Raw genomic sequence first — 111,943 nt, 5'->3', positions numbered from 1 at the left:
CCAGCTGGGCACCAACTACCGTTCGACGGCGCCCCTGGTGGCTGCCGTCAACCAGCTGTTTTTGCATGCCGAGCGCGCCGAAGTGCCGCTCGGTGCCTTCCGTTACCGGAAGAACGGCGAGAACCCGCTGCCGTTCGAGGCCGTCGAGGCCAAGGGCCGCGCCGAGCACCTGCTGAACGCCAGCGGCCCGCTGCCTGCGCTACTGGCCGCCTGCGCCAGCGATGAAGGGCTGCGCGGCGACAGCTACCGCGAGTATTTTGCGCAGCATTGCGCCGAGCACATCGTCGCCATGCTCGGCGATGCGCAAGCCGGCTTCGATGGCCCGGACGGTTTCGTGCGGCTGCAGCCGGCCGATATCGCCGTGCTCGTGCGCGACCGCAAGGAAGCGGCGGCGGTGCGCCGCGCGCTGGCGCGCCGCCGGGTTGCCAGCGTCTACTTGTCGGACAAGGATTCCGTCGTCGACAGCGAGGAAGCGCAAGATGTGTTGCGCTGGCTGGCGGCGCTGGCCAATCCCCTCGACGGCGGCCTTGCGCGCGCCGCATTTGCCACGCGCACCATCGGCTTGTCGCTGGGCCAGCTGGCGTGCCTGTCGAGCGACGAACTGGAATGGGAACGCCGCGTCGAGCAACTCAAGGCCTTGCACCTGATCTGGCAGCGCCAGGGCGTGCTGGCCATGCTGCGCCGCTTCATCCACGAACTGCAATTGCCGGCCATGCTGCTGCAGCAGACCGGTGGCGAGCGGCGCTTGACGAATCTGCTGCACCTGGCCGAACTGCTGCAATCGGCCAGTCGCCAGCTCGATGGCGAGCAAGCGCTGATACGCTGGCTGGCCGAGCAGATTGCCGGCGAAGGCGAGGGTGGCGACGAGCGCGTGCTGCGCCTGGAAAGCGATGCAGAGCTGGTCAAAGTCATCACGGTGCACAAATCCAAGGGCCTCGAATACCCGCTGGTCTATTTGCCATTCGCCGTCACGGCGCGCAAGGTTGATAAGCGCAACCGCAGCTTCTTCGAGTATGCCGGGGACAATGGCGAGCGCCGCCTCGACCTGTCGCTGTCCGATGCGGCGATGGCTGCGGTCGAAGAGGCGCGCATCGAGGAAGACTTGCGCCTGCTGTATGTGGCGCTGACGCGCGCGCGCCACTTCTTGTGGCTGGGGGTGGCCGCCCAGGCGGCGCGCAAGGCGGGCGAGAATACCTTGCACGAATCGGCGCTCGGCTATCTGCTGACGGGCGGCGACAAGCTGCCCTGCGGGCAGTTGCTGCTGCGCTGGCAGCAGGTAGCCGGCGATTGCGATGCCATTGCTGCCATGACGCTGGCGCAGCCCGATGCCTGCACGGTGCTTGACCGTATTGAGCGGCGCCCCGAGTTGCGCCCCGCGCCCGTGTTCGTGGGCGAGTTTGAGCGCGACTGGTCGGTGGGCAGCTTTACGTCGCTGACGCGCCAGATCGGCGCCGTGTCAGCGGCGCACGTGCCGCAGCGGGCGCTGGAAGAGACCTTGCTGGAAGATGGGGCAGGGCCCAGCGTGGCAGCTGTGTCACCGCTGCAGACGGGCGACGCGCCATGGCACCGATTCCCGCGTGGTTCCGTGCCTGGTAATTTTCTGCACGAGCAGTTGGAGTGGATGGGCGGCGAGGGCTTTGATTGTGTCAATGACGCACACTTCAACACGCGCCTGGCTGCGCGTTGCGAGCGGGCGGGCTGGGGCCACCGCCAGGAAGACGCCATCGCCTGGCTCAGGCAAGTGGCCATCACGCCGTTGCCGCTGCTCGACGCCTCGCTGTCGCAGTTGGGCAGCACCCTGTCCGAGATGGAGTTCTGGTTCCCCAGCGAGCATTTGTCCACCGGTGCGCTCGATCAGCTGTGTACGCGTTTGTTGCTCGATGATGCGCCGCGCCCCGTGCTGCCGCGCCGCCAGTTGCACGGCATGCTGAAAGGCTTTGCTGACCTGGTCATTGAGCACGAAGGGCGCTACTGGGTGCTCGACTACAAGTCCAATGCGCTCGGTGTCAACGACGCCGCTTACCACAGCGCCGCGCTGGCGGCCGGCATGGCGCAGCATCGCTACGATATCCAGGGTGCGATCTACATGCTGGCCCTGCACCGGCTGCTGAAAAGCCGGCTCGGCGACGCCTACGACCCGGCCGAGCACTTGGGCGGCGCCATTTTCCTGTTCCTGCGCGGCATCGCGAATGCGGATACGCATGGCTGCTATTGGCTGGCACCGCAGTTGGAACTGCTCGATGGACTCGATCAATTATTGTCACAGGAAGTGGAAATAGCATGATGCATGAGGAACACGATGAATCTTGACCCGGCCCTCGAAGCCCTGCTTACCCACGTCGACGGCGTGGCCGAGGCGGGCCATCTGCGCCGCCTGAGCGCCGCCTTCGCGCGCTTCATCGCCAGCCTGGACGAAAATGCGCCCGATGCGCGCGCCGTGGCCGTGGCGTGCGTGGTGCTGTCCGAGCTGGAAGGGCGCGGGCATAGCTGTCTGATGCTGTTCGAGCTGGCCAGCGAGCCGTCGCAACTGCTGGGCTGGAGCGAGCAATTGTGGCATGGCGTGCTGGCCGTTTGCGGCCCGCTGCCTACCTCGCTTGACGGCTGGCGCGCGCTGCTGGCCGGCGCGCCGCAGGTGTGGCAGGTGGGCGCGGCCGATCTGCGCCAGCCGCTGGTGCTCGATGGCGAACGCCTGTACCTGCGCCGCTACTGGCGCGACGAGACCCTGGTGGGCGGGAAAATAGCCGCCCGCGCGCACGATTTGCTCACTGCGCCATTGGCGCAGGTGCGCCTATGGCTCGACATCGTGTTCGACCAGCCGACGCACGATGCTGGCCCGGACTGGCAAAAGGTGGCGTGCGCCATCGCCCTGCGCGGCAAGGTGGCCATCATCACGGGCGGCCCGGGCACGGGGAAAACCTATACGGTAGCGAGCTTGCTGACGCTGTTGTTTGCCGTCTCGGCGCAGCCCGAGCAGCTGCGCATCGCGCTCGCTGCGCCGACGGGGAAGGCAGCGGCGCGCTTGAAACAGTCGATCGACAAGGCGCTCGAAGGGCTGGCGGCGAAGGTGGGCGCTGCGCTGCCCCTGCTGGAACTGGCGCGCCGCATGGGCGCGGCGCGCACTTTGCACAGTTTGCTCGGTGCGCGGCCCGATACACGCGCTTTTGCCCATCACGCGGGCAATCCGCTCGACGTCGATGTGCTGATCGTCGATGAAGCGTCGATGGTGCATCTGGAGATGATGGCCTCGGTGCTCGACGCCTTGCCGCCGACGGCCATCTTGATACTGCTGGGCGACAAGGACCAACTGGCGTCGGTGGAAGCGGGCGCCGTGTTGGGCGACTTGTGCCACGATGCGCAGGCGGGCGGCTACCTGCCTGCCACCATCGCGTATGCGCAGGCGGCCAGCGGCGTGGCCATTCCGCTTGACTTTGCCGGTGCGGCGGGCGCGCTGGCGCAGCAGACGGTGATGCTGCGCCACAGCCACCGTTTCAGTGGCCCGATCGGCGAACTGGCGCAGGCTGTGAACGGCGGCAGACCCGATCTTGCCAAGGCTTGCTTCGCCAGCGACAGCGGCGGCCAACTGGCGTGGAGCGTGCCGGCGCAGCAGGAAGACGTGCTGCGCCTGGCCTTGCGTGGGCGGGTGGACGCGCCGGGCGGCTACCAGCCCTACCTGGAACTGCTCAATGGCGGTGAGGCAGCGTATGCGCAGCACGATGACTGGGTGCGCGCCGTACTGCACGCTTTTGAAGCGTTCCGCATCCTGTGCGCCGTGCGCGAGGGCGAGTGGGGCGTGGCGGGGCTGAACACGGCCATCGAACTGCGGCTGGAAAAGGAAGGCTTGATACGCCGCAGCGAATGGTATGTGGGCCGTCCTGTGATGGTCACCCGCAACGACTACGGCACGGGCGTGTTCAATGGCGACATCGGCTTGACGCTGCGCGATCCGGCGCGCTCTGGATCATTGCGCGTGTATTTCCTCGAGGGTGAGAACGTGCGCAGCGTGCTGGCCACGCGCTTGCGCCATGTGGAGACGGCGTTCGCCATGACGGTGCATAAGTCGCAGGGCTCGGAATTTCGCCACACGGTACTGGTGCTACCACAGGAAGGCGGCGCCATGCTGGCGCGCGAACTGGTGTACACCGGCATCACGCGCGCGCGCGACTTCTTTACCCTCGTGTCGCCCACGCAGGCGGTGCTGTTCGACGCCATCTTGCGCCGCACGCAGCGCGCGAGCGGGCTGCGCGGCTTGATTGGCTGATGGACTGATGGTCTGATTGACTGCGCCAGCCTGGCCTTGCTCACTAGCGCCTGCAGCACGGCGCGCAGCGTGGCTACTTTCCAAGTCGCGTTCAGGCGCGCCGGGGCGCCAGGGTCGGGGCCATCTGCCTGGCCAGCTCAAAAAAAGCGTTGGTGGCCGGCGTGTTCTGGCGCCGGTCGCGCACGGCCAGGCCCACCTTGCGGCTGACTGGCGGATGCAAGGGCAGGGCCAGCAAGTCCGGATACTGTTCGCGCAGGCGCTGCGGCAAGGCCAGTTCGGCGACGATGGACAGGCCGTCGCCGCGGCTGACCATGTCGAGGATGGTGATCACTTGGCTGATGCGGTAGGGCACGTGTGGCTGCAGGCCCGCGTTGGCGAACAGGGGCTCGATCAGGCAGGCGCAGCCTGCCTCGGACATGATGAACGGTCCTTCGCACAGTTGCGCCAAGGTGATGGACGGGTACTGCGCCAGCGCATGGCTGCGCGGCACCAGTGCCATCATCTGGTCTTCCACCAGCGGCGCCGTATCGAAGCGTTCGTCTGGCAGCACGACGAAACCGACATCGACGCGGCGCTCGCGTATCCACTGCACCACTTCATGGTCGGCGCCTTCGTCGATGCGCAGGGTGATGCCGGGATAGCGCAGGCGGAACTGCGCCGTGATCGCCGGCAGCAGATTCAATGATGAAGTAGGGCCGAAGGAGCCGATGCGCAAACTACCCTGGCGTTGGCCCAGCACGTCGGCCGCTTCCTGGCGCATGGCTTCCGACAAGCCGAGGATTTCGCGCGCACGCACCAGCAATTGGCGGCCCACCTCCGTCAACTCGGCCGAGGCCTGGTGGCGCACGATGAGGTCCACGCCCATCTCCTTTTCCAGCGCCTTCAAGGCATGCGAGACGGCCGACTGGCTGATGCCCAGTTGTGCGGCGGCGGCGGAAAAGCCGTGCAGTTCGGCCACCAGGGTGAAAATTTCCAGTTGCGTGAAGGTCATGCTGTGGTTTTCCTAGCGTATGAGTATTTACTCATTATTTCATGAGTTCATATTAGTATTAATATATAAGTATACCGCACGCGCAGCGTCCGCTGCAGCAGCGACATCCTAGGACTTTCCATGCGCACTTCCGCCCTGCCTCCAGCCGCCTTGCCTGCCGTGCAATCGCCGCTGGTGTATATCAAACTGATTTTCGTCGCCCTGTTCTGGGGCGGCACCTTCATCGCGGGGCGCGTGCTGGCGCAGCAAATGCCGCCCATGACGGCCGCCAGCGGGCGCTTCGGCGTGGCCGTGCTGCTGCTGGTCATACTGGCGTGGAAGCTGGAAGGGGGCTTGCCGCGCCTGGACCGCAAGCAATTGGCGACGACGGCGGCGCTGGGCCTGACGGGCATTTTTCTTTACAACCTGTGCTTCCTGGCGGCCTTGTCGCGCATGCCGGCCGGGCGCACGGCCCTGTTCGTGGCCTTGAACCCTATCGTCACGGCGCTCGCCTCGGCCATGCTGTTTCGCGAGCGGCTCGGCTCCTTCAAGTGGCTCGGCATCATGCTGGCGTTTTGCGGCACGGCCATCGTCATTACGCGTGGCGATATCAGCGCCGTGCTGCACGGCACGGGTAGCGCTATCGGCATGGGCGAAGTGTTCATGTTCTGCGGCATTTCCAGCTGGGCTGCCTACACCCTGATTGGGCGGGTGGCGCTGAAGGGACTCAGTCCGATTGCCGCCACCACCTATGCGTCGATGTGGGGCCTGGCTTTCCTGCTGGTGGGGGCGGTGCTGGAGTTCCCGAGCGTGCCGTGGCACAGCTTCGGCTGGCAAGTGTGGGCCGCCATCGGCTACCTGGGCGTGTTTGGCACGGTGATCGGCTTTGTCTGGTATTACGAGGGCGTGAAAGCGCTGGGGCCGTCGCGCACGGCCGTCTTCAACAACCTGGTACCCGTGTTCGGCATCGTGCTGGCCGCAGGACTCCTGGGCGAGCCGGTGCTGGCGTCGATGCTGGTGGGCGGTGCGGTGACGATAGCCGGCGTGGTGATGACCAACCGGCAAGCAAAATAGTTACTTTGCGCGGCGGCGTTTCGATGCTTTTGCCGGCGCTTTTTTATGCCGGCTGGCCGAAGCGCGCAGCACTTTTGGCTCGTCGATGCCGTTCTCGGCCGCCAGCATGCGGCGGATGTTGACGGCGTCCATGGCGCGCACGGAATTGGCGCGCGCATTGAGCAAGATCATGGTGGCGAACTTGCCGGCCGACTTGATGCGCATGATCAGGCAACGCCCCGCTTCATTCGTGTAGCCCGTCTTCGACAGGCCGATGTCCCAACCCTTGGCACCCACCAGGCGGTTCGTGTTGTGGTATTCCACGTCGCGGCCCTTGATCTGGATCACGTCCTTCGAATCGGTGGTGATGCGGCTGATTTCCGGGTAGCGCGAGGCGGCCACGGCCATTTTGACCAGGTCTGCTGCCGTCGACTGGTTGTTCGGCGACAAGCCCGTCGGCTCTTCGATGACGGTCTGGCGCATGCCCAGAGCCTTGATCTTGGCGTTGACGGCGACGGCAAATGCCGTCGGGCCGCCGGGGAAGGTGCGCGCCAGCGAGGCGGCGGCGCGGTTGTCGGATGACATCAGTGCCAGTTGCAGCACGTCGTGGCGGCTCAGGGTGGCGCCCACGGGCAGGCGCGAAGTGCTATGTTTCAAGGTATCGACATCTTCGCGGTCGATGCTGATCTCATCTTGCATATTGGCCTTGGAGTCGAGCACGACCATGGCCGTCATGAGCTTGGTGAGCGAGGCGATGGGCACCACCACGTTGGAATTTTTTTCAAGCAAGACTTTGCCTGTGCCATCTTCGACTACCAGTATCGACTGGGAACCGAAGGGCACGGCGATGGCCGCTGTGGAAAGCGTCATCAGCACTGCGGCGAACATTTTTTTGAGCATGGGATTGTCATGGGAAAGCAGTTTCGGGGCGCCATCAAGGGCGCTGCGCACAAAGCCGGGACCGCTTAGCACGGGCATGCGGCTTGTGTCTCGGAAGCAATATTTGCCAAGCTTAAACAATACCATTAAAGATCAAGCGATGTCTACGTTACAGGCCCGCGACAGGCGGCGTTACGGTCAATTCGGCAAATAAAGGTGTTCATTCTTGCCGTAGTGAAAATTGTCGCGCATTGATTGATTTCGGAATGGAAACTTAGTGCTATTTAAGCAAGATTGGCAGTCTTGCTCTGACAGGTGGCGCGCGCTTCGTCGTTGATGCCTGTCGCTGCGTGCTTCGTCGCCCCGCGCTAGGCCCTGCTACCGGGGCGCCGTAGACTGCGTTCATGCCTGATTAACACGACTGGGAGAACGCACTATGTGGAGAAAAATTGCGCGATGGTATGGCGGTTTCGATGAGGAAGCCCTGCGACTGCTGCAGCACCCCGTAACGGCGGCACTCTTCCTCGACATCCGCATGCCGGGACTGTCGGGCCTGGAAGTGGCCGAGCGCATCGGCAAGCGCGCCCATGTCGTGTTTGTCACGGCCTACGACCAGTACGCCGTCGATGCGTTTGACGCTGGCGCCGTTGATTATCTGTTGAAACCGGTACAAGCTGAGCGCCTGCAGCGGGCGCTGGCGCGTTTGCGCGACCAGTTCGGCGCCCAACCGGCCGACATAGTCCACTTGCTGCAATCGTTACGCGCCGCGCTGCCGGCGCCGCGGCGCGAAAAATTGAAATGCATCAGGGCTAGCGTGGAAAAGTTGCCCGTCAGCCGCACGTTGACGCATTTGTTTCGCGATTAGCCTGCAATGCAAACGCCCCGCACTTGGCGGGGCGGGGCGGGCATGGGCGGCGCCGGGCTTACTGGATCTTGGCGATCGACACTTCCGTCGATTTCACGAGAGCGATGACTTCGCTGCCCACTTTCAGGTCCAGGTCCTTGATCGAGCGCGAGGTGATCACCGAGGTGACGATGCCGTGCGGCGTTTCCACGTCCACTTCCGACACCACGGGGCCAAAGATGATTTCCTTGATCTTGCCGCGGAATTGGTTGCGTACATTCACTTCCGTGATAGCCATCATATTTCCTTTGTAAGCGTAATGCGCCATACGGCGCGACATAGCCAGATTACGGCGCATACGCGCTGTTGACCACGAATCGATACGCATATCAATATACGAAAATAAGATACGCAAATAAGATACGCAAATAGGGCGCGCAGCATGCCGCAAGCCTGTTATTGGCCTATCTCTGTTTGCCGCCACCAGCAGGTTTTGCCATGCATCGCTTCTTGCTTTCATGCGTGCTCGCGCCGGTCTGTGGCTGCGCGGTCCAGCCATGCGTGGCGCTGATAGAACTTGCGCCGTGCTGCACTGTCTGACGTTCTGCGCTGTCTTGAGCATGTGGACTTCTTGGCTTGCGCGACGGATCGGTCTGCCGATTCTTTTCAGGCAGGGATGGAGATGGATAAGCAGGATGTCGATGCCGTCATTGCCGCCTTTTACCGGGCGGCACTCGAGCCGGTGCAGTGGGACGCGGCACTGCGTGCGTTCGCGCGCCTTGCCGGTGGCGACGTTGCCTGCTGTTTCTTGAAGGCGCAGGTGGCAACGCCGCCATCGCACGCCCGTATCATCGGCTTGGATGAGCAAACCTGGGAGCATGGATATCGCAGCTACTATCACGCGCTCGATCCCGGCTATGCGGTACTGACGCGTAGCCCGCCTGGGCGCATGCACCTGATGCAAGATTATTTCAATGAGCAGAGCGTGGCGTGCAGCGAGTATTTCCAGGATTTCTACCTGCGCGCTGGCGTGCGCTATTCGTGCAGCGGCGTCGTCTCCGACAACGGTGCGCTGACCGTCCTGTCCGCGCACCGCGCAGCCGGCCAGGGCCGCTTTGACCGGCGCACGCATGGTCAGTTGCAGCGCGTGCTTGCGCATTTGTCCAATGTGCTGCGTCTGCGCGATACGGCGCAGCAAGCCCAGGCCCATGGCGCGCTGGCCTGGGCTGGGCTAGACGCCTTGCCGCGCGCCGTTTTGCTGGTCGACGCTTGCCTGCGGCTGGTTTTCATGAACCTGGCAGCGCAGCGGCTGCTCGCTGCCAGCCCCCAGGCTCGGCCCCTGATTGCCGTGCGCGGCGGCTGCGTCGATGTGCGTATCAGTTCAGTGCAGCAGCAGTTGGCGCAACGCGTGCGGCAAGCATGCACAGGATTGGCCTGCTTGCGTCCCGCGCCCTTGTATGTCGCCGATGACAATGGACGGCCGGCGCTGGAAATCGGTATCTTGCCGCTGCCCTTGCGCATCGGGCAGCACGGTGTCGGTGACGGGGCGGTGATGGTCATGTTGTCGCTGCGGCCACTATTCGGGGCACAGTGGCGGCCCTGGCCCGCGGTGCTTGAGCGGCCATGCGGTTTGACGGGCGCCGAGTGGTCGCTGGCGTTGGCGCTGGCGGATGGCATGGAACCAGCCGAGTATGCGCAACGGCAGGGCGTGCGCATCAGCACCGTGCGCAGCCAGATTCGAGCGATCCTGGCCAAGACGGGCACGCACCGCAGCAGCGAAATCGCCAGCCTGTTCAGTGCACTGGAGTGTGACGCTGGTGCGCCACCATAAAAAACCGGAACATGTCCCGGTTTTTTGCTGATGCAGCGCAGATTACTTCTGGTAAATCTTGTCGAATTCACCGCCATCGTCAAAGTGTTTCTTTTGCGCCTGTTTCCAGCCGCCAAAGACGTCATCGATCGTAAACAGCGTAATGGGCTTGAAGCTGGCCGCGTATTTCTTGGCGATCGTGGCCGAACGGGGACGCAGGTAGTGTTTGGCGACCAGTTCCTGGCCCGCTTCCGAGTACAGGTATTGCAGGTAGGCCGTGGCTTCCTTGCGGATGCCGCGACGCTCGACGACCTTGTCGACGACGGCCACGGGCGACTCGGCCAGGATGGAAATGCTTGGATACACGACTTCGAAGTTGTCGCCGAATTCGGCGCGCACCAGTTGCACCTCATTTTCAAACGTTACCAGTACGTCGCCAATTTCACGCTGCGTGAAGGTGGTGGTGGCGCCGCGGCCGCCGCCGTCGAGTACCGGCACGTTCTTGAACAGCTTGCTCACCAGTTCGCGCGCCTGTGCCTCGCTACCGCCTTTTTTTACGGCGTAGCCCCAGGCTGCCAGATACGTGTAGCGGCCATTGCCCGACGTTTTCGGGTTCGGTACGATGACTTTGATGCCGGGCTTGGCCAGGTCGTCCCAATCCTTGATGTGTTTCGGGTTGCCTTTGCGCACCAGATACACCATGGTGGAGTAGAACGGCGCGGCATTGTTCGGGAATTTCTTGGCCCAGTCGGGCGCTACCAGGCCGCGCTCAACAAGGATATCGATGTCATTCGCCTGATTCATGGTCACGACGGACGCTTCCATGCCGTCGGCAACGGAGCGCGCCTGCTTGCTGGAACCGCCGTGCGATTGCTTGATGGTGATGCTTTCGCCAGTTTTGGCTTTCCAATCAGCAATAAAAGCGGGATTCACATCCTTGAACAATTCGCGCATCACGTCATACGAGGCGTTCAGCAACACCACGGGTTCGGCGGCGCTAGCTGCCATCGGCACGCTCATGGCGGCAGCCGAAGCGGCCAGGGCGCTGGCCAGGAACCAGCGGCGCGAGCGTCGGGTGAGCGTTGCTGCGGCAGTCGATACGGCGTGAAAATAGGGCATTTTGAACTCTTATTGTGAGAATAGACCGACATAGTCTAAAATTCTGGCCGGAAAAGAAACGAATTTTTCGTAATATGCTTAGATCCGATTCCCGGTTATGCTAAAAAACAGATATCGTTTTTTGGAAACATTCGTGGCGCAAGGTGCGCATCAGCACTTAGTCTGCAAGCACTGCGTCATAGGCAAAGGCGGCGGACGGCGCGCGGCAAAAAACCCGATTTCGCCGCTTGGTGTATAGTCGAATCGCATCATGCAGGGCTAAAACCATCTGCACCGGCAACTGGAATATTTTGTGAGCGTACATGAGTCTTGAAATTCGTATTGCAACATCGACCGACGCTTTCGAGGCGTGCAACGTATTACGACGCTCCATCGTCGAATGCTGCAGCCTCGATCATCGGGACGATCCGGCCATTCTCGATGCCTGGCTGGGCAATAAAACACCGCAGATGGTGGCGTGCTGGTTTGCCTCGCCCACCAATTTTTCGCTCGTTGCAGTCGAACATGGCGCCGTCGTCGGCGTCGGCTTGCTGACGCGCGCGGGCAAGCTGGCGTTGTGTTACCTGCTGCCCGAGGCGCAAGGCCGGGGCGCCGGCAAGGCACTGGTGGCGCAGCTCGAAGCGCAGGCGCGCGAGTGGGGCATCAAGGCTCTGCAATTGCACAGCACGGCCAGCAGCCAAGCCTTCTTCGTCAAGCAGGGGTATGTCGAGGCAGGCAATGTGCGTTCACCGTACGGCGTGGAAACGATTTTTTGCTGGAAACAGATTGATCCTGCAGCTATCTTAGGCGGCGACCCCAAGCGCAAGCGCTTTTGCAACTGCAATTCGGCCTGACGCCAGCTCCGCTTCTCAGCGCGGCCATCCGGCGGCGGGCCTTTACGTCACTTTACATATTTCCCCTTAGTAACTGATCTGGATGAACACGCCTTGCTGCGTGTTCTCGCTCGCTGGTAGCAAGGTGCCGCCGGCGAACAGTTTCAGTTCGCCGGGCGCGAACGCCTGCCAATCTTCGTTTTGCGTCAGCGGATGCGTGGCGATAACGGCGATGCGATCATCGAGATGGTTGTGCTGGCGAAAGTCGATGCTGCGTTCGCAGTCGATCAGTTGCGCCACGGAAAACGGGTATTCGCGTAGCACATAGTGCAAATGCGTGGAGCAGTGAGCAAACAGCAGTTCACCGTCAGAGAGGATGAAATTGAAGCTGCCGTGCGCAGCGATGTCCTTGGCGAGCTCGGTGATGGCGCTGCGCAGCGCGGCGCGCGTGGGTACGCCCAGGGGAAAGCGCGTGCGCAAGTGGCCCAGCACGTGGCAGAAAGCTTGTTCGCTGTCCGTGTCGCCGCTGGCCTGGTAGTACGCATTAGCGGGCGGGCGCCAGGTTTTCAAGTCGCCATTGTGGGCAAAGGACCAGGTCTTGCCCCACAGTTCGCGGGCGAACGGGTGGGTGTTTTCCGCTGCGATGCGGCCCTGCGTGGCTTTGCGGATGTGTGCGACGATGTTTGTCGCCTTCACGGGATGCTGCTGCACGCTGGCGGCCAGCGGCGAATCGATGGCCGCCAGGTGATCCTTGAGCAAGGTGCAGCCGCCACTGGAATGATAAGCGATGCCCCAGCCGTCGCGGTGCTCGTCCGTGCGTCCGCCCCGTTCGGCAAAACCGGCAAAGGAAAATCCCAGCGCGGCCGGCTTGCTGCTGTTCATTGCGAGTAACTGGCACATGGCGCTGCTTCCTGATGGTATCGGTGTACCCCCACAGTAAAGGCTGGCGCAGGTCGCTGGAACGAATGTTTCCAACTATCGTTATGCGCAGTCCATGGCGCTGCGCTTATTTGCTTGCTGCATATCAAACGGCGAAACCATTCGTTCTCCTTTGCTTGGCGCTGCCTTACTGTGCCTACTTTGGCGCCGTGGCCCCCATCTGGGCAGCCGGCGCAGCCTGATGAAGGAGCACGCATGTCATTTCCTGTCCTGAAAAACTACCTGGCCCGTTTGTCACATCAAACCCAGGCCGGTACCAGTGTCTGGCTTGACGCAGAGGGCAGGGCGCTGGGGCGCTTTTTCAATTGCACCATGACCAGCGCTTTCCAGCCCTTGCGCGAGATCGATAGCGGCAAGCTGGTGGCGTTCGAGGGCCTGGCGCGCAGCGTGTCGAAGGCGGACCAGGGCTTGTCGCTGTGGCGCTTGCTCGATCATGCGGCCAGCGACGATGAATCGGTGGAACTGGACCGTTTGTGCCGCATGTTGCACGCCATTAATTTTTTCCGGCAGGCCGAAGCGCAGCAGACCGACCTGTACCTGAACGTGCATGACCGCCTGTTGAGCGCTGTCAGCAGCAATCATGGCCACGCCTTTCAGCGCATCCTTGATGCGCTGGGCTTGCCCATCGAGCGCATCGTACTGCAATTGCCGACGGTGACGCCGAACCAGGGCTGGCTGCTCAATTATGTGGTCGATAATTATCGGCGCAACGGTTTCCGCCTGGCCATCAACGTGAGCAGCGTGCATGAGGCCAGCGACATGCTGCAGCGCTTGCACCCGCAGGCGTTCAAGCTCGACGCGGGCAATCTCGGCGACGAGCAGGCCATCGCCAGCTTCGTGACCCTGTGCCATGCGGAGAAAATTCGCCTCATCTTCAAGCGTCTCGACACGCCGGCGGCGCTGGCCGCACTGCAGCGTGTTACCGCCATGACGGGATTGCCGATCGTGGCGCAGGGCTATTTGCTGGACCAACCGTTGACGGCGCTGGTGCAGGCAAAGCAGGACGTTACCGTTCGCGCGAGCACCGCCTAGGGCGCCAGAGGCTGAAATAAGGGCGACACGATAGGCATTGAGGGTTTTTCTTCGCGGCACAATACGCTATAGTATTCGCATCGTTACATTGGACTGACTATGGCATCGCGCAGAAACTTTCTACACCACGGTATGGGCCTGGCCGCGCTGGGCTTGGTAAGCACTCCGCTCATCGGCTGCGCCTCGCGCACGGCCGCTCCCGCCTCCGCTTCGGCCAGTGCCAAGCCGCACACCGCGCGCACCGGCGTACCACCGCAGCCGACGCAACTGGCCAGCGTCGACCGCGCTATCACTTCGCAGTCGCGCCAGGCCATCACCGAGATGGAGCCGCCGCCCGACATCTTCGATGCGCAGGCGCTGGATCTGGAATTCTGGCTCAAGCCCCGCACCTTGGAAGTGGTGCGCCCGGCCAGCAATGAAAAGGCCAGGTTGCTGTACTGGAAAGACGGCGAAGTCATCGATTCGGCTTACCAGGAACTGTGCCATTTGCTGCGCGATGTGAACGGCAAGAAGACCGCTCCCATCGACCCGAAACTGCTCGAAACCCTGTGGGGCACGCAAGCGTTCGTGGCCCGCTACGGCATCGAGCAGCCGCTGGAGATTTTGTCGGGCTATCGCACGGCCGAGTCAAACAGCCGCCTGCGCGAAGCGGGCGTGCCGGCCGCGCGCCAGTCGCTGCACATTTCGGGCCGCGCCGCCGACATCCGCGTGGCCAACCTGAACGCGGAAGTGCTCGGCTCGCTGGTGCGCAGCTTCAAGCAAGGCGGCGTGGGTTTTTATTACCGTTCCGGCCCGCGTGGCGGCTGGATCCATGCCGATACCGGTCTCCAGCGCACCTGGAAAGGCTAAACGCCGGAGCCCGGCTGCCGCGCGGCGCTCTGCCATGCGTTGAAGTATACGCGGCCTTGCCAGCTTCCCAGTCTCCGCTTTCGATTTCCCGCCTGCCATGAAACTGTCGAGCCATAACATCGAACTGTTCCTGGCCGTCGTTGATGGCGGCTCGTTTTCGGCCGCCGCGCGCGCCTTGCGGCGCGCGCCGTCGGCCGTCAGCATGGCCATCGCCAACATCGAGGCGGAACTGGGGATCGCCCTGTTCGACCGTGGCGCGCGCGAAGCCGTACCCACGCCGGCGGCGATGGCGCTGATGCCCCATGCGCGCCTGATCGCCGAGCAGCTGAAACAGTTGCACCTGCACGTGCAGGAATTGTCGCAGGGATTGGAAAGCCGCATTTCGCTGGGCATTGCGGCCGAGCTCGACCATGCTCCCTTCCTGGCCGCCGTGCGCGCGCTGTCGCAGCGCCATCCGCTGCTCGACATCGAGGTGCTGACGGCGCCGCAGGACGATGTGCTCGACATGCTGCACCGGGGCCGCATCAGCGCCTGTATGGCCTTCGCTGGCGGGCGCATCAATCACAAGGAGCAGTTTCAGTTGGTGGGCAGTGATGCCTTGCTGGCAATTATTTCTACTCAGCATACGCCCAGCGCGGCGGGTCGGCCTTTGTATATCGAGGAATTGGTGAATTTGCGCCAGATCATCGTCGCCAGCCGTGAACTCGACCTGGCCGATGCACGCCCCGTAGTGGGGCTATCCTATTGGCGCACCGACAGTTTGCCGATGGCGCTGGCGATGGTCGAGGCAGGATTGGGGTGGGGCAACTTTGCCGCCTCGGCTATCGAGCATTCACTGGCGGCCGGGCGGGTGCGCCGCGTGGCGTTCAAGAATACCGGCAATGGCCTGGTCGTGCCCATCCACCTGGTGTGGATGAAGGACCGGCCGCTGGGCATGGCGGCGCGGTCCTTTCTTCAGTTGCTGAGCGAGGTGCCGGCAGCGGCTTCCTGACATGCGCCCGGTTCTTGCTTCGGCTGTTGCGCCGACAGTGGCACGCCGAACAGGCCATCGAAGAAATAGTTGAAGATGAAGCTGTAGCACGGGATGATCAGCATCAACGCGAAGTCCAGCACGAAGGCTTGCCACAGGCTGATGTCGAGCCACCAGGCGATCAGCGGGATCAGGTAGATGACGAGCGTGATCTGGAAGCCGATCGCGTGCAGGATGCGGCGCCAGACGGTGCGCGTGCGCGACACTTGGCGCATTTCCCAGTATTCGAAGGCCGTGTTGTAGAGCAGGTTCCAGATCACGGCGATGCTGGTGATCATGATGGCCAGCGGACCCGTGCTGGTGGGCGATGCGCCCGAAAGCAGCGTCAGCCAAGCCGTGGAAATGGCCATGCCGATGATTTCAAAGGCGGTGACGTAGACGATTTTGCGTTTGATACCTTGCATGTAAAGCCTGTAAAGAAGAGATGGCAGCCATCTTAAGTCAGGTATGCTGATGCTAAAAGTTGATAGCTATCAGTTATTCTGATATGTGTGCGCCAACGATACCGGGCTGGCCGTGAACCGTGGATAATGGCGGCTGGCGGGCAACCGGTCCCGCCGCATCACCGCAGAAAAGGTTAACGAGCATGCAAGGCGCAGCAGACAGCAACATCCGCGATACTTCCGATACTCCCGACAGCCCTGACACTCTGGCCAGCACGGCGCAGCGTCCTCGTTTTCGCCCTTGCCCTTGGGAGCACCTGGAAACGCCGTATGACGTGGAGGTGTGGATCGACGAGCATAACCGCAGCATGCAGGACAATATCGGCGCCACGGAAACGGGCGTGGGCATCTGTTTTACCCTCGCCGAAGGGGGCGACATTTATATGCAGACCAGCGCCGATGGCGCCGTCGTGCTCGACGTGAGGCCCGATGCAGCCTGGATCTCGCCCCTCATCAGTGCCGCGACGGGCTGCGCGGCGCCCGATTCGTCGTTGTGGATCTTGCCAGATGATAAGCTGATCCAGCTGATCGTGGGTCTGTCCAGCCTGGTAGCGAGCACCTTGCTGGTGGTAGGCCATGACTTCGGCTTGCGCCGGCGCAGCATGGGCCGCTGACGCGTTTGCATGGCGCGGGTGCACGGCGGCCATGCTGCTTGTCCGGCGCCGCTGTGTGCTACGGGCTCGGTGAAATATGCCATGCCCGCGCCTGCCATTGCCTTTGTCGTACTCTCCGACGAAAAGCCTGCGATGGGCCATGACAAGCGGGACCCGCGCAATATCAGCCTGGTATTGATTTCCCGCCTGCATCTCTGCCCGCGTTTATACGCCAGGTGCTGATCGTGCCCTGCGCTAGCGTATGGCGGCGCACGAACCCTCAGCCGCGGTTGTGGTGAAAGTGGCATACCCGCATGCATTGCTCGACACTGTGCACCGCGCATGCTAGTCTCGTACTGCACCCACCTTGTTGCCAGGGCGGTAGTGCCAAGGACCGCCATGGATACACCACTGCAAGCGCTATCTGCTGCGAATTGTTGTTCGCGTTGCCATGACGGCGCGCTACAGCATGGTGCGCCCCTGCTTGACGATGGCGTCTTCAGCCCGGAGCGGGTGAAAGCTGAACGCGAGCAAGCTTATTTCAACGATTTATACCTGCTGGCGCCCGTCGCCTATGTCGTCTCGGGCCTCGATGGCGTGATCCTGCAAGTCAACCTGGTGGCGGCAGAACTGCTCGGCCTGTCACGCGAACGGCCTGGCCACGTGCTGTTCCGTTCGTATATCCATGAAGCCTTTCGTCACGATTACGCCCAGTTCGTGCAGCGCGTGCTCAATAGCAGCGAGCCCGAGCGCATCCAGCTTCAGCTCCTGTTGCCGTCCCGTCCCGGCGCCGGCGATGCCGGCTTGCCCGTCACCTTGCTCGGTAGTGCCGACCCGAATGGCCAGGCGCTGCGCCTGGTGCTGGAGCAGGCAGAGGGCAAGCTGGCCGCGCTCGAACGCAGCGAGGAGCGCTTCCGGCGCATCGTCCACAGTGCCGTGGAGGGCATTTGGGAAATCGATGCGCAGGCGCTGACCAGCTTTGTCAATCCGAAGATGGCGCAAATGCTGGGCTACCAGATCGAGGATATGCTGGGCCAACCGTTAGCATCGTTCATGGATGACGAGGGACGCGCCATTTTGGAGCGCAACATTGCGTTGCGCCAGGATGGCATTGCCGAACGCCATGAATTCAAGTTCCTGCGGCGTGACGGCAGCACCTTGTGGGCCACGCTGGCCACCAACCCCATCTTCGACGCGTGCGGCACTTACTTCGGTGCGCTGGCGCTGGTGAGCGACATCACGGCGCAACGCGTAGCGTCCGAGCGCATCTGGCGGCAAGCCAATTTTGACCAGCTGACGGGCTTGCCGAACCGCCACATGTTCCTCGACCGGCTGCAGCACGAGGCCTACCATGCCAGGCGCGAAGGTGCTTACCTGGCCCTGCTGTTCATCGACCTGGACCATTTTAAGCAGGTGAATGACCGGCTGGGCCACGAGAAGGGCGACATGCTGCTGCGTCAGGCGGCGCGGCGCATCAGCGAACGCGTGCGCGCCACTGACACGGTAGCGCGCCTGGGTGGCGACGAGTTCACCGTCATCCTGGCCGGTGAGGGGCAGCTCGGTGGCATCGAGTGCGTGCTGCAGGAACTGACGGCGGCGCTGGCCCGGCCTTTCGTGCTCGATGGCGATACGGTGCAAGTGTCGGCCAGCGTGGGCGTGGCGCTGTATCCGTCCGACGGTGAGGATCCGGACAGCTTGCTGCGCCATGCCGACCAGGCCATGTATGCGGCCAAGAGTGCGGGGCGCAATGGTTACAGCTATTTCACGCCGGCCCTGCAGCAGGCGACCGAATTGCGCCGCAGCACGCTGCGCGAGATGCGCCTGGCGCTGGCGCAAGACCAGTTCGAAGTGCATTATCAGCCCATCATCCGCCTCTGCGATGGCGCCATCGAGCGGGCCGAGGCGCTGCTGCGCTGGCGCCATCCGCTGCGCGGGCTGCTGCTACCGGCCGACTTCATCGCGTTTGCCGAGACGAACGGCTTGATCATCGATATCGGCGAGTGGGTTTTTCGCCAGGTTGTGCGCCAGGCGCGGCAGTGGCAAGACGCGCATGGGACCGTGTTGCAGATCAGTATCAACAAGTCAGCCATGGAATTTCGTTGCGACGCCGCGCTGTACCAGGATTGGGGCGGGTACCTGGCGGGCCAGGGCTTGGCGCCGGGTGCCATCATCATCGAAATGGCGGAGGCGGTGCTGCTTGACGGGGCGCGCCAGGTGGTCGAGCGCCTGCGCCAGTTCCGCGCCATGGGGCTGGCGTTGGCGCTCGACGATTTCGGCAGCGGCCAGGTATCGCTCGCCTGTCTGAAAACGGCCGATATCGATCTGCTCAAGATCGGCCGTTCCCTGGTCAGCGAATTGGGACGCGATGATGCCGGGCTGGGGCTGGGACTGTGCACGGCGCTCATTGCGCTGGCCCAGCGGCTGGGGCTGAAAGTCGTGGCCGAAGGGGTGGAAACGGCGGCGCAGCGCGATCTGCTGCGCGCTGCCGGCTGCGATTATGCGCAGGGATATTTCTTTTCCCGCGTCCTGCCGGCAGGGCAGATGGCGCGCCTGCTGGCCGCTCAGCCGGCTGCCTGAACGCGCTGCTGCGCCTTGCTGGCCTGGACATGGAGGCAGAACTGGCGTTCATGGCTGCGCAGCCGGGTGTAGCTGAGTAGCGAGGCGGCGGTTTTTATCTCGGGAACTTTGGCGCTCGATGAAGGGGGGGCGCTGGCGTATGGGCAATCGGCGACGGGCAATGGCCAACGGGCAATGGTCAGCATCTGCTGCAGTTGCACCGCCCTACGCCAGCGTGCGTGCCCCACCATCGCTGCGCGCGCCAAGGCAGCGCACGCCCGGGGCGCTTATTCTAGTCCCAATAGTGCGACGACGCGCTCACGGCTGATGCCGACGAGCGCCGAGCTGATCGCCAACAGCGATTCATAGCCGGGCTGGCTAGCCTTTTCGGTAAAGTTTTCCGCCAGCGTATCCATGCCGACGCTCACTTGTACAGGTTGGGCGCGGGCTACGCGTCCCGTTGCCTGCGCCAGAGCCAGGCTGACGGAGCTGCGCGCCGCCTGCAACTGTGCCAGCGCCTGCACCACGTGCTGCAAGGTGGCGCGCAAGGCTTCGACGTCACCGGTATGCCATTCTTCCGGGGCGATGGCGGCCGGTTCCGCATCCGTGCGCACACGGCTCATCTGGCCGGTCGGATAGCGGATGCCGTTGCCGCGCACGGACAGGCTGTCGCGCACGTTGGCCCAGCCAGCTTCCGAGGTGCTAAATACCAGCTCGCCATTCTCGCCCAGCTTGACGCCGATACCTGACGGCATGAGTGCGCGGTCGAAGCGCGCGACGATTTCGCTCTCGCTCAGGCCAGGTTCGATATTCACCGAGCGCAGGGCCTGGTTGGCGCCGCCGAGCGAAAACGCCAGCACTTCCTGCGGGCCATCTTGCAGGCTGGCCATGGTCAGGCCGCGGATGCTGAAGTTTTGCTGTGCCGCTTGCGGGCTGGTATAGCTGAGCTGTGCGTCTAGCGTGCCACCCGATGCGCTAGCGCGCTGGCGCCAGGTATTGCTGAACTGGCGCACGCGTGCTTCGACCTGTCCTTCGCGGCCCTGACGCGCGGCCAGCTTGGCCGCCAGCTCGCTTTTCAGCGCCTGCAACTGGCTGCTGCTACGTTCCAGGTAATCGAGTGTTTGCTGCGCGTTGGAAATCTCCCCCTGTAACTGGTGATCCCAGTTGCTCAGGCCGCGCTTCAGGCTTGCCGTCGAACTCCTCGCCGCCGGCGCCTCGCCACGCGTGTTGGCGCTGGCGCTGCCGCTTGTGGCAGCGGACGCGTCATCGATGACGCGGGCTGTGCCGGCGCCTTTGGCGTTGACGCCGGAAGAGGAAGAGGTCTGAACGATTTGCATGATGGTCAGAGAAGATCAAACAGGGAAATGGTACCGACCTTGGCATAGGCCTTGTACGTGGCCTGCAGTGCCGTCTGGTAGCCGTTCAGGTCAATGGCGGCCGCGCCCATGTCGGTCTTTTTCAAATCTGATAATGCCATGTCGTTTGACAGCGAGACGTTGGCCAGGTTGCCCGAGAGTGTGGTGAGAATGTTTTGCGCGCCGCCAAAAATGGCAATCTTGCCTGAGAGTAAATCCATGCCGTCATCGGTGCCATCCAGGGCGTCGCTGACGAGGGTGCGCACAGCAGGGTCGTTAGGGTTGACGCCTGACGTGCTGAGCTTGGCGGCGACCTGGTCAATCTTGTTGAGCCACACTTCCAGGTTCTTCACGTCGACGTTGGCCGCCTGCGTCACACCATTGCCCACCACCACGTTTTGCGTGTCGGTATTGCCGACGTAGCTGTAACGCGCGCCGACGGCTGCCGCCGGGTCGTATTTGATGGGCGACTGGTCGGTGGCGGTGCCGGAAAACATGTAGCGGCCCTCCTGGTCCTTCAGGTTGGCCGTATAAAGCACACTGTCGCGCATGGCAGCGAGCGATTGCGTCATCGCATTCAGGTCGTCGGGCGTATTGCTGCCGTCGGCGGCCCACACCAGCAGGTCGCGCGCCTGGCCCATGTCGGTAACCATACTCGACAGGTAGTTTTCGTTTTTCAGCAGGCGCACTTTTACCGTAGCGATATTGTCCTGGTACTGGGTCACCATGGCTTGCTCGCGCGTCAGGCGCGAAACGCGCACATTGCCGATCGGATCATCCGATGGCAACTGAATGCGCAAGCCAGAGGACATCTGCTGGGTCAGGTAATTGATGCGTTCCTGATTTTGCTGAAGAGAAATATTAATCAGCGATTGGTACTGGCTACTGGCGACACGCATGATTTTCTCCTTAACCCATCATTTGCAAAGTGGCATCAAACAAGCTATTCGCCACGGAAATGACTTTCATGTTTGCCTGGTACATATTCTGGAATTCCACCAGGCTCATCGCTTCCTCGTCCTTGTTTACGCCGCTGGTGGACTTCCAGTCATCGATGGCTTGCGCGCGCACCGTGTTGGCCGTCTTCAGCAGGGCCTGGTTCTGCTGGCTGTAAATGGCCAGCTTGCCGACGAGCTGCGTGTCGGCATCGCTCATCAGGACAGAGCCGACCCAGCTGACGCCGATAGGCTGATTCTTAATATCGATCAATTTCTGCAAGTTGCCGCTGTCGCCAGCGGCACCCGTCAGTGACAGGGCCAGGTCCCTGGCGTTGAAGCCGGGAGTAATGCCCAGCTTGCCATTCGCGTACGTCAGCAGAGGGCCGCCGGCGCTGCCGCTCATGGTTTGGCCCAGCGCCAATTGCGTGTTGACCTTGCTGGTCAACTGCGTGGCCAAATCTTGCAGCGACTGTTGCAGTGGTTTCAGGGTATTTTGCTCGAACTCGCCCAGGCCACCTATCTGGCCGCCGATGGCTACCGAATCGAGGACGTACGAGGACTTGGCGAAATCGAGGGTGAACGTTTGTTGACCCGTCAGCGTCATGCTGCTGCTGAGGGTGCCTGCAATGTTGCCCAGGACCAGTGGCTGGCCTGACTTCAGTGAGACATTGCGCGAGCCATCGGGTTGGTCGAGCACTTCGATGCCCATTTGCGAGGCCAGGCCGTCGATCAGCTGGTCACGCGCGTCCATGAGCGACGACACATTCGTGCCCGACGCGGCCGAGGTGCTGATGCGCTGGTTCAGCGCGGCGATATTGGCCAGCGTGGTATTGGCTTGCGGCATGATCGCTGCGCGTTGCTGCTGCACCGACAGCAGCTGGTTGCTCATGACGTTGCTGATGCTGTTGAAGCGCTGTGCCATGGCGTCGGCGGAGGTGACGATTTGCTGTCGCAGCGGCGTCGATGTCGGGTCGACTGCCGAGGCGTTAAGGGCGGCGAAAAAGCCGTCGATGCCATTGCTGATGCTGGAGATGTCGTCACCCATCACGCGCTCGAGCTGCGTCACGTAAGGCTGCGTTTGCGAGCGGGAACCCTGGTCAGACGCGGCGCGCCACATTTGCTGGCTTTTATACGCATCGGCAAAGCGCAGCAGGGCCGATACTTCCACGCCATTGCCGGCCGAGCGCACGCCTGCGCCCGCGCCCAGCGAGGACAGCAGAACGCCCTGGCGGGTATAGCCGGGCGTTTGCAGGTTGGCGATGTTCTGGCTGGCAGCATTGAGTGCGGCCTGGGAGGCGAGGCTGCCTGACAATGCATTGCTAATGATGCTCATTGGGCAATTTTCTTTCGTGAGAGTGGCGCGTGCATGATGGCAGGCAATGAATCGTTGTTACCTTGTACAGGCGACGCTTCAGACAGATTTATTAAGCGGCGCTGCAATATTGTCGCTCTTGACAGGGATGTTGGCTGCCACTGGCGCACTGGCCTTTGGCAGCAACTGACGCAGGATCGCGTCGGCGATGCCAAAGGCGCGCTGGCCGGCCATCTTGTCAGCCACCAGGTTGTCGGCCATTTCCAGCATGTCGCTGTTGATGGGGTCCTTGAAGACGCTGTCCTCGCCTGCCATCTCGCGCGTGCCCGAGCGCATCTGGCGCAGCATGTGCGAGATGAAGAAGGCTTCGAACTTGATCGCCGCCTCGGTAGCTTTGGCCGCGTAGCGCGGATCGGCCGGCGTGGCGGCCGAAATGCTCTTGTCGTCCAGCGCCGAAGGCAGGGCGCTGCTGCTGTCGTATATATTCATGTCGATTCAGCTTTCAGTGTCAGCTTAGATAACCACCAGCTCACCCTCGATCGCCCCGGCCTGGTCCAGGGCTTGCAAGATTGCCATGACGTCATCGGGCGAAGCACCCAGGCTGTTGACGACGTCGATGATAGATTGCAGCTTGGCGCCGGCCGGCCATTTGAACATATTGCCGTTGCCCTGGTCGACCGAGACCTTCGACTGCGGCGTGACGGTGGTCTGGCCACCACTGAACGGCGCTGGCTGGCTGACGTTGGAACTTTCAGAAATGACGACCTTGAGCGAGCCGTGCGTGACGGCCGCCGCCTTCACGCGCAAGCCTTCGGCGATGACAACGGTGCCAGTGCGCGAATTGAAGACCACTTTCGGCGTGTCGACGCCGACTTCGACGCTCAGCGCTTCCAGTTTTGCCATGAAAGCCACGCGCTGGGTCGGGTTTTCCGGTGCCAGCACGTCCACGCTGGTAGCGTCGCGCGTGGTGGCGACGGCACCGAAGCGGCGGTTTACCGCTTCGACGATATTGATGGCCGTCTCGAAATGCGGGTGGCGCAGATTCAGGGTGACGGAAGGCTTGGTGGCAAAGTCGCTGACAATCTCGCGCTCGATGTTGGCGCCATTGGGAATGCGGCCCGAGGTGGGCGTATTGACGGTGACGGACGAGCCGCTCTTGCCGGTGGCATTCAAACCGCCAACGACGACGTTGCCTTGCGCCAGCGCATACGTTTCATTGTCGGCTGCACGTAATTGCGTCAGCAGCAAGGTGCCACCGCGCAAGCTTTTCGCGTCGCCCAGGGACGAGACAGTGACATCGATGGCCTGGCCACGGCGGTATCCTGGTGGAAACACGGCACTGACCATGACGGTGGCGACGTTCTTGCTTTTCGCTTCGGCGCCGTCCGGCATCTTCACGCCGAATTGTTTGAGCATGTTGACCACGGACTGGCTGGAAAACTTCACCTGGGTGGTGTCGCCACTGCCGTTCAGGCCCACCACGAGGCCATAGCCGACCAGCGGGTTGTCGCGCACGCCCTCGATGCTGACCAGGTTGCGCAGCACTTGCGCAGCGCTGGCGGGCAGGGCAAAGCCGGAGAACACGGCCAGCGTGGCTGCCAGGGGCAGGACGGAGCGAAATTTCATGAGGTCACCTTAAAACGGCATCCATGGGCCGACGAAAAAGCGCGTCAGCCAGCCTGGTGTATTGGCATCGGCCAGAGTACCCTGGCCGGAATAGACGATCTGAGCATTAGCGATGCGCAAGGACGAAACCTGGTTGTTGGAATCGATGTCAGCGGCGCGCAGGTAGCCGCGCAGGCGCACGAATTCCTCGCCCTGGTTCAGGGTCAGCGTTTTTTCGCCCTGCACGCGCAGCAAACCGTTCGGCAGTACTTCCTGCACGATCACGGTGATGGCGCCGGACAGCGCATTTTGTTGCGTGCTGGTCGAGTCGCCGGCGAAGTTGCGGTCTGCCGACAGGTCGACACCCGTCTTGGGCAGAGTCTTGCCGAGGATGTTGGCCGCCTTCACGCCGACGGACGAACCCTTGTTGAACGAAGTGCCCGCTTTTTTACTCGCCTGCGTGGTCTCTTGCAGGGCCACCGTGACGACGTCGCCGACGCGGAAGGCGCGGCTATCCGAAATCAGGTCCATGCCTGCGTCAGGATTGAAGACGCCGCCGCCTACGCCGCCGCGCACCGTGCTGCGCGGCGCCACGGGCAGCGGCGTGTCGAAAAAGCTCGGCGCCACCGGCGCGACAGGCTGGCTGGCGCAACCGGCCATCAGCACCAGCAGCAAGGCCGCCGTGGCGTGCATGGCGAACTTCATCAGCGCGCCGCTTGCGCCAGGTATTGCAGCATATTGTCGGCAGCCGACAGCACCTTGGTGTTCATTTCATAGGTGCGCTGGGCAGCGATCATGTCGACCATCTCTTCGACTACCTGCACGTTCGAGCCTTCCAGCGCAAACTGTTTCAGCTTGCCCAGTGCGCCGTCGCCGGGACGGCCTTCCGTCGGCGTACCGCTCGATGCCGTTTCCTGGAACAGGTTTTCACCGAGTGCCAGCAAGCCGGTCGGGTTGACAAAGCTGGTCAGGGTGAGTTGGCCCAGCTGGGTGCCGTTGACATTGCCCGGCACGCTGGCCGTGACCACGCCATTTTCGCCGATGGTGATCGTGGCACCGTTCGGCACCGTGATCTGCGGCACTAGCGGCAAGCCTTGGGCGTTGACCATGACGCCGTTTTCATTGATGCCCAGCTGGCCGGCGCGCGTGTAGGCAGCTTCGCCATTTGGGCGCAGCACTTGCAAAAAGCCGTTGCCGGTGATGGCGACGTCGAATTCGCGGCTCGTCGTTTGCAGGCTGCCGGTGGTAAACACCTTTTGCGTGCCCACCATGTGGGTACCGTTACCCAACTGTACGCCAGAAGGCGACAGCGTGTTGTCGGCGCGCTGCGTGCCCGGTTGCTGCTCGATCTGGTAAAACAGGTCTTCAAAGACGACGCGGTCGCGCTTGAAGCCTACCGTATTGACGTTGGCCAGGTTATTCGCGATAGCTTGCAGTTTGGCATCTTGTGCCTGCACGCCGGTCTTGCTGATCCACATTGCTGGATTCATGTGTAGCTCCTAGTAATAGTTGGCGTTGGGCTTAAGCGCCCAGCAGGCGGTTGCCGGATTCCGTCATGGAATCACTGGCCTTGAATACTTTCATCTGCATCTCGAAACTGCGGTTCAGGCTCATGGTGGCAACCATTTCCTCGACGGCCGACACGTTGCTGCCTTCGAGGTGACGCTCGCGCAGGCGCACCGTCGGATCAGCCTGCAAGTCTTCGCCGCTGCGCGCCACGATCAGGCCCGCCTCGTTCTTGGTCAGCTCGCCCGCTTCGGCGTTGACCAGCTTGAGCTTGTCGACAGTCTGCATCTGCGCAGTACCCGGCACCTGGATGGAAATCGTGCCATCGACGCCGATCGACAGGCTGGTATGCTCGGGAATCGTGATGGGACCGCCTTCGCCCAGCACCGGACGGCCGTTCAGGGTCAGCGCGCCCGTTTCATCGAGGTTCATGGCGCCGGCGCGCGTGTAGGCTTCGCCGTTTTGCCACTGCACCGCGAGATAACCGTTGCCGGTGATGGCCACGTCGAGATCGCGTCCCGTTTCCTTGATGTCGCCCATGCGTGTGGCGATGGCGCTCGACTGTGTCTGCGTCATGTGACGGTCATCGTAGCCATAACCTTTTTGCAGCGGCTGGGCCGTCGACACTTCCAGGTTAGCGCGAAAGCCGCCCGTCTCGATGTTGGCCAGGTTGTTGGCGTGTACCTGCTGCGCCCGCAGGGCGCGGTCGGCCCCGCTCATGGCGGTATAAATCAGCGCATCCATTGCTCTACCCTTTGCGTATGGTCGATTACAGCGCTTGCATCAGCGATTGCAGCATCGCGTTCTCGGTCGAGATGACCTTTGAGTTCGCTTGGTAGTTACGCTGCGACGTCATCAGACCCACCAGTTCGGAGGTGATGTCGACGTTCGACTGTTCCAGCGAGCTCGTCACCAGTTTGCCGGCCATGCCTGCACCCGGACGGTCATAAATGGCGGTGCCCGATGTGGTCGAGGCGACCCAGCTAGTATCGTTAACAGCAGTCAATGCGCCTTCGTCGGGGAAGGTGGCCAGGGCAATCACGCCAATGCTTTGCTTTTGACCGTTCGTGTATTTCGCCACAACGGAGCCGTCGTCGGCCAGTTCCACGCCCGTATAGGTGCCCGAAGCATAGCCGTCGGCGCGGTCGGTCGAGGTGGTCGCTTCGCCGGCGAACTGGGTTGTGCCCGTGTAGTCGATGGCAACGGCCATCGCCGCCGCGCCCGTTGGCGTCGGCAACGCTGGTGCCGCAGACGTACCGTTGACTAATTTACCGTTCACATCGAAGGTCATGTTCGTCACCGTCGCTACATTGGCGTTGTCGAAGGTGTAATGCACGTCCACGCCCGCTGCCGTCTTGACGAAGTACTGGCCCAGCGAATGTTTGGCGCCCAGCGAATCATAGACGATCGAGGACTTGGCGCTGTTGTAGCTCAGTTCATTGTTTTTGTCGAAAGGAGGCGTTTTGACGGTCCACTCAGCCGACAGGTTGGCCGCGTACGCCAGCTTGGTCGTTGCCACGGCGGGAATCTGGCCCGTCGGGATGAGCATGTCACCCATGGTGCCCAGGGTGCTACTGCCTTTGACCGCAGCATAGCCTTGCACCAGGCGCCCGTTCGAGTCGATCAGCTTGCCGTCGCTGCTGGCCGAGAAGATGCCGACGCGGCTGTAGTTCATGGTGTTTTGCGCATCGCGGGAGACGAAATAGCCGCGCCCGTCGACGGCGGCATCGAGTGCGCGGCCCGTATTGAGCACGCCGCCATTGAGCGACATGCTTTGCGTGATCGAACCAATTTCCGTCCCCGTGGCGCGCGAACCGGCGTACATGGCCGAAAAGTTGGCGCGGCTGCTCTTGAAGCCGTAGGTGCCGGCATTGGCAATATTGTTACTGGTGCTGTTCAACTGTTGGTTGATGGATTGGATACCGGACAGGGCGATGTCGAAACTCATGTTGACTTCCTTTAATGAAGGAGGAGATTAGTGTTCAAGAAACGAAGGGGGAGCCGATCAGGCCGTCTTGCCGTTAAAGCCGGTGATCGCACCAGGGTTGACTTCGCCCAGGTTCGACACGTTCAAAATCATGTTGCCGCCGGACGACAGGCGCACGCTGTTGAGCTTGCCGGCGATGTCGACCGATGGCTTTTCGGTGCCATTGGTGCTAACGGCGATGCTGTAGGTGCCAGCAGGCAAGCCCAGGGCGACGGGATCAATGGTGAAGGGCACGTTGCCGGCCGCCTTGGCGCCCAGTTCGATCTTGTATTGCTTGTCGTCGTTGCCCTTCAGGGTCACGGTGGTCTTGGTGGTGCCGGCGGCCAGCGCAATGCTGCCGCTGACTTTGCTCTGATCGAGCTGCACAGTTTCGCTGTTGACCATCACTTCGGAGCCCACTTGCGCGCCCAAGGCCAGCACCTGCATCGATTGCAGCACGCTGGCATTGGCGCTGGTCAGCGCCGACAGGTTTTGCATCGCTTCCGTCTGCGCCTGCTGCGTCAATTGATTGACGAACTGGCTCGGGTCGGTCGGCGCGAGGGGATCTTGGTTCTTGATTTGCGCGACCAGCAATTTGGTAAACATGTCCTGGGTGGCATTGCCTTGCGACTTGACGGCATTGCTGCCGCTGTTGCTGCCGCTGGTGTTATTTGTAAAGAGATTGGTTTCCATGGATTATGCTTCACCTAATTTGAGGAGCGATTGCTGCATCGATTTGATGCGGCCCAGAACTTCGACATTGGTTTCAAACGCGCGCGAAGCCGACATCATGTCGGTCATTTCGGCTACCTGATTGACGTTGGGATAGAACACCATGCCATCGGCATTGGCCATTGGATGGCCCGGTTCATATACCTTGCGCAATGGTTCATCGCTTTGCACCACGTCGAGCACCTGTACGCGCCCGCCGGCGCCGCTGGAGCCGGGGCCATCCATGACGGCCGCAAACACGGGTTTGCGCGCGCGGTAGGTTTCACCTTCGGAACCGGCAACCGAATCGGCATTGGCCAGGTTGCTGGCGATGGTATTGAGGCGCACAGTTTGCGCTGCCATCGCCGAGCCGGCGATCTTGGAGATATCCTGGAAGCTCATGCTGATCCTTATTGTCCGGAAATGGCCTTGGCCAGACCCTTCAGTTTCATGTTGACGAAAGTGAGGCTGGTCTGGAAGTCGGTGGCATTTTGCGAGAACGCCGCCTGCTCGACGCCGATTTCGACCGTATTGCCGTCGCGGCTGGGGTGGTAGGGTACGCGGTATAAGGCACTGGCATCGTCATCGGTCGACAGCATGCCTGCCTCGTTATCCTGCAACTGCTGCAGCGCGCTGCCGAAATCCATGTCCATGGCCTGGAAGCCGGGCGTATTTTCATTCGCAATATTGGCCGCCAGCACGCGTGTACGGTCGGCACGCAGCGCCAATGCATCCGCGTGCACGCCTAGCGCATCCTTGAAATTAATCCCCATGGTCATCCTTTGTATTGAATTCGATCGTGCTTTTTGCGGTTCTGGCTAGAAAATAGGTGATGCAGAGGTAAAATTCCAGGTTGCTCATGTTGACGCATGGTAAGGTCACGTCGCTCAGTATCTTTGATTAAGGTTAGCAATGATTCATTTCAACAACATTACCGTGATACGAACGGTGCTAGGTTCTCGCATACTGATTTTGGGCCTATTTTTAGTGACCAGCCTATATAGTAGTGCAGGTCGGGCAGAATTGCCAGCCGACAATATATTTTCGCGTGTCGAGAAGTTGGCACGCGTGCAATTGGCGCAACAGGCAGCCACTGCAGGATTGCTGGAACCGCAGTTTGAAGTGGCTGTGGTGAAAAGCACACGTCTGGTGCCCGATTGCGCCACGCCTGTCGCGCTGGAAACGGCGGACAGCCGTTCGGCGCAGCGCATGCGCTTTGTGGCGGTATGTCCCGGAAGCAACGGTTGGCGGTACGAAATGTTGGCGCGCGGCAGCATTACGGCCCAGGTTGCCGTCAGCAGCGTACCCATCACGGCCAATACGCCGTTGCAGGCGGGCGACGTGACGATGGCGCGGCGCGACGTGACAATGGTGCCGGACAGTATTTCTTCCTTGTCTGGCGCTGTCGGCCTGTCGAGCCGGCGCAGCTTGCGCGCCGGTGAAGTGCTGCGTCAGGCGCAGCTCGCTGCGCCCGTGTTGATCAAGCGGGGCAGTGCGGTCAATATCGTGGCGCGCAAGGAACAGGTGGAAGTGAGCGTGGCCGGTGAAGCGATGGAGCCGGGCGCGTTGGGCGCGGTGATCCGCGTGCGCAACGCCACCAGCGGCACGGTGATACGTGCCAGGGTGGTCGATGCGGGTGTGGTGGAACCGGCCGATATTGCCGGCCGTTAATAATGATCGGTCTGAAAGATCAGTCTGCGAGCGCGGTGCGCTGCAAGCGCGCCGCCAACTGCGTCAGTTTGGCAGCGTAGTTGGGGTCGGTGGCATAGCCGCCGCGCGCCAGGCCTTGCGCGAAGGCGCCCGCGTCGGCACCCGTGTTGAGGGCGGTGCGGTAGCGTGGATTGTCGAGCAACACCTGCGCATAGTCGCGAAAAGCGCTGGCCTGGTCCGGGTAGCTGCGGAAACGCTCGGTTTTCTTCAGCGCCGTGCCACTGCCTGCCTCGTATTCGGTGGTGACATTGCTGGCCACGTCACCCTGCCATTTGCCGCCGGCCTTGATGCCGAACAGATTATTCGTGTCCGCCCCCGTGCTCTGGCGCAGCAGATGCTGGCCCCAGCCCGATTCCAGGGCGGCGTGGGCGGCGACAATTTCCGGTGCCACACCGAGGCGCGCGCCTGTTTCTTCCGTCCACGGCTTGATCGAGGCGAGAAACTGCTGCTGTACTTCGCCGATTTCGCCGCCCTGGTTGATACTGCCAAGTACATTCACGGGCTGGCTCTGTTCCAGGTAGGCACGTCCTTGCGGGCTCAGGCTGGTGGCGTTGCCGCCGCCCTGTTCGATAAAGCGGGCCACCTCGCCCTGAACTTGCTGGAACACGCTGCTGTAGCTGCCGGCGGAGCTGGTAGCGTCGGTGGCGCGCATATTGCTTTGCACGGCATGCGTTGACGTCGTCGATGACGTCGCCGTCGTGGCGCGGGTAGTCATGAAATCAGGCTGGCGCATAGGTATCTTCCTCGCCATGCAGCACGCGCTGCATGATGCTGTACTGTTGTGTCAATAAATCACTGTTGCGGGCATTCAGGCGCTTGCATTCAAGTACCATCTGCTCGAGCGCGACCCACTCGGCCTCGGCCTTGCTACGCGCTTCTTCTTGCAACAACGCAAACAATTGCGCCATATCGCCTTGCGGGCCCAAGAGGGCAGTGACCAGGCTGACGCGCTGGCGGCGGCGCGCATCGAGGGGTTCGACGGCAGCGATGACCCGGTCGGCCAGCGCGGTCAGCTCGGTGCTTTGGTGGTGCAAGGTGGCTTGAAATTGTTCTTCTAGTAATGCCTGCAGGGCGGCATAGCCGACGCTGTCGTCAGTCATGCCTTGCAGCACGCGGCGCATGGCTTCCTGACGCGTGATGCCCTTGCGTGGCGCGGTCACGACTCACCGCCGTGGAAACGCTGGATCAGGCCTGCCAGTTTCGATGGATCGAACGGCAATTCACCTTTGGCCAGCGCATCGCGCAGCATCGCCACGCGCTCGTGATCCATCTCGGGCATGGCGCGCAGGGCGGCCATGGCCGGTTGCAGCACCGCCGATTGCAAGGCCGCACCGGCCGAAGAGCCACCCATGGCGCCGGCGGCACCTGCGTTCTCGACGATTGCCTCGGCTGGCGCGATGGCGCTGCTGCTGACGGTAACGCCGCTATTGCCCGAGGATATCTTCATACGTTGCCCCTTGCCCTTAATTTGCATGCTCATCGCGCTCCTTCTTTGCGGGCAGGCCGAGTTTTTCGCGCAGGCGCTGCAAGGTTCCCGAATCCGCTTCACCCACTTGCAGCTCTTCGCCTTGCGCCTTCTGCCCGGCGATGCCGAACATGGCAGCGATGCTGTCGGCCTGGCCCCGCGTCAATATTAACAGTTCGATGCGCCGGTTGATGCCGGCGCTGGCATTTTTCACGTCCAGCGGCGCGCGGTCGGCCATGCCGACCACTTGCAGCACGCTGTCTGTACTCATGCTGCCGATCAACAATTGCGCGCGCGCCGACATGGCGCGGTTGGCCGACAGGGTCCAGTTTGAATAGCCTTCATAGCCGGTATTGGCGTATTGCAGCGAATCGGTATGGCCAACGATCAGCATCTGGTTCTCCATCTGGGCGAAGACCGGTCCCATCTGGCGCAGCAGCTTGCGGAAGCGGTCGGTCGGCACGGCGCTGCCACGCACGAACATGCCTTGCTTGTCCGTATCGTGCAGCATGACGCGCAAGCCGTAAGGCGTGATCACCGATTGCAAGTTGCTCTTCAGTCCAGCCTCCTCGCTGAGCTTGTCGAGCGCGCGTGACAGCGATAGCAAGTCTTCCGGCGACTGGTAACTGACCTTGGTCTGGTTCTGCGGCGCCGTGCCGGCCTTGCCATCCTGTGTTTGCTTGCCTTCCGTGCGTGTGTCGCCCGTGCCCTTGCGGGGCATGGGAAAACGCTCGATCAGGCTGCCGCGCGGTCCGCCTTTCTGTTCCGGCATGACGCCCTGGCCTTCGCCCTGGCGGCTGCCTGCCGACGCATCCATCATGATTTCCTTCATCGCCTGCTGCTCGCGCGCGGCCATCAGCCACAGCACCAGGAACAGCGATAGCAGGGCCAGGCAAAAGTCGGCAAACGCTACTTTCCACGCGCCGCCGTGGCCATCGTCATCATGCTTGCGACCAGCGCGCTTGATGATGGCCTGTTCATGTTTCTCATGCGGCTTTAGCACGGCGGCCTCCCCGGCCTTGGCCTTGCTCTTGTTCGGCGCCGCCTTCTTCCAGCGCATTGATCCAGCTTTCCAGCTGGGCGAAGCTCGGTTTGATATTGAGCTGCACCAGGCGTCGGCCCGAGTCGATCGCCAGCAGCGGCGGCTTGCCCGCCACATGGGTCACCAGCACGACTTTCACGCATTCCATGGTCGAGCCTTCCTCGCCCACCAGCTGTTTCATCATGTTGCACATCGGATCGAGCACGCCGTAGCAAAAGAAAATGCCGATGAAGGTACCGACCATGGCGGCGCCCACTTTTTCCGAAATTTCCGCTGCATCGGCGCCGTCGGCCACCGAGTTCATGGCCATCACGATACCGAGCACGGCGGCCAGAATGCCGAAGCCGGGCATCGCCTCGGCGATTTTGTGCAAGGATTTGGACGGTTGCAGCAGTTCGTCGTGGATGGCTTCGAGTTCCTGTTCCAGCACGCCTTCGAGTTCATGTGCGTTGATCTTGCCCATCGCCATCAAGCGGAAGTTGTCGACGATAAAAGCCAGCAGCTTCGGCTCTTCCAGTACCAGCGGGTAGCGCTGGAATAGGGCGCTTTCGCGCGGCGCCTCGACGTGTGCGTCGAGTGCCTTCAGGCCGCCAGCGGCCGTTTGCAGCAGTTCATACATCAGCAGCAGCAACTGGCGCTGGAATTCGGAGCCTTGCTTCTTGTGTGTGAAGATCTTGCGCATCTGGTGCAACATTTCTCCGAGTACATGCTTGGGGTTGCCCAGCACCAGGGCGCCGACGGCGGCGCCGATGATGATGATCAACTCGACCGGTTGCCAGATCGCGTGGACGGTGCCGCCCATCAGGGCGAAGCCTCCGAATACACACCCCATCACGATTAAGATACCGATAATTACCATGTCAACTGCCTTTCTGCGTCATTGTGCTGCGTCATTTTGATGGGTTTTGCTGAAACACTGCTGAAATTATTGCTGAAACTTAGGCGTCTTGCAGCATGGCTTTCATCTTGCCCAGTGCCGTCTTGTTGAGCTGGCAGACGCGGGCGTCGCTCAGGTCCAGCACGGCGGCAATCTCTTTGTAGCTCAGTTCGAATTCGTAATACATCTGGATCACGCGTTGCTCGCGTTCATCGAGCGCGCGCAGCGCTTGCTCCAGGCTGCGTCGCACCATCAATTGCTCTTCCGGGCTCGGTGCGCTGTCTGCCTGCCCCAGACTCTCCTGTAGTACTTCGTCAAAACTGATGATCAGCTCGGCGTTTTCCGCCAACTGGTATTCCTGGAAGGCTTCCGGCGTGAGCTTCAGGGCGGCCATGATTTCCGCTTCCAGCGGTTCGCGCCCCAGGCGCCGTGTCAGCGCGCGCACACTGTCGCGCAGGCGATGGCTTTCCTGGCGCACGGCGCGCGGGCGCCAGTCCTGGCGCCGCAGTTCATCGAGGATGGCGCCGCGGATGCGCAGGCTGGCATAGCTGCCGAAGGACTGATCCGGCACGCCGTAGCGGCGCAGTGCTTCTAACAGGCCCATCAGGCCTATTTGTTCCATGTCGTCGCGGTCGATGGCGCCCGACACCTGCGAATTGAGCTGGCGCACGATGCGCTTCACCAGAGGCGCATACGCCACCAGATGTTGTTGCTCTTCTGCAACGCTGAGCACGGCCTCGCAAGCGCTGGCGGCAGCGTACTCGCCGGCGCCATACGCTTGCTGGTATTGCTCTGCATAGGCCACGGGGTCTCCCACTAGGTCGGCTGGCGTGTTGGTTTATTCAATGATCAGCTTACCGACCATGACTTCGGTGTAGGGTTTTTCCATCTGTTCGCGTTCATAGCTAACATTGAAGGCTTTGTTGATCTGCTCGGCATATTGTTCCACCGTCATGGTCTGCGCCTTGTCCACGGGAAAGCTCGACAAGGTACTCACGGCGATTGAACGCATCAGCGGCAAGTGGTCCTTGGTCAGCTTTTCTTTTTCCTCGGTGGTGGCGATCACCAGGTCGGCCGACAGGTAATGCGTTTCGTTGTCGCCTGGCCCGCGGCGCAACATCACGATGACCTTGTCGAGCGTGAGGAACTTGCGCGCCTTCTTGCCGGTCGCCGGTGGTGGTGGGGCTTTTGCTTCGGCAACTTCGGCATGGCCGGCGACCGGTTTGGCAAAATACCACATGGCGCCGCCAGCGGCGCCGGCGGCCAGCACGGCCACGGTGACAAAGCCGGCGATCAGTTTCATTTTCATATTCATCAGGCGGTCTCTCGCTCTTGCATGGCGTAAGTGGTGCTGGAAGAAGTGCCGGACGGCGTGCCGTCGGACAGGGCGCGGCCCGGCTCGGCATCGTCCTGCTGGCGGCCCGGTTGACGCTGGCCGCGCGCATCGCCTTCGGCAAATGCCTGGGCGGCAGGGCTGCGCGGGGTGGCGCTGATGTTGACGGCCACATCGGTGTACTGACGCTGTGCCAAGTCGCTGCGCATGTTTTCGCCGATGCCTTGCAACTGGCGCAACACTTCCGAGTTCGACGCCGTGACGTTCACTTGCAGTGCGCCGGCGCTGTGGCGGATGGAAATTTCGATCCGCCCCAACATCGGCGGATCGAGGCGGATCGTCGCGTGTTCGCTGTTGCGGCCGATCTGCGTCTGCAGGCGTTCGCCCAGCGCTTCGCGCAGCGGTTCTTGCCATTGCTGAGCAGGGCCGTTGAGTTTGATGCTATCGCCGGCCGTGGCTGGCGTGGCCGTATTGCTCACCACGCCCGTCAAGCCCAGGTTGGGCGCGGGTGGTGGCGTGGCTTGGCCACGTTCGCCTTCGCGCGCGGCAACGCCAGGGGCGGCCAATGATGTCGCCGGCACGCTTTGTTGCAGCAGCGATTCGAAAGGCTGTGCCGGGGCGCTGGCTTTGGATGTTGTTGCCGGGTTGGCGGCGACCAAAGGCTCGCGCATGTCGCTCCCTGCCGCTTGTGCCGTTGCCTGGGCGGTAAGCGTGATGGCCGCCGCATGCACGCTGATGTTCAGTGCCGGGTTGGCCTGCGCCGCATTCGCCTGCACTTGAGTTTGCACATGAGTTTGCACTTGCGACAGCGCGCCGACGCTTGCCTGTGTTGCTGCGTCCGTCGGTGGCAGCAGCGTCACGGGCAAACCCAAGACCGGGGCGGCCATGGCTGGCAGGGCGCTGTCGGCCTGGCTATCGGCATCATTGGACGGCTCAGCTACAGGCGCAGCTGCCGTATCGGCTTCGGCCGATGCTTCGCCTGTGCCATCGAGCACCTGCGCAAACAGCGCCAGGGCGGCAGGCACGGCGTCATTTGCGGCGGCTGCCACACTGCTGCCATAGCCTGGCGTACCGGGCAAAGTGTTCGTTAGTGCCGGCGCTGGCGCCGATGCCGGTGCCGCATTGGCCCTCGGCGCCGCCGCGGCCGGTGCTATGTTGAAGTTCATGATCATGCTTGATACCCTTCAGAGTCGTATTCGCCGAGTGCGGCGTAGGCGACCCAACCTTCCTTATTTGCCTGTAATGCACCCAAGTGTAAGCCCAGGCGTTCTTTTTCCTCAGAGCAAATTTTAACCGCTTGCGCGTGAATTTTGCGCAATTGCAACAATTCTGTTTGTTCCAGCGCAGTCCATGCGCCACGTTCGGCCATGAGCGGGATGTTTCTCGCCAGACTGTCCGAAAGTTTTTCCATCGCATCCCAGTCCGGCTGCGCGATAGCCGCGCTCAATTGCCGGCTTAACTGCTGCAGCGCGGCGCGCCTAGGCATTGTTGGCCTGGACGCCTATCCAGCCGCGCTTGATAGTCGTCATCAAGGTTGTCACTTCATCGATCAGGGTAGGGTCCAGCTTGATGCCAGCCGTGTACAGGCGCGCCACACAGTAGTCGTACAGACGCGCCAGGTTGACCACCACTTCGCCGCCATTGTCGAAATCGAGTGAGCTCGACAAACCGTTGATGATCTGTGTGCACTTGTCCAGGCTGATTGCCTTCTGTTCGTAGCGCTTGCCCACGATGTGCCCGCGCGCGCGCGCCAGTTCTTCCAGCAAGCCGTCCGTCAGCACCAGCACCAGCTCGACCGGTGTAGCGCGGGCGGTCTGGGCATCGAGGTTGACGGCGTGGTAGTTGCCGTAAGCTTCATTGTTCAACATTATTATCTTCTCGCTATGTTAACGGTGGCGGCGCGGCAGGCACGTTCGCCTTAGGATTTGTTGTTACTAAACATGGCATCGAACATGTTCGAATTCCGGGTCATTTGTTCCTGCAATACTTGCAGGCGCGAAAATTGATCAAGGAAACGCTTGTATGCCGTGTCATATTGGGCGGTGATGCGTTCACCGCTCTTGGTCAGGCTTTTCTGCAGCTTGTCCGTGGCTGCCTGACGCTGGACGATCTGGCCTTTGGTGACATTGCTCCACTGGTTCAGCATCTTGTCGAGGCCGCCGAGCACGCCGGTAGGGGCCGACAGGCTGTTGTTGCCGAACAGTTTGTCCAGGCCGGCAGGATTGTCGGCCAGCTTGGCCGTCAGCTTGGCCGTATTCAGGCTGATGCTGCCGTCGCGCTGGGCGGTAATGCCATACGCTACCAGCGACACGCCATCGACGTTCAGGCGCAAGGCATCACCCATGCTCGAGCGCAGGGCGTTCAGGCCGGAATCGTGGGCAAAGATGCCAGCGGCGATGTTTTTCTCCGGGTTGCCGGGACTCGCCAAGCCATCGATCACGTTTTTCAGCTTGTTGTAGGCGTCGACGAAGGCTTGCACATTGGCAATCGTGCCGGCGCTGTCACTGCCGACGGTCACGGTAAGTGGGCTCTCGCCTGTCGTCATGGCCTTGCTGAACGTCATTTTCACGTCCGGCACGTTGGTGAAGGTATTCGATGCCTGCTCGATTTTGGTGCCAGTGCCCTGGGCGCCCAGCCAGACGACAGCATCCTTGGGCGCAACGAGGGTTTTTACGTCGCTTTGCAGCGCTGTCTGCAGCGCCGGATTGGTCACGCTGGCGGTGGTGATCGAGACGGCATTGGCGATACCGGTGAGATTGGATGTCAGCACCAGTTGCGCCTGGTTGCCGACATTGATGACCGATGCGGTGACGCGTGCATTATTCTTGCTGTCGCCATTGATGGCGGCAGCGATTTCCTGCGGCGTCAGGAAGGCGTCGCCATCCTTGTTGGCGGCCGTCAAGTCGATATTGAATGCGTTGTCGGCGGTAATAGCAGCTGAGGGATCGCCGATGCGCAGGGTCATGCTGCCGCCGCTGGCCGGTATCGTGCTGCTCAAGCCGCCATACGAGGTCTGGCTGGCAGAGGCCAGTTGCTCGACAAAGAAGGCGTAGCTGCCCGGCGCCGCCTTGATGCCGGCCGTAGCTGAGCCATACGCGGTGTTGCTGAAAGTCGCAGCCTGCTTCAGCACGGATTTGTTGCCTGTCATGACCGACATGGCGCTCTGGAAGGTCGAGATGGCCGACTTCAGGTTGCCCAGCGCCGTACTGGTGTAGTTGGCCTGCGTAGTCTGAGCGGCCAGCGTCGATTTTTGCGCCGCCACTGATTTGGCAGCCAGTTTTTCCGCTGTGCCGATTGGATCGTATTGCGGTGAGGTAATTACGCTTGCCATGCCAGACTCCTAAATAAGGGGATATACCGGTACAAGGCGACCCCCATTCCCGTTTCGTGAAGTTTTCCTGAAAGAAACTTACACAAACTTCATTTTACCTGCCCTCGGAACCAGAACTGCGTCGCCAGTTCGTCTTGCCGCTTGCCATCGACTCGTTGTTGCTCATTTGCAACATGTTTTTGTTTTTGTGTCAGCACCTGGTCTAGCACCTCGCGTTTGGCCCAGGCTGTGTTGAGGGCGCGCTGCGAGACGGCCATGTTGGCCTCGTGCAAGTGCAGATCGGTACGGTGCTGGTCGGCCATTTGCATGACCGCCTGCTTGAAATTGCCGCAGTTGACGGACAGCGCCAGGGGCAGGGCGCCGCTGGGGCCGCTATCCGTGCACAGACCAGTGAGCCGCTCCAGGTTTTTCTGGTAGCGCTCGCGCACGGCCGTCTGCGCCGCCATTTCGCCTTGCAGCCGTTCCACTTCCGTGCTGCGCAAGCCGACCAGAGTGGTCAGGTTGCGGATGGTATGCGCGTCGCTCACGTGTGCTCCTAGGCCATGATCTGTTCAAGTTGGGCTATGCACGGCCCCATCGGCGCAGCTTCCTTGATGCCCTGGCACAGGAAGGCTTCGATGGGTGGGTGCAGTTGCACTGCGCGGTCGGTGATCGGGTCGGCACCGGGCACGTAGGCACCGAGCGGGATCAGGTCGCGCACGCGCGCATGGCGCGCCATCGACGCTTTCAGCGCGCGTGCCGCTTGCATATGTTCGGGGGTGATCACCTGCGTCATGCAGCGGCTGATCGAGGCGGCGATGTCGATCGCAGGGTAGTGGCCGCGCTCGGCCAGTTCGCGCGTGAGCACGATGTGACCGTCGAGAATCGCACGCGCCGTGTCGACCACCGGGTCTTGCTGGTCGTCACCCTCGGCCAGCACCGTGTAGATGGCGCTCATGCTGCCTTCCGGGTGGGCGCCATTGCCGGCACTTTCCACCAGTTGCGGCAGGTTCGAAAAGACGGACGGCGGATAGCCGCGCGTGGCCGGCGGCTCGCCCAGGGCCAGGGCCACTTCGCGCAAGGCCATCGCATAGCGCGTCAGCGAGTCGACCAGCAGAAGTACATGCTTGCCCTGGTCGCGGTAATGCGCGGCAATTGAATGGCACAGTTCGGTGGCCATGATGCGCATCAACGGTGATTCGTCTGCCGGTGCGATCACCAGCACGGCTTTTTTCAAGCCTTCGGCGCCGAGCGACTTTTCGACAAATTCGCGCACTTCGCGGCCCCGTTCGCCGATCAGGCCAACGACGACGACATCGGCCACGGTCTGGCGCGTGATCAGGCCCAGCAGCACGCTTTTCCCCACGCCGGAACCGGCCATCAATCCCACGCGCTGTCCCTTGCCCAGGGTCAGCATGCTGTTGATCGCCCGTACGCCCACGTCCAGCGGTTCGATCACCGGTTGTTTTTTCAGGGGATTGATTTTCGGCGGCGTCACTTCCAGGATGTGCTCGCCACCGAGGCGGCCCAGGTCATCGATCGGTTCGCCCAGGCCATTGACCATGCGGCCCAGCCATGACGGGCCGATCTGCAGGCTCGCCTTGTCGGGCAAGGGCAACACTCGGGCGCCCGTGGTCAGGCCCGTGGCCTTCTTGAACGGCATCAGGTAGGACAGTTTTTCGCGGAAACCGACGACTTGTGCATCGAGCCACTCGCCGCTCACAGTTTCAATTTGACAACGCTGGCCCGTATGCAGGCGGCAGCCGGCGCTTTCCAGCAGCAAGCCGGAAGCGCCGACCAGACGGCCGGTGGGTGTCGCGACCGGGATATCGCCGATCTCGAAGCTGCGCAGCGTGTCGGCGATCATGCAGGCGCGCCCTGGTCCGCGTGTTCGGCGGCCAGCGCCAGATGGCTGCTCACCTGTTCCATACAGGCCGCGAGGCGCTGGTGGCAACCGGCGTCGACTTCATTGTCGCCGGCCTTGATGCGGCATTCGCCTGCGTCGAGGCGGGCGTCGGCGATCAGGTTCCAGCGCTTGGCGCGCTTCGGATCGAGTTCGCTGATGCGTTTGAGTTCTTCCGGATTGAGGAAGACATCGATTTCTTCGCGCGTCGGCGGCATCGAGGCCAGGGTCTCGTCGACCAGGGCCAGCAATTGCACCGGTTGCAGCGCCAGTTCGGCGCGGATCACCTGGCGCGCCACCTTGGCCACCAGGTCGACTACTTCCTTGCGCTGCGCTTCGCGGTAATCGGCGCGCACTTTTTTCAGGTCGCGCAAGATAGCGTCGACGGGGCGCGCCAGGCGATCCAGCGCCACCAGGGTTTCATTGCGGCCTTCTTCGCGGCCCTGCACCATGCCATCGCTGCGCCCGGAGTCGTAGCCGTCTTGCTGGCCTTGTACCAGGCCCACTTCATAGCCGTCGCGCTGGCCCTGCTCGAAACCTTCCGAGACGGACGCCTGCCATTGACCATCGGTATCGTCGCTGGCGGCGCGCTGGCCGGCGGCGATGAATTGCGACAGGGGCGGGAAACGATACGAGCGAAAGTGTTTCATTCGATCACCGCTTCAGCAAACAGTTGCACTTCAATCTCACCCGCATCGGCGAGGCCCTTGACGGTGGCCATGATTTCCTGGCGCGTCTGTTCAATACGGCTCATCGGCACAGGCCCGGAGCGGCGCATCATGTCTTCGAAGCTTTGTGCCTGGCGACGCGGCATGGTTTTCAGTATGGCGTCGCGGATCGACGGCTCGGCGCCCTTCAGGGCGATGGCCCACTGCTCCATCGGCACGTCTTCCAGGATGCGCGTGAGCGTGGCATCGCTTTGCGTGGCCAGGATCAGGAAGTCGTACATGCTCAGTTCGATTTCCGAGACCACGTCCGGGTCGTGCGCGCGCAGCAGTTCGACCAGCGCGGCGCGGTTGCCCGGCATGCGGTTGAGGATCTCGGCGGCCTGGCGTATGCCTTCCACGCTGGTGCTTTGCGTGTCGAGCGTGCCCAGGCAGCGGCCCACCAATTCGTCGAGCTCGACCAGCAGATCGCGGTCGATCTCGTCTAAGCGCGCCAGGTTCAACAACACCAGGTCGCGCCCTTCGACGGGCAAGGCGTCGAGGATCTGGCCCGCCAGCGCGGGCGGCAAAAAGGCCAGGAACACGGCTTGCATCTGCACATGCTCGTTGACGATGTATTCGGCCAGCCATTTCGGCGAGGCCCACTGCAGGCGCGCCATTTTCGGACGGATGGCGTCGCCATAAATATTGTTCAGCACGCTATTGGCGATATCGCTGCCCAGCGCCATGTCCAGCGAGCGCTTCAGGTAGCTGCGCGAAGCGCCGTGCACGCCGCTTTGCTGGCGATAGTCGTCGAAGAAGGTCTGCATGGCCGTTTTCACCGACTCAACCTTGATGCCACTCATGCGCGACATCACTTGCGTCACTTCCAGCAACTCTTCGCGCGACAGGCAGCGCAGCACATTCGCTGCCTGCTCCTCGCCTATGCTGAGCAGGACGATGGCGGCTTGTTCCACGGGATTGAGGCCGACGTTTTCGTCCTCAGCATCATCGGGGGAATTATTGTTGTTGAGTTCGGCCATTTTTCTGCATCCATTGTTTGACGACTTCGGCGACACGCTCGGGCTCTTTTTCAGCCAGCACTTTCAGGTGGTCGACCATCACGTCAACCGCCGAGCCTGGGGGGGGCAAGTTATAGTTTTCCAGCAGGGGCACGACAGGCATGGTGCCGCCGCCAGCGGCGCCTTCTAGCGCCAGTGGGTTGCCATTGGCGCCCAGGGCTGGCGCGCCTGCAGCGGCTGCGCCATTCGCGCCGGCCGCGCTGCTGCCGGCCAGTGCCATGGCAGGGTCGAGCTGTTTCAGTGTCGGCGGCGCCAGGCGCGTGGTCAGCAAACGCATCAGCGGACGCAGGATCAGGAAGTAAGCGAGTACGGCGCCCAGCGCATACAGCAGCCAGCTGCTGAAGTCGACGACGGTGTCGCGCTCTTCCCACCATTGCGCCACGGGTGGTTTGGCAGGGAAGGCCAGCGCCGTCAGGCTGAGGCTATCGCCGCGCTGGGTGTTGATGCCCAGGCCGCTGTTGAGCATTTTTTCAATATTGCCCAGTTCGGCAGGGGTCCAGCCCGTTTTTGGATTCGGTGCGGCGGCGCTGTTGAGGACAACTGCGACGCTGAGTTTTTCCAGGCGGCCACGGCTGCGCTTGATCTGCGTGATGCTGCGGTCATAGGCGTACTGGCGCGTGGTGGCGTTCTTGCGGGCCGTACCATCGTCCGACGGCTTCGGTGCGCCATCGGCCGGCGCGGCGGCGCCCGCTGGTGCCGGCACGGCGGCCGCTGGCGGACGGTTCGACAGGCTGCCGGGAATGCCAGCCACGGTGCGGTTGCGTTCCTGCTCTTCACGCATCGCTTCGCTGGTGACTTTCGGGGCTTCGCCGTATTTTTCCAGCGTTTCGTCGACACGGTCGTTGTTCACTGAAGCCGTTACGCTGAGCTTGAAGTTGTCTTCGCCGATAACGGGGCCGAGCAGGCCGGAGACGTTGCGGCGGATTTCATCCTGGAACCGTTTCGCGCCTTCATTGCCGGCGGCCGAGGCATCGAAGCCGTCCGTCAGGTCGACGTGCGAGGACAACAGGTTGCCGCCCTGGTCGACCAGGCTCACGCGCGTAGGTGCCAGGCTGGCAACGCTGCCGGCGACCATGTTGATGATGGCGGCGATCTGTTCCGGCGCCAGGGTGCGCCCCGGCTTTAGTGCCAGCACCACCGAAGCCGATGATTTGTCGCCATCGCTGGCGACGAACGAGGTTGACTTGGCAATCGACAGATGCACGCGCGCCGAGGCGATCGCGTCCATCGTCATGATGCTTTGCGCCAATTCGCCCTCCAGGCCGCGGCGGAAGCGCACGTCCTGCACGAATTGCGATACGCCCAGCGGATCATTTTTGTCCATCAGTTCCAGGCCCGCCGGCAGTTGCGCCGTCACGCCCTTCGCAGCGAGCAACATGCGCACCTTGCCCAGCATGGCATCGGGCACCAGCACTTGGCCACTGTCCGGATGCACGCGGTAGGGGATGTGCTCGGCGTCCAGCGTGGCCATCATGTCCGTTACGGCCACTTTTTCGCGCGCGCCAAACACCGGCTTGTAGTTGGCCTGGTCGCGCCAGGCATACATGGTGACCATGGCGGTGATGCCGATGGCCAGCACGACGATGGGAAGCAGGTTTTTCAGCAAGGCGGGCGGGATGGCAGGCTGGGCACCAAGGCGCCAGCGCGCAAATGCGGACTTCATGGGGGTAATCACTTGGGTAACTTTCGCTGGGAGGCTGGGCGTGGATCAGGACGTAAAGATTACAGAGGCAGTTTGATGAGTTCGTCGACCGCGCCCATGACCTTGTTGCGCACTTGCATCAACATGGAAAAGGACAGGCTTGCTTCCTGGCTGGCCAGCATGGCGCCGACCATGTCGTCGCTCTTGCCACTGTCGACGTCGCTCATTTTCTGTGCGGCCATGCGGTCGTCGCCATTGACCTTGCCGATGGCGTCTTTCATGCTTTGCGCAAATGAAAAGCCCGATTCTTGCGCTGTGCCGAACTGCGCGGCCGGTGCGATGCTGGCGCCCAAGGCGTGCGCGTCATTGCTCAGTGCTGCCAGATCGGCCTTGATCAGACCTGCGAGTTGGTTGCTCATGTTGCCCTCTACTTTCAATATGCGGTGACGTATCAATCAGAATTACTGGTATTGCCAATCCGGCACAAGCGCATGTGAATGCCTTCCTGTCCGCCGCGATGCGCAAGGCCCATCAGTCTTATTAGTTGCAACACCATCCGCTCAAGCAGATTTAAACAGCAGATTCAAACAGCAGATTCAAGCAAATTCAGCAAACCCACGCCGAGTGAGTTACGTGACCATGACAACTATTGGTTATCTGATAAAAAGTTTCTGCTGGTCGCAAATAGCGTATGAAGACTGCCAAAAAAACCGGAATCAGGTAAGCGCAATGGCGTTCTGAAAATTTATATATTGTCGCTCCCAGCTTACCTCGGGGCAACTATAAAGTAAAGAGAGGATTGGTTTAAAAATATTGATATATGGCAATATTTGGCTTTTTCATGTATTGTTCAGCACTATAGTCATCTAGCATGCGATATAGTGCGCAAACGTTTGCTTGCGGACTTGCCGGCAAGGCCAAGATGATGCTGGTTTTAATTTCGGGCGATCCGTATAATTTGTCCTGCTACCGCAATACGACATGACCTTCATGATAACCACTAAGACAGATCAAACTGTGCGCCATCAAGTCCTCGATTCCTGTCTGCTCGGACGTCCTGTCCATTTGCTGCACGTATTCGGCGCCCAGCTGCGCGACGACCTGGCCGTGGTCCTGCGCCAGCCGACGAGCCGTCGCTACTGGGGTAATTTCCAGATCGACGGCGTGACCTTGTCGCGCGTGGAAGACGAAGACGGCGTCAATCGCTGGCTGAGTTTTTCCACGCCGGCCCGTCAGGCGGGCTTTACGCTGGAACGCCAAATACTGCTGAGCGTGCTTAATTACCGCTACAGTAGCGCCAGCGCCAAGGGCGTGCTGCCCGATCCTGCGCAAGTGCGCGTGACGGCAACGGAAGAGCGCCTTGCTGTGGTGCTGGGACAACAGTTGATAAACAGTTTGTTCGCGCGCGTTCACAAAAACCTGCAAACGCTGGGTAAAGATAGTGACATCGACACCACTGCCGAGGTCGCCGTGCAGTCGGGCGTGCACCCTTCGCGCGGCAGCTGGATCGCCACCGTTGCGCTCAGCGACCCCGCAGCCGGGCAGAGTGGCCACTTCTGGTTCTCGCTGGACAAGCATCTGATGGCCGATGTGCTGCGCGGCCTGCTGCCCGAGCGCGCGCAGGCCAAGAAAGCATTGCGTGGCAGCGTGCGTCCACTCGCCTCGCGCCTGCAAGTGACCCTGGAAGGCCGGCTGGTCAGCAAGCAGGTGCAGTTGGGTGCCTTGTTCGACCTGCGCGTGGGCGATGTGATTCCCGTCAGCCTGAGTCGTACCGACGTCATGCTCGACGATTCCCGTTTATTTACAGCGGCTGTTTCCGAACACAAGGGCAAGCTCTGTTTAACCTCATTTGAAGATGTCGAATAATATGAATATGACCGATACCAACCAGAGCGAAACCTTGCTGGAAGACCTCGGCGATGACATGATCATTGACCAGGGCGACATGTCCGACGTGGCCAGCCCCCGCGCGCGGCGCGACATTCCGCAGATGATGCGCAAGATTCCCGTCACCCTGACCCTGGAAGTAGGCTCGGCCCGCATTTCGCTGGAAGAATTGATGGCCATCGGCCCGGACAGCGTGATTGAACTTGACATGCTGGCCGGCGAACCGCTGGTGATCAAGGTCAACGGCACGCCGATTGGCCGTGCCGAAGTGGTGGTTGCTGGCGAGAACTATGGCCTGAAAGTCATCGACCTCGACGGCCTCAATCTCGACCTGATGACAGCATGAAGCTGGCGCTACCCGGTTTGAGTCCGCGCCACCGCGCGTTCGCTGCCGCGCTGGCTGTTCCGCTTCTGATGCTGTGCTGTAGCGCCGCCGTGGCGCAGGATTTGCTGTCTGGCGTGGTGCCGGGCGCAAAGACCGACTTGTCGGTGAAGATGCAGATTCTCGTCGTCATGACCTTGCTCGGGCTGCTGCCCGTGATGGTCATGATGATGACCAGCTTTACCCGCTTCGTCATCGTGCTGTCCCTGCTGCGCCAAGCGCTGGGCCTGCAGCAGGGTTTGCCCAATCGCATCGTTACGGGTATCGCCCTGATTCTCACCTTGCTGGTGATGCGCCCGATCGGCGACCAAGTGTGGAAGGACGCGTTCGTGCCGTATGACCGCGATCAGATCGGCATGCAGGAAGCGCTGAAGATCGCCGAAGTGCCTATTTCGCGCTTTATGCTGGCGCAGACCAGCAAGGCCGCGCTGGCGCAGATCGCCCATCTGGCAGGCGAGCCTTCAAGCACGCGCCCGCAAGATCACAGTTTCACGGTCAAATTGGCGGCGTTTGTGTTATCCGAACTGAAGACGGCGTTCCAGATTGGCTGCATGCTGTTCATACCGTTCCTCATCATCGACCTGGTGGTGGCGTCGGTACTCATGGCGATGGGCATGATGATGCTCTCGCCACTGGTCATTTCGCTGCCGTTCAAGTTGCTGCTGTTCGTACTGGTCGACGGCTGGACCCTGACCGTCAATACTTTAGTTACCAGCATACAGGGCTATTGACCAATGTTTACGCCTGAAGTCGCCGTCGACCTGATCATCGAAGCGCTGCATATCGTCATGCTGCTGGCGGTCGTCCTGGTGGTGCCAGGGTTGCTGATGGGCCTTCTGGTCGCGCTGGTGCAGGCGGCCACGTCGATCAATGAGCAAACCATGAGCTTCCTGCCGCGCCTGCTGGTCACCTTGCTGGCGCTGATCCTGGCCGGACGCTGGATGGCTGCTTACCTGATGGATTATTGTGTATCCATTTTTCAGCGCGCGGCCACCCTGGTCGGATAGCCTGGCGCGCCCATGGATCAGATTTTCAATCAGGTGCTGCCTTTTTTGCTGGCCGTGTGGTGGCCGTTTTGCCGCATCCTGGCCATGCTCAGCGCCTCGCCCGTGATCGGCGACGCCATGGTGCCGGCGCCTGTACGTGTGCTGCTGTCGCTGGTGCTGGCGATTCTGATGTTGCCTGTGATGCAGGCGTCGGGCATCTCGCAGGACTTGCTGAAAATCGATCCGTTTTCCCTGTACGCCGTCGTCGCCACCCTGGAGCAGGCCATTGTCGGCTTTGTGCTGGGCCTGGCCTTCCATTTTTCCATGTCGGTCATGTCGGTGCTCGGTTACCTGGTGTCTAGCCAGGTGGGCTTTTCCATGGCTGTCATGAACGACCCGCTTAACGGCACTTCGTCGGACGTGATTACGGGCTTACTCACCATCATGTGCATGATCGTGTTTTTTGCCATCGACGGCCATCTGGTGCTGGCGGGCGTGATCGGCGCCAGTTTCAAGGCCTGGCCCGTGGGGCAGGGCTACGGCCCGCTGCTGTTGCAGACGGTGGCCTATAACGTGGCGTGGATCTTTGCCGCCGCCATGCTGCTGGCCTTGCCCATCGTCTTTTCCACCATGGTGGTGCAACTGGGTTTTGGCTTCCTGAACCGCGTGGCGCCGTCGCTGAACTTGTTTTCGCTGGGTTTTTCCATGATTACGATATTCGGCCTGCTGATGCTGGCGCAGATTGTGCGCTTTGTCCCGGAGCACTATATCGCCATGACCAATCGCGTGCTCGATATGATCACCGAACAGATGCGGGTGGCCCATGGATAGCGTGCGGAAAGGGGTGGCCCATGGCGGATAACAGCAGCGGCGACAAGACCGAAAAGGCGTCACAGCAAAAGCTGAAGAAATCGCGCCAGGAAGGGCAGGTGGTGCGTTCGCGCGACCTGTCGACGGCGCTGGGCATCCTCATCAGCATGAAGGTCTTCATTTATCTGCTGCCCAGCTATCTGCTGAGCTTTCGCGAGCTGTTCGCCATGGCCTTTATGCCGCTCGACAGCAAGGGCGCGCTGGAAAATGCCATGTCGATGGCGTTTACCACCTCGGTGGGCTTGCTCATCAAGATGATTGTGCCGCTGTTTTGCGTACCCTTGTTCGTGGTGCTCGGTTCGCTGGTGCCGGGCGGCTGGGTCATCAGCACGAAGAACTGGATGCCGAAGATGGAACGCCTGAGCCCGGCCAAGAACCTGGGCCGCCTGTTCGCGCCCAAGCACGGTTTTGAATTCGGCTTGTCCATCGCCAAGGCCGCCGTACTGGGCATGGTGCTGGTGCATGTGAGTCGTTCCAGCCTGACGCAGTACGTGGACTTGCAGCACAGGCCACTGCAGCAAGCCATGCTCGATGGTTCCGCGCTGATGCTCGACGGCTTGATGGCGCTCATTTCCGTCTTCGTTCTGTTCGCCATCATCGACGTGCCGGCGCAGGCTTTTTTCTTTGCCCGCAACCAGCGCATGAGTAAGCAAGATGTCAAGGAAGAGCACAAGAGCAGCGAAGGGCGGCCCGAAGTGCGCCAGCGCATCCGCCAGTTGCAGCAGCAGATCGGCCGGCGCAGCGTGCGCAAGACCGTGCCCGATGCCGACGTGGTGATCGTCAATCCCGAGCATTACGCCGTTGCACTGAAGTATGACCAAGACCGCGCCGAGGCACCGTTTGTCGTTGCCAAGGGCGTTGACGAGATGGCGCTGTATATCCGCCAAGTGGCGAAGGAACATCATGTCGAGACGCTGGAGTTGCCGCCGCTGGCGCGCGCCATCTACAACACCAGCCAGGTGCAGCAACAGATTCCCGTGCAGCTATATCAGGCCGTGTCGCAGGTGCTCAATTACATACTGCAGCTGAAAGCATTCCGTACTGGGCAGCGTGCCGCCCAGCCCCCATTTCCCACCGAGGTGGTCGTGCCATCTCATTTGAGCGAGGTAGTACCTTCATGAATTTCCTGAACCGCGTGGTTGCCGAAATGCGCCGCCACAAGTTCGCCACGCCGCTGTTCTTGCTGGTGATCCTGGCGATGATCATCCTGCCGCTGCCGCCGGTGCTGCTCGATATCTTGTTCACTTTCAATATCGTACTGGCTCTGATCGTCATCCTGGTCAGCGTGTCGGCCAAGCGGCCGCTCGATTTCTCCGTCTTCCCGACGGTGATCCTGGCCACCACCATGCTCAGGCTGACCTTGAACGTGGCGTCCACGCGCGTGGTGTTGCTGCACGGCCATACGGGGGCGGACGCGGCCGGTAAGGTGATCGAGGCCTTCGGTAACGTGGTGATCGGTGGTAACTTCGTCGTCGGTATCGTGGTCTTCGTGATCTTGATGATTATCAACTTTGCCGTCGTCACCAAGGGTGCCGAGCGCATCTCGGAAGTGTCCGCGCGCTTTACCCTCGATGCCTTGCCAGGCAAGCAGATGGCCATCGACGCCGACCTGAACGCCGGCTTGATCAATCAGGAAAAAGCCCAGATCCGCCGCAAGGACGTCGCCGCCGAAGCCGATTTCTACGGTGCCATGGACGGCGCGTCGAAGTTCGTACGCGGCGACGCGGTCGCCAGTATTTTGATTTTGATCATCAATATGGTGGGCGGCGTGGCCATCGGTTCGCTGATGCACGATCTGTCGTTTGGCGATGCTTTCCGTCAATATGCGCTGCTGACCATCGGTGATGGCCTGGTAGCCCAGATTCCGGCGCTGTTGCTGTCGGCTGCGGCTGCCATCCTGGTGACCCGCATCAGCGATTCGGGCGACTTCGAACAGCAGGTGGCGGGCCAGGTACTGACTTCGCCAACGGTGATCTACAGCGCGTCGGGCATGATGGTGGCGCTGGCCTTGATCCCGGGTATGCCATGGTTCATGTTCATGACCTTTGCCGGTGTGCTGGCCTTCGTGGCCTGGCGCCTGACCAAGCGCGTGAAGGCGCCCGATGTGGCCGGTTTGGCGGCCATCGAGGCGGCCTTGCGCGATGACAGGCCCGCCGAACTGGAGTGGCAGCAATTACCCGCCGTGCAACCGCTGATGGTGATGCTCGGTTATAAATTGGTGGGCATGGTGGATAAAACCCAGGGTGAGCCGTTGAACAAGCGCGTCAAGGGCGTGCGCCAGAGCCTGTCCGAAGCGATGGGCTTGCTGCTGCCCAATATCGGCGTGCGCGATGACCTGGCCCTGAAGCCGTCGCAGTATGCGATCGTGCTGTCGGGCACCGTGGTGGCGCAGGCGGAAGTGCAGGCCGACCGCCTGATGGCGATCCCGTCGCCGAATGTGTATGGCCAGCTCGATGGCATTCCCGGCATCGAGCCGGCCTACGGCATGCCAGTTACCTGGATTGAACCGGGTGAAAAGGCGCATGCGCTGGGCCTCGGTTACCAGGTCATCGAGGCGCCCAGCGTGATCGCCACGCACTTGTCGAAAATGCTGCGCGAATACTTGCCAGAACTGTTCCGCCACGAAGACGTTTCTAACATGATGGAGCGGCTGACGGCCATGTCGCCCAAGCTGGCCGGCGCGCTCGACAAGGCCCTTACGCACACGCAAATGCTGCGCGTGTTTCGCGTCTTGCTGGCAGAGAACGTGTCACTCAAGGATATCGTGCCGATTGCCACCACCTTGCTCGACAGTTCGGAAACCACCAAGGACCCGATCTTGCTGGCGGCCGAAGTGCGCTGCGCGCTGCGGCGCCAGATCGTCAGCGCCCTGTTTGGCCAGAAGATGGAAATGCAGGCGTTTAACCTCGGTGGCGAACTGGAAAATATGCTGCTCGGTTCGCTGAACCAGGCGCGCCAGTCGGGCAAGGTAACGCTGGATAATTACCCGATCGACCCGCATCTGCTGTCGCAATTGCAGGTCAATATGCCGGTGGCGCGCGAGCAGATGAAACAGCAAGGCACGCCGCCGCTGCTGCTGGTGCTGCCGCAGATCCGTCCACTGCTGGCCCGCTATGCGCGCCTGTTCGCGCCTGGCCTGCACGTGTTGTCGTATAACGAAATCCCGGAAAACCGCGAAGTGAGCATCATCGGTACGGTGGGATAAAAAGAAAAACGGCGCATGCGCCGTTTTTTTATGCAGCCATCAATTGTGCTCGTCGATGGGCGGCAGCAGTGCATGCTCGCTGCCATCGGCTAGCAGCAGCACGTTGCTGGCTTGCGTCAGGTCTTCCTCGTCGCCATAGTCATAACCGAGCGGCGCTGCCACTTCTTTCGAGGCGACGATGGTTTCCTCTTGCTCTTGCTCTTGCTCTTGCTCCTCGGCCGCTGAGGGGGAGGGCGCATCGGGATTGGCCGCCGCTTCCGCCGGTGGCAGCGTCAACAGCAGCGCGACCTCGGCCATGGCGCGAAACAGGGCCAGTGACAGCGAGGCGGCGCCCGCTTGCATCGGGTAATTGCCATGCACGCGTTGCGCGTGCAGCTGGCGGTTCAGGCGGCAGCGCAGCACGCGCAGACCCGCACGCCGCACGGCGTCGGCGATCTCTGGCAAGGCCAGGCGCAAATGGCGCAAGGCGCTGTCTTCATCGGCCGCCAGTTCCAGCAGTACACCATCGCCGGCCGCTTCCATCTGGATGACCACCCGGCCTATGCCCACAATCAGCAGTTCGACGCGCAGCGCCACCTTGCCGCGCCGCTTCAGGGGCGCATCTTCGTCCTCGTCGCTGGCCAGCACGCGCAGCAGCAGGCGTTGGCCGCCCCAGCCATACACGGCGAAGCGCCATGCTTCGCTATCGACCATCAGTGGTGGACGGGCGCCTTCGCGCAGCAGGGCCGGCTGCTGTTCGGCCATGAACAGATTGCCCGGCACGTGCTGGCCACGCGCCTGTTCTTGCAGGGCCGCATATTGCTCGCCGTACGTTTTGACCATCACGCGCCACGAGGCGGCCAGCTGCGCCGCGTCGGGCGCCTGCCACACCAGCTGGCGCGTGAAGAACAGCTGATTGACCTGCATGGCGCTGCTGTCGCGCGGCATGGCGCCGCCGGTGCCATCGGCGTTCGGCTTGATGAGCGACGCCAGGCTGTCCTGGCCTTTTTGCGCCAATTGCGCCGGCAGGGTGCCGGCATCGGGCGCAGGCGCCATGTAGGGGCCGATAGGCACCAATGGCTGCACCACACCCGGTAGCATCGGCGTAGCGGGGCTGACGTCAAAGCGCTGGGTAATCAGGGGTATCGGGTTGCCCGATGAAATGCGCTCTATTGCCATGCCATTGCTTCCTGCTGATACATATTAATCAGATCCGCCATCGCGCCCTGCCAGTAAATATTGCATTAAGGAAATAATCAGCTTGCTCTTGCTTTGCTGGAGCATTGCCGTGCTCGCTTGCAGCAACATGTGCACCGATCGCATGTTGCTGCCTTCGGCAGTGCAATCGAGCTCCATGATGCGCCCGACGGCGGCCTTGGTATCGGTATGCATGCTCAGCACGCGGCGGCTCCAGTAGGCGATTGGCTGTCGTGATCTATCTGCTATTGGCGACTATGCCGGCAAGATCGTTAAACGTGATGGCAATTTAGTTAACTACGCCGCGAATATATGCTGGCGCGGGCAAAAAAAAAGCCAGACCGGAGTCTGGCTTCGATAGACGAGCCGCAAGCGGCCAAGTCAATATTATTGCAGCAGCGACATGACCATCGAGGACATGCTGTTGCTTTGTTTCAGCATCGCGGTACCAGCTTGCAGCAGCATTTGCGACGACGTCATGTTCGAGCTTTCGGTAGCGAAGTCGGTATCCATGATGCGGCCGGTAGCAGCTTTGGTGTTGGTGGCGATGTTCGCCAAGTTGGTGTTGACGTGGTCCAGACGGTTAGCCGTCGCGCCCAGCGACGAACGTACGGTACTGACGCTGTCGATGGCGGTGGCCAGCAGGCCGATGTTGGTGTTGGCGTTAGCGGTCAGTTCCGTTGCACTTGCCGACGCTGCGCTGGAGAAGTTCGCGCTAATGGTGCCCAGGGCGGTATTGAGCGCGGACAGGTTGGTCGATACGTCGAACGTCATTTTTTCGCTCGAGCTGGCGCCGATCTGGAACGTCATCGAGGTCGACAGCGTGCCGTCAGCTGCAGCGCTACCTTTGCCCAGCAGCTTGGTGCCGCCGAACGTGGTGTTGGTCATGACGTTGTACAGTTCCTGGCCCAGTGCGTTGTACTCGGCTTGCATGGCGGTCTTGTCGGCGGATGTCGACGAGGCATCGGCTGCCTGGGTAGCCAAGTCTTTCATGCGCACCAGCATGTTGTTTACTTCGCCAAACGCGCCTTCGGCCGTTTGCAGCATCGAGGTGCTGTTTTGCGTGTTGTTCATGGCCACGGCCATGCCGCTGGTTTGTGCTTTCAGGCGGGTTGCGATTTGCAGGCCGGCGGCGTCGTCCATGGCCGAATTGATGCGGAAGCCGGTGGACAGGCGCGTCATCGAAGTCGACAGTTTGGCTTGAGTGTTCGTGATCGAATTTTGTGCCGACAGGGAGGCAGCGTTGGTGTGAAGGCTCAGCATGGTGTCATTCCTAATTTAGTGGTTACGGTGAGGAGCGACGTTTATCTGCTCCTGCTAGTACAAGACGACCGTTCCGCTACCTTAATTAAATGCTTTAAGGAAATTTCTGAAAATAAATGCTATTTCTTGCCTTACTGACCAGTGCAATCGATCTTGCTGCCTGCTAGTGGCCCCTTTCTTGGCCGGGTCGAGCTTCAGGCTGTGCCGATCGAGCGCAACGAAGACGGCCTGATGCTGTTGCACAGCAGGAAGTGTGCGGTGGCGACAAACGAATGCGGCGTGGTGACCACTTCGCCGTTGATGCGCAGCGCCTGCTGCTGTGTCATCAGCGCCACCGTGCCATTGGTAAAAAGGCGGCTAAATTTTACTTCAAGGTCGTCGCATAATGCCCGTTCGAGTTGTTGATGGAACGGGCCGCCATGCGTCACGATCTTGTCTTCCCGGATGGTTAGCAAATAGCCTGGAAACTGCTGCAAGTGTGCAGCAGTGGCTGCGTGACATACGCGGGTTCCTCGTTTTGCTTATGTTTTGCTTACTTATGCGAGTCCAATTGGCGGGTTGGGGACTGCCACGGGGGCCGCGAACGAGACTGGTGGCAAGCCTTCGCACCAGCGCTGCCACATGATGCGCAGGCTGTTTTGCAGGCCTTCTGTGATCAGCTCGGGGTTACCCATGGCCGATCGTTCCAGGCGGTGGCGCATGCTGTAGCGATAGGCTCCCAGCAGCATCGGGTTTGCCGCCATGGCCTGTGCCTTGCGCACATAGTCGTCGTCATCCTTGGCGATGAATTCTTCCAATCCGACCTGCAGCAGGATCGACGTGCCGATGCGGCTTGGCAGGGTGGTGCCAGCCGTTGTCAGGGTGGGCACGCCCATCCACAGCGCGTGGAAGGTCGTCGTGCCTCCACCGTACGGGAAGGTGTCGAGGCAGATATCGACGCGATGGTGCATTTCCATGAACTGCGTTATGCCCGTGCGGCCCTCGAAGGTCAAGCGTTCCGGCGCGATGCCTTCTTCTTCGAACCATCGCATGATAAGCGGATGCGGCGCCGAAGTGGGCATGGCTGCGAGCAGCATGCGGGCGTCCGGAATGGCGCGCAGCAGCATGGACCAGCGCGCGATGACCTTGCGGTTGATCTTGGTGATGCGGTTGAAGCTGCCGAAGGTGAGGTAGCCATTCGTCAGCGCGGGAGCAGGGCGGATACCGGATGCATATTCCGACGGCAGGAACGGCGAGCAGGACGGTAGCAGGACCAGCTTTTCCGTGAATTGACTGTCGAGTATGCCGTCCGGCGCAAAATAGGGGTCGGTGAGGTAATAATCCATGGCGCGCAGGCCCGTCGTCAACGGATAGCCGATCCAGCTGGCCTGGATGGGTGCTGGCTTGCTAGCGAAGAGCAGCAAGCGATTCTTGCCGGTGTGGCCCGACAGGTCGATCAGGATGTCGATGCCATCGTCGCGGATTTGCTGCGCCAGTTCGAGGTCATCCATCTGCTCGACCTGGCGCCAGTGGGGGATGACTTCGCGCAAGCGCTGCGAGACGTGGTCGTCCTGCGCATTGTTATGGTAGGCATACAGAGACAGTCCCGCGTCGCTGCGGATATTTTCCAGCACCGGAATAATGAAATGCGGTACGGGATGGTTGTGCAGGTCGCCCGATACCAGGCCCACTTTCAAGGTGCGCAGCGCGTCGCGCGTATTGGTGTGTTCCTTGGCATTCTTCGCCATATGCGTCTCGAAAGTATCGCTAAAGCGCAGATGCTCTTCAAACAGCGTGGTCGCATCAATATCGGCGCTGTGCGACAGCAGGAACAGGTAGTTGCTGAACAGGGTATCCCACAGCGGGCATACCTTCAGGCCTGCGCGGCAGGCTTCGATGGCTTCGTCTATCTGGCCGAGATTGCTCAGGGTGCTGCCGATGTTGACATAGGCGTCGCGATACTCGGGATTGAGGGCCAGTACTGCGCGGTAGCATTCCAGCGCCGCTGTCGGCGCATTGGTCAACACGTGGCAGTTGCCGAGCGCGAAGTGGGCGCGCTCGAATGTGGGATCGAGCGCTATCGCCGCCTGGTAGCGTGTCTGCGCCTGCTCATACTTCTGTTGCGCCAGTAATACGTTGCCCAGGTTGCATATGGCTGAGACGTTTTTCGGGTTGATTTCCAGCGCGCGCAGGTAGGCCGCATTGGCGTCGTCGTAGCGCTTCAGTTTCTGCAGCGCTACGCCAAGATTGTTGTACACATCGTCGTCATCCAGTTCTCGCTCGGTCGCACCGGTGTAGGCTTCGACGGCCAAGGCAAAGCGGCGGATGGTGTTGTAATAATCGCCCAGCTGTTTGTAGGCCAAGGCGCTGCCGGGCGCCAGATCGATCGCGCGCTGGAAATATAGCAACGCACTGTCCTGCTCTTCGGCTGCGCCGTAGACGACGGCCAGCTGTATGCAGGCCTGGGCATCACCGGGTTGCAGAAGTTGGGCTCGCTGGCACAAGGCGATAGCCGAGGCGTAGTTTTTTTCCTGGCATTGCAGTAATCCCAGGTTGCTCAGCGCTTGTACGAAGTTGCCATCGATGGCTATTGCCTGTTCATAGGCTGCAATGGCATCGCTGACGTGGCCTTGCGATTGCAGCGCGCGGGCCAGGTTGTTGTATAGCACGGCTTCGCCCGGCGTTGCTTCGATGGCGCGCCGGTAACTGGCCTCAGCGCCCTCGAAGTCGCCCGCCTCATGTAGCGCGCTGGCCAGGTTGGCATGCACGGCGCTCGTATGCGGCGCCAGTTGTAGCACGGCGCGGTAACTGACGATGGCGTCTTGCCATTGTTTCAGGTCTTGCTGGGCGTTGCCGAGATTGAGGTAGACTTCCGCGTCGCCGGGCAGCAGAGCCAGCGTCGCCTTGTAGCTGGCGATGGCGTCGTCATTGCGCTGCATTGCCTTTAAGGTATTGCCAAGATTGAAGTGGGCCTTGGCATAATCGGGCCGTAGCGCCAGCGCCCGCCGGTAAGCCTGTTCGGCCTGCTCCAGTTGGCCCAGCGACTGCAAGGTCACGGCCAGATTGCAATATGCTTCGACAAAGTCCGGATTGCGCTGCAGCGCGCGCGTGTAACTGGCGACGGCCTCTTCGTGCATGCCGCGCGCCTGGCAGGCGATACCCAAGTTGCCATACGCTTCGGCATCGTGTGGCGCAAGTTCCACTGTGCGTTGCCATGCCTGCAGCGCGTCCTTGCCCTGCTGTTGCAGGGCGGTGCCCAGCACGCTCCAGGCAAAGTCCGAGGCGGGGTAGCGCTGCGTCAAGGCGCGGCTGGCCGCTTCCAGTTCGGCATGGTGGCCGGCTTGATACAGCTCAATGACGTGCTGCGTTTCCTGCGCTGTCGGGGTGGCCGCGATCGCCGCTTCGATGCGCTTGCGCAGCGTTTGCGACTGTTCGTTGTCCAGCCCGCGGGTGATCGCTTCGTTGACGATTTCCAGCGCCTGCTCGCGCTCGCCCGCTTTCAGCAAGCCATCTGCGTATGAGAGCCAGAACTGGCCTTCGTCCGGATTCACCGATAGCGCCTTGTGCAGGTATGGCAGGCCGGCCTTGAACTGGCCAACCTGCCCCGCTAGCAAGCCCAGATTGTGATTGGCGATGGCGTTATAAGGCTCGGCCTGCAAAATGGCCAGATATAGTTCTTCTGCCTGTTCCAACAGCCCTGCCTGGTGCGCTGCAAGCGCTGCTTGCAGGTCTTTGTCGAGATGCATCTCAGTGGTGGCGCTAGCGGTCATGGCAAGTTGGAAAAGTGAGGTTAATTGGGATTGTAACTGTTAGGCAGTGTAATAGAAACTTTCCTATGGGAATTTTATGGCGTGGCCATGCACCGCTTTTACCCGCCTTACTTTTGCCTGCGCTACTTCTGTGTTGTTGCTGATGAGTCCTATCCTGACGGCGATCTTGCGCGATGCGGCATGGGCAGTCGGACAGGCGGGAGGCAGGCAGGCAGCTGCCTTCGTACAGCCTGGCATGCCGAATGCCTTTCAAGCGACTCAGCGCAGTTGCAGGAACAAGGCGGTGCCCATCACAAATGCCGAGCTGATCCGTGTTTGCTGTTGCGCCAGGAATTCATCGCCGGCCCGCTGCGGCCCGTCGCCATACGGCCAGACATAATCGTCAATGATGATCCAGCCACCGGCGAGCACATGCTTCGCCCAGGCGGTGATATCGGCCTGGGCGGCCTCGTAGGCATGGTTGCCGTCAATGTGTAGTAGCGCAATACTGCCCGCATAGTTGGTGGTGCCGAAGGACGGGCTATGCACGGCTGCCGTCTGGCGGTACTGCTGTTCCGCCGCGACCGAGGGCAGGCGCAGATAGTTGATATCGTTGTCGCTGTAAGGCAGCAGGTTCATCTCGAACACGCGCAGCGCTTCGTCGTAATCGTAATGGTGGATGCAGTTGTCGACTAGGCCGCCAGTGTCGTTTTGCACCACGTACTCACTTTGCCAGGGGTCGATGCACAAGGTGTGGCCGATGCCATACAGACGCGCCAGGCGCGCCAGCACAAACGCTGACTTGCCCCATGCGCTGCCAATCTCGACCACGTCGCCGCGCACGCTGTGGCGGGCAATTTCGTAGAGGGCGCTGATTTTCTCGTCATCGCACATGCCTGGAATTACATTGGCATGGCGGAAAAGGGTGGCCAGCTGCAGTTCCGGCAAAGCCGGCTTGGTGTCGACCGCCGAGGCGATCGGCAGCGGCGTCGCCAGCGTCTTGCGCGCATGCGCCATGGCCGAACGATAGCCGCTCATTTCATCATGTACCGGTGAAGCGTTGATCAGGGGAATGGCCGGTCGCAACTTCTTGAGCACGTCATTCAGATAGCTCCAGACGACGGGATTGGGGGTGTAAATGCCGGCGATGCCGCGCTGCGCGATCAGCAGTTGCAAGGCCTCCAGGAAGCCTGGATCGTTGACATACGGCAGGAAGGCCCACTCGGGATAGGCCGGTTTGCTGACATCGTAGGCGAGCGACGAGGCGCCGATCACGGCTTGTCCATCGCGCTTGCAGCGCTCCAGGTAATCGAGCGAGCGAGGCATACCTGCAGGAAAAATCAAGATCGGGTTGTTGAGGGCCGTGGACGAGGCATGCATGGAAATTCCTTGTTGGTAATTCAGGAGCTACTGATAGGGCGTGGTCAAGCTAGGTGCGCGGTGGCATGGCCGAGGCGCGCTCCTGTTGCCGTTTGATGGCGGCGATGTCGCGCAGCAGGGCGCGCATGCCACGCGATGCCGGTGGCAGGTCGTGCTCTATTTGACTGCGCAGCGCTTTCAGCTGGTAGAACGGTACCGCCGGGTACATATGATGTTCGATGTGGTAATTCATCTGCCAATACAAAAAAGCCAGGAAAGGATGTAGCAGGACCGTGCGGCTGTTCAGGCGGAAATCGTCGACATCGGGCTGCATGCCGAAATGCTGGGCCAGCGCCAGGGTCTTGTTGAGCCAGTCCGCGATAAAGGTGGCGAATGTGACGAGCAATAGCAGCGGCCAGTGGCCTGTGGCAACAAAGGCCGCTGCCATGACAAGATGGCCCAACAAGATAATGCGGGCAAAGCGGATGACGGGGCGGCGTGATGCCTGTTCCGGGAACAACTGGGCACCCCACTGGCCACGAATGATGCCCAGGCTGTTTTCCACCACGATCTTTAGGGCCCGGTAGCAGGCCGGCAAATCGAACGACAGCGCCCAGAACCATTCCCTGTAGCGCAGCGTCTGCGGCAAGCGGACTTCACCATCCTGGCCGCTGAGCACGGTTTTCTGGTGATGGCGGATATGGCTGGCTCGGAAATACACATAGTTATTCCAGGTCAGGAACGCGAACAAGGCCAGGAAGACATCGTTGTATAGACGCGTCTTGAAGACCGTGCGGTGTACCAGTTCATGTCCGGCCCCAGCCCAGCCCAGGAAGGAGAAAAAGCTGCCATGGAAGAGCAGTGCTGCCAGGGCCCAGCCATAATGGCCATTCAGGAAGGCCCAGTACGCCAGCGTTCCGGTGCCGCAGAGCAGTAAGAGATGGCTGGCGATATGCACTGCGCCCTGCATGTCGCTGCGCCGCGTCAAGGCCGAGAGGTCTGTGCCTGTCAGCTTGCTGCGGTACCAATTGAGCCGTATTGGTGGCTGTGCACCCATTTTTTCCGTCATGTTACTGTGCGAGCAGGCGCTTGAAGTTGCCATTCAGTATAAAGGCCAACATGGTATTTTCGACATGAATCACGGCATGGTCGCCACTGAAATCATCGACAAAGCGGGTCACGTCGCCATGGATCTTTGATCGGTAGTCATGCCACAGGATAACAGAGTCGGGCTTGGCCATGGCCAGTGCGTTGGCGGTATCGATCGCCACCGTCTCGTAATCATGGCCGCCATCGATGAAGATGAAATCGAATTGAGCGCTCAATTGCTGCGCTTGCGGATCGAGCTTGCGGCTGTCCAGGTGCAGGCGGGTAATTGCGCACTGGACGTCGGCTGGCGCGCGGTCGATGTAGAACGCGCCTTTTTCCGCAAACTGGCGACGCAGGTAATTGTCGTTTTCCGTGTCATTTTGCAGGATCAGGGCGGCCTTGTCGGCGCTTGCGGCGCTCAGGTCGATCTCGGCGGGCGGCAGGTCCAGCGTGGTGACATGGGCGCCGGGCGGCGCGTTGCTCGCCAGTAAAACCGAGGTAGCGCCCATGTAGGTGCCAAATTCAAAAAAAGTCTGCGCCCCGGTCAGCTTCGCAAGGCTGATCAGGATCGAGCTTTCCAATAGCGTCATGCCGCCGATGGCGCTGCTGGGGATGCTGACGCTGAACATGATGTTTGCGTCGGGAAAGCTCGTTTCAACCTTTTGGAAAAGAACTTTGGGGCGTATCGCGCTCACTTGGGGGGCGCTTGTCGTAGTCGTAGTCATGCTGGGTCCTGTCATTGTTAAGCTACTAATTCCGCAGGGGATAGAGCGGTGTTGCGGCGTGGCACGAAGTACATGATCGTTTCCGACCAGCCCTGCGTGTAATGGCGCAAATACAGGTCGTAGTCCTGGCGGATGCTGGCGATATAGTCTGGAATGCGATGGAAATCGGCGGCGCTATGGTAGACGGAAATGGCCAGCTTGGGATGCTCGTCGCGGATATGGCGTTGCGAGCCGGCCAGGGCCTGCATTTCCCAGCCTTCCAGATCCATCTTGATGAAGCTGACGGCCTGCTTGACGGCCAAGTCGAGGGTGGTCACCTCGATACTGCTCGAACCGGCCGCACTGACTGCGCTCGCTGAGCCTGCATCTGGATTGAACCATAAAGTACCGGGCTGGTCGGAAATGCCTTGTTCGATATAGTTGATGCCGTGCCGCTGCGCCAGGCGCGTTTTTGCGTCCTGCATGTTCTTCGCTGACGGTTCGAACAGGAACACGGCCCGGTAGTCGGGATAGCGTTCGCAGAACAACTCGGTCGTATCGCCGTCGAATCCGCCGGCGTCGACAAACACTTCGTCCGACAAGCACAGGAAGTGCTCGAAATACTGTTCCGAGAATCGCACCTCGTAGCTGGCCATATGGCGCGGATCGGCACTGAGCCGGTATTGCACCACATGGTCGAATACCGCTCTTGATTCCTCATCGGCAAATTGGGCGCGCAAGTGATCCCAGCGGGGGCCGTTGGCGGCGACATCGGCACGCATTTGTGCGACGAAGGCGGGGGCCGGCACCAGGTCGGGGCGCGCTGCCAGCAGGTCGGCATAGCTGAGCCTAGCCTTCACCGGCTGCAGCGCCAGCTTGCGGGCGGCCGCAACCGGCGCGATCGACATGGCGCAATTGACCACCATGGCATCGGACGGAAGTTGCTGCATGGCGATGACCGGCTTGCCATGCCATTGCGTGCCACTGGCGCCGTCGTCGACGATGCCATCAATCGCGATGTCCAGCGTCGACAGCAGCGCCTGCGCATGTTCGTTGCGTCCCAGCAGGAAGCGCGGCGCGCTCACCGAGGCCGATAGAAACGCCTGCACCTGTTCGTCCGCGACAGCGTGCCGCGTGATCGATATTGCTGTAACTGACATGGTTAGTCTCCGTACGTGGGATGCTCGATGTGCATCTCTTCAGGCAGTTTTGTTGTTGATCAGGGCAAGCAAGCCCCGCACCGAGCGGAATTGTTTTGACTCAATATCGTCGTCGTCCAGGGTGATATCGAAGCGCGCTTCCAGTTCCAGGATAAACTTGATGATGGCCATCGAGTCGATGATGCCAGCGGCAAGGAAGTCGTCGTCGTCGGTGAAATCCGAAGGCAACGGCGATTTTCTCGCTAGCAGGGTGAGGATGAATGCACGGATGTCGTCTTGCATGGTATTGCTTTCTTGGTGGGTTCAGGCCTCGATGGTTTCCCAGCGGCGGCTTTGCGAGGATGCAACCATGGCTTCCAGGAAATGCATGCCTTCCAGGGCCAGTTCCGCACTGTACACGGCGCCGCCCTGCCATGGCAGGCCTTGTTGAAATTGCCTTACGCCAACGGCTATATCGCCGTACAAATTGGCGAAGGCTTCGATGAAACCCGCCGGGTGGCCGGCCTTGAAGCGGTTGTAGCGAAGGGCGTTGCTCACTTCGACCTGGCCTGCTCGGTCGATGATCTCGCGTCGTCCGTCGACATGCGACAGAGTCAGTTCCTCAGGCTGTGCCTGATACCACTCGGCAGCGGCCAAATCGCCATAGATGCGGATGCGCAAGCCGTTGCGATGGCCCAGTGCCGACTTGCTGAACCAGAATTGGCCTTGAATGTTGCCGCTGTATTGGCACAGGCAGCCCGCATTGTCGACCACGCCGGCAAACCAGCCATAGTGATTCTGGTCCGATACCAGCTCCAGCGGCTTTTCGCCTGTCAGGTAGGCTACCATCTGATGCAGGTGGACGCCGAGATCGAGATGCAAGGTCGGAATGGCGCCATCGGCCAGTCGCCACGCCTGCGGTGTCGGCTTGTTGCCCCTGGCGTCGACGCGGACAAAGCCTTCCTGCGGCATTTCGGCCTGGAAGTGCAGAATCTTGCCCAGTTTTCCATCGCGGATCTTGCGCTCAAGCTCGCGCAACATCGGATAGCCCGCGTAGTTATACGTCACTGCCAGGAAGGCCTGGTGTTCGTCGCGTACCGCGATGATCTGGCGCGCCTGCTCACTGCTGACGGCAAGCGATTTTTCGCAGATAACGGCGATGCCGGCACGCATGCAGGCCAGTACGCTGTCGACATGCGACGGTGTCGGGGTCAGGATCACGACGGCATCGATGTTGCCCTGTTCGCTGGCCAGCAACGCTTGCCACGTGTCGTAGATGCGTTCTGGATGGACGCCGTACACCTGCCCGCTTTCCTGGTTGGACTCGACATGACGGCTGAAGCAGCCAGCCACAAGCATCCACAGCCCATCCATGGCGCTCGACACAAAATGTGAATAGCCAACGGCGGAACTGCGCGAACCGCCGATAAACGCCAGCCGCAGCGGTGCCGGGGGCGCTGTAAGTGTATTTTCCATGTTTTATTCCCGCTCCGGGGAGCTTGCGTAGGTCTGGACAAGTTGAAATTTCATTAGCTTGCCCATGCTGTTTTTCGGTAGCTGCTCAACAACAAAAAAGCGCCGCGGCTGCTGGAAATCGGCCAGCGCATTGGCGCAGTGAAAGCGCAGCTGGCGCAGGTCGAAGCTGGCGGGATCCCTGACGACCAAGGCCACGGCCACCACTTCGCCCAGCCTGGCGTCGGGAAAGGCAAAGGCGGCGCTTTCCGTGACGGAACCGTGCGAGCCGATCGCTGCCTCGATGTCCGCAGGATAAACATTGATGCCGCCGGTAATGATGACGTCTTTTTTTCGTCCCAGAAAATACAGATAGCCGTCTTCGTCCAGCTTGCCGATATCGCCGGTACGGAAATATTCGCCACACATCGCCGCGCGGGTCAATTCTGGCAGTTGAAAATAGCCGCCAAACAACATGTTGGTCTTGCAGACGATTTCACCGGCTTGGCCGGACGGCAATTGCTCATCGTTTTCGCCCAGGATGCGCAGTTCGACCCCGGGCGCAGCGCGCCCTACCGATTGCAGTTTGGTGCGCGCCGCATTGCCATCGAGATTGGTGGCAATGGCGATTTCCGAGGCGCCATAGCATTCATGGAAATCGCAGGAAAAGCGCGCCAGCAGATCGGCTTTTACAGCGTTTTCCAGCAGGGCCGACGATGACACCAGGCAGCGCAAGCTGCTAACGTCGTGTTCGTCCTGTGCCATGTGGGCGGCAATCTGCTTGAGTTGCGACGACACTGCAATCGTGAAACTGACCCGTTGCGCCTGCACGCAGCGCAACCAGGCCTGGGCCGAGAAATGTGCCATCAGCACCGCGCTGCCGCCGGTCAGCAGTGGCAGCAGTACCAGGCGCTCGGCCAGGGAGTGATACAGCGGCGTCGCGGCCAGGGTGCGATCCTGCGCCGTCATGCCATACAGTTGGACCGCCGCGCGTAGACGATTGAGTTTAGTGCGCTGGCTTAGTACGATGGGCTTGGGGCTACCCGTCGAGCCGGAGGTCATGGTCAGGATCAGGGCGTCATCTGCCTGGCCCGCATGCAATGGCCGTGCATCGGCCGGCGCCGCCTGCAGCAGTTGCTCCAGTGTGGTGGCGCCGGCGCCGGCGGCATCGATGCTAAGCCAACAGCCATGTACAGCGGCGCTGCCCGGCTCTGCGCGCAGCGCCGCCAGTTGTTGCGACGTTGACACCAGGTGCCTGGCCTGCGCTGCCTGCAAGGAGTGCAGGGCGACCGCCGGCGGCAAGGCTGGACTGAGCGGTACCAGCCCGGCGCCAAGGTCGGCGGCCACCAGTATCAGGGCAACAAATTCCACATTGTTGGGCAAGATAACGCCGATCTGGTCGCCGCGCCGCACGCCGTTGGCTGCCAGCGCATTTGACCAACGCGCCACCAGTTGCGCAAGCTGTGCGTAGCTGATCTCCCGGCCTTCGCAGGCAATCGCGATTTTTTCCGGCGTGGCGGCGGCGCGGTCGAAGAAAATGCCGCTGATGGTCTCCGGCGCTGCCTGTGGAGGCTGTCTCATTGCTGCCCTGCCATGCCGGAAAATTTGAGGAAAGAGCTGCTTTTTAGTCGGAACAACTGGCCCGCTTCGGACAGATAGACCTGGTCGTCCAGGGTGTCTCGGTTGATCAACGTATTGGCTGCAATGAAATTGCGCGCACCCAAGCGCAAGCCGTGCGCGGTCGAGGAGTTGACGCCGAAAAAGCAGGCGTCACCGATACGGCAATCGCCGGCGATCGCGATGCCGGCGTTGATCCAGTTGTAGGCGCCGATCACGCAATCGTGGCCGAGATTAACGTTGCTCGAAATAAAAGTGCCACGTCCAATGCGGCAGCCGGGATGGATAGCCACATGGTCCAGGACGATGCAGCCGTCCTCGATCAGCACGTCGTCGTGACGCAGCACGGAAGAGTGCACAAAACTGGCCAGGCGGTAGCCTTTTTCCTCGGCTTCGCGGTGTTTGCGCGCCCGCAAGGCATTCATTTCCAGGAATCCAACAGCGATCAGCATGTCGTGCTCATCGGGCGCCAGCTGTAGGGCAACCTGGCTAAATGGCAACAATGGCAAGCCCAGGAAGCTGGTCGTGGCGTCGTCGATACAGGCATCGTCAACTGTGAAGGCGACGATGTCCATGCTGTGGCGTGCGTAGGAATATAACAGTCTGGCAATGGCGCCATTGCCGTAAATAATGGTTTTCATGATGGCTTGGTAATGGAACTGGCCTGGCGAATGACGTCGACCACGCGATCTTGCTGCTCCGCCTGCAGCTCGGGATAGATCGGCAGGCAGATGACCTGGTTGGTCATTTCACCGGCCAGTGGCAAATTCGTGCGGGCCGCCGATGGCATGTTGCGGTACATCGGGAAATCGCTAATCAAGGGATAAAAGTAACGGCGTGCAATGATGCCGGCTTGGCGCAAGGTGTCGAACAGGGCATCGCGCGACAGGGCGTAGCCTGGCTGCACCAGAATCGGAAAGTACGAGTGGTTAGCGCTCGTTTCGGGCGCATCGGGCGGGCAATAAATGCCAGCGATGCCGGCCAATTGTTCGCGATAGCGGCGTGCAACCTTGCTGCGTTCGTGTAGCGCAGCGTCGATGTTTTTCAACTGCAGCAGCCCGAACGCGGCGCTCACTTCGTTCATCTTGCCGTTGATGCCGGCCGCGACCACCGTCACTTCATCGATAAAGCCGAAGTTCTTCAAATGGTCGATATGGCGCTTCATCTTGGCATCGCTGCAGACGATGGCGCCGCCTTCGAAGGTATTGAATACTTTGGTCGCGTGAAAGCTCAATACCGACAGGTCGCCATGCGTGAGCAGGCTGTTGCCTTGGTAGTTGACGCCGAATGCATGGGCCGCGTCATAGATGACTTTCAATCCATAATTGGATGCAATGTCATCGATTGCAGCGACGTCGCATGGCCTGCCATAGCAGTGCACAGGCATGATGGCGGTGGTCTGTGGCGTGATTGCCGCTTCGATTTTCCTCGGGTCGATATTGAAGCTGCCTGGCGCAATATCGACAAATACGGGTTTGATGCCATTCCATAGCAGGGAGTGCGCAGTGGCGACGAAGGAATATGGCGAGGTGATCACTTCTCCCGTGATGCGCAGGGACTGCAAGGCGGTCATCAGCGCCAGCGTACCGTTGGAAAACAGCGAAATATATTTCACCCCCAGATAATCGGCCAGGGCCTGCTCCAGTTGGCGATGGAAAGGCCCGCCGTTGGTCAGAATCTTGTTTTCCCAAATCTGCTCCAGATAAGGAATAAATTCCTCCAGGGGCGGCAGCGTGGGCTGTGTAATGTAGATAGGCGTATTTTTATCTGCTGGGGTCATGGTTGCCCTTCCTTTTGCGGTTCCGCTGCAATACCGCTACTTGTCGCTTCAAAACTTGCCGGCTTCTCTCCCGCACACCAGCGTTGCCACATATGGCGCAGGGCCACTTCCAGCCCCTGGGTAATCTCGTCTGGTCGCCCGCTGGCCGCGTTGCGCATCCGTTCTCGCATTTCCAGGCGTAAGCCGGCAAGCCGGCCGGGATCGCTGGCGTACGACAGTCCTTTGGCGAGGAAATCTTCTTCTCCGCGGGCGATGAAATCTTGCAACCGCGCATGCGACAGGATGGCGGCACTGACGTAACCTGGCAAGGTGGGACCGACCATGGTCAGCGTGGGCACGCCCATCCATAAGGCGTGAAAGCCGGTGGTGCCGCTGGTGTACGGGTAGGTGTCGAGGCAGAGGTCGACCTGGCTGTGCAATGCCAAGTAATCGTGGATATTGGTGTAGCGATGAAACATCAGGCGGCCCGCATCGATGCCCTCGCTGGCAAACCACGAACGCAGCCGGTCGCTGGCCTGCTTGTCGGGGATCGCCGCGAGCAGCATTTTGGCCTCTGGCACCATGCGCAACAAGGCGGACCAGCGGCCGATGACGTCGCGGCTCAATTTGCCCGCCCGGTTGAAACTGCCGAAAGTGATGTAGCCATTTTCGATCGACGGCGCCGGGCTGATTGCAGGAGCCTCGGGAGATGGCAAAAAAGGCGCGGTAGCAGGCAAGCGCACCAGCTTCTCGGTGAACTGGTCGTCAAGTTCGCCGGGAGGGGAAAAATAGCGATCCGTCAGAAAGTAATCGATCGCCTGCAAGCCCGTCGTCCCTGGGTAACCGATCCAGGTAACTTGCAGCGGCGCCGGCTTGCGCGCGAAAGTGGGCAGGCGGTTGAAGCCGGTATGGCCCGACAAGTCGATCAGGATGTCGATCGCGTCGCTGGCGATCAGCTGCGCCAGTTCCGCATGGCTCAGTTTTTCAACCTGGCGCCAGAGCGCGAACAGGCCGTGCAGGTGCCGGCTGATATGGTCATCATGAAAGCTGTTGGCGTAGGCGACGATTTCCACTTGCCGCGATTGGCTCAAGTATTCCAGGATGGGCGTGATGAAATGGGCTACCGCATGGTTATACAAGTCGGCCGATACAAAGCCGATGCGCAGGCAGCGCTCTGGATCACGCACATTGCCATGCTGCGGCCAGGAGGCGCGCAGCGGCGCCTCAAACTGCGCGCCATAGCGAAGGTGCTCGGCAAACAGGGCGGAAGCGTCGATTTTTTCGCTGTGTGTCAGGTAGAACAGCAAGTTGCTGTGTAATTCATCCCAGTCCGGATTGATCTTCAGTGCCTTGCGGCAATGCTCGATGGCTTGGTCGATGCGGCCCAGGCGGGTCAATGCGGCACTGATATTGACATACGCCCGGCGGTGATGCGGATCGAGTTTGACCACGGTTTCAAAACTGTTGACGGCGTCGCTCAGGCGGCCCATCTCCATCAGGCAAGTACCGAGGTTGACATGCGCGGCGGTCGATTTCGGCCCCAGCTTCACGGCGCGCCGGCAGCTTTCCAGCGCGGCTTCCCGCTGTCCCATGGCGTTCAGGACGGCGGCGATATTGCTGTGGGTGACAGGATTGTCCGGTGCCAGCAGGGCCACTTGCCGGAACGATGCCAGCGCCGCCTCCAGTTGGCCGTCTTCTTGCAGGGCGATGCCGAGGTTGTTGAGGGCGTCGATATTACCTGGTTCTAACAGTAGCGCTGCCTGGTAAATGGCGATGGCCGGCTCCTTGCGCCGGGTTTCACGCAGCAGGTCGGCGTAATGCAGCATGGGTGCGGCGAGCGACGCGTCGAGCGCGATCGATTGCCGGTACGCGCTCTCGGCCTCGGCCGTTGCGCCTAGCGCATGCAAGCTGCGCCCCAGGCCATGGTAGTGTGCCGCGTTTGCCGTCGGCAGCGCCGTGGCGCTGCGATAGCTGGCCGCCGCCTGCGCATTGCGATCGAGGCGGAATAGCACATTGCCCATGCCGCCATGCGCCATGGCGTTTTGAGGATCGCGTTCCAGCGCCGCCGCATAGCTTTCCAGTGCCGCATCGGGCCGGTTCAGGGCGACGTGCACGTCGCCCAGTTTGCGATGCATATCGGCTGCGCCCGGTTCTAGCGCCAGCGCCTGGCGATAGCTCGACTGCGCCGACTGAAATTGCTGCTGCGCCACCAAGACGTCGCCCTTGCCACGATGCGCCATGGCGAGCGCGGGATCGATATCGAGCGCGCCGCCATAGCATTGCCCGGCTTCCTTCAGGTGCCCTTGCGCTTGCAGCACGTCGCCCAGGCCGCTGAGCGCTTCGGCATAGGTTGGCGCCAGTTCCAGGGCGCGCACGAAATACGGCATGGCCAGGTCGGGATGCCCGCCATCCATATGGGCATTGCCCAGGTGCAGATGGGCTTCGGCGTCGTCGGGTGCCAGTTCCACCGTCTTTTGCAGGGCCGATAAGGCGTCCTTGCCCTGCAGCCGCAAGGCCATGCCCAGCACGCGCCAGGCCAGGGCCGACGTGGGGTAGGCGTCCGCCATGGCGCGTGTCGCCTCCTCCATCTGGAGCTGCTCGCCGCTTTCATACAAGCGAACGATGTGGTCGATTTCCTGTTGACTCGGCTGCTGAGCGTCGTTCGGCGGCAATGTTGCGGGATCGGTAGCGTGCATGAGGGAAAGGAAGAGTGTATGCCACTGTCGATTGTAACGGTTGGAAGTGCTTTATAGAAACTTCTTCTTCAGAAAGTTCAATTTGAAAAAAATGGCGTGGACGTCTTGCGACGTCCACGCCATTGTACATCGCGGCTTGCCAGCAATGAGTGGCTTACATATTCGGATAATTCGGGCCGCCGCCGCCTTCTGGCGTCACCCACACGATATTTTGCGTCGGGTCCTTGATGTCGCAGGTCTTGCAGTGCACGCAGTTCTGCGCATTGATCTGCAGGCGTTCGGCGCCGGCGTCGTTTTTCACGTATTCGTACACGCCGGCGGGACAGTAACGCGCTTCCGGACCGTCATACATGGCCAGGTTGACGTCGACCGGCACGCTGGCGTTTTTCAACGTCAGGTGGATTGGCTGGTCTTCCGCGTGATTCGTGTTCGAGATGAAGACCGAGGACAGTCTGTCGAACGTCAGCTTGCCATCAGGTTTTGGATACACGATCTTTTTCGACTGCGCCGCCGGTTTCAGGCATTCATGGTCGCCATGCGTATGGTGCAGCGTCCATGGCGCCTTGCCGCGGAAGACGATCTGGTCGATCCCCGTCATCAGGCTGCCCAGGTACAGGCCCTTCGACAGCCAAGGCTTGACGTTGCGCGCCACGTGCAGCTCTTCATGTAGCCAGGATTGTTCAAAAGCAACGGGGTAGCTGGACAGTTCGTCGTGCTGGCGCTGTTCGCCCAGCGCGCCGTAGGCTGCCTCGGCTGCCAGCATGCCGCTCTTGATCGCTGCGTGGCTGCCCTTGATGCGGCTCATGTTCAAAAAGCCCGCATCGCAGCCGATCAGCGCACCGCCGGCAAACACCAGCTTGGGCAGCGATTGCAGGCCGCCGGCGGTGATCGCGCGCGCGCCGTAGGAAATGCGTTTGCCGCCTTCGAAAAACTTGCGGATTTCCGGATGCGTTTTATAGCGCTGGAATTCCTCGTACGGCGACAAATACGGGTTTTCGTAGGCCAGGCCCACCACATAGCCGACCATGACCTGGTTGTTTTCCATGTGGTACAGGAAGGAGCCGCCATAGGTCTTCGAATCGAGGGGCCAACCCGTCGAGTGGATCACCAGGCCCGGCTTGTGCTGCGCCGGGTCGATTTCCCACAATTCCTTGATGCCGATGCCGTACGATTGGGGGTCTTTGCCGGCGTTCAAGTCATACTTGGCCATCAGTTGCTTGCCCAGGTGGCCGCGCGCGCCTTCGGCGAACAAGGTGTACTTGGCGTGCAATTCCATGCCCAGTTGGAAGTCGGGACCTGGCTCGCCGTCGCGCTTGACACCCATGTTGCCGGTTGCCACGCCTTTGACTGAGCCGTCGTCGTTGTACAGAATTTCCGCGGCAGAGAAGCCGGGGAAGATTTCCACGCCCAGGCTTTCCGCCTGCTGACCCATCCAGCGCACCACATTGCCGAGCGAGACGATGTAATTGCCGTGGTTTTCAAAGCAGGCCGGCACGGCGAAGTTTGGTGTCTTGTAGGCCTTGGTTTCCGTCAGCAGCAAGATGCGGTCTTCTGTCACTGGCGTGTTCAGGGGCGCGCCCAGTTCTTTCCAGTTCGGTATCAGTTCCGTCAAAGCTTTCGGGTCCATGATGGCGCCCGACAGGATGTGCGCACCGAGTTCGCCGCCTTTTTCCAGCACGCAGACCGACACTTCCTGGCTCTTCTCTAAGGCCAGCTGCTTCAGGCGGATTGCCGCCGCCAAGCCTGCGGGGCCACCGCCGACGATCACCACGTCATACTCCATGGTGTCGCGCGGTCCGTACTGTTCAACTAAGTTATTAGGCTGTGTCATGGTCTCGATTGTTGGTCACTAAATGGGTGGGTGAGGAATCTTCGTATAAATTTAAGCACGAGTGTGCTTGTTTTTGTCGAGGATTGCAACTTTGGCGCCATTTTGCGTGACATTGCCCCTTGCCGCAATCTAAATCGAGCCATTTTGTGTAATGATACCGCTTACCTTTGCTCAAGTGTGGCGCGGGGTATTTTGCCCCCTGCCGCGATGGCGTGCGGTAAAATGTTATCTAAAATAAAACAGGAGTAGCTCGTGGGCATAGAAGTCAATTTCGAGGGCAAGATTGCCCTGATTACCGGCGCATCGAGCGGCCTCGGCGCGCGTTTTGCAAAAGTGCTGGCCCAGGCGGGCGCGCAAGTCGTGCTGGCCTCGCGGCGCACCGAACGCCTGAAAGAGTTGCGCGCCGAAATCGAAGCCGATGGCGGTGCCGCGCACGTGGTGTCGCTCGACGTGACCGACTTTGCCAGCATCAAGTCGGCCATCGCGCATGCGGAAACAGAAGCGGGTCCCATCGATATCCTCGTCAACAATTCCGGTGTCTCCACCACGCAACGCCTGGTCGATGTCACGCCAGAAGATTACGCGTTCGTCATGGACACCAACCTGCGCGGCTCCTTCTTCGTGGCCCAGCAAACGGCCAAGCGCATGATCGCGCGCGCCAAGGGCGACCCGAAGAAACAGCACCGCATCATCAATATCGCCTCGATGGCGGGCTTGCAGGTGCTGCCGCAGATCGGCGTGTATTGCATGAGCAAGGCGGGCATGGTGCACATGACGCGCGCCATGGCCGTGGAATGGGGCAAGTATGGCATCAACACCAACGCCATTTGCCCAGGCTACATTTCCACGGAAATCAACGAAGATTATTTCGCCACCGAGCAGGGCAAGAAGCTGATCGAAATGCTGCCCAATAAACGCCCGGGCAAGCCGGAAGACCTGGACGGCTTGCTGCTGTTGCTGGCGGGTGAGGATTCGCACTTTATTAACGGCGCGATTATCTCTGCCGATGGCGGCATGAGCACGTTTTAACGCCATAAAACCTGCTGCGCGTCGCGCTTTGCGGCCTGCGATGCTCACCGTGCTAGAGCACGGTTGCGCTTCTCAGCCACAAATAGCTGCCGCTCGCGACGGTTTTATCCGGTGTTAAACGATAAGTAAGCCTGGCTGCAGTCCTAGCGCTGCAGTTGCAGTCCCACCAGCTTGTGCACCAGCTCCGACGAGGTCGCGGCAGCGAATTTACGCATCAGCTTGGCACGGTGCATTTCCACCGTGCGCGGGCTGAGGTCGATCTGGCGGGCGATCACCTTGCTGGTCTTGCCTTCCACCAGCAGGGCGGCGATCTCGCGTTCGCGCGGCGTCAGTTCCGCCGTCACGGGACGTTTCTCGCTGACATCTTCGAACGTCCAGATGCCTGCTCCCAGCGGTGCGTTCGGCAGCATGGCGTGGCCCGTGACGTGGCACCAGAACAATTCCCCATTGCTGCGGCGCATAATGCGCTCGTCCGAATAGCGGCCCCTGGCATTCATGATGGGGATGATGCGCTCACCCGTGCGCAGGAATTCGGCGTGCGTGGGGTAGAGTACTTCGAACGACTGGTCGTCGAGCCGGGCGCGCGCATAGCCGAACATGGCCGCCAGCGCTTCGTTGCAGCTGCGCATGATGCGGTTTTCCGACATGCACATGCCCACGGGCGCGTGCAGGAAGATGCTTTCATAATCGATGGCTGACGCGGCGTTCATCTGATACGTATCACTCTCACAAGGGGATGGCTGGCACGGCGCCGGTAGTTCTACGGTATTGTACTTTCCACCCGCGTATTTTATGCTGGGGCGCTGCCTGAGTCATGGACGCAATCATGCACTCAACCATGGACTCAAGACCTAAGCTTAACAAAAGATAGAGGGACACTCATGAATAAAGTTTATCCTGACGCCGCCTCGGCGTTGGCCGGTATCGTCCAAGATGGCCAGACCATCGCCGTCGGCGGCTTCGGCCTGTGCGGCATTCCCGAAGCCCTGATTGGCGCCTTGCGCGATTCGGGCGTGACGGGACTGACCGCCATTTCCAATAACGCTGGCGTGGACGGTTTCGGCCTGGGCCAGCTGCTCACCACGCGCCAGATCAAGAAAATGATCGCCTCCTATGTGGGCGAAAACAAGGAATTCGCGCGCCAGTACCTGGCCGGCGAACTGGAGCTGGAATTTACGCCGCAAGGCACGCTGGCGGAAAAACTGCGCGCCGGCGGTGCGGGTATCCCTGCCTTTTTCACCAAGACGGGCGTGGGTACCATTGTTGCCGACGGCAAGGAGCTGCGCGAATTCGACGGCGAACAGTATGTGATGGAGCGCAGCCTGGTGGCCGATGTGTCGCTGGTGAAGGCCTATATGGCTGACCGCGCAGGTAATTTGGTGTACCGCAAGACGGCGCGCAATTTCAACCCGAACGTGGCCATGGCCGGCAAGATCACCGTCGTTGAAGTGGAAAAACTGGTCGAAGTGGGCGAGATCGATCCGGACCAGGTGCATACGCCGAGCATTTTCGTGCACCGCATCGTGGTCAACGCGAACCCGGAAAAACGCATCGAGCAGCGCACCGTGCGCACCGACTAATAAATAGAAGATTTACGCATGGCAAAACCGTAGCGAGCGGCAGTGATTTGTGGCTAAGAAGCGCAACCGTACTTTAGTACGGTGAGCATCGCAGGCCGCAAAGCGCGCCAAGCGAGGTTTGGACAGGCGTTCGACGAAAATTGAGGGAGATGATGATGGCTTGGACGAGAGATCAAATGGCCGCACGCGCGGCCAAGGAATTGCAGGATGGCTTTTATGTGAACCTGGGCATCGGCTTGCCGACCCTGGTAGCGAACTATGTGCCGGACAATATCGAAGTATTCCTGCAGTCGGAAAACGGTTTGCTGGGCATCGGCCCGTTTCCCACCGATGCGCAAGTCGATGCCGACCTGATCAACGCGGGCAAGCAGACGGTGACGGCCTTGCCCGGTGCCGCCTACTTCAGCTCCGCTGACTCGTTTGGCATGATCCGTGGCGGCAAGATCAACTTGGCCATCCTGGGCGCCATGCAAGTGTCGGAAAAGGGCGACCTGGCGAACTGGATGATTCCAGGCAAGATGGTCAAGGGCATGGGCGGCGCCATGGACCTGGTCGCCGGCGTCAAGCGCGTGGTGGTACTGATGGAACACGTGGCTACGGCCAAGGATGGCACGACGTCGCACAAGCTGCTCAAGCGCTGCGACTTGCCGCTGACGGGCGTGGGCGTGGTTGACGTCATCATCAGCGACCTGGGCGTCATCGATGTGACGGAAAACGGCTTGAAGCTGGTGGAACTGGCGCCGGGCGTTACCAAGGAACAAGTGCAGGCGGCTACGGGCGCAGAACTCGACGTTTCCGCCGTTTAAGTGAAATAGCAGCGGCGCAATGTCAGCGACGCGTCGTGATGGAGCAGGGCGGACAGCGATGTCCGCCTTTTTTTTAGGCGCCAGCCTTGCCGCGCAAGTCGTCCAGGCTGTAGGCGCCGGCGCCCGCTGCCGCGTAATACAGGAAGCTAAAGCAGTACATCACGGCCAGTTCGCCACCGTTCAGGATGGGCAGGAAACCGTTGGGTGCGTGCGCCATGAAGTAGGCGGCCGCCATCTGGCCCGACAGGATAAAGGCGACGGGGCGCGTGAACAGGCCGAGCAGCAGCAAGCTGCCGCCTGCCAGTTCGATGACGCCGGCCGCGCCCATCACGGACAGCAGTTGCAAACCGTCAAACATGGCCACATGCGGTGCACCGAACAGCTTGGCAGTACCGTGTTGCAAAAAAAGAAAACCGAGGATGATGCGCAGCAGGCCCAGCAGGCGTGGGCTCCAGGTGGCGTAGAAGGCGGGTGAGACGGACATGACGGACTCCATGTAAAAAAACGATGGTGGTGGTGCCGGCCTCGCAGACACGCAATTGCATGCTGCGATAGCCTGGCGGCGAACAGGTGACAGTACTGTAATGGTTTTTTATTCATTGATCATCATGGTAAATATTGATGCATAATTTACTCTTGGTTGATGATGCAATAAAACTCGCACCCAATGAAAAAGCCCCGCAGATTGCTCTGCGGGGCTTTTGATTCCATTGCTTGGAGAGTGCTGCTTACTTGACGATATTTACGCTTGGTGCAACATAGGCGTCGTCGGCCGGATGGGTTGGATTGGCCAGCTCGCTGTGCAGCTTGTCCATGTCCAGTTCCTTTTCCCATTTCGACACGACGATGGTGGCCACGCCGTTGCCGACGAAGTTGGTCAGCGCGCGGCATTCACTCATGAAGCGGTCGATGCCGAGGATCAGCGCCATGCCGGCCACGGGAATCGTCGGTACCACGGCCAGGGTGGCAGCGAGGGTAATGAAGCCGGCGCCGGTGATGCCGGAAGCGCCTTTCGAGGTCAGCATCGCCACGCCCAGGATGGTCAGTTCCTGCCAAATGGTCAGTTCCGTGTTGGTCGCTTGTGCCACGAACAGGGCCGCCATGGTCATGTAGATGTTGGTGCCGTCCAGGTTGAACGAGTAGCCGGTAGGCACGACCAGGCCGACCACCGGTTTCGAGCAGCCCAGGCGTTCGAGTTTTTTCATCAGCGCCGGCAGGGCCGATTCCGACGAGCTCGTGCCCAGCACGATCAGCAGTTCTTCCTTGATGTACAACAAGAAGCGGCCGATCGAGAAACCGGTGTACTTGGCGATCAGGCCCAGCACGACGAAGACGAACAGGAAGCAGGTCAGGTAGAACGAACCCATCAGTTTAGCCAGTGGAATCAGCGAGGCCAGGCCGTATTTGCCGATCGTGAAGGCCATCGCGCCAAATGCACCAACGGGAGCGACTTTCATGATGATGTTGACCATGCCGAAGATGGCATGCGACAGCTCGTCGATCAGCTTGGTGACGGGACGGCCGCGCTCGCCCAGCAGGGACAGCGAGAAGCCGAACAGAATGGCGATCAGGAGCACTTGCAGAATGTCGCCCTTGGCGAAGGCGTCAACGAAGGTCTTCGGGATGATGTTCATCAGGAAGTCGGTCGTCGTCATGCCTTCGGCGTGCGTGTATTGCGCGATCGACTTGGCGTCCAGGTGGGCGGGATCGGCGTTGAAGCCGGCGCCCGGTTTCAGGATGTTGGCAACGACCAAGCCGATGGCCAGTGCGAAGGTAGAAACCACTTCAAAGTACAGCAGCGCCTTGCCACCCACGCGGCCGATTTTCTTGACATCTTGCATACCAGCAATGCCGGAGACCACGGTACAGAAGATCACCGGGGCGATGATCATCTTGATCAGTTTGATAAAGCCGTCACCCAGCGGTTTCATGTCGACCGCGTTGGATGGGTAGAACACCCCCAGCAGCACGCCCGCCACGATGGCGAACAGCACCTGTACATACAGGATTTTATAGAATGGTTTTTTCACGAGTTGTCTCCTCTTGCGCGTTAATGCTGCGATCATCCACGCATTGCCGGGCCGGCTCAATTGTGGATAACCGCAGATATGCATTTTCGCTATATCGGGTATTGCTCCATGGCGAAGGTGCCAGTGCTGTGCTGCGGCGCAGCATTTCAGGCGTGCGCTTGGAGCATTGCCCGTGCTGCGCTACACTGCCGTAGCGCCCGCGCGCGAGAGACCCCATGGCAGGCAGGAAGCGGTGCTCTTTTTACATCAAATAAGGAATTGTCATGATTCAAGCGAGCATCAAATCCGTCCAGTGCATTTCCCCTGCAGGCTTGCATACCATGTCCTACAAGGAGTGGGGCGCGCCCGACAATCCGAACGTGCTCGTCTGCGCCCATGGCGTGACGCGCGTGGCAGACGACTTCGACGATCTGGCGCGCGCCATGGCCAGCGATTACCGCGTCATCTGCCCCGACGTGGTAGGGCGCGGCCGCTCGGGCTGGCTGGCCAACCCGCAGTTCTACCGCGTGCCGCAATATGTGAGCGATATGGTGACCCTGCTGGCGCGTGTGCTGGCGTGTGGCGAGCGCCAGACGGTGGACTGGTTCGGCACGTCCATGGGCGGCTTGATCGGCCTGGGCCTGGCATCGTTGACTAACAGTCCGATCAGCAAGCTGGTACTGAACGATATTGGCCCGACCCTGGCGCCGGAAGCCTTGCAGCGCATCGGCGACTACATCGGCCAGGACTTGCGTTTTGAAACCTTCGAGCAGGGCGCCAAGTTTGTGCGCGACGTGTCCGCCAGCTTCGGCCCGCATACAGACGCGCAGTGGCATAAACTGGCAGCCGATGTGTTGCGCCAGGATGAGGATGGCCATTGGCGCCGCCACTATGATATGGGCCTGGCAATGCCGTTCCGCTCGGCCACGCCAGAATCGGCGGCCAGCGACGAAGCCATGCTGTGGGCCGCCTACGATGCCGTGCGCTGCCCCACCTTGCTGGTGCGCGGGTCGGAATCGGATTTGCTGTCGCGCGCAACGGCGCACAGTATGCTGGGCCGCGGCCCAAAGGCGCAGCTGGTCGAGATCGAAGGTGTCGGACATGCGCCTACTTTTGTCCACGGCGCGCAGATCGCCATCGCGCGCAAGTTTTTGCTGGGTAAGTAGTCAGAGATAAATGAAGCCATAAGGCTGTACAGATTTTGAAACAAGCGAAAGAAGAAGCATGCAAATTACACGACTGCACGTAGGCAAACGCCTTTCCGAAGTAGCGGTACACAACAACACCATCTACCTGGCCGGCCAGATTGCCGAAGACACGACGCAAGACATCGTCGGCCAGACGCGCGAAGTGCTCGGCCACGTCGATCGCCTGCTGATGGAAGCGGGCAGCGACAAGACCTGCATTCTGTCGTGCCAGATCTATATTGCCGACATGAAGGACTTCGATGGCATGAATGAGGTGTGGGATGACTGGGTAGCTTCCGGCCACACGCCGCCGCGCGCCACCGTAGAGGCGAAGCTGGCCAATCCGGCCTGCCTGGTAGAAATTGTCATCATCGCCGCAGAACGTTAAGTTATTTGGTTTTTAAGTTTTTAAGTTCATAAGGCATTACATGGTTTCCATCTCGGCCCCGAATAGCGCCACATCGGAACAATTGGTAGAGGGCTTGAGTGCGCCGGACAGCGCGCGCGTGCTCGACGCGCTCGCGTATGCCACCGAAGCGTATGGCGACAAGCAGACCTTTGCCGGCTGTTCTGCGCTGGAGTTTGCCATCGGCGTGGCCACCACGCTGGCCTTCTTGCGCAGCGATGCAGAAACGCGCATCGCCGGCCTGATGTTCGAGCTGACCATGCTGGACCCGGATACGGCGGCCGATATCGAGCCACGCTTCGGCAAGCAGGTGTGCGACCTGGCGACAGGCGTACGCCAGCTGATACGCCTGCGCGCGCTGACCCAGGCACAGCACGGCAGCGCTGCGGGGCGCGGCAAGAATGCGGCACAGCAAGCCGTGGCCCAGGTGGAAACCTTGCGCAAGATGTTGCTGGCGATGGCTTCCGACATGCGCGTCGTGCTGGTGCGCCTGGCCGCCTGCGTCACGACTTTGCGCTATTTCGCCGAAATAAAGCTGTTCAACGACATGACGCGTGAATACGGCAAGGAAACGCTGGACCTCTACGCGCCGCTGGCCAACCGCCTCGGCATCTGGCAGCTGAAGTGGGAACTTGAAGACTTGTCGTTCCGCTTCATCGAGCCGGAAGCGTATAAACGCATCGCCAAGATGCTCGAAGAAAAGCGCATGATGCGCGAGGGCTTTGTGTCCTCGGCGATTTTGCGCTTGCAGACCGAACTGGCTTCGGCCGGTATCGAAGCGGAAGTATTTGGCCGCCCGAAACACATTTACAGCATCTGGAACAAGATGCGCGGCAAGGAGCTCGATTTCACGGCCCTGTACGATGTACGCGCCTTCCGCGTTATCGTCGCCGACGTGAAAACTTGCTATACGGTGCTGGGCGTGGTGCACAATGTCTGGACCCCCATCCCGAAAGAATTCGACGATTATATTTCGCGCCCGAAAGCGAACGGCTATCAGTCGTTGCACACGGTAGTGACGGCCGAGGATGGTCGTCCGCTGGAAGTGCAAATCCGCACCAATGAAATGCACAGCTTTGCCGAATACGGCGTGGCCGCGCACTGGCGCTACAAGGAAGAGGGCGGCTCGAACTTTGCTGGCCAGAAATACGACGAAAAGATTGCCTGGCTGCGTCAATTGCTGGCCTGGAAGACAGAAGTAGCTGACGCTGTCGTAGGCCAGGAAGAGATCCAGCGCGAATGGGTGGAAAAGCTCAAATCGGCCACCCTGGACGACCGCATTTTCGTCATGACGCCGCAAGCGCGGGTGCTCGAATTGCCGGTCGGCGCCACGCCCGTCGACTTTGCGTATCACTTACATACGGACGTGGGCCACCGCTGCCGCGGTGCCAAGCTCGACGGCATCATGGTGCCCCTGAATACGCCATTAAAGAATGGCCAGACCTGTGAAATCATCACGGCCAAGGGCGCGCCAGGCACGGCCGGGCCGTCGCGCGACTGGCTCGGTACCGGCTACGCCGCCAGTACCCGCACGCGCTCCAAGATTCGCGCCTGGTTCCACGCCATCGACATGCAGGAAACCCTGGCCCACGGCCGCGCGCTGGTGGAGAAATCCTTGCAGCGCGAAGGCAAGACGGCCGTCAATCTGGAAGCGCTGGCGCAAAAGCTGGGCTTTGCGAAAGTCGACGAGCTGTTCCTGTCGGTGGGCAAGGATGAATTCAGCCTGCGCCACGTGGAGCAGGCGTTGCACGATAATGGTGAAGTGGTGGTGCCGGAAGACGCCGTGTTGGTGGGCAAGAGTCGCGCCTCCAGCGTGGAGCAGGGCGCCAAGTCCGGTGTGCTGGTCGTGGGCACGGAAGGCCTCATGACGGTGCTGGCCAAGTGCTGCAAGCCGGCACCGCCGGACAGCATCGTCGGCTTCGTCACGCGCGGCAAGGGCGTCTCTATCCACCGCGCCACCTGCAAGAACTTCGAGGAAATGCGCGCCAAGTCGCCTGAACGCGTGATTTTCACCGAGTGGGGCAGCACCGGCGTGCACGACACCGTGTATCCGGTCGATGTGTTCATCTTGGCTGGCGACCGCCAGGGCTTGCTGCGCGATATATCCGAAATATTTTCGCGCGAAAAGATCAACGTGATCGGCGTCAACACCCAAAGCGCCAAGGGCCAGGCGCGCATGACGTTTACGGCCGAGATCAGCTCGACGGCGCAGTTGTTGAAGGCGCTTAATGTGATCAAAGACGTCAGTGGTGTCCTGGAGGCAAGGCGCAGTTAGTTTTGTTGAACCCCAAGAGCAGAGGCTGGGGTCAGACCCTGAGGGTCTGACCCCGGTATTTGCCGTTGGGTAAAATTAATGCGTCTTGTCACCTGCATGCAGCCCCGCCATCGTGGCCGTCTCCGGCTGCAGCGTAATATGATCAATCCCATGCTTGTCCAACAGCATCTTCTTGATCGCGCGCAAGACCTTGGGCCAATGGTCGAGGTGCTCGATTTCCACATGGCCGATCAGGGCCGGTTGGCCCGGCGACATGTCCCATACATGTAAATCGTGCACGGCAATCACGCCGTTTACTTGCTCCACGTCCGTGCCCACGGCGATGTAGTCGATATGCAGGGGGACGCCTTCCATCAGGAAGTGGTACGACTCGCGCAGTACGCCGAAGGTCGATTTCAGGATCAACAGAGACACCAGCACCGACAGCAGCGGGTCGATCTGCATCCAGCCCGTGAAGTAAATCACGGCGCCGGCGACGATGGCGGCGACCGAGCCGAGCAAATCGCCCATCACGTGCACCAGGGCGGCGCGTGTGTTGACGCTTTGCTTGTCTTTCGACAATACCCATGCCACCACCACGTTGATCGCCAGGCCGATGAAGGCGACGATGACAACCATGCCCCCCTTGACCGCTTGCGGGGCGGAAAAACGCAGCACGGCTTCATAGCAGATCGACCCCACCACGCACAGCATGGCCAAGCCATTGACGAAGGCAGCGAGCGCTTCGGCGCGGCCAAAGCCGAACGAGTGGCGCGCTGAAGGCGGGCGGCGCGCGATCAATTGCGCCAGCAGGGCCAGGCCCAGCGCTGCGGCGTCCGTGACCATGTGGCCCGCGTCGGAAATTAAGGCCAGCGAATTGGACAGGAAACCAGCGGCTACCTCGATGCCGGCAAACGATAGCGTCAGTGCCAGCGCCCACGCCAGGATGTTCTGGCTGCGCCCCTCGAACGAATGGGTATGCTGGGCGTCACCCTTCAGGTGGGCGTGCAGATGGGTGGCGTCGTGGTCGCTGTGCGTCGGCTGCATGGCATGCCTTGTTGAATCAGATGGCAGTCAGTGTAATTGAAAAGCAGCAAGATAGTCGGCACGTAAAAAAACCTGCAGGGGCGCCAGCACTGCAGGTGTTTGATATGGCAGACCAGCTTACTGCGCGGCCGTCTCGCCAAACTTGCCTTCGCGGAAGTCCTGCACGGCCTGCACTACTTGCGCCTGGGTATTCATGACAAACGGGCCGTATTGCGCGATGGACTCGTTCAAGGGCTGGCCGGCGACGAGGATGACGCGGCCGCCTTCGGGTGCTTCGATGCGCACGCCGTCGCTGCCCGGCGGGTTGGCAAAGATCGCCATGCGCAGCGCGGGCACGGCCTTGCCATCGACCTGTACCTCGCCACGGAAGGTGTACAGGAAGGCATTATGGCCGTCTGGCAATGGCTGCTCGAAGCTGCTACCGGCCGGCAAGTCGATGTCCAGGTACAGTGGCTGCGTCAGTTCGCGCTGCACGGCGCCCGCCACGCCATGGCTGGTACCGGCGATCACTTGCACGGCCACGCCCGCCTGCGTGCTGTAGCGGGGGATGTCGCTGCTGCTGAAATCGCGGTACCACGGCGTGCGCATCTTGTCGCGCGCTGGCAGATTCAGCCATAGCTGAAAGCCTTCCATCACGCCTTCTTCCTGTTCCGGCATTTCCGAGTGGATCACGCCGCTGCCGGCCGTCATCCATTGCATGCCGCCCGAGTTCAACAAGCCTTCGTTGCCGGCGCTATCCTTGTGGCGCATGCGCCCCTGAATCATGTAAGAGACCGTCTCGAAACCGCGGTGCGGATGCTCGGGGAAGCCGGCGATATAGTCGTTTGGCTGGTCGCTGGCGAAATTGTCTAGCATCAAGAACGGGTCGAGGCGGCGCTGCAGCTGCTGCGTCAGCACGCGGTTGATCTTCACGCCGGCGCCATCCATGACAGCCTGGCCGGCGATCACGCGCTCGACGCCGCGTGGCTTGTTGACGGTGGTGCTATCGCGCATTGTGTTCTCCTGTTTGGGGGCAGACCCGCCGGAACTCGGCGTCTCCGTCTGCCCCCTAGTTGCGGCAGTCAGCGTTTACACCAAAATCGCGTTGATCTCGGCATCGGCTTGCGCCTGCGCCTTGGCCACCGCTTCCGGGCCCATGCCCATGCCTTCCGCATACACGTAGTGCACGTCGCTCATGCCCAAAAAGCCGAACATGGTATTGAGGTAAGGCACCTGGCTGTCGTGCGCGCTATCGCGGTGCAGACCGCCGCGGGACAGGCCCACATAGACTTTCTTGCCCGTCAGCAGGCCCACGGGACCGTTTTCCGTGTACTTGAAAGTGACGTTGGCGCGGGCAATCGCGTCGAACCAGCTTTTCAGTTGCACGGTGATGCCGAAGTTGTACATCGGCGCGCCAATCACGATCACATCGGCTGCTTGCACTTGCGCAATGAGTGCGTCGTCCAGGGCGATACGGGCCGCTTGGCTTCCCGTGCGCTGGTCGGCTGGCGTGAACAGTGCTTGCAGGGTCGCTTCGTCGAGCACGGGATGCGGTGCGGCAGCGAGGTCGCGGCGTATCAGGCTGGCGTCAGGGTGGCTGGTTTGCACGCGGGCAACGATGGCGTCAGCCAAACGGGTCGAGGCGGAACCGGTGCTGCGGGCGCTGGAATTAATTTGCAGGATGTTCATCTTGTTTCTCCGTGTAGGGTGTCTTGCGATGGATGAACTATAGCAATTCCAAAATTGATGCAGAAGACGTTAAAATGGATAACATTAATCCACTCATGCAACAATCAAAAATATGGATATCGATCCTGGAGATTTGCTACTGTTCGCGCGCGTCATCGAATGCGGCAGTTTCTCGCGCGCCGCCGGGCGCGTGGACTTGCCCAAGTCGACCTTGTCGCGGCGCATTTCGCTACTCGAAGCCAAGCTGGGCGAACGGCTGCTGCTGCGCACCACGCGCAAGCTGGCGCTGACGGAGTTTGGCGCCAGCTTGCTCGAGCATGCGCGCAAGGTGGTCGAGGAAACGGAGGCGGCCGCTGCGCTGGCCCAGCACCGCCAGGCGCAGCCCAGTGGCTTGCTGCGCATTTCCATGCCGGCCGACTTTGGCGACGCGCTGATGCGCGAGGTGCTGGCCGAGTTCGTGCGCCGCTACCCGGCCATTTCCTTGGAGCTGGACTTGTCGGCGCGCCGTGTGGATTTGCGGGAAGAAAATTTTGACCTGGCCATCCGCATGGGCAACTTGCCCGACGACGCAGGCCTGGCGGCGCGCCGCGTGGCCTTCAGCACCCTGGGCCTGTATGCCTCGCCGCAATATGTCAGCGTGCATGGTTTGCCTGAGCATCCCGACGACCTGTACGGTCATGACTTGCTCAGCTTGCCGCGCGCCGTGCATGGCCTCGTGCACTGGACTTTGATGCGTGGCAAGATGACCTGGGAGCGCGACTTGCCTGTGCGCCTGCTGGCAAACTCGCCGGAATTGCTGGTGCGCATGGCGTGCACTGGCGTGGGTATCGCGGCCAGCACGGACCGTTTTGCCAAGGCCTATGTGGCAACGGGCGAATTGGTGCGCGTGCTGCCGGAATGGAGCTTCCCGCTGGTCACGGGCTGGGCCGTGTTTCCAGGTCGGCGTTTGATGCCGGCCAAGACGCGCGCCTTTCTGGACCTGATGCAGGAAATGTACCAAACGGACGCGCCTATTTAGCAGCGCGCCGTGCTGCCTTAAGTGGCTGTGGGCACGTTAGCCATGACGACGCCCAGCTGCACGGGGCCGGCCGCTTGCCAGGCGGCATTGAAATCGAGTGTGCCTTTCGGGAACAGCATGACGACGGTGGAGCCGAGCAGGAAGCGGCCCAGTTCTTCGCCTTGTTTCAACACGATATTGTCGTTGGCATAGCGCCAGTCGCGTACCTGGCCTGTGCGTGGCGGGTTGACGACGCCGTGCCAGACGGTGGCCATGCTGCCGACAATGGTGGCGCCCACCAGGGTCATGACGAAGGGGCCGTTAGCCGTGTCGAATACGCAGACGACGCGCTCGTTGCGGGCAAACAGGCCGGGAATGCCGCGCGCCGTGGTCGGGTTGACGGAAAACAATTCGCCAGGAATATAGATCATGCGCGTCAAGCGGCCATCGCAAGGCATGTGGATGCGGTGGTAGTCGCGCGGGCTCAGGTACAGGTTGGCGAAGCTGCCGTGTTCGAACTGGGCCGCCAGGGCCGCATCGCCGCCCACCAGGGCCGTGGTGCTAAAGCTGTGGCCCTTGGCCTGGAAGATCTGGTCCTTGTCGATGCGGCCGAACTGGCTGATGCGGCCGTCGACGGGGCAGACGTAGTCGGCCTTGGCCAGCGGACGCGCGTCCGGGCGCAGCGCGCGTGTGAAAAAGTCGTTGAAGCTCGCGTAATGCGTGATATCCGGGTCCAGCGCCTCATCCATGTTGACGTTGTAGCGGCCGACGAACCAGCGGATCAGGCGCGTGGTCATGGCGCCGCCCTTGGCACCGGCGATGCGGCCGGCAAAATTGGTCAACGCTCCCTTGGGCAGCAGATACTGAGGCAAAACGGCAAGACGGTCAGACACGATGGGTAGCCTTTGACGGGGTGATGGGAATTGGCGAAAACGCATTATAGCGGCGATGTGGCGCGCAATGATATGCGCCGTATGCCAGGCGGTGCGTTGCGGTCTGCCCCGAATTTAATTTGTTATAGGGATTATTTTCAGGAAACTGTGCCATTCGGGCAAAATTGCCGCACAATGCAGCCGTCCATTTTGTCGCTTTTAGCCATATTTATTCAGCCAACTTTTTTAGCCAGCTCATGATGCCACGCCGTTGCCTCCGTCTTACCGTTATTTGTTCCGCTGTTTTTTTTGCCTGGCATGCCCAGGCCCAGCAATCCGAAACGCCAGCCGGCGCCGAGGCCGCCGCCGCACCGTTGAAGGCAGAGAAGGTCGAGAAGGCCGCTGCGCCTACCATGCAGACGGTCGAAGTCAAGGGCAGCGGCTATGATCCGCGCCGCGACGATACGGCCAGCAAGATGGTTGTCAGCAGCGAAGAAATCCTCAAGTATGGCGACAGCAATGTCACCGACGTGCTCAAACGCTTGCCCGGCATTACTGTTTCCGGTGCGGCAGGGCGCAGCGGGGGCGAAATCCGCATGCGCGGGCTGGGCAGCGGCTATACGCAGATCTTGCTCAACGGCGAACGCGCGCCGGCCGGTTTTTCGCTCGATACCCTGTCGCCCGATGTCATCGAACGCATCGAGATTTTGCACGCGGCCAGCGCCGAGTACAGCACGCAGTCGATTGCCGGCACCATCAACGTGGTGCTGAAAAAGGCCGTGAAGACGGCGCAGCGCGAGCTCAAGCTGGGCGTGCAGGGCAGCGACGTGAGCTTCTCGCCCAGCGTCAACGTGCAACTGTCCGACCGCGACGGCAATTTCTCGTATTCGCTGGCAGGCTCGCTGTTCCGCTACGATTACCACTATGATAATCCCGGGCTGGAACTGGGCTACGCGCCCGATGGCCGGCAAAACCTGCTGCGCCGCACCAACGGCACCGGCGATGGTCGCCCGGAAGGCATCAATGTATCGCCCCGCCTGAACTGGGTGCTGGCCAATGGCGACACTGTGACGGCGCAATTGTTCTTCAATGGCGGGCGCTCGAACCATCGCAATGTCAGCCGTGCCGAGACGCAGCAGGGCTTGCGCCCCGATTACGACAGCAACGCGGGCAGTTCAAGCAACCACAATGCCTTCGGCCGCAGCGATCTGACGTGGATGCACAAGCTGGCCGGCGGCGCCAGGCTGGAACTGAAAGTTGGCGCCTCGGCAGCCCGCAATACGTCCGACAGCTTGCAGCAAGGCTTTATCGATGGCAGCGGCCTGGCCCTGGAACGCAAGGTGGGCGTGAAGGCGACGGAAAATGGCGTCAGTTCGACCGGCAAGTATTCCACGCCATTGCTGCCCGGCCATGCCTTGTCCATGGGCTGGGATGGTGCGCACACGCAGCGTGAGGAATCGCGCCAGCAGCGCGAAGCGGCCCTGGCCGCGTTGGGCGCGCGCCCGCCCCTCAACAGCGACGAAGGTTTCGACGCCACCGTCCAGCGCCTGGCCCTTTTCGTGCAGGACGACTGGGAAATCACGCCGCGCTGGTCGATGTATGCGGGCGTGCGCTGGGAAGGCATCGATACGCGCAGCGCTGGCGACACCTACGCTGCAGTGCAGCAGCGCAGCAGCGTGTGGAGCCCGCTGCTGCAAACCCTGTGGAAGTTGCCTGATACCAAAGGTGATCAGATACGCCTGGCCTTGACGCGCACCTACAAGGCGCAGCCCACGTCGAGCTTGATTCCGCGCCGCAATACCTCGACCAATAATAGCCAGACCGATCCTGACCGCGAAGGTAATGCCTACCTGAAGCCGGAGCTGGCGCTGGGCATCGATGCTTCGTACGAACACTATTGGGCCGAAGGTGCTTTGCTCAGTGCGCGCGCGTCGGCCCGCCGTATCGACGGCTACACGCGCCAGGGCTTGCTGTTCATCAATGAGCGCTGGGTGTCCAAGCCCGTCAACGATGGCCGTGCCAATACGCAGACACTGGAACTGGAAGCGAAGTTCCCGCTGCGCGCCGTCTTGGCTGCGCCCGTGCCAGCCATCGACTTGCGCGCCAGCATCAGCCGCAATTGGTCGCAGGTGGAGCAGGTGCCGGGGCCCAATAACCGGCTCGACCAGCAAACCCCGGTCAGCGGCAACTTTGGCCTCGATTACAAGACCCCGGACGGCGTGCTGACGACGGGCGGCAGTTTTAACTTCCGCAACGGCGGCCCCGTGCGCGTCACCGAGCGCCAAAGCGCCTACACGTCGCCGCGGCGCGACCTCGACCTCTATGCCTTGTGGAAGTTCGATGCGAAGAATCAGCTGCGCCTGGCGATATCGAACTTGCTGGCGCAAGACTTTGAAAGCGACACCATCTATACCGACGCCAGCGGCACGATAGCGCGCAACAGTATGTCGCCCAGCTCGCCGCAGGCGCGTGCGACCCTGGAAATGAAGTTCTGAGCGCGCTGCTCATGTGCCACTCAGGTGCCACTGAGGTGCTGAAAACCCCGGCCGGCATCCCCGCTGGCCTATAATCTCGGCAATCGCGCGCACGGCTGGTCCGTGCGCGCCACCTTTTCATTTGCCAAGATTGCCTTTCACATGACGTTTTCCTCCCTCGGCCTGATCGATCCCCTGGTCCGCAAACTTGACGAGCTCGGCTATGCCAAGCCGACGCCCGTGCAGGCGCAAGCGATTCCTGCCGTCTTGGCTGGGCGCGACCTGATGGCCGCCGCCCAGACGGGCACGGGCAAGACGGCCGGTTTTGCCGTGCCGCTGTTGCAGCGCCTGACTCTCGATGGCGTGGTGGCGCCCCAGTGCGTGCGCGTGCTGGTGCTGGTACCCACGCGCGAACTGGCCGAGCAAGTCTATGCCAGCTTTCGCAGCTATGGCGGCAACTTGCCGCTGCGTAGCTTTGTCGCCTATGGCGGCGTGCCCATCGAGCCGCAGATCAGCAAATTGCGCAAGGGCCTCGACGTGCTGGTGGCCACGCCGGGCCGCCTGCTGGACTTGCAGACGCAGGGCGCCGTCAAGTTCGAGCAAGTGCAAACGCTGGTGCTCGACGAAGCGGATCGCATGCTTGACCTGGGCTTCGAGCGCGAGCTCGATATCTTGCTGATGACCATGCCCAAGCAGCGCCAGACCCTGCTGTTCTCGGCCACTTTCTCGGACGCCATCCGCGCCATGGCGAAAACCATGCTGAAAGACCCTATCTCGGTGGAGGTTAGCGCGCGTAACAGTACGGTCAAGGCCGTCAAGCAATCGGTGATCGTGTGCGACAAGAAACGCAAGCCCGAACTGTTTTTGCACCTGCTGAAGAAAAAGCGCTGGGGCCAGGTATTGGTTTTTGTCAAGACGCGCAAGGGTGTCGAGTTACTGGTCAATACCTTGCTGGAGCAGGGCCTGCGCGCCGATTCGATTCATGGCGACAAGACGCAGCCGAACCGCCTGCGCGCGCTGGCCCGTTTCAAGGCGGCCGAGGTGCAAGTGCTGGTGGCCACCGACGTCGCTGCCCGCGGCCTCGATATCGATCAATTGCCCGTCGTCGTCAATTTCGACTTGCCCAGCGTGGCGGAAGACTACATCCACCGCATCGGCCGCACGGGCCGCGCGGGCGCCTCGGGCGAAGCGATATCGCTGGTCTGTGCCGACGAGGTGGAATTGCTGTCGGCCGTGGAAGCGCTGACGCGGCAAACCCTCAAACGCAATGAGGAGCCCGGTTTCGAGGCGGAACACCGTGTGCCGGGCACGTCAGCCGGTGGCGCCATTCAGAAGAAGGCTGTCAAGGTGCTGGCGCCGAAGGCGGCTGAGCGGGCCAAGAAGCGCCGTTTTTATAAATAATCGGGGGCGTACATCATCGCAGGTGCAAGCGACGCTGCACGGATAGGCCATTCGTGCCATCATGCGTGTATGACTTCGATACCTTTATTCCCGCTCAATACGGTGCTGTATCCCGATGGCTATCTGCCTTTGCAGATCTTCGAGGTACGCTATCTGGACATGATACGTCAGTGCATCAAGAGCGAGCAGCCGTTCGGCGTGGTGCAATTGCTGGACGGCGCGGAAGTGCGCAAGCCGGTCCAGCAGGAAACCCTGGCGCCGGTGGGAACCTTGGCGCGCGTCGTCGACTGGGCGGCGCCCCTGCCGGGCTTGCTGCAAATTAAATGCATGGGCTTGCAGCGCTTTCACATTGTTTCCAGCGAGCAGCTGAAGCACGGCTTGTGGATGGCGAACATTGAAATCTTGCCATCCGATAAAGTCATCGCTCTTCCCCAAGAGCAGCAGAACGTGGCCGATGCGCTCGGTGCCCTGATACGCACCTTGCAGGAGCAAAAGATCCCGCCCGAGCAGATGCCTTTGCAGCCGCCTTACCGGCTCGACGAATGCGGCTGGGTGGCGAACCGCTGGTGCGAGTTGCTATCCCTGAGCGCCATGCAAAAGCAATTGCTGCTAAGCCAAGACAATCCCGTGCTGCGCCTGGAGCTGGTGCAAGATATGCTGACGGAAAACGGCTTGCTGGAAGAATAAGGCCTGTCAAAACCTATTGCGCGTCGCGGGTCGCGGCCCCCGATGCTCGCTGCGCATTCGTACGGCTGTGCTTTTTAGCCTCGACTCCTATCGGCTCGCGATAGTTTTGTGAGGTGCTCTAATCGTCGCACGGCGCATGTTTGCACACGCTTTTGTTGTGTAATTGCAATTTCTATTGAGAAATACTTTACGCTTTGGCGCCACTGGCATAAGATGATGCCTCTGGGCAAGATTGTCCTGAGTCACATTCATGAGTAGACGATAATGGCAAAAGTAAGCGCAGAACAGATCAATGCGGCAATGGAAGCGATGACCGGCGAAGGGCAGGCCATCACGGTGCGCGCCTTGCGTGAACGTTTGGGCAACGGCGCCTGCCAGGGCACCATCAGCAAGCTCTTGCAGCGCCGCAAGGCAGGTGCGCAGCGCCAGATCGCTGCCGCCGCCGAACTGTCGCCCGTGCTGCAGCAAGCGATTCTCGATTATGTAGGACAGGAATTAAGCGCCAGCCACAGCGCGCACGAAGCCGAGATGAACGACAACCAACAGGAATTGATGGACCTGGCCAGCGAGAACGAGCGCCAGCAAGAGCTGCTCGACTTGCAGGCGGGCGAGCTGGAAACCCTGCGCGAGGAACTCGCGCGTGAGCGGCAAGTGGCCAACCAGGCCCGTACCGACTTGGCCAAGGCGCAGCTGCGACTGGAAGGGTTGCCACGCCTGGAAGAGGCGGCCGAGCAGGCACGCATGGACTTGGCCAAGGCGCAATTCAAGCTCGAAGGCATTCCACGCCTGGAAGAGGCTGCCGAAGCGGCGCGCGCCGAACTGGTCCAGGCCCAGCTCAAGCTGGAAAGCCTGACGCGCGTGGAAACGGAACTGGCCGCCGCGCGCCTGGAGCTGGAAGCGGAACGCGAAGAGCTGGGCGAAACGCGTGCCGAACTGGACGAGGAGCGCACCTTGCGCATCAAGGCGCAGCAGTTCATCGTCGATCCCATCTTCAAAACTCCTGTCTGAGGACACCTGACCAAACCTGCTGCGCTTTGGTATAGGCGGCTTGCGATGCTCACCGTGCTATAGCACGGTTGCGCTTCTCGGCCACCTCTACCTTGCGCTCGCGACGGTTTTGTCAGGTGTCGATGCGTTCCTGGGTGACCCTGGCGGGCGATATCACTGTTTTTTGCTGGCTTGCACTCTGCCTTGCCACCACGCTGATGCGCGCGGTCGGGCCTTGCTGGCTTAAAATGGCGCACTGTCGCGTCCTGCAGTGACGTCTTGATCGCAAAGAAGGTTTATGTCCGTAGAAAAAGAAGTGCCGCTGCCGCTTGCGGCCACCCCTCTATCCCTGCGCGCGCTGCCGCCCAGGCCGCCAGCACAATCGAGTTCGCCCGAAGCCGCACTTGCACGCAAGCAGGCACGCGAAGACAAGGATGCGCAGGTGCGCGGCGTGACGTCCATCGACGCCATGCGCGAGGCCATCAAGCAGGCGGCGCGTGATTTACCCACCATCAGTGAAGTGCCGCGCCTGGGCATGCTCGGCGCCGCAGCCTTTCGCGCGCGCGCCGCGCTTGGCTTGCCCTTCCTGATGCGCGGGCTCGTCGAGCGCTGGCCTGTGTCGGCGCTGGGCCCCGAAGTGTTGCGCCAGCAGTTCAGCCACTTGCCCGTGCGTGCGCGGGTGGGCGACTACGTCAACACCGCGTTTGCGGTCGACCGCGCCATGCAGGACATGTCGATGGGGCAATACCTGGACTTGGTGGCAGAGGGCCAGTACGCGCTGCCGCCATACCTGGGCAATCTGGAATTGCGTGAATTGAACCGCCTGTGCCACTGGCCCACGTATTTCGACAAGATGGGCCCGCCGCGCTTTTGGGTGGGGCCGGCCGGCACGGTCACGCCCTTGCATTGCGATTATGACGACAATATCTTCGCCCAGGTATGGGGCCGCAAGCGCATTTTCCTGTCGCCGCCGCACCACGATGCCTTTCTCTATCCCAGCGAAGCGAACGCCATCCTGTTCGGTTCGCCGTTCGACCCGGAAGCGCCCGATTTCGAGCGTTTCCCCCTGGCGCGCCAGGCCAGCATGGTCGAATGCATCGTCGAGCCTGGCGACATGCTGTACGTGCCCGCCGGCTGGTACCACCAGGTGCGCGCGCTGACGTTCTCGCTGTCTTCGAACCGCTGGGCCAGGGCCATGCCGCTGGCCCTGCATGGCGGGGCGACGTTGCAGCGTAGCGGATTAATCTGAGGGCGCGATGGCTTCGCCATCGGCGCGCAGGCGCTTGGGCCGCCATTCGCTGACAATGCCTGCAGCGATGATCAATAGCGCGCCCACGATGGCCAGGGTTGGCAGCCGCTCGCCGGCGATACGCCCGATCACCCCGGCCCAGACTGGCTCGCCCGCATAGATCAGTGTCGCCTTCGTGGCAGAGATGCGCTTTTGCGCCCAGTTCATCACATATTGGATCAGCGCGCTGGCGCAGCCCAGGGCAAGCACGCTGAAGATGAACGTCTTGCTGAGCGCTGGCGGCGCTTCGCCCATGACCGGCATCAGCAGCAGGGCGATCAATGACGCCGTGCCCAGCTGCACGATGGTCACGCGCAAGATGTTCAGCTGCGGCGAGACGCGGCTGATGAGGATGATTTCCAGGGCAATGGCGATGGCGCCTACGGCCGTCATCAGTTCGCCCTTGCCTACACCCATGCTCAGGCCATCGGTGCCTGTGAGTAGCAGCAAGCCGACGAAAGCTAGCACGACGGCTATCCATACTGCGATGCGGGGCCGCCGCTTGAATACCAGCCATTGCACCAGCGGCACGATGGGCACATAGAAGGCCGTGATGAAGGCCGATTTACTGCTTGTGATATGCATCAAGCCATAGGTTTGCAGCGCATAGCCGCCAAAGATGCTGACGCCGATGGCCATGCCGATAAACAGCTCGGCCCTGCTCAGCTGGCGCAACTGGCCGCGGCAAATGAGGGCGCCGATGCTGGCGGCGACGGCAAAGCGGGCAGCAACAAAGGCCAGTGGGCCGCTGACCGTCATGGCATGCTGCACGACGAGAAATGTACCGCCCCAGATGACGGTGATGGCGATCAGGGCCAATTCGGGCAGGCCGAAGGCGGGCGGGGGACTTGCGTGTGTTTTCATGGGAGGCTATGCTATGAGCAAAATATTTCCCATCATCATAGGAGCAATATATTGCGCAGTCAAGCCGAAGCGGAAGCCGGTGGCGTGCTCGAGCACCTGGCCAAAAATCTGCGGCGCTTGCGCCTTGCCGCCGGTCTCAGTCAGGAGGAGTTGGCGCGCCGCTCAGGGCTCAGCCGGCGCATGGTCAACGGCGTCGAGGCGGGCAGCACCAACATCAGCCTGGCTAACCTCGATCACGTGGCCGCTGCCTTGGGCGTGGCATTTGTCGACCTGGTGCAGCCGCCACGGCAGCGGCACGAGAGCCTGCGCGTACTGATGTGGCAAAGTGCATCGCAAGCCAGCCAGGCCGTGCTGCTGGGCGCCACGCCCGCCAGCCGTCAGGTGGAGCTGTGGTCGTGGACGCTGGCGCCGGGCGAGCGCTATGATGCGCAAGCCGATCAGGCCGGCTTCAGCGAAATGCTGTACGTGCTCGAAGGCCAGTTGCAGCTCGTGCTGGCGGCGGAAACCAGGCACCTGGCCACCGGCGATTTTTTCGTCTTCAGCAGCGCGCAAGCGTATGCCTACGTCAATGCCGGCGTATCAACCTTGCGTTTTACGCGCAATGTGGTGAGTTGAGAGGACGCTCCATTGCCACGCCAGCTCGCAACTGGCGCCTGGCAAATCGAGCCGGGCATCATTGATGCTTCGCATGGTAAGCGTGAAGACGGTTGTTGCAGAAACCTACTCTGGAATACGCCGATATTGTCGATATTTTGCGTCATCTGTCCAGCTCCTTGGCACGAAGGCGCTTGGCGTGGCCGCTGCGCTGCGCCCTATAAATGCCCGCGTGGCCGGAAAACAGGTAGGCCACGACGCAGGCGATGGCGGCATAGACGCCGATCTCGGCGCCGAACAGTTCCATCGCCATCAGCGTCGAGGCGATGGGCGTATTGGCGGCGCCCGCAAACACGGCAACGAAGCCGATGGCGGCCAGCAAGGTGGCTGGTTGCTGCAGTAGCGGGCCCAGCGCATTGCCCAGGGTCGCCCCGATGAAGAACAGGGGCGTCACTTCGCCACCCTTGAAGCCGGTGCCCAGCGAGACGATGGTAAATGCCATCTTGCCCAAGAAATCCCAGGCGGGCAGCGGTGTCTTGAGCGCGTCGACGATGGTGGGAATGCCCAGGCCGATGTATTTGTCTGTACCGAGCAGCCAGACGGCGACAGCGACGACGAGGCCGCCTATCAGCGGGCGCAGCGGCGCATAGGCGATCTTGCGTTTCATCAAGGCACTCAAGCCGTGCGTGGCTTGCGCGAATATTTTGCCGGTCATGCCGAACAGCACGCCGGCGATCACCATCGCGCACAAAGTCCAGGCCGAAAGGGCGGGGATCAAAGGCGCGGCGTAATGCGTATGCTGAATGTTGAATAACTGCCCCCACAGCAAGCCCACCTGGTCGGCGATGACGGCGGCGGCCAGGCAGGGCAGCATGGCTTCATAGCGCAAGCGGCCGATGGCCAGCACTTCCAGGCCGAAGAGCGCGCCCGCCAGCGGCGTGCCGAAGACAGAGGCAAAGCCGGCGCTGATGCCGGCCATCAGGATGATGCGTCGGTCTTCATTGTTCAAGCGAAACATGCGCGTCAGCTGGTCGGCCAGCGCGCCGCCCATTTGCACGGCCGTGCCTTCGCGCCCGACAGAGGCGCCGAACAAATGCGACATTAGCGTGCCGCCCAGCACCAGTGGCACCATGCGCAGCGCAATGATTTTTTTCGGCGCGTGAATTTCATCGATGAGCAGGTTCGCGCCGCTTTCGACAGTGCTGCCGTAGCGTAAGTACAGCCAGCCGACAGCAAAGCCCGCCACCGGCAACAGCCAGATCAGCCAAGCGTGCGCCAGGCGCGTGCGCGTGGCCCAGTCGAGGGCGAACAGGAAGCCGGCCGAGGCCGTTCCAGCGAGCACGGCCACAGCAAAGGCCAGCAGCAGCCATTTCAACAAATGCTGTAACAGATCGGTGAGGGCGCTCAGGCGTTGCATCGGGCATCCAGTCAGGGTTGATGGGGGGCTAGCTTACAGGCTCAGCTCGGCCACCAAAACCTGGCCGATGGCCCGCTGTTCCTCCAGGATGGCGCGTAGGTGGTGGGGGCGCGTCTTGACATTGGTCATCACCACGCGCAGCACATTGGTCGGGCCAGGGTAGCGCGTCGATTCGAGCACCGTGCGCGAGACGAAGCTGTGGCCTTGCGCCTTTTGGCGGTTTTGCAGCTTGGCGTTGAGCGTATTGAGCTGCTTGTTCAGCTCGCTCGCCGCATCGTCCTGGCCGCTGGCCAGCAAACTTTCCATGCGCTGGCGCAAGTGCGCGGGCACGTAGCGGTAGGTCAGAATAAAGGTGTCCGAGCGCGTCAGCAGTTCGAAGTCTTGCTGCTCGGCCAATAGCTGCTGCAGCTGGCCGGACAGGGTAGCGGCCTGCTGCAGCAAGGTGGTGTAGCCGGACACACCGAGCACCTTGAACGAAGTCCACAGTTTCAAGGCGTCGAAGCGGCGCGAGCCTTCCAGCGAAGTCTGGCCCAGGTCGCCTGAATTGTCGCGCAAAATGTAGTTGGCGTTGTGTTTCAGCAAGTTCAGGCTAGTGCTGTCCTTGAACAGCACCATGCTTTGCGCCATCGGCAGCCATAGCAGCTTATGCCCGTCGATGACGACGGAGTCGGCCAGGGCGATGCCGTCGTACAGCGCGCGGTACTGTTGCGCGATCAAGAGGGCGCCGCCCCAGGCCGCATCGACATGGAACCAGATCGATTCGCGCGCGGCAATGGCTGCCATGGCGGCCAGTGGATCAATGGCCCCCGTTTCCGTCGTGCCGGCGATGCCGACCATGGCGACGACCTTGATATTGCGCGATTTCAAATCGCGTATGCTTGCCTCCAGCGCGGCGACATCGATGCGGTTGTCGCGGTCGACGGCCACCAGGTGCAAGGCGTTTTCGCCTAGCCCCAGGGTCGCCAGCGCCTTTTTCACGGAATAATGGCTGCGCGCCGAGCCGATCACGGCCAGCCCCGCGTAGCTCGATTCCTGCATGGTGGCAAACAGGCCCCGCTTGCGCGTGCCGGGCAGCTGCTGCTCCAGCGCTACGGCCAGAGCCGTCAAATTGCCCATGGTGCCGCCATTGACGACATTGCCCAGCGCGCCGCTGGTAGCGGCCATCGCTTGCGCGTAGATCTGTTCGGGCTGCTGGTAGATCTGACGGTGCAGCCAGCCCAGGATCTGCTTTTCGATCAGGGTCGACACATACGCCGTCTCGATCTTGACCTGGTTCTGATTCAGCGTGGCCGTAAACGCTTCGGCCAGCACGCTGATCCAGGGCAAGGCCTGCGTCATATGGCCGATGTATTGCGGATGGTTCAGCTGGGCCGTATTGGCCAGCACGGTGGTGTCGAGCTCTTGCAGGAAATCGGTCACGGCCATGCCGTGCGCGGGCAGGCAGGTGTCGGACAGCTGCGTCAGCAGTTGCGCGTACGGCGTGTGCGGATACGGCGTGTCGCGCTCAGCGGCCAGCCAGCCACCGAGCATGCGCAGCGCCTGCTGTAGGGGGGCGGGCGAGCGTTGCAGCGCATCGATGGAAAAATGCTGCTGCAGCAGTTGTTCGATAGCGGAGTCGGTCATTAGCTATGTTTCAATATATGGTGACCCTAAGACAAGTGCTGGGGTCGGACCCTCAGGGTCCGACCCCAGACTATGCTGTTGGGTTAGGCAAAAAAATAGCCCAGGCGGAGACGGGATTCTACCCGACTCCGCTTGGGCGCATCAGTTTGCTATTACTGTCTATGATCAGAAGTAGTTGAGGCCCAGTGCCGACTTGACTTCATCTGCCGTGCGGGCCGCCACTTCGCGTGCCTTGAACGTGCCTTCTTTCAGCATCTGGATGACTTGACCCTTGTCTTTGGCGAACTCTTCGCGGCGGGCGCGGATCGGCGCCAGCATTTCCTGCAAGACCAGGTCGAGGCGTTTCTTGACGATGCTGTCGCCCAGGCCACCGCGTACATAGTGGGCTTTCATCTCGGCCAGCGCCGCTTTTTCCGGGTCGAACGCGTCCAGGTAAGTGAAGGCGATATTGCCCTCCAGGTGGCCCGGGTCTTCCACGCGCAGGTGCAGCGGGTCGGTGTAGACTTTTTTCACGGCGGCCGTGATTTCAGCCGAGGTCGCGCCCAGGTTGATGGTGTTGCCCAGCGACTTGCTCATCTTGGCCTTGCCGTCGATGCCGGGCAGGCGGCCGATATCGGGCACCAGCGCCTTGCATTCCATCAGCACTTCGCGGTTGTACATGCGGTTGAAGCGGCGCACGATTTCATTGGTTTGCTCGATCATGGGAATCTGGTCTTCACCCACGGGCACCACGCCGGCCTTGAAAGCCGTGATGTCGGCCGCCTGGCTGGCCGGGTAGGTCAAAAAGCCGGCCGGGATGTCGCGTTCGAAGCCGCGCAAACGGATTTCTTCCTTGACGGTAGGGTTGCGCTCGAGGCGCGCCACGGTAACGATGTTCAGGTAGTAAAAGGTCAGCTCGGCCAGTTCCGGGATTTGCGACTGGATGAACACGGTCGTCTTGGTCGGATCGATGCCGACGGCCAGGTAATCGAGCGCCACTTCGAGGACGTTGCGGTGCACCTTGTCGATGTCATCCATATTGTCGGTCAGCGCCTGCGCGTCAGCGAGCATGATGAATTGCTTGTAGTTGTTCTGATACGAAACGCGGTCGCGCAAGCTGCCCACGTAGTGGCCCAGGTGCAAGGGGCCGGTAGGGCGGTCGCCCGTTAGGATCACGGATTGCGCAGCGATGGCGGCGGCCGACAGCGGTGCCGCTGGTGCATTATCGGTGTCGGTGTCGGTGGCGTTTTGGGTGTCGCGAGTATTAGGCAAGCTCATCAAGTTTCCTTTCGAGCCGCCTGCATCGGGGATGATCCAGGCTGGAGCCTGTTACGCCACCGATCGAGGCGGCGTGGATCAAATTCACATCACTATGCAGTGGCCGCGCGAAAGTGAGCGGGACCACCAATTCAAGCAGGCGTGTTGTGAAGGGATAAATTTCATGCCGTTATGGTTGCAGTTCGTACGCATTCTGTCAAGTTGCGTGCCGATATATCTGCTGCGCTGCGTCAGAGGCTAGCCTTCTGTAGAACTTGCTTTCCGGGTACTATTGTCGTTCGGCCATTTTTGTCTGGCATGAATCCATTGGAGAACAATATGCGCGTGTCGTCCCCCGTCCGGCTCACCGGCCTGGCCCTGGCTGTCAGTTTTCTGTGCAGTTCGCTCTTTGTTGCACCCGTTCTGGCGCAAACGCTAGCGATGACGCCCGATATCGGTGCCAAGCTGGTGATGCCCGACCTGAACGATTACGTCAAGCGCGTGGTAATGATCCCCATGCGCGACGGCGTCAAGCTGTACACGGTAATCGTCGTGCCGAAAGATGCCAAGAGAGCGCCGATCATGCTGACGCGCACGCCGTACAACGCGGCCCGCCGCGCCCAGCGCGCGACCAGCGCCAGCATGCTGGCCACCTTGCCGCAGGGCGACGATACCCTGGTGGAAAACGGCTACATCCGCGTGTTCCAGGACGTGCGCGGCAAGCATGGCTCGGAAGGCGACTACGTGATGACGCGCCCTGTGCGCGGCCCGCTGAACCATACCAAGGTCGATAACGTCACGGATGCGTGGGACAGCATCGACTGGCTGTCGAAGAATATTCCGGAGAGCAATGGCAAGGTGGGCATGCTGGGTTCCTCGTACGAGGGCCATACGGTGTTGATGGCCCTGGTCGATCCGCATCCGGCGCTGAAGGTGGCCATACCCATGAGCGCCATGGTTGACGGCTGGCGCGGCGATGACTGGTTCCACAACGGCGCCTTCCGCATGCCGAGCCTGTCTTACCTGGCATGGCAGACAAGCGTGCGCGGCGGCGGCGAGGCGCCCGTGCTGGGTGTCTATGACGATTACGACGCCTACCTGCGCATCGGCTCGGCCAGCGATTACGCGAAGAAATTCGGCATCGACAAGCTGACTTACACAAAAAAGCTGTTCGAACACCCGGCTTACGATAGTTACTGGCAGGAACAGGCACTCGACAAGATCCTCGCCAAGCGTCCTTTGACTGTACCCACCATGCATGTGGTGGGGCAGTGGGACCAGGAAGATATCTATGGGCCCTACGCCAGTTACGCGGCGATGGAAGGGCGCGACAAGCACAACAAGCGCAATTACCTGGCCATTGGTCCATGGCGTCATAGCGGCGTCAACTACGACGGTTCCAGCCTGGGTGCTCTGCGGTTTGACGGCGATACGGCGCGTCAGTTCCGCGAAAGAGTCATGCAGCCCTTCCTCAATCAATACCTGATCGATGGCGCGCCGGACGCCAATACGGCGCCCGTGGTGTCATACCAGAGCGGCACGAATCAGTGGCAGCGCCTGCAGCAGTGGCCATTGGCTTGCGAGAGTTGCGAGACCAAGCTGACACCGATTTACCTGCACGATGGCTACAAACTGGGCTTTGCGCCAGCGCACGTGGCGCAGGATGCGGTCGTCGGCGCCTACGATGAATACGTGGCCGACCCGGCGAAACCCGTGCCGTTTGTCGCGCGTCCCGTGCGCCTTGGCGATGGCGACCAGTGGAAACCATGGCTGGTCAGCGACCAGCGCGGCTATGCGGACCGTACGGATGTGCTCAGCTATGTTTCCGAGCCGTTGCGACAGGCCGTGCGCATCGCCGGCGCGCCGATGGTGAACCTGTTTGCCGCCACCAGCGGCACGGATGCCGACTGGGTGGTGAAATTGATCGATGTGTATCCGGACGAAGTGCCATCGCAGCCGGCCATGGGCGGCTATCACTTGGGCGTGGCGATGGATATCTTCCGCGGCCGTTATCGGGACAGCCTCGAACATCCGACGGCCATTCCAGCGGGCAAGGTGGAACGCTATCGCTTCGCCTTGCCGAACGCCAACCACGTCTTCCTGCCTGGCCACCGCATCGCCGTGCAAGTGCAATCGAGCTGGTTCCCTCTGTACGACCGCAATCCGCAAACCTTCGTGCCGAACATCTTCCTGGCCCAGCCAGGCGATTACAAGAAGGCCACGCAGCGCGTCTACCACGCGGCAGGTGCGGCCAGCGCGATCGAGTTGCCGATAGCGCCGCTTGAGGCGCGCTAGGCGGCATGCAAGAGGGCAGCAAACAGAACGACGGCGATACCCAGGCCCGGCAGGCCTGGGTGCTTAGCGCGGACGTATGCTGAGCGTTAATATTTCCTGGCTGTGATGGCGCTGGAAGCTTTCCATCAGGATGCCTGAGCGGGCCGCCTTGTCCAGCAATTCGCGCAGGGTTGCCTGGTCTTGCGCCGTCAGCGACTTGTGCGACAGGTAGATGCCGCTCATGCCCCATGGTAATTCCGGCAGCCCTTCCAGGCGTAAGCGGTCGACCAGGCCGTACACGCGTGCATCGTTTTGCGCCACCCCGGCCAGGATGGTGGGCGCCATGATGGTGGCATCGATGAAGCCGCTTTGCATCAGGCGCGCCACGGAGAGCACGTCGACTTCGTAGGATAGCCGCCCCTGTCTATTGAGCTCTTTCGCCAGCGCCTGGTACGCCGTGCCGTAGTCGTAGCCGCGCACCAGTGCCAAGCGCAATTCGCGCCGCTCGAGTAATTCCTGCACGTTGTTGACGGGCGCGCGCGTGCCCTGCAACGAGATCAGCATGGGGCGGTTGCCCAGCATGGGGATGAACAGGCCATGCTGGTTGCGCCGCGGTGTGCGGCTGGCCGGGATCAGCAGGTCGGCCTTGCCCGTCTCGAACATCGCCTCCAGGCGCGCGCGCGGCACGGCGGTGAAGATGAAATTGCAGCCGAGCTTGGCACCCATGCTGCGCAGCAAGTCGGGATAGATGCCGCCGATGCTGGCGCCATTGACCACCACGCTGGCGCCGACCGCCGAGACGGGCACCTGTATGTCGCGCGAGCATTGCGCAGCTGCGAGCAGGGGCAGCGCCAGCGCCAGCAGGGTCACGCTTCGGCGCCAAGCGCTGGAATAAAAGTCAGTCATACCGATCCTCGCTCACCATCGAATCGCCGACGTCGGCAACGCCCGCATGATGATGTTATTTTCGCCTATTTATTTCTAAAATACCATATTATCTCGCGGGCTATTTTGTGGTGGAAAGCCTCAGACTGGCCCGGCCGCGTGCCTTGAAGTAGCGCCAGGCTACCACGACGCCCAGGGTTTGCATGATGGCGCACAGAAAGAAGGTACTGCCGATGCGCCAGTCCTGCGGCGCCAAATGGCTTACTTCACCGAGGATCATGCTGCCGAGCAAGGGCATGATGATGATGCCCAGGCTGCTGATCGATTGCAGCGAGCCCATCAGTTCGCCCTGTTCGCTGGCGGCGGACGCCTTCGAGATGATGCCTTGCAGGGCCGGGCCGGCGGCAAAGGCCAGCAGGTTGCACAAGATCAGCGCATACATCATCCAGCCTTGCGTGGCCAGGCCGTACAGCAGGTAGGTGAGGGCGCCCGAGGTCATGCCCAGCAGCGACAAACGTACTTCGCCAAAACGCTTGATCAACATGCCCAGCAAGCCCGCCTGCACCACGGCCGCGCACAGGCCCACGCAGAACAGGGCGATACCGTTCTGGCGCGGCGTCCAGTCGAAACGGAAATGCGTGTACAGCACCCAGGTGGTGTTAAGCATCATTTGCGCAAACGTCATCAAGCCGAAAGCGAGCACCAGGCCGCGGATGTCTGTGCGGCGCACCAGTTTCATCAGGGCGGCGAACGGATTGATGCGCGCCAAAGTAAAGGGCGGGCGCGGACCCGGTTGCAGCGATTCGGGCACGCAGAAATAGCCGTAGATGAAATTGGCCGCCGATAGCCCCGCCGCCACGTAAAACGGCAAGTGCAGATTGATCTCGCCCAGCAGGCCGCCCAGCATGGGGCCGCAAATGAAGCCCAGGCCAAAGGCGGCGCCTATCTTGCCGAAGCTCTTGGCGCGGTTGTCCGGCGTGGAAATGTCAGAGGCATAAGCGGACGCGACAGACATGCTCGCTGACGAGACGCCGCCGATGATGCGGCCGATGAACAGGCAGGCCAGGTTGGGTGCCCAGCCCGTGGCAAGAAAATTGATGCCCATGCCGGCCATCGAGTACAGCAGCACGGGACGGCGTCCGACGCGGTCGCTGATGGCGCCCAGCATGGGCATGAAGATGAACTGCAGCAAGCCGAAGACGGCCGCCATGATGCCGTACCAGAACGCTTGCTCATCCTTGCCGCTGACAAAATCACCGATCAGGATGGGCAGAACGGGCACCACCAGGCCGATGCCCAACATGTCGATGAAGACGCAGACGAGGATGAAATTGAGCTTGCCCGCGCGCGCGGACGCGGTGGGAGCAGACGGGGAATGGTTGTCGGGGCGGCTTGTGTCGGACATGCATGCTTTCGGCGTGCCCCCCGCGCCGCCATGCGGCCTGCGGGGGGCAGTTGTTGGCGTTGCGTCGGCGCTTTGCAGGTTTTTTGCTGCGGCGCGGCGCGATAGCTGGGCCTTGTATTATAGAGAGCATGCGCGCCGCTGGCTATCGCCACCCACGCTAGGGTGTGCCCACTCCGCAGCAAAGGCGGCGCGAAAATCGGTCAGTACTGCCAGGCGCTGTGCGGCCAGCTTGCGACCCGCTGCCGTTTGCATCTGGGCGGGCAGCTTGTCGAGCTTGGTGACGATATGGTCGAGTGCGTATGCCTGGTCATCGAGTGCGCGATGTTCGGCCAGCGGATCGCTGTCATGCGCGAGGGCGCTGTCCATGCGCGCCGCCGTATAGAACAGGCGTGCCAGTCCTACGGCCCCCAGCGCATCGATGCGGTCGGCATCTTGCACGAGTTGCGCTTCGATGGTGTGTGGTACCAGATTGGCGGAAAAGCTGTGCGTTTCGATGGCGTGCGCCACGCCGGCCAGTTTTTCTGCCGGAAAATCGAGCTCGGCCAGTTGGCGGCAAGCCAGCGCTGCCGCCTGGCGCGAAGCGAGGTGGCGCTCGCGATGGTTTTTCGGCAGGTTGACCAGATCGTGCAAATAGCAGGCGGCCATCACGGTGAGGGCGTCGGCCTGCGCATGCTCACGCAGCAAGATAGTGGCATTGCGCCAGACGCGCTGCAGGTGGTTGATGTCGTGGGCGCGGTCGTCATCGAGGCCCGCCGTGGCCAGTGCCAGCAGCCGTGGTTGCCATTGGGAAAGCAAAGAATGCATGGTTTAACGGTGGTAAGAGCAGGGGCTGCAGTGTGGCATACAACGCCGCCGCGTGTGTATATGGGCCTTGCCTCCACGCCTGCCGCATTTGCCATATCAATGGTATTTCGAGAAAGCATCTTCCCGTCAAGCGCTCTTTTTTAGTGCATGTAACATTTACATGGGGTAGTATTGCCTCGCGGAAATTTAATGCATAAGCTAATTACTAGAAAATATTTGCAAAAAATGCATAACTGACGCCCTTCATTGCTGTGTGGATGGCGCGTCACGCCCAAGGCGCACGTGCAGCGTGCCCTGGCCTGCGCATCAGGCGCGTTAACGAAAGGATTACGAAAGGATCATCATGAATACCATGTCCAACGATGCTGGCGCAGCCGTTGCCAAGGCTGCCGAATACCTGGCCTTTACCCTGGGGCGGGAAGAGTATGGCATCGACATCCAGAAAGTGAGCGAAATCCGCAGCTATGAAACGCCGACCCGCGTCGCCAACGCGCCCGAGTTCGTCAAGGGCGTGCTCAACTTGCGCGGCATCATCGTGCCGATCGTCGACATGCGCATCAAGTTCAATCTGGGCACGCCCGGCTATGACCAGTTCACCGTCGTCATCATCCTCAATATCGGCAACCGCGTGGTGGGCATGGTCGTGGACCGCGTATCCGACGTGACGACCTTGCTGCCGGAACAGATCAAGCCGGCGCCAGACATGGGTCACGCGATCAACACCGACTATGTGATTGGCCTGGGCACGCTCGACGAGCGCATGCTGATCCTGGTCGATATTGACCAGTTGATGTCCAGCGCCGACATGGGTTTGATCGAGAAACTGGCTGCGTAATGGTGCGTGCATAGAATTTCCCTGCATATGCTCAAGAACTACTGACATTAAGTATTGCATATCGTTTCCGTAGGGCGCACGCTATTGCATGTTCCTCGCGCACGCTGCAAGCGAGCCGTGCAACAGTGTATTTGGCGGGACAAATGTGGTGGCGTTCGCCATGCTGTCCCTGGGTTGGCTGCAGAGCCTCTCTTCAGAATATTAGGATAGTTCACATGAATTTGTTAAGAAACGTCAGCATCGGGGTGCGTCTGGGATTGGGGTTTTCCATCATTTTGCTGTTTTCCATGCTCATCACCGGCATCAGTGTCTGGCGCCTGAATGACGTGGCCGGCGCCACGCGTACGATGATGGAAGAGCCGCTGGCCAAGGAACGCTATATTTCTGACTGGTATACGCGCATCGATAGCGCCGTGCGGCGCACGATCGCCATCGCCCGTAGCAGCGACAGCTCGCTGAGCGGCTATTTTGCTGAAGAGTCGAAGGTGTCGAGCGCCAGCGCGGCTGTTCTGCAAAAGAAAATCGCGGCGCTGCTCAAGGATCCGAAAGAGCAAGCCATGTTCGCCAGCTTGCTCGAATTGCGCGAAGTCTATATTCGCTCGCGCGACCAGGTCTATAAGCTCAAGGGGGAATCTCAGACTGAGGCTGCCAACGAAGTGTTCGAAAAAACCTTCGTGCCCGCCGCAGCGAAGTACCAGAAAATGGTCTACGGCTTGCTGGAGCACCAGCGCGCCAGCATTGACGCTACCGCGCAGCAGATTGATGACATCGCCAGCACCAGCCGCAACTTGCTGTTATTGCTGTCGACGCTGGCGCTGGCCTTTGGCATCGTGTGCGCCGCGGTCTTGACGATGGGCATCGTACGCCCGCTGCGCACGGCCGTGGAAATCGCCCGCAAGGTGGCCGATGGCGACTTGACGGCGCAGATCGACGTCAGCGCCAAGGATGAAACCGGGCAATTGTTACAAGCGTTGCAGGACATGAACACCAGCTTGCTCAACATCGTGGGCGAAGTGCGCAGCGGCACGGACAGCATCGCGACGTCCTCGACGCAAATTGCTGCAGGTAACCAGGATCTGTCTTCGCGCACGGAACAGCAGGCCGGTTCGCTGGAAGAAACGGCGTCTTCGATGGAAGAGCTGACGTCGACCGTGAAACAGAATGCGGACAATGCGCGCCAGGCGAATCAATTGGCGGCGTCGGCGGCGCAGGTGGCCGTCAAGGGCGGCACCGTGGTGGCGCAAGTGGTGGGGACCATGGAATCGATCAATGCCTCGTCTAACAAGATCGTCGACATTATTTCCGTCATCGATGGCATCGCCTTCCAGACCAATATCCTGGCCTTGAATGCGGCCGTGGAAGCGGCGCGCGCGGGTGAACAGGGCCGTGGCTTTGCCGTGGTGGCGTCCGAAGTGCGCAACCTGGCGCAGCGTTCGGCGAGTGCCGCAAAAGAGATCAAGACGTTGATCGGCGCGTCGGTGGAACAAGTCAACGCGGGTAGCATGCTGGTGGCGCAAGCCGGTTCGACCATGAACGATATCGTCGACAGCGTGCAGCGCGTGAGCGATATCATCACGGAAATCACGGCCGCCAGCAGCGAGCAAAGCGTGGGCATCGACGAAATCAACCGCGCCATCGGCCAGATGGATGCCGTAACGCAACAAAATGCGGCGCTGGTGGAAGAATCGGCGGCGGCCGCCGAATCGATGCAGCACCAGGCGCACAATCTGGCGCAAGTGGTCAGCGTCTTTAAATTGCATGGCCAGCAGGCCAGTGTCAGCGGCTTGAAGGGGATGCATCGCCCGCTGGCCAAAACGCCGCAAGATGCCTTGCGGATCGGCCGCGCCGCTTAAGTTGCTTACCCCGTAATGGCCGGGGTCGTACCCTGAGGGGACGGCCCCGGTACTGATGCCTCTGGGGTGAAGCTGGCAATCGCCAGTTGCGACAAGCGGTCCGCCTCGCCATTCCTGTGGCGCGGCAGCCAGTGCAAACTGACATCAGTAAATTGTTGTAGCAGGGCCACTACGCTGGCCCTGTGTAGTTCCAGCCCCTTGGCGCCCCGCGGCGTCGTTCCCAGCACATCATTGATCACCACTTGGCTGTCGCCGTACAGCAGCAGTTGCACCGGCGGCGGGTGCACGCCGAGTGCCGCCTGCAATAGGGCCGTCAGGGCTGCATATTCCGCGTCGCTGCTGCTGCCGTAACCGGCCGCCTGACTCACTTCGATGCGTTCGCCATGCGGCCCCAGCAGCAAAGCGCCTATGCCCAGCTTGCCCGGGTTCGGATGGGCGGAACCGTCGAACCAGCCGCGCCAGGCCAGCGCTCCGCCGTGGTCCTGGCGACGCAGCACCAGTTGCGCGCGCCGCGCTTGCATCTTTGCTTGCTTGCGCGCTTTGCGCGCCTGCGCTTCTGTCGTCATGGCTTGATGAGCAAGGTGTCGATCAGGCTAGCCACCCAGCAAGCCGCCAGCACGCTCACGGCCAGCGTCATGCCAGGGCCGTCATTGGCCGACAGCGCATCGACTTTTGCTGCGATCAGCTGCACGTCGAGGGGTAGGGCGCCACTGTCGATCTGTGCCATAACTTGGTCCAAACGTGCCATGATCTGGCGCAATATGATCACCAGGGCGATCAGGGCGGGCACGAGGAACAGGCAGCCGCGTGCCTTGCGACCTAACAAGAAATGCCCGCTGCCGGGAAACACCAGCGCCGACAGCAGCAGGGCGAGATGACGCTTGGAAAGAGGAGAACCGCTCATGCGTGCCTTTGTGAGGAGAAAGAGCGGCTCATCATACTATTGCCAGCCGAATTTGCGCACATACACGCGCTTCATGAGTGTCGTCAGCAGCGTGTAGCACACCAGGACGCCCAGCAGCCAGGGAAAGTAGGCCAACGGCAAGGCTTGCAGCTTGAAGTAGCTCGCCAGCGGCCCCATCGGCAAGAACACGCCCACCGCCATGATGGCTGTGGTGGCCACCAGCAGGGGCACGGAAGCGATGCTGTCGATGAAGGGCAGCTTGGGTGTGCGGATCAGATGCACGATCAGGGTTTGCGTCAGCAAGCCCACGACGAACCAGCCGGACTGGAACAGGGTCTGCTGTTCTGGCGTATTGGCGCCGAATACATGCCACATTAAAACAAAGGTGCTGATGTCGAAGATCGAGCTGATGGGACCGAAGAACAGCATGAAACGGCCGATGTCGCGCGGATTCCAGCTCAGTGGTTTCTGGATCAGCTCGGCGTCGACATGATCGAAGGGAATGGCGATCTGCGACACGTCGTACAGCAGGTTTTGCACCAGCAAGTGCAGCGGCAGCATCGGCAAAAACGGCAGGAAGGCGCTCGCTACGAGCACGGAAAACACATTGCCGAAGTTCGAGCTGGCCGTCATGCGGATGTATTTGAGCATGTTGCTGAAGGTGCGCCGGCCTTCCAGCACGCCTTCTTCCAGCACCATCAGGCTTTTTTCCAGCAGGATGATGTCGGCCGCTTCCTTGGCGATATCGACGGCCGAATCGACGGAAATGCCGATGTCGGCCGCGCGCAGGGCGGGCGCGTCGTTGATGCCATCGCCCATGAAGCCGACGATATGGCCATTGCCGCGCAGGGCGCGCACCAGGCGCTCCTTGTGCAGTGGGCTGAGCTTGGCAAACACGGTATTGTCTTCGGCTGCCTTGGCCAGCGTAGCGTCGTCCATATCGTCCAGTTGCGGACCTTGCAGCACGCCATGCACGGCCAGGCCCACTTCGCGGCAAATCTTCACCGTCACCAGATGGTTGTCGCCCGTCAACACTTTCACGCTCACGCCATGCTCGGCCAGCGCGCGCAGGGCCGGCGCTGTCGATTCCTTCGGCGGGTCAAGAAACGCGACGTAGCCGATCAGGGTCAGCGCCGTTTCATCGGCCACGCCGTAGACGGTTTTATGCGGTGGCACTTCCTTGACGGCCACGGCCACCACGCGCAAGCCTTCGGCGTTCAAACCGTGCGTGGTGTGCAGCACTTTCGCCAGCAGGGCAGCGTCGAGTGGCACGTCTACGCCATTGAGGCGCAAATGGCTGCAGGCGGCAAGCATTTCCTCGACGGCGCCCTTGCAGATCAGTTCATGGTGATCATTCTTTTCGGAAACGACGACCGACATGCGGCGGCGTACGAAATCGAAGGGGATTTCATCGACTTTCACATAATCACGCGCCAGCTGCATTTCCGTTTGCAATTCCACATGGTCGAGCACGGCCCGGTCCAGCAGGTTTTTGAGGCCCGTCTGGTAGTGGCTGTTCAGGTAAGCGAATTGCAGTACTTCATCGGAGGGCTGGCCGAATACGTCCGTATGGCGTTCCAGCACGATCTTGTCTTGCGTCAAGGTGCCTGTCTTGTCCGTACACAGCACATCCATGGCGCCGAAGTTCTGGATCGCATCCAGGCGTTTCACGACGACTTTCTTTTTCGACAGTTTCACGGCGCCCTTGGCCAGGGTGCTGGTGACGATCATGGGCAGCATTTCCGGCGTCAGGCCCACGGCTACGGACAGTGCGAAGAGGAATGCTTCCATCCAGTCGCCCTTGGTCCAGCCATTGATCAGGAACACCAGTGGCGCCATCACGAGGGCAAAGCGGATCAGCAGCCAGCTGACGCTGTTGACGCCCGTCTCGAACGCGGTCGGCGTGCGCTCGGTGGCCGTGACGCGCGTAGCAATGGTGCCGAAATACGTGCGGTTGCCGGTGGACAACACCAGCGCCGTGGCGGCGCCCGAGACCACATTCGTGCCCATGAATAGCAAATTGGCCAGCTCCATCGGGTTGTTGCCGTGGGCATCGGCCAATTCTGCCATCTTTTCCACGGGCAACGATTCGCCCGTCATGGCGGCTTGGCTGACGAACAGGTCTTTTGCGGAAAGCAAACGGCAATCGGCAGGGATCATGTCGCCAGCCGACAGCACGATGATGTCGCCCTGCACCAGCTGGCGGATGGGCAGTTCGATTTGCTGGCCATTGCGCAGCGCGGTGGCGGTATTGCTGACCATGGCTTTCAGGCGCTCGGCAGCCCGGTTCGAGCGGCCTTCCTGCACGAAGCGCAGCAGGGTCGACAGCATCACCATGGTGCCGATGACAATGGTCGCCTTCGGGTCTTCTGTCAGGTAAGAAACAACCGCCAGCACGGTCAGCAGCAGGTTGAACGGATTCTTGTAGCACAGCCACAGGTGCTGGAACCAGGCTAGCGGCTTCTCATGTTCGACTTCATTTGGCCCCGTTTGTGCGCCGATGACTTGCGCCTCGGCATCGCGCAAGCCTTCGATGCGCGTATGCAGGCGGTCGAGGGCGCTGTCCAGATTTTCATGCGCGGCCGTCAATAGCTGCCGGGCCAGGTGGTCGGGTACGGGACGCGCCGTACTGTTTTCCAGCGGCATGGCGCGACGGCGGAAATGGCCGGCAGTATGGCGCTTGCGCAGGAACGATTCGAATAAGCGGGTGAAGAGATTCATGGCTCTTCCTTTCACGGCGAGGTGTTGACGGGCGGCGCAGCCGCAGGCAAGACTTGCGTGCCACCAACACACAATAGTGCTGGCGGGCAATCCGGGTCAGTAGCCGGTCGCGATCGGAAAGAGGGGGAGAGACGCGCGGCCAGACTGGCCGCGAGACACCGCACCTTGCTCAGCAAGGCACGGAGGAAAGGAAGTTCCGCGTTGCTTGCTGTTTAGCTGCCGAGGCAATCACCGATACAAGATCGGCTACTGTCACTAGAACAAGTACTCACGTGGGACTCCGTAAATGAATAATGAGGGCATCTTATGGATGCGCTGCAACAGTGTCAACTGAAGAAATCTTAGGTTTCCAAAGTGTAATGTGGGTGCGGGCGTAAACGAAAATAGGATGTCAAATAATAAATGTCAATACAAATAGTGCGGGCGGACCTGTTCGTGGGGATTCAAAGAGATGGCGAATCGTTCCTACTACCGCGTTGAATTGGACAGGGACGACAGCGAGTTTGCATATCTTGACTGGCGTCGTAAGCACTGAGCTTTGCCTGCTATCATTTCATTTGTACGGCGGCTATGGGGCGCAAGCGGAACTTCGCATGCGAAAAATCCGGCGGCAAGCCGCACCAGATTTGACTGTGATATAGCTGCGCTTTCGAAGGGCCGATAGCGGCTTGTGTCAGACCTGCTTGTCGGTTCGTCTTGTGGCAGTAATTTATGGCGCATCAGGCCGATTGCGCTGCCATCGCCAGCGAATCGGACAGAATCTGCCACAGCGCCGCATGGCGCTGCTGCAGCGCGGCACCGCCCGCATAAATGAGTTCCACATGCAGGCTGTCGACGATGCCCAGGTAGGCTTGCGCATACAGGGCGAGGCGCGGGGATGTCAGGGCGGGCGCCATGCGGCCCAGGCTCTTCACGTAATACTGCTGCAATTGCACCAGCAAGGCTTCGTAGCCGGTGCCCACTTCCACGCGCAGGCTGGCCGGCGGCAGATAGGCCGTGCGCAGCAAGAAGCGCAGATGGGCCGAGTCCGCGTAGCGCTGCGCCATGCGCTCGCAGTACAGGGCGCCGGCGCGCTGGCCATCGGACACTTGCAGCGCCAGTGCTGCCTCGTCGGCAAAACAGGCTTGCATGAAGGCTTGCTCTTCGGCCAGCGCGTCGGCAAACACGTCGAGGAACAGGGCGTCCTTGCCGGCAAAGTGGGAATACAGCGATGCCTTGCGCATGCCAGCTTGCGCCGCGATGTCGCTGAGGGACGAGGCATCGTAGCCGTGTTCGGAAAAGTGCACGACGGCGACGGCACAGATGTTATCGGCCGAGGCCGAGCGTTTTTTCATCATTGGGGTGAAGGTGAGTGAGGCGTCAGTGCGCGCCCAGGCTGGTGGTGCGTGCCGGATGGACGCGCGCAGTGGCCAGGGTCAGCCATGATACCAGCAGGCCCGCTACGGTCAAGAATAGCAGCCAGGGCAGCGGCCCCGATTCCGACAGGCTGGCCGCCAGTGGCGTGGCCAACGACGATAAGCTCATCTGGATAGCGCCCAGCAATGCCGCCGTGGAGCCGAGCGCCTTGTGCTGCGATCCCATGGCCATGGCCATCAGCGCCGCTTCCGCAATGCCCAGACCAAACAGGGCCATGAACATGCCGGGGACGACGGCGACGATGCCGAAGCCCGCCCAGACGCCCAGCAGGGCGAGCACGGCGCCGCCCAGCATGGCGCTGCTGCCCGCCACGCAGAGGCGCGCTACTGCGTACTTTTCCACCAGACGGGCGCTGGCCATGGCGCCCAGCAGCACGGCCACGCCCGTGGCGCCGAAAACTAAGCCAAAGCTGCCGGCGGACAGGCCAAAATCGCGCTGGTACACCAGCGCTGCCCCGCCAATATACGCAAACAGGAAAAAGAAGCTGGCTGCCAGGGCCAGCGCCGGCAGCAAGAAGGCGCGCTGCAGCGCGATGCGCGCATACGTGCGGTGCAGACCGCGCGGCGAGATGCGGCGGGCGCGCGGTAAAGTTTCTGGTAGGAACAATACGCTATTGAGCAGCGTCAAGCCGCCCAGGGCGGCTAGGGCCAGCATCACGGCGCGCCAGCCGTAATGCGCATCGAGCAAGCCGCCCACGGCGGGCGCCAGCACGGGCGCCAGGCCCACGATAGTCATCAAGAGGGCAAACAGCTGCGCCGCCTGCACGCCATCGGCCACGTCGCGCACCATGCTCATCACCACGACTAAGGTCAGCGCCGCGCCCAGGCCCTGCAGCGTGCGCGCCAGCAGCAGGGTGCTCAATTGATCCGCTTGCGAGCCCCATACGGCGGCCACGATGTAGACCGCGATGCCGGCCAGCAGCGGATAGCGTCGGCCCAGCATGTCCGTCAGGGGCCCGCACAGCAACTGTCCGCCGCCCAGAGCCAGCAAGAAAACGGTCAGGCTTAGCTGCACGTTGGCATAGGCGGTGTGTAGTTCCTGCGCCATGGCCGGCATTGAGGCCAGGTACATGTCGATGCCTGCCGGACCGAGCACGGCCACCAAGGCCAGGCAAGCCGCCAGTCCAAGCGTGGCGGTGGGGAGTGTGGTTTGCTGCTGCATTACGCTTCCTTTATCGCATGAAAAAAACGGGGTCAGTTGAATCGAACGCCACCGTGCTTTTTATTGTACACTTACTGCCTACCGTTAGGTAGCTTTTATAATCAATGAAAAGGATGAGAGCGATGAAAGAAGTAACAAGGACGCATGCGTTGCCATTGCGGGGAGCGCGGGCATGACGGAAGTGGGAATTGCGCTCAGCGGCGTGGCAGTGGCCCTGCTGTTTGCAGCCTGGGGCTCGCAGCGCGCCCGTTGCGAGCGGCGTGACGTGATGTTGCTGACGATACTGGGCACCGTGCTGGGGTTGCCGGGCGCGGCCTTGCTGGCGTTGCCGGTTGCGTAGGTCGGATTAGCGTAGCGTAATCCGACAACATTGTTGGCGAGGCCGGTGGTGGTGTCGGATTACGCGCTCACGCGCTAATCCGACCTTGTATTATTCCCTTCATGCCGTTCGTGATATTGCGAACGGTATCGACCGCTGTCAAAATCTTGGTAGGCATATCAAGACCGGGTAACTGGATGCTGTATCCG

106 protein-coding genes and 1 pseudogene (1 of these 107 cut by a window edge) are annotated in these 111,943 nt (G+C 61.1%); 36 read left to right on the top strand and 71 right to left on the bottom strand.

What is annotated here, in order from left to right; genetic code table 11:
* On the top strand, positions 1-2,284 hold the 3' portion of the coding sequence (recB, locus tag ACQ4V8_RS18225) for an exodeoxyribonuclease V subunit beta (RefSeq protein ID WP_010397360.1). Its footprint begins 1,403 nt before the window's first position; 2,284 of the gene's 3,687 nt are visible here — the last part of the coding sequence; the start codon falls outside the window, past its left edge; the stop codon is at positions 2,282-2,284.
* A 15-nt stretch (positions 2,285-2,299) separates the two neighbouring features.
* Positions 2,300-4,258, top strand: a complete 1,959-nt coding sequence (gene recD / locus ACQ4V8_RS18220) for an exodeoxyribonuclease V subunit alpha (protein WP_010397362.1) — start codon at positions 2,300-2,302, stop codon at positions 4,256-4,258.
* Positions 4,259-4,349: 91 nt separating this feature from the next.
* Here the strand turns inward: recD and ACQ4V8_RS18215 are convergent, their stop codons facing one another.
* A complete protein-coding gene (locus ACQ4V8_RS18215) occupies positions 4,350-5,249 on the bottom strand; it encodes a LysR family transcriptional regulator (protein WP_010397364.1) in 900 nt (299 codons plus the stop codon).
* A 120-nt stretch (positions 5,250-5,369) separates the two neighbouring features.
* On the opposite strand from ACQ4V8_RS18215, the gene ACQ4V8_RS18210 reads away from it, so the two are divergent.
* Positions 5,370-6,302 (top strand): DMT family transporter, encoded by a 933-nt coding sequence (locus ACQ4V8_RS18210; protein ID WP_070347162.1) that lies wholly within the window; start codon positions 5,370-5,372, stop codon positions 6,300-6,302.
* Here ACQ4V8_RS18210 and ACQ4V8_RS18205 read toward each other — a convergent pair whose 3' ends face one another.
* On the bottom strand, positions 6,303-7,181 hold the full coding sequence (locus tag ACQ4V8_RS18205) for a serine hydrolase (RefSeq protein WP_029496346.1): 879 nt from the start codon (positions 7,179-7,181) through the stop codon (positions 6,303-6,305).
* Positions 7,182-7,596: 415 nt separating this feature from the next.
* Between ACQ4V8_RS18205 and ACQ4V8_RS18200 the strand changes: the two genes are divergently transcribed.
* Positions 7,597-8,025 (top strand): response regulator, encoded by a 429-nt coding sequence (locus ACQ4V8_RS18200; protein ID WP_010397370.1) that lies wholly within the window; start codon positions 7,597-7,599, stop codon positions 8,023-8,025.
* A 58-nt stretch (positions 8,026-8,083) separates the two neighbouring features.
* Here the strand turns inward: ACQ4V8_RS18200 and ACQ4V8_RS18195 are convergent, their stop codons facing one another.
* Positions 8,084-8,302: a TOBE domain-containing protein gene (locus ACQ4V8_RS18195; RefSeq protein ID WP_010397372.1), complete on the bottom strand. Its 219-nt coding sequence runs from the start codon at positions 8,300-8,302 to the stop codon at positions 8,084-8,086.
* A gap of 384 nt (positions 8,303-8,686) precedes the next feature.
* Between ACQ4V8_RS18195 and ACQ4V8_RS18190 the strand changes: the two genes are divergently transcribed.
* A complete protein-coding gene (locus ACQ4V8_RS18190; protein ID WP_436571964.1) occupies positions 8,687-9,835 on the top strand; it encodes a helix-turn-helix transcriptional regulator in 1,149 nt (382 codons plus the stop codon).
* A gap of 42 nt (positions 9,836-9,877) precedes the next feature.
* Here ACQ4V8_RS18190 and ACQ4V8_RS18185 read toward each other — a convergent pair whose 3' ends face one another.
* Complete coding sequence (locus tag ACQ4V8_RS18185; protein WP_010397379.1) at positions 9,878-10,933, bottom strand: sulfate ABC transporter substrate-binding protein; 1,056 nt, start codon at positions 10,931-10,933, stop codon at positions 9,878-9,880.
* A 302-nt stretch (positions 10,934-11,235) separates the two neighbouring features.
* On the opposite strand from ACQ4V8_RS18185, the gene ACQ4V8_RS18180 reads away from it, so the two are divergent.
* Positions 11,236-11,766: a GNAT family N-acetyltransferase gene (locus tag ACQ4V8_RS18180; RefSeq protein WP_436571963.1), complete on the top strand. Its 531-nt coding sequence runs from the start codon at positions 11,236-11,238 to the stop codon at positions 11,764-11,766.
* Between the two features lie 66 nt (positions 11,767-11,832).
* On the opposite strand, the gene ACQ4V8_RS18175 is transcribed toward ACQ4V8_RS18180, so the two are convergent.
* Complete coding sequence (locus ACQ4V8_RS18175; RefSeq protein WP_080570622.1) at positions 11,833-12,645, bottom strand: class II glutamine amidotransferase; 813 nt, start codon at positions 12,643-12,645, stop codon at positions 11,833-11,835.
* 234 nt (positions 12,646-12,879) lie between these two features.
* On the opposite strand from ACQ4V8_RS18175, the gene ACQ4V8_RS18170 reads away from it, so the two are divergent.
* The 3 genes from ACQ4V8_RS18170 to ACQ4V8_RS18160 all read left to right on the top strand — a co-directional run bounded on the left by ACQ4V8_RS18170 (position 12,880) and on the right by ACQ4V8_RS18160 (position 15,556).
* On the top strand, positions 12,880-13,716 hold the full coding sequence (locus ACQ4V8_RS18170) for an EAL domain-containing protein (RefSeq protein WP_436571962.1): 837 nt from the start codon (positions 12,880-12,882) through the stop codon (positions 13,714-13,716).
* Positions 13,717-13,815: 99 nt separating this feature from the next.
* Positions 13,816-14,565, top strand: coding sequence for a YcbK family protein (locus ACQ4V8_RS18165; protein WP_029496347.1), 750 nt, complete (start codon positions 13,816-13,818; stop codon positions 14,563-14,565).
* 97 nt (positions 14,566-14,662) lie between these two features.
* Entirely contained in the window at positions 14,663-15,556 is an 894-nt protein-coding gene (locus tag ACQ4V8_RS18160; protein ID WP_196855485.1) for a LysR family transcriptional regulator, read from the top strand.
* Here the strand turns inward: ACQ4V8_RS18160 and ACQ4V8_RS18155 are convergent.
* Positions 15,520-15,999: a PACE efflux transporter gene (locus ACQ4V8_RS18155; protein ID WP_436571961.1), complete on the bottom strand. Its 480-nt coding sequence runs from the start codon at positions 15,997-15,999 to the stop codon at positions 15,520-15,522. The two genes, ACQ4V8_RS18160 and ACQ4V8_RS18155, sit on opposite strands and share 37 nt — an antisense overlap.
* Positions 16,000-16,181: 182 nt before the next feature.
* Between ACQ4V8_RS18155 and ACQ4V8_RS18150 the strand changes: the two genes are divergently transcribed.
* Together ACQ4V8_RS18150 and ACQ4V8_RS18145 are read left to right on the top strand one after the other, a co-directional pair.
* Positions 16,182-16,652 (top strand): hypothetical protein, encoded by a 471-nt coding sequence (locus ACQ4V8_RS18150; RefSeq protein ID WP_436571960.1) that lies wholly within the window; start codon positions 16,182-16,184, stop codon positions 16,650-16,652.
* Positions 16,653-17,030: 378 nt separating this feature from the next.
* The gene (locus ACQ4V8_RS18145; RefSeq protein WP_436571959.1) at positions 17,031-19,208 is read left to right on the top strand and encodes a putative bifunctional diguanylate cyclase/phosphodiesterase; all 2,178 of its coding nucleotides are present in this window, start codon (positions 17,031-17,033) and stop codon (positions 19,206-19,208) included.
* On the opposite strand, the gene ACQ4V8_RS18140 is transcribed toward ACQ4V8_RS18145, so the two are convergent.
* The 13 genes from ACQ4V8_RS18140 to flgB all read right to left on the bottom strand — a co-directional run bounded on the left by ACQ4V8_RS18140 (position 19,193) and on the right by flgB (position 29,353).
* Positions 19,193-19,408 carry a hypothetical protein gene (locus tag ACQ4V8_RS18140; protein ID WP_436571958.1) on the bottom strand — a complete coding sequence of 72 codons (216 nt, stop codon included), beginning with the start codon at positions 19,406-19,408 and terminating at the stop codon, positions 19,193-19,195. The genes ACQ4V8_RS18145 and ACQ4V8_RS18140 overlap by 16 nt on opposite strands.
* A 66-nt stretch (positions 19,409-19,474) precedes the next feature.
* Complete coding sequence (locus ACQ4V8_RS18135; protein ID WP_196855483.1) at positions 19,475-20,524, bottom strand: hypothetical protein; 1,050 nt, start codon at positions 20,522-20,524, stop codon at positions 19,475-19,477.
* Positions 20,525-20,529: 5 nt separating this feature from the next.
* Complete coding sequence (gene flgL, locus ACQ4V8_RS18130) at positions 20,530-21,441, bottom strand: flagellar hook-associated protein FlgL (RefSeq protein WP_010397402.1); 912 nt, start codon at positions 21,439-21,441, stop codon at positions 20,530-20,532.
* A gap of 10 nt (positions 21,442-21,451) precedes the next feature.
* Positions 21,452-22,813 (bottom strand): flagellar hook-associated protein FlgK, encoded by a 1,362-nt coding sequence (gene flgK / locus ACQ4V8_RS18125; RefSeq protein ID WP_070347170.1) that lies wholly within the window; start codon positions 22,811-22,813, stop codon positions 21,452-21,454.
* Positions 22,814-22,891: 78 nt separating this feature from the next.
* A complete protein-coding gene (locus tag ACQ4V8_RS18120; RefSeq protein ID WP_010397406.1) occupies positions 22,892-23,281 on the bottom strand; it encodes a rod-binding protein in 390 nt (129 codons plus the stop codon).
* A gap of 24 nt (positions 23,282-23,305) precedes the next feature.
* The gene (locus ACQ4V8_RS18115; protein ID WP_070347171.1) at positions 23,306-24,418 is read right to left on the bottom strand and encodes a flagellar basal body P-ring protein FlgI; all 1,113 of its coding nucleotides are present in this window, start codon (positions 24,416-24,418) and stop codon (positions 23,306-23,308) included.
* A gap of 9 nt (positions 24,419-24,427) precedes the next feature.
* Positions 24,428-25,102: a flagellar basal body L-ring protein FlgH gene (gene flgH / locus ACQ4V8_RS18110; RefSeq protein WP_010397412.1), complete on the bottom strand. Its 675-nt coding sequence runs from the start codon at positions 25,100-25,102 to the stop codon at positions 24,428-24,430.
* Complete coding sequence (flgG, locus tag ACQ4V8_RS18105) at positions 25,102-25,887, bottom strand: flagellar basal-body rod protein FlgG (protein ID WP_010397413.1); 786 nt, start codon at positions 25,885-25,887, stop codon at positions 25,102-25,104. The genes flgH and flgG overlap by 1 nt, the downstream gene beginning before the upstream one ends.
* Before the next feature lie 31 nt (positions 25,888-25,918).
* Positions 25,919-26,647, bottom strand: coding sequence for a flagellar basal-body rod protein FlgF (gene flgF, locus ACQ4V8_RS18100; protein WP_436571957.1), 729 nt, complete (start codon positions 26,645-26,647; stop codon positions 25,919-25,921).
* 25 nt (positions 26,648-26,672) lie between these two features.
* Positions 26,673-27,851, bottom strand: coding sequence for a flagellar hook protein FlgE (locus tag ACQ4V8_RS18095; RefSeq protein WP_070347173.1), 1,179 nt, complete (start codon positions 27,849-27,851; stop codon positions 26,673-26,675).
* A 57-nt stretch (positions 27,852-27,908) separates the two neighbouring features.
* Positions 27,909-28,562: a flagellar hook capping FlgD N-terminal domain-containing protein gene (locus ACQ4V8_RS18090; protein ID WP_010397421.1), complete on the bottom strand. Its 654-nt coding sequence runs from the start codon at positions 28,560-28,562 to the stop codon at positions 27,909-27,911.
* A gap of 3 nt (positions 28,563-28,565) precedes the next feature.
* Positions 28,566-28,982, bottom strand: a complete 417-nt coding sequence (flgC, locus tag ACQ4V8_RS18085) for a flagellar basal body rod protein FlgC (RefSeq protein WP_010397423.1) — start codon at positions 28,980-28,982, stop codon at positions 28,566-28,568.
* Between the two features lie 8 nt (positions 28,983-28,990).
* Positions 28,991-29,353 carry a flagellar basal body rod protein FlgB gene (gene flgB / locus ACQ4V8_RS18080; protein ID WP_029496348.1) on the bottom strand — a complete coding sequence of 121 codons (363 nt, stop codon included), beginning with the start codon at positions 29,351-29,353 and terminating at the stop codon, positions 28,991-28,993.
* A 295-nt stretch (positions 29,354-29,648) separates the two neighbouring features.
* On the opposite strand from flgB, the gene flgA reads away from it, so the two are divergent.
* Positions 29,649-30,251: a flagellar basal body P-ring formation chaperone FlgA gene (gene flgA / locus ACQ4V8_RS18075; RefSeq protein ID WP_261981136.1), complete on the top strand. Its 603-nt coding sequence runs from the start codon at positions 29,649-29,651 to the stop codon at positions 30,249-30,251.
* A gap of 19 nt (positions 30,252-30,270) precedes the next feature.
* On the opposite strand, the gene ACQ4V8_RS18070 is transcribed toward flgA, so the two are convergent.
* The 17 genes from ACQ4V8_RS18070 to fliE all read right to left on the bottom strand — a co-directional run bounded on the left by ACQ4V8_RS18070 (position 30,271) and on the right by fliE (position 44,007).
* A complete protein-coding gene (locus tag ACQ4V8_RS18070; protein ID WP_070347174.1) occupies positions 30,271-31,023 on the bottom strand; it encodes a glycoside hydrolase family 73 protein in 753 nt (250 codons plus the stop codon).
* Positions 31,010-31,450, bottom strand: a complete 441-nt coding sequence (flgN, locus tag ACQ4V8_RS18065; protein WP_010397431.1) for a flagellar export chaperone FlgN — start codon at positions 31,448-31,450, stop codon at positions 31,010-31,012. Before flgN ends, ACQ4V8_RS18070 begins: the two co-directional genes overlap by 14 nt.
* Positions 31,447-31,737 carry a flagellar biosynthesis anti-sigma factor FlgM gene (flgM, locus tag ACQ4V8_RS18060; protein WP_436571971.1) on the bottom strand — a complete coding sequence of 97 codons (291 nt, stop codon included), beginning with the start codon at positions 31,735-31,737 and terminating at the stop codon, positions 31,447-31,449. Before flgM ends, flgN begins: the two co-directional genes overlap by 4 nt.
* 16 nt (positions 31,738-31,753) lie before the next feature.
* Positions 31,754-32,815, bottom strand: a complete 1,062-nt coding sequence (locus ACQ4V8_RS18055) for a flagellar motor protein MotB (protein WP_436571956.1) — start codon at positions 32,813-32,815, stop codon at positions 31,754-31,756.
* The gene (gene motA, locus ACQ4V8_RS18050; RefSeq protein WP_043461422.1) at positions 32,742-33,656 is read right to left on the bottom strand and encodes a flagellar motor stator protein MotA; all 915 of its coding nucleotides are present in this window, start codon (positions 33,654-33,656) and stop codon (positions 32,742-32,744) included. Before motA ends, ACQ4V8_RS18055 begins: the two co-directional genes overlap by 74 nt.
* Before the next feature lie 79 nt (positions 33,657-33,735).
* Entirely contained in the window at positions 33,736-34,479 is a 744-nt protein-coding gene (locus tag ACQ4V8_RS18045) for a FliA/WhiG family RNA polymerase sigma factor (protein ID WP_436571955.1), read from the bottom strand.
* 33 nt (positions 34,480-34,512) lie between these two features.
* The gene (locus ACQ4V8_RS18040) at positions 34,513-34,977 is read right to left on the bottom strand and encodes a flagellar basal body-associated FliL family protein (RefSeq protein WP_334685997.1); all 465 of its coding nucleotides are present in this window, start codon (positions 34,975-34,977) and stop codon (positions 34,513-34,515) included.
* Positions 34,978-34,988: 11 nt separating this feature from the next.
* Positions 34,989-36,173, bottom strand: a complete 1,185-nt coding sequence (locus tag ACQ4V8_RS18035; RefSeq protein WP_436571954.1) for a flagellar hook-length control protein FliK — start codon at positions 36,171-36,173, stop codon at positions 34,989-34,991.
* Positions 36,174-36,175: 2 nt separating this feature from the next.
* The gene (locus tag ACQ4V8_RS18030) at positions 36,176-36,454 is read right to left on the bottom strand and encodes a hypothetical protein (RefSeq protein ID WP_280720880.1); all 279 of its coding nucleotides are present in this window, start codon (positions 36,452-36,454) and stop codon (positions 36,176-36,178) included.
* 31 nt (positions 36,455-36,485) lie between these two features.
* The gene (gene fliS, locus ACQ4V8_RS18025) at positions 36,486-36,875 is read right to left on the bottom strand and encodes a flagellar export chaperone FliS (RefSeq protein WP_010397443.1); all 390 of its coding nucleotides are present in this window, start codon (positions 36,873-36,875) and stop codon (positions 36,486-36,488) included.
* 50 nt (positions 36,876-36,925) lie between these two features.
* Positions 36,926-38,338, bottom strand: coding sequence for a flagellar filament capping protein FliD (fliD, locus tag ACQ4V8_RS18020; protein ID WP_436571953.1), 1,413 nt, complete (start codon positions 38,336-38,338; stop codon positions 36,926-36,928).
* Positions 38,339-38,427: 89 nt separating this feature from the next.
* Positions 38,428-38,865: a flagellar export protein FliJ gene (locus tag ACQ4V8_RS18015; RefSeq protein ID WP_010397448.1), complete on the bottom strand. Its 438-nt coding sequence runs from the start codon at positions 38,863-38,865 to the stop codon at positions 38,428-38,430.
* An 8-nt stretch (positions 38,866-38,873) separates the two neighbouring features.
* Entirely contained in the window at positions 38,874-40,184 is a 1,311-nt protein-coding gene (fliI, locus tag ACQ4V8_RS18010) for a flagellar protein export ATPase FliI (RefSeq protein ID WP_010397449.1), read from the bottom strand.
* A complete protein-coding gene (fliH, locus tag ACQ4V8_RS18005; RefSeq protein WP_010397452.1) occupies positions 40,181-40,870 on the bottom strand; it encodes a flagellar assembly protein FliH in 690 nt (229 codons plus the stop codon). The genes fliI and fliH overlap by 4 nt, the downstream gene beginning before the upstream one ends.
* Positions 40,867-41,907: a flagellar motor switch protein FliG gene (locus ACQ4V8_RS18000; RefSeq protein ID WP_010397453.1), complete on the bottom strand. Its 1,041-nt coding sequence runs from the start codon at positions 41,905-41,907 to the stop codon at positions 40,867-40,869. The genes fliH and ACQ4V8_RS18000 overlap by 4 nt, the downstream gene beginning before the upstream one ends.
* A complete protein-coding gene (gene fliF, locus ACQ4V8_RS17995) occupies positions 41,885-43,609 on the bottom strand; it encodes a flagellar basal-body MS-ring/collar protein FliF (RefSeq protein WP_436571952.1) in 1,725 nt (574 codons plus the stop codon). Before fliF ends, ACQ4V8_RS18000 begins: the two co-directional genes overlap by 23 nt.
* A gap of 59 nt (positions 43,610-43,668) precedes the next feature.
* Entirely contained in the window at positions 43,669-44,007 is a 339-nt protein-coding gene (fliE, locus tag ACQ4V8_RS17990) for a flagellar hook-basal body complex protein FliE (protein ID WP_010397456.1), read from the bottom strand.
* Positions 44,008-44,605: 598 nt separating this feature from the next.
* Between fliE and ACQ4V8_RS17985 the strand changes: the two genes are divergently transcribed.
* The 7 genes from ACQ4V8_RS17985 to ACQ4V8_RS17955 are packed head-to-tail and all read left to right on the top strand — an operon-like array spanning position 44,606 to position 50,918.
* Positions 44,606-45,454 carry a FliM/FliN family flagellar motor switch protein gene (locus ACQ4V8_RS17985; protein WP_261981138.1) on the top strand — a complete coding sequence of 283 codons (849 nt, stop codon included), beginning with the start codon at positions 44,606-44,608 and terminating at the stop codon, positions 45,452-45,454.
* 1 nt (position 45,455) lies between these two features.
* Positions 45,456-45,821, top strand: coding sequence for a FliM/FliN family flagellar motor switch protein (locus ACQ4V8_RS17980; protein WP_010397459.1), 366 nt, complete (start codon positions 45,456-45,458; stop codon positions 45,819-45,821).
* Positions 45,818-46,588, top strand: coding sequence for a flagellar type III secretion system pore protein FliP (fliP, locus tag ACQ4V8_RS17975; RefSeq protein ID WP_196855465.1), 771 nt, complete (start codon positions 45,818-45,820; stop codon positions 46,586-46,588). Before ACQ4V8_RS17980 ends, fliP begins: the two co-directional genes overlap by 4 nt.
* Positions 46,589-46,591: 3 nt before the next feature.
* Positions 46,592-46,864, top strand: coding sequence for a flagellar biosynthetic protein FliQ (locus ACQ4V8_RS17970; protein WP_010397461.1), 273 nt, complete (start codon positions 46,592-46,594; stop codon positions 46,862-46,864).
* A 12-nt stretch (positions 46,865-46,876) separates the two neighbouring features.
* Positions 46,877-47,674: a flagellar biosynthetic protein FliR gene (locus ACQ4V8_RS17965; RefSeq protein ID WP_010397462.1), complete on the top strand. Its 798-nt coding sequence runs from the start codon at positions 46,877-46,879 to the stop codon at positions 47,672-47,674.
* 20 nt (positions 47,675-47,694) lie between these two features.
* Positions 47,695-48,834 (top strand): EscU/YscU/HrcU family type III secretion system export apparatus switch protein, encoded by a 1,140-nt coding sequence (locus tag ACQ4V8_RS17960; RefSeq protein ID WP_196855464.1) that lies wholly within the window; start codon positions 47,695-47,697, stop codon positions 48,832-48,834.
* Positions 48,831-50,918, top strand: a complete 2,088-nt coding sequence (locus ACQ4V8_RS17955) for a flagellar biosynthesis protein FlhA (RefSeq protein ID WP_010397464.1) — start codon at positions 48,831-48,833, stop codon at positions 50,916-50,918. Before ACQ4V8_RS17960 ends, ACQ4V8_RS17955 begins: the two co-directional genes overlap by 4 nt.
* A gap of 39 nt (positions 50,919-50,957) precedes the next feature.
* Here ACQ4V8_RS17955 and ACQ4V8_RS17950 read toward each other — a convergent pair whose 3' ends face one another.
* The 16 genes and pseudogenes from ACQ4V8_RS17950 to ACQ4V8_RS17875 all read right to left on the bottom strand — a co-directional run bounded on the left by ACQ4V8_RS17950 (position 50,958) and on the right by ACQ4V8_RS17875 (position 70,731).
* Positions 50,958-52,076: a hypothetical protein gene (locus ACQ4V8_RS17950; RefSeq protein ID WP_436571951.1), complete on the bottom strand. Its 1,119-nt coding sequence runs from the start codon at positions 52,074-52,076 to the stop codon at positions 50,958-50,960.
* 24 nt (positions 52,077-52,100) lie between these two features.
* Positions 52,101-52,289: a flagellin gene (locus ACQ4V8_RS17945; protein ID WP_436571970.1), complete on the bottom strand. Its 189-nt coding sequence runs from the start codon at positions 52,287-52,289 to the stop codon at positions 52,101-52,103.
* A 192-nt stretch (positions 52,290-52,481) separates the two neighbouring features.
* On the bottom strand, positions 52,482-53,357 hold the full coding sequence (locus ACQ4V8_RS17940) for a flagellin N-terminal helical domain-containing protein (protein ID WP_010397473.1): 876 nt from the start codon (positions 53,355-53,357) through the stop codon (positions 52,482-52,484).
* A 177-nt stretch (positions 53,358-53,534) separates the two neighbouring features.
* Positions 53,535-53,844, bottom strand: a pseudogene (locus ACQ4V8_RS17935) (DegT/DnrJ/EryC1/StrS family aminotransferase); the annotation flags it as partial.
* A gap of 49 nt (positions 53,845-53,893) precedes the next feature.
* The gene (locus ACQ4V8_RS17930; protein WP_436571950.1) at positions 53,894-57,082 is read right to left on the bottom strand and encodes a tetratricopeptide repeat protein; all 3,189 of its coding nucleotides are present in this window, start codon (positions 57,080-57,082) and stop codon (positions 53,894-53,896) included.
* A 282-nt stretch (positions 57,083-57,364) separates the two neighbouring features.
* On the bottom strand, positions 57,365-58,465 hold the full coding sequence (locus tag ACQ4V8_RS17925; protein WP_196855460.1) for a class I SAM-dependent methyltransferase: 1,101 nt from the start codon (positions 58,463-58,465) through the stop codon (positions 57,365-57,367).
* A 49-nt stretch (positions 58,466-58,514) separates the two neighbouring features.
* Positions 58,515-59,513 (bottom strand): fatty acid desaturase, encoded by a 999-nt coding sequence (locus ACQ4V8_RS17920; protein WP_196855459.1) that lies wholly within the window; start codon positions 59,511-59,513, stop codon positions 58,515-58,517.
* Position 59,514: 1 nt separating this feature from the next.
* A complete protein-coding gene (locus ACQ4V8_RS17915; RefSeq protein ID WP_436571949.1) occupies positions 59,515-60,258 on the bottom strand; it encodes a class I SAM-dependent methyltransferase in 744 nt (247 codons plus the stop codon).
* A 17-nt stretch (positions 60,259-60,275) separates the two neighbouring features.
* A complete protein-coding gene (locus ACQ4V8_RS17910; protein ID WP_010397489.1) occupies positions 60,276-61,397 on the bottom strand; it encodes an FkbM family methyltransferase in 1,122 nt (373 codons plus the stop codon).
* 39 nt (positions 61,398-61,436) lie between these two features.
* Positions 61,437-61,679 carry an acyl carrier protein gene (locus ACQ4V8_RS17905; protein WP_010397490.1) on the bottom strand — a complete coding sequence of 81 codons (243 nt, stop codon included), beginning with the start codon at positions 61,677-61,679 and terminating at the stop codon, positions 61,437-61,439.
* Positions 61,680-61,700: 21 nt separating this feature from the next.
* Positions 61,701-62,852 (bottom strand): Gfo/Idh/MocA family protein, encoded by a 1,152-nt coding sequence (locus ACQ4V8_RS17900; RefSeq protein WP_070347190.1) that lies wholly within the window; start codon positions 62,850-62,852, stop codon positions 61,701-61,703.
* A 3-nt stretch (positions 62,853-62,855) separates the two neighbouring features.
* Entirely contained in the window at positions 62,856-64,409 is a 1,554-nt protein-coding gene (locus ACQ4V8_RS17895) for a class I adenylate-forming enzyme family protein (protein WP_436571948.1), read from the bottom strand.
* Positions 64,406-65,086 (bottom strand): acetyltransferase, encoded by a 681-nt coding sequence (locus tag ACQ4V8_RS17890; protein WP_010397497.1) that lies wholly within the window; start codon positions 65,084-65,086, stop codon positions 64,406-64,408. Before ACQ4V8_RS17890 ends, ACQ4V8_RS17895 begins: the two co-directional genes overlap by 4 nt.
* Entirely contained in the window at positions 65,083-66,225 is a 1,143-nt protein-coding gene (locus ACQ4V8_RS17885) for a DegT/DnrJ/EryC1/StrS family aminotransferase (RefSeq protein WP_436571947.1), read from the bottom strand. Before ACQ4V8_RS17885 ends, ACQ4V8_RS17890 begins: the two co-directional genes overlap by 4 nt.
* Complete coding sequence (locus ACQ4V8_RS17880; protein WP_436571946.1) at positions 66,222-68,900, bottom strand: tetratricopeptide repeat protein; 2,679 nt, start codon at positions 68,898-68,900, stop codon at positions 66,222-66,224. The genes ACQ4V8_RS17885 and ACQ4V8_RS17880 overlap by 4 nt, the downstream gene beginning before the upstream one ends.
* 154 nt (positions 68,901-69,054) lie before the next feature.
* Positions 69,055-70,731 (bottom strand): electron transfer flavoprotein-ubiquinone oxidoreductase, encoded by a 1,677-nt coding sequence (locus ACQ4V8_RS17875; RefSeq protein ID WP_029496354.1) that lies wholly within the window; start codon positions 70,729-70,731, stop codon positions 69,055-69,057.
* 252 nt (positions 70,732-70,983) lie between these two features.
* On the opposite strand from ACQ4V8_RS17875, the gene ACQ4V8_RS17870 reads away from it, so the two are divergent.
* On the top strand, positions 70,984-71,760 hold the full coding sequence (locus ACQ4V8_RS17870; RefSeq protein WP_010397505.1) for an SDR family oxidoreductase: 777 nt from the start codon (positions 70,984-70,986) through the stop codon (positions 71,758-71,760).
* A 143-nt stretch (positions 71,761-71,903) separates the two neighbouring features.
* Here the strand turns inward: ACQ4V8_RS17870 and ACQ4V8_RS17865 are convergent, their stop codons facing one another.
* Entirely contained in the window at positions 71,904-72,470 is a 567-nt protein-coding gene (locus ACQ4V8_RS17865; RefSeq protein WP_010397515.1) for a LuxR C-terminal-related transcriptional regulator, read from the bottom strand.
* Positions 72,471-72,641: 171 nt separating this feature from the next.
* Here ACQ4V8_RS17865 and ACQ4V8_RS17860 point away from each other — a divergent pair, with 171 nt between their 5' ends.
* Together ACQ4V8_RS17860 and ACQ4V8_RS17855 are read left to right on the top strand one after the other, a co-directional pair.
* Positions 72,642-73,340 carry a CoA transferase subunit A gene (locus tag ACQ4V8_RS17860; protein ID WP_010397517.1) on the top strand — a complete coding sequence of 233 codons (699 nt, stop codon included), beginning with the start codon at positions 72,642-72,644 and terminating at the stop codon, positions 73,338-73,340.
* 155 nt (positions 73,341-73,495) lie between these two features.
* Positions 73,496-74,146, top strand: a complete 651-nt coding sequence (locus ACQ4V8_RS17855) for a CoA transferase subunit B (RefSeq protein ID WP_010397519.1) — start codon at positions 73,496-73,498, stop codon at positions 74,144-74,146.
* A gap of 73 nt (positions 74,147-74,219) precedes the next feature.
* On the opposite strand, the gene ACQ4V8_RS17850 is transcribed toward ACQ4V8_RS17855, so the two are convergent.
* Together ACQ4V8_RS17850 and ACQ4V8_RS17845 are read right to left on the bottom strand one after the other, a co-directional pair.
* Positions 74,220-74,630, bottom strand: coding sequence for a DoxX family protein (locus tag ACQ4V8_RS17850; RefSeq protein WP_010397521.1), 411 nt, complete (start codon positions 74,628-74,630; stop codon positions 74,220-74,222).
* A gap of 244 nt (positions 74,631-74,874) precedes the next feature.
* Positions 74,875-76,212, bottom strand: coding sequence for a dicarboxylate/amino acid:cation symporter (locus ACQ4V8_RS17845; protein WP_280720883.1), 1,338 nt, complete (start codon positions 76,210-76,212; stop codon positions 74,875-74,877).
* 227 nt (positions 76,213-76,439) lie between these two features.
* Between ACQ4V8_RS17845 and ACQ4V8_RS17840 the strand changes: the two genes are divergently transcribed.
* The 3 genes from ACQ4V8_RS17840 to ACQ4V8_RS17830 are packed head-to-tail and all read left to right on the top strand — an operon-like array spanning position 76,440 to position 80,023.
* The gene (locus ACQ4V8_RS17840) at positions 76,440-77,321 is read left to right on the top strand and encodes an alpha/beta fold hydrolase (protein WP_436571945.1); all 882 of its coding nucleotides are present in this window, start codon (positions 76,440-76,442) and stop codon (positions 77,319-77,321) included.
* Positions 77,322-77,379: 58 nt separating this feature from the next.
* Complete coding sequence (locus ACQ4V8_RS17835; protein WP_010397530.1) at positions 77,380-77,730, top strand: RidA family protein; 351 nt, start codon at positions 77,380-77,382, stop codon at positions 77,728-77,730.
* A 40-nt stretch (positions 77,731-77,770) separates the two neighbouring features.
* Positions 77,771-80,023, top strand: a complete 2,253-nt coding sequence (locus ACQ4V8_RS17830; RefSeq protein WP_010397532.1) for a RelA/SpoT family protein — start codon at positions 77,771-77,773, stop codon at positions 80,021-80,023.
* Positions 80,024-80,098: 75 nt separating this feature from the next.
* Here the strand turns inward: ACQ4V8_RS17830 and ACQ4V8_RS17825 are convergent, their stop codons facing one another.
* The 3 genes from ACQ4V8_RS17825 to ACQ4V8_RS17815 all read right to left on the bottom strand — a co-directional run bounded on the left by ACQ4V8_RS17825 (position 80,099) and on the right by ACQ4V8_RS17815 (position 82,717).
* Entirely contained in the window at positions 80,099-81,049 is a 951-nt protein-coding gene (locus ACQ4V8_RS17825) for a cation diffusion facilitator family transporter (protein WP_070347197.1), read from the bottom strand.
* Positions 81,050-81,166: 117 nt separating this feature from the next.
* Positions 81,167-82,042 (bottom strand): pirin family protein, encoded by an 876-nt coding sequence (locus tag ACQ4V8_RS17820; protein ID WP_070347198.1) that lies wholly within the window; start codon positions 82,040-82,042, stop codon positions 81,167-81,169.
* 75 nt (positions 82,043-82,117) lie between these two features.
* A complete protein-coding gene (locus ACQ4V8_RS17815) occupies positions 82,118-82,717 on the bottom strand; it encodes an FMN-dependent NADH-azoreductase (protein ID WP_010397539.1) in 600 nt (199 codons plus the stop codon).
* 112 nt (positions 82,718-82,829) lie between these two features.
* Between ACQ4V8_RS17815 and ACQ4V8_RS17810 the strand changes: the two genes are divergently transcribed.
* Positions 82,830-83,735, top strand: a complete 906-nt coding sequence (locus tag ACQ4V8_RS17810) for a LysR family transcriptional regulator (RefSeq protein ID WP_010397541.1) — start codon at positions 82,830-82,832, stop codon at positions 83,733-83,735.
* Between the two features lie 17 nt (positions 83,736-83,752).
* Here ACQ4V8_RS17810 and asd read toward each other — a convergent pair whose 3' ends face one another.
* Positions 83,753-84,607 (bottom strand): archaetidylserine decarboxylase, encoded by an 855-nt coding sequence (gene asd / locus ACQ4V8_RS17805; RefSeq protein WP_043461434.1) that lies wholly within the window; start codon positions 84,605-84,607, stop codon positions 83,753-83,755.
* 236 nt (positions 84,608-84,843) lie between these two features.
* Between asd and ACQ4V8_RS17800 the strand changes: the two genes are divergently transcribed.
* From ACQ4V8_RS17800 to ACQ4V8_RS17780, 5 genes are all read left to right on the top strand, one after another.
* Complete coding sequence (locus ACQ4V8_RS17800) at positions 84,844-87,081, top strand: TonB-dependent receptor plug domain-containing protein (RefSeq protein WP_261981139.1); 2,238 nt, start codon at positions 84,844-84,846, stop codon at positions 87,079-87,081.
* Positions 87,082-87,222: 141 nt separating this feature from the next.
* Positions 87,223-88,461, top strand: a complete 1,239-nt coding sequence (locus ACQ4V8_RS17795; RefSeq protein ID WP_043461647.1) for a DEAD/DEAH box helicase — start codon at positions 87,223-87,225, stop codon at positions 88,459-88,461.
* A 69-nt stretch (positions 88,462-88,530) separates the two neighbouring features.
* A complete protein-coding gene (locus ACQ4V8_RS17790; RefSeq protein ID WP_010397550.1) occupies positions 88,531-89,148 on the top strand; it encodes an LON peptidase substrate-binding domain-containing protein in 618 nt (205 codons plus the stop codon).
* Positions 89,149-89,412: 264 nt separating this feature from the next.
* Positions 89,413-90,156, top strand: a complete 744-nt coding sequence (locus ACQ4V8_RS17785) for a DNA-binding protein (RefSeq protein ID WP_070347200.1) — start codon at positions 89,413-89,415, stop codon at positions 90,154-90,156.
* Positions 90,157-90,433: 277 nt separating this feature from the next.
* On the top strand, positions 90,434-91,384 hold the full coding sequence (locus ACQ4V8_RS17780) for a cupin-like domain-containing protein (protein WP_070347201.1): 951 nt from the start codon (positions 90,434-90,436) through the stop codon (positions 91,382-91,384).
* On the opposite strand, the gene ACQ4V8_RS17775 is transcribed toward ACQ4V8_RS17780, so the two are convergent.
* Positions 91,376-92,287 carry a DMT family transporter gene (locus ACQ4V8_RS17775; RefSeq protein ID WP_436571944.1) on the bottom strand — a complete coding sequence of 304 codons (912 nt, stop codon included), beginning with the start codon at positions 92,285-92,287 and terminating at the stop codon, positions 91,376-91,378. The genes ACQ4V8_RS17780 and ACQ4V8_RS17775 overlap by 9 nt on opposite strands.
* Before the next feature lie 51 nt (positions 92,288-92,338).
* On the opposite strand from ACQ4V8_RS17775, the gene ACQ4V8_RS17770 reads away from it, so the two are divergent.
* Entirely contained in the window at positions 92,339-92,902 is a 564-nt protein-coding gene (locus tag ACQ4V8_RS17770; protein WP_010397558.1) for a helix-turn-helix domain-containing protein, read from the top strand.
* A 142-nt stretch (positions 92,903-93,044) separates the two neighbouring features.
* Here the strand turns inward: ACQ4V8_RS17770 and ACQ4V8_RS17765 are convergent, their stop codons facing one another.
* The 3 genes from ACQ4V8_RS17765 to trpS all read right to left on the bottom strand — a co-directional run bounded on the left by ACQ4V8_RS17765 (position 93,045) and on the right by trpS (position 97,178).
* On the bottom strand, positions 93,045-94,298 hold the full coding sequence (locus ACQ4V8_RS17765) for a voltage-gated chloride channel family protein (protein WP_436571943.1): 1,254 nt from the start codon (positions 94,296-94,298) through the stop codon (positions 93,045-93,047).
* 33 nt (positions 94,299-94,331) lie between these two features.
* Positions 94,332-95,921, bottom strand: a complete 1,590-nt coding sequence (locus ACQ4V8_RS17760; RefSeq protein ID WP_436571942.1) for a pyridoxal-dependent decarboxylase — start codon at positions 95,919-95,921, stop codon at positions 94,332-94,334.
* Between the two features lie 165 nt (positions 95,922-96,086).
* Complete coding sequence (gene trpS, locus ACQ4V8_RS17755; RefSeq protein WP_436571941.1) at positions 96,087-97,178, bottom strand: tryptophan--tRNA ligase; 1,092 nt, start codon at positions 97,176-97,178, stop codon at positions 96,087-96,089.
* A 318-nt stretch (positions 97,179-97,496) separates the two neighbouring features.
* On the opposite strand from trpS, the gene ACQ4V8_RS17750 reads away from it, so the two are divergent.
* The gene (locus ACQ4V8_RS17750; protein WP_010397570.1) at positions 97,497-99,452 is read left to right on the top strand and encodes a CocE/NonD family hydrolase; all 1,956 of its coding nucleotides are present in this window, start codon (positions 97,497-97,499) and stop codon (positions 99,450-99,452) included.
* Positions 99,453-99,515: 63 nt separating this feature from the next.
* On the opposite strand, the gene ACQ4V8_RS17745 is transcribed toward ACQ4V8_RS17750, so the two are convergent.
* The 3 genes from ACQ4V8_RS17745 to ACQ4V8_RS17735 all read right to left on the bottom strand — a co-directional run bounded on the left by ACQ4V8_RS17745 (position 99,516) and on the right by ACQ4V8_RS17735 (position 102,525).
* Positions 99,516-100,337, bottom strand: coding sequence for a substrate-binding periplasmic protein (locus ACQ4V8_RS17745; protein WP_436571940.1), 822 nt, complete (start codon positions 100,335-100,337; stop codon positions 99,516-99,518).
* Between the two features lie 100 nt (positions 100,338-100,437).
* The gene (locus tag ACQ4V8_RS17740) at positions 100,438-101,721 is read right to left on the bottom strand and encodes a TCR/Tet family MFS transporter (RefSeq protein ID WP_070347205.1); all 1,284 of its coding nucleotides are present in this window, start codon (positions 101,719-101,721) and stop codon (positions 100,438-100,440) included.
* 117 nt (positions 101,722-101,838) lie between these two features.
* Positions 101,839-102,525 carry an HD domain-containing protein gene (locus tag ACQ4V8_RS17735; RefSeq protein ID WP_436571939.1) on the bottom strand — a complete coding sequence of 229 codons (687 nt, stop codon included), beginning with the start codon at positions 102,523-102,525 and terminating at the stop codon, positions 101,839-101,841.
* 343 nt (positions 102,526-102,868) lie between these two features.
* Here ACQ4V8_RS17735 and ACQ4V8_RS17730 point away from each other — a divergent pair, with 343 nt between their 5' ends.
* Together ACQ4V8_RS17730 and ACQ4V8_RS17725 are read left to right on the top strand one after the other, a co-directional pair.
* Positions 102,869-103,360 carry a chemotaxis protein CheW gene (locus ACQ4V8_RS17730; protein ID WP_070347206.1) on the top strand — a complete coding sequence of 164 codons (492 nt, stop codon included), beginning with the start codon at positions 102,869-102,871 and terminating at the stop codon, positions 103,358-103,360.
* Between the two features lie 215 nt (positions 103,361-103,575).
* Complete coding sequence (locus ACQ4V8_RS17725) at positions 103,576-105,213, top strand: methyl-accepting chemotaxis protein (RefSeq protein ID WP_010397580.1); 1,638 nt, start codon at positions 103,576-103,578, stop codon at positions 105,211-105,213.
* Between the two features lie 5 nt (positions 105,214-105,218).
* On the opposite strand, the gene ACQ4V8_RS17720 is transcribed toward ACQ4V8_RS17725, so the two are convergent.
* The 5 genes from ACQ4V8_RS17720 to ACQ4V8_RS17700 all read right to left on the bottom strand — a co-directional run bounded on the left by ACQ4V8_RS17720 (position 105,219) and on the right by ACQ4V8_RS17700 (position 111,415).
* Positions 105,219-105,779: a ribonuclease HI family protein gene (locus ACQ4V8_RS17720; RefSeq protein ID WP_436571938.1), complete on the bottom strand. Its 561-nt coding sequence runs from the start codon at positions 105,777-105,779 to the stop codon at positions 105,219-105,221.
* A complete protein-coding gene (locus ACQ4V8_RS17715; protein ID WP_436571937.1) occupies positions 105,776-106,117 on the bottom strand; it encodes a hypothetical protein in 342 nt (113 codons plus the stop codon). Before ACQ4V8_RS17715 ends, ACQ4V8_RS17720 begins: the two co-directional genes overlap by 4 nt.
* A 36-nt stretch (positions 106,118-106,153) precedes the next feature.
* Entirely contained in the window at positions 106,154-108,838 is a 2,685-nt protein-coding gene (gene mgtA / locus ACQ4V8_RS17710) for a magnesium-translocating P-type ATPase (protein WP_010397586.1), read from the bottom strand.
* A gap of 719 nt (positions 108,839-109,557) precedes the next feature.
* The gene (locus ACQ4V8_RS17705; RefSeq protein WP_436571936.1) at positions 109,558-110,175 is read right to left on the bottom strand and encodes a TetR/AcrR family transcriptional regulator; all 618 of its coding nucleotides are present in this window, start codon (positions 110,173-110,175) and stop codon (positions 109,558-109,560) included.
* A gap of 22 nt (positions 110,176-110,197) precedes the next feature.
* Positions 110,198-111,415 carry a Bcr/CflA family efflux MFS transporter gene (locus ACQ4V8_RS17700; RefSeq protein WP_436571935.1) on the bottom strand — a complete coding sequence of 406 codons (1,218 nt, stop codon included), beginning with the start codon at positions 111,413-111,415 and terminating at the stop codon, positions 110,198-110,200.
* 172 nt (positions 111,416-111,587) lie between these two features.
* On the opposite strand from ACQ4V8_RS17700, the gene ACQ4V8_RS17695 reads away from it, so the two are divergent.
* Positions 111,588-111,755 carry a hypothetical protein gene (locus ACQ4V8_RS17695; protein WP_157998727.1) on the top strand — a complete coding sequence of 56 codons (168 nt, stop codon included), beginning with the start codon at positions 111,588-111,590 and terminating at the stop codon, positions 111,753-111,755.
* The last annotated feature ends 188 nt before the right edge of the window (positions 111,756-111,943 follow it).

This window comes from Janthinobacterium paucivorans, assembly GCF_051380805.1.
GTDB lineage: Bacteria > Pseudomonadota > Gammaproteobacteria > Burkholderiales > Burkholderiaceae_D > Janthinobacterium > Janthinobacterium lividum_D.
The sequence above is the reverse complement of the archived record's forward strand: the minus strand, read 5'-3'. Positions and strand labels throughout refer to the sequence as shown.

What these genes read in the sequence shown, in the direction of transcription:
- ACQ4V8_RS17895 (WP_436571948.1), bottom strand. Translation starts at nt 64,409, where the DNA reads ATGAGACAGCCTCCACAGGCAGCGCCGGAGACCATCAGCGGCATTTTC.
- ACQ4V8_RS18055 (WP_436571956.1), bottom strand. Translation starts at nt 32,815, where the DNA reads ATGCGCTGGAAGAAGGCGGCGCCGAACAAGAGCAAGGCCAAGGCCGGG.
- fliH (WP_010397452.1), bottom strand. Translation starts at nt 40,870, where the DNA reads ATGAAACACTTTCGCTCGTATCGTTTCCCGCCCCTGTCGCAATTCATC.
- ACQ4V8_RS18095 (WP_070347173.1), bottom strand. Translation starts at nt 27,851, where the DNA reads ATGAGTTTCGACATCGCCCTGTCCGGTATCCAATCCATCAACCAACAG.
- ACQ4V8_RS17960 (WP_196855464.1), top strand. Translation starts at nt 47,695, where the DNA reads ATGGCGGATAACAGCAGCGGCGACAAGACCGAAAAGGCGTCACAGCAA.
- ACQ4V8_RS17820 (WP_070347198.1), bottom strand. Translation starts at nt 82,042, where the DNA reads ATGCGCGATAGCACCACCGTCAACAAGCCACGCGGCGTCGAGCGCGTG.
- ACQ4V8_RS17695 (WP_157998727.1), top strand. Translation starts at nt 111,588, where the DNA reads ATGACGGAAGTGGGAATTGCGCTCAGCGGCGTGGCAGTGGCCCTGCTG.
- ACQ4V8_RS17780 (WP_070347201.1), top strand. Translation starts at nt 90,434, where the DNA reads ATGTCCGTAGAAAAAGAAGTGCCGCTGCCGCTTGCGGCCACCCCTCTA.
- flgM (WP_436571971.1), bottom strand. Translation starts at nt 31,737, where the DNA reads ATGAAGATATCCTCGGGCAATAGCGGCGTTACCGTCAGCAGCAGCGCC.
- ACQ4V8_RS17795 (WP_043461647.1), top strand. Translation starts at nt 87,223, where the DNA reads ATGACGTTTTCCTCCCTCGGCCTGATCGATCCCCTGGTCCGCAAACTT.
- ACQ4V8_RS17835 (WP_010397530.1), top strand. Translation starts at nt 77,380, where the DNA reads ATGCAAATTACACGACTGCACGTAGGCAAACGCCTTTCCGAAGTAGCG.
- ACQ4V8_RS18135 (WP_196855483.1), bottom strand. Translation starts at nt 20,524, where the DNA reads ATGCAAATCGTTCAGACCTCTTCCTCTTCCGGCGTCAACGCCAAAGGC.
- ACQ4V8_RS18205 (WP_029496346.1), bottom strand. Translation starts at nt 7,181, where the DNA reads ATGCTCAAAAAAATGTTCGCCGCAGTGCTGATGACGCTTTCCACAGCG.
- ACQ4V8_RS17740 (WP_070347205.1), bottom strand. Translation starts at nt 101,721, where the DNA reads ATGTCCGACACAAGCCGCCCCGACAACCATTCCCCGTCTGCTCCCACC.
- ACQ4V8_RS18070 (WP_070347174.1), bottom strand. Translation starts at nt 31,023, where the DNA reads ATGCGCCAGCCTGATTTCATGACTACCCGCGCCACGACGGCGACGTCA.
- ACQ4V8_RS17735 (WP_436571939.1), bottom strand. Translation starts at nt 102,525, where the DNA reads ATGCATTCTTTGCTTTCCCAATGGCAACCACGGCTGCTGGCACTGGCC.
- ACQ4V8_RS17875 (WP_029496354.1), bottom strand. Translation starts at nt 70,731, where the DNA reads ATGACACAGCCTAATAACTTAGTTGAACAGTACGGACCGCGCGACACC.
- ACQ4V8_RS18210 (WP_070347162.1), top strand. Translation starts at nt 5,370, where the DNA reads ATGCGCACTTCCGCCCTGCCTCCAGCCGCCTTGCCTGCCGTGCAATCG.
- ACQ4V8_RS18150 (WP_436571960.1), top strand. Translation starts at nt 16,182, where the DNA reads ATGCAAGGCGCAGCAGACAGCAACATCCGCGATACTTCCGATACTCCC.
- flgH (WP_010397412.1), bottom strand. Translation starts at nt 25,102, where the DNA reads ATGAAGTTCGCCATGCACGCCACGGCGGCCTTGCTGCTGGTGCTGATG.
- ACQ4V8_RS17705 (WP_436571936.1), bottom strand. Translation starts at nt 110,175, where the DNA reads ATGATGAAAAAACGCTCGGCCTCGGCCGATAACATCTGTGCCGTCGCC.
- ACQ4V8_RS17715 (WP_436571937.1), bottom strand. Translation starts at nt 106,117, where the DNA reads ATGAGCGGTTCTCCTCTTTCCAAGCGTCATCTCGCCCTGCTGCTGTCG.
- flgG (WP_010397413.1), bottom strand. Translation starts at nt 25,887, where the DNA reads ATGAATCCAGCAATGTGGATCAGCAAGACCGGCGTGCAGGCACAAGAT.
- ACQ4V8_RS17950 (WP_436571951.1), bottom strand. Translation starts at nt 52,076, where the DNA reads ATGGCAATAGAGCGCATTTCATCGGGCAACCCGATACCCCTGATTACC.
- ACQ4V8_RS17815 (WP_010397539.1), bottom strand. Translation starts at nt 82,717, where the DNA reads ATGAACATCCTGCAAATTAATTCCAGCGCCCGCAGCACCGGTTCCGCC.
- flgK (WP_070347170.1), bottom strand. Translation starts at nt 22,813, where the DNA reads ATGAGCATCATTAGCAATGCATTGTCAGGCAGCCTCGCCTCCCAGGCC.
- ACQ4V8_RS17760 (WP_436571942.1), bottom strand. Translation starts at nt 95,921, where the DNA reads ATGACCGACTCCGCTATCGAACAACTGCTGCAGCAGCATTTTTCCATC.
- ACQ4V8_RS18040 (WP_334685997.1), bottom strand. Translation starts at nt 34,977, where the DNA reads ATGAAACTGATCGCCGGCTTTGTCACCGTGGCCGTGCTGGCCGCCGGC.
- ACQ4V8_RS17915 (WP_436571949.1), bottom strand. Translation starts at nt 60,258, where the DNA reads ATGACTACGACTACGACAAGCGCCCCCCAAGTGAGCGCGATACGCCCC.
- ACQ4V8_RS17845 (WP_280720883.1), bottom strand. Translation starts at nt 76,212, where the DNA reads ATGATCGCAGCATTAACGCGCAAGAGGAGACAACTCGTGAAAAAACCA.
- ACQ4V8_RS18090 (WP_010397421.1), bottom strand. Translation starts at nt 28,562, where the DNA reads ATGGAAACCAATCTCTTTACAAATAACACCAGCGGCAGCAACAGCGGC.
- flgF (WP_436571957.1), bottom strand. Translation starts at nt 26,647, where the DNA reads ATGGATGCGCTGATTTATACCGCCATGAGCGGGGCCGACCGCGCCCTG.
- ACQ4V8_RS17855 (WP_010397519.1), top strand. Translation starts at nt 73,496, where the DNA reads ATGGCTTGGACGAGAGATCAAATGGCCGCACGCGCGGCCAAGGAATTG.
- ACQ4V8_RS17885 (WP_436571947.1), bottom strand. Translation starts at nt 66,225, where the DNA reads ATGACCCCAGCAGATAAAAATACGCCTATCTACATTACACAGCCCACG.
- ACQ4V8_RS17905 (WP_010397490.1), bottom strand. Translation starts at nt 61,679, where the DNA reads ATGCAAGACGACATCCGTGCATTCATCCTCACCCTGCTAGCGAGAAAA.
- ACQ4V8_RS17785 (WP_070347200.1), top strand. Translation starts at nt 89,413, where the DNA reads ATGGCAAAAGTAAGCGCAGAACAGATCAATGCGGCAATGGAAGCGATG.
- fliD (WP_436571953.1), bottom strand. Translation starts at nt 38,338, where the DNA reads ATGGCAAGCGTAATTACCTCACCGCAATACGATCCAATCGGCACAGCG.
- ACQ4V8_RS17970 (WP_010397461.1), top strand. Translation starts at nt 46,592, where the DNA reads ATGTTTACGCCTGAAGTCGCCGTCGACCTGATCATCGAAGCGCTGCAT.
- ACQ4V8_RS17725 (WP_010397580.1), top strand. Translation starts at nt 103,576, where the DNA reads ATGAATTTGTTAAGAAACGTCAGCATCGGGGTGCGTCTGGGATTGGGG.
- ACQ4V8_RS17745 (WP_436571940.1), bottom strand. Translation starts at nt 100,337, where the DNA reads ATGACTGACTTTTATTCCAGCGCTTGGCGCCGAAGCGTGACCCTGCTG.
- ACQ4V8_RS18180 (WP_436571963.1), top strand. Translation starts at nt 11,236, where the DNA reads ATGAGTCTTGAAATTCGTATTGCAACATCGACCGACGCTTTCGAGGCG.
- ACQ4V8_RS17720 (WP_436571938.1), bottom strand. Translation starts at nt 105,779, where the DNA reads ATGACGACAGAAGCGCAGGCGCGCAAAGCGCGCAAGCAAGCAAAGATG.
- ACQ4V8_RS17890 (WP_010397497.1), bottom strand. Translation starts at nt 65,086, where the DNA reads ATGAAAACCATTATTTACGGCAATGGCGCCATTGCCAGACTGTTATAT.
- fliE (WP_010397456.1), bottom strand. Translation starts at nt 44,007, where the DNA reads ATGAGCAACCAACTCGCAGGTCTGATCAAGGCCGATCTGGCAGCACTG.
- ACQ4V8_RS18195 (WP_010397372.1), bottom strand. Translation starts at nt 8,302, where the DNA reads ATGGCTATCACGGAAGTGAATGTACGCAACCAATTCCGCGGCAAGATC.
- ACQ4V8_RS18160 (WP_196855485.1), top strand. Translation starts at nt 14,663, where the DNA reads ATGAAACTGTCGAGCCATAACATCGAACTGTTCCTGGCCGTCGTTGAT.
- ACQ4V8_RS18200 (WP_010397370.1), top strand. Translation starts at nt 7,597, where the DNA reads ATGTGGAGAAAAATTGCGCGATGGTATGGCGGTTTCGATGAGGAAGCC.
- ACQ4V8_RS17830 (WP_010397532.1), top strand. Translation starts at nt 77,771, where the DNA reads ATGGTTTCCATCTCGGCCCCGAATAGCGCCACATCGGAACAATTGGTA.
- ACQ4V8_RS18120 (WP_010397406.1), bottom strand. Translation starts at nt 23,281, where the DNA reads ATGAATATATACGACAGCAGCAGCGCCCTGCCTTCGGCGCTGGACGAC.
- ACQ4V8_RS17920 (WP_196855459.1), bottom strand. Translation starts at nt 59,513, where the DNA reads ATGACGGAAAAAATGGGTGCACAGCCACCAATACGGCTCAATTGGTAC.
- fliP (WP_196855465.1), top strand. Translation starts at nt 45,818, where the DNA reads ATGAAGCTGGCGCTACCCGGTTTGAGTCCGCGCCACCGCGCGTTCGCT.
- ACQ4V8_RS17775 (WP_436571944.1), bottom strand. Translation starts at nt 92,287, where the DNA reads ATGAAAACACACGCAAGTCCCCCGCCCGCCTTCGGCCTGCCCGAATTG.
- ACQ4V8_RS17790 (WP_010397550.1), top strand. Translation starts at nt 88,531, where the DNA reads ATGACTTCGATACCTTTATTCCCGCTCAATACGGTGCTGTATCCCGAT.
- ACQ4V8_RS17750 (WP_010397570.1), top strand. Translation starts at nt 97,497, where the DNA reads ATGCGCGTGTCGTCCCCCGTCCGGCTCACCGGCCTGGCCCTGGCTGTC.
- ACQ4V8_RS17840 (WP_436571945.1), top strand. Translation starts at nt 76,440, where the DNA reads ATGATTCAAGCGAGCATCAAATCCGTCCAGTGCATTTCCCCTGCAGGC.
- ACQ4V8_RS18215 (WP_010397364.1), bottom strand. Translation starts at nt 5,249, where the DNA reads ATGACCTTCACGCAACTGGAAATTTTCACCCTGGTGGCCGAACTGCAC.
- ACQ4V8_RS17965 (WP_010397462.1), top strand. Translation starts at nt 46,877, where the DNA reads ATGGATCAGATTTTCAATCAGGTGCTGCCTTTTTTGCTGGCCGTGTGG.
- ACQ4V8_RS18000 (WP_010397453.1), bottom strand. Translation starts at nt 41,907, where the DNA reads ATGGCCGAACTCAACAACAATAATTCCCCCGATGATGCTGAGGACGAA.
- ACQ4V8_RS17900 (WP_070347190.1), bottom strand. Translation starts at nt 62,852, where the DNA reads ATGGAAAATACACTTACAGCGCCCCCGGCACCGCTGCGGCTGGCGTTT.
- ACQ4V8_RS17860 (WP_010397517.1), top strand. Translation starts at nt 72,642, where the DNA reads ATGAATAAAGTTTATCCTGACGCCGCCTCGGCGTTGGCCGGTATCGTC.
- fliF (WP_436571952.1), bottom strand. Translation starts at nt 43,609, where the DNA reads ATGAAGTCCGCATTTGCGCGCTGGCGCCTTGGTGCCCAGCCTGCCATC.
- ACQ4V8_RS17765 (WP_436571943.1), bottom strand. Translation starts at nt 94,298, where the DNA reads ATGCAACGCCTGAGCGCCCTCACCGATCTGTTACAGCATTTGTTGAAA.
- ACQ4V8_RS18190 (WP_436571964.1), top strand. Translation starts at nt 8,687, where the DNA reads ATGGATAAGCAGGATGTCGATGCCGTCATTGCCGCCTTTTACCGGGCG.
- flgC (WP_010397423.1), bottom strand. Translation starts at nt 28,982, where the DNA reads ATGAGCTTCCAGGATATCTCCAAGATCGCCGGCTCGGCGATGGCAGCG.
- motA (WP_043461422.1), bottom strand. Translation starts at nt 33,656, where the DNA reads ATGGTAATTATCGGTATCTTAATCGTGATGGGGTGTGTATTCGGAGGC.
- ACQ4V8_RS17955 (WP_010397464.1), top strand. Translation starts at nt 48,831, where the DNA reads ATGAATTTCCTGAACCGCGTGGTTGCCGAAATGCGCCGCCACAAGTTC.
- ACQ4V8_RS17865 (WP_010397515.1), bottom strand. Translation starts at nt 72,470, where the DNA reads ATGAACGCCGCGTCAGCCATCGATTATGAAAGCATCTTCCTGCACGCG.
- ACQ4V8_RS17930 (WP_436571950.1), bottom strand. Translation starts at nt 57,082, where the DNA reads ATGCATCTCGACAAAGACCTGCAAGCAGCGCTTGCAGCGCACCAGGCA.
- recD (WP_010397362.1), top strand. Translation starts at nt 2,300, where the DNA reads ATGAATCTTGACCCGGCCCTCGAAGCCCTGCTTACCCACGTCGACGGC.
- ACQ4V8_RS17925 (WP_196855460.1), bottom strand. Translation starts at nt 58,465, where the DNA reads ATGCATGCCTCGTCCACGGCCCTCAACAACCCGATCTTGATTTTTCCT.
- ACQ4V8_RS18165 (WP_029496347.1), top strand. Translation starts at nt 13,816, where the DNA reads ATGGCATCGCGCAGAAACTTTCTACACCACGGTATGGGCCTGGCCGCG.
- ACQ4V8_RS18170 (WP_436571962.1), top strand. Translation starts at nt 12,880, where the DNA reads ATGTCATTTCCTGTCCTGAAAAACTACCTGGCCCGTTTGTCACATCAA.
- ACQ4V8_RS18155 (WP_436571961.1), bottom strand. Translation starts at nt 15,999, where the DNA reads ATGCAAGGTATCAAACGCAAAATCGTCTACGTCACCGCCTTTGAAATC.
- ACQ4V8_RS17730 (WP_070347206.1), top strand. Translation starts at nt 102,869, where the DNA reads ATGAATACCATGTCCAACGATGCTGGCGCAGCCGTTGCCAAGGCTGCC.
- ACQ4V8_RS17945 (WP_436571970.1), bottom strand. Translation starts at nt 52,289, where the DNA reads ATGCATACCGATACCAAGGCCGCCGTCGGGCGCATCATGGAGCTCGAT.
- flgL (WP_010397402.1), bottom strand. Translation starts at nt 21,441, where the DNA reads ATGCGTGTCGCCAGTAGCCAGTACCAATCGCTGATTAATATTTCTCTT.
- ACQ4V8_RS17880 (WP_436571946.1), bottom strand. Translation starts at nt 68,900, where the DNA reads ATGCACGCTACCGATCCCGCAACATTGCCGCCGAACGACGCTCAGCAG.
- ACQ4V8_RS18185 (WP_010397379.1), bottom strand. Translation starts at nt 10,933, where the DNA reads ATGCCCTATTTTCACGCCGTATCGACTGCCGCAGCAACGCTCACCCGA.
- fliI (WP_010397449.1), bottom strand. Translation starts at nt 40,184, where the DNA reads ATGATCGCCGACACGCTGCGCAGCTTCGAGATCGGCGATATCCCGGTC.
- ACQ4V8_RS17800 (WP_261981139.1), top strand. Translation starts at nt 84,844, where the DNA reads ATGATGCCACGCCGTTGCCTCCGTCTTACCGTTATTTGTTCCGCTGTT.
- mgtA (WP_010397586.1), bottom strand. Translation starts at nt 108,838, where the DNA reads ATGAATCTCTTCACCCGCTTATTCGAATCGTTCCTGCGCAAGCGCCAT.
- ACQ4V8_RS17940 (WP_010397473.1), bottom strand. Translation starts at nt 53,357, where the DNA reads ATGCTGAGCCTTCACACCAACGCTGCCTCCCTGTCGGCACAAAATTCG.
- flgB (WP_029496348.1), bottom strand. Translation starts at nt 29,353, where the DNA reads ATGGGGATTAATTTCAAGGATGCGCTAGGCGTGCACGCGGATGCATTG.
- ACQ4V8_RS17810 (WP_010397541.1), top strand. Translation starts at nt 82,830, where the DNA reads ATGGATATCGATCCTGGAGATTTGCTACTGTTCGCGCGCGTCATCGAA.
- ACQ4V8_RS18035 (WP_436571954.1), bottom strand. Translation starts at nt 36,173, where the DNA reads ATGAACTTCAACATAGCACCGGCCGCGGCGGCGCCGAGGGCCAATGCG.
- fliS (WP_010397443.1), bottom strand. Translation starts at nt 36,875, where the DNA reads ATGTTGAACAATGAAGCTTACGGCAACTACCACGCCGTCAACCTCGAT.
- ACQ4V8_RS17850 (WP_010397521.1), bottom strand. Translation starts at nt 74,630, where the DNA reads ATGTCCGTCTCACCCGCCTTCTACGCCACCTGGAGCCCACGCCTGCTG.
- ACQ4V8_RS18115 (WP_070347171.1), bottom strand. Translation starts at nt 24,418, where the DNA reads ATGAAATTTCGCTCCGTCCTGCCCCTGGCAGCCACGCTGGCCGTGTTC.
- ACQ4V8_RS18175 (WP_080570622.1), bottom strand. Translation starts at nt 12,645, where the DNA reads ATGTGCCAGTTACTCGCAATGAACAGCAGCAAGCCGGCCGCGCTGGGA.
- ACQ4V8_RS17825 (WP_070347197.1), bottom strand. Translation starts at nt 81,049, where the DNA reads ATGCAGCCGACGCACAGCGACCACGACGCCACCCATCTGCACGCCCAC.
- ACQ4V8_RS17980 (WP_010397459.1), top strand. Translation starts at nt 45,456, where the DNA reads ATGAATATGACCGATACCAACCAGAGCGAAACCTTGCTGGAAGACCTC.
- ACQ4V8_RS17700 (WP_436571935.1), bottom strand. Translation starts at nt 111,415, where the DNA reads ATGCAGCAGCAAACCACACTCCCCACCGCCACGCTTGGACTGGCGGCT.
- ACQ4V8_RS17910 (WP_010397489.1), bottom strand. Translation starts at nt 61,397, where the DNA reads ATGTCAGTTACAGCAATATCGATCACGCGGCACGCTGTCGCGGACGAA.
- trpS (WP_436571941.1), bottom strand. Translation starts at nt 97,178, where the DNA reads ATGAGCTTGCCTAATACTCGCGACACCCAAAACGCCACCGACACCGAC.
- ACQ4V8_RS18145 (WP_436571959.1), top strand. Translation starts at nt 17,031, where the DNA reads ATGGATACACCACTGCAAGCGCTATCTGCTGCGAATTGTTGTTCGCGT.